Raw genomic sequence first — 115,343 nt, 5'->3', positions numbered from 1 at the left:
CGTGAGCAGGTCGGCATGATGGTCGGTCTGCATCATGAGATCTACGCCCGACATGAGCGGGCTGGCGCCAAGCTTAGGGTGACGCGGCTACTTCACCTCGCCGAACTGCTCAACTTCTCTCCGGTGGAAGCGGTGTATGCGGCGGCACCCCATATGTTCGGCGAGAGCGCTGAAGAGGCCGAGGTCAAGATGAAGCTGATCAGGCGAATGCTCGATCTCCCATCGTCGACCGCGCAACATCTCCTGATGATCATTGAGCAACTGTCGTCTGACAACCGGTCGGAAGACTCGAACCGACCGGCGGACGCAAAGCGTCCAGATTGATCGGACGCAGGAGCCTTGCCGGAGGAACCGACGTGAGGTGCGAGGCGAATCGTCACCTAAGTCTCCGTCGGAAATGAAGGATCAAGGCGGCTTGCATCGCCTCGATCATCCCCCTCATTTGCGGCTGGCTTCCCCCATAGCCACCTCGCGATCCATCAATCTGATGAATCGAAACACACCGTTCGATTCAAACCTGTCATTGGACACGGACTCGACGTCGGGCGATTCTTTCGTGGATGATCGCGCAGCCCTATCGTGTCTATGTAGAACGCCGAGAAGCGGGCCGGAATATGGCTCGCTTCTACGCGCTTTCGATCGAACAGACACTTTTCGGACAGCCCTGTCTTGTGCGCCGTTGGGGCCGCATTGGAACGTCCGGCCGCATGATCCAGCAAAGCTTCGAGCGTGAAGACGAGGCCGCCGTATCTGTTCCTTTCTCTCCTTCGCTCAAAAAGGTCGCGTGGCTATCGACCACCGTCCGCCTTACGGCACGCTGATGCGGCCTCGCCCGGGGGCGAGGCCGCTTTGGGTCGGATCAGTCCCGGTTGGGTCGGGACCAGATTAAGGAGGGTCCTTCAGCTCCCTCCACCTCAACCAGGGTCGCGTAGATCGGACCGGGGAAACTCGGGTCATCCAACTTCACCGAGAGGTAGTCACGACCACTTTGTTCTGAATGTTTCTGCCAAGCCGCCCCGAGCTCCACATTGCCCGAGAAGATTCGGAAGTGCGGGCCGTTCTCGGAAGGGTTCTCGATACGCTCAAAGCGCGCCTTGACGTTAAGAGCGAGGGTCTTGATCTGACCGGTGAAGCCGTTCTTGGTGGAAGTGAAAGTGCCGATATTGGCCATTGTCCTATTCCTTTCCGATGTTTCGGGCCGCGCCCATCGCGGCCTCGATGGTTGTCGAAGAGGCCGGGAACGAACGGCGCGCATCCCCCGGGGTCCACGTTGCGATTGCGCAACGGGGTGGGCTCGCAGGGACCGCAATGAAATGGAGGACGGCGGAACGGGGCTTTCTTGTTTCGCGAGGAGTGGCGGCGCAGCCGGCAGGGGGAAGAAAGGCCCGGTCCGCCGTTGCGGCAAGCCGAGCGAGGCGAAGCCGGTTGCCGGTCAGACATGCCAAATCGAGGACGCGTTGGGCGCGCACCGTGAGAGACGACAGAAAAAGGAATAGGCCAGAACGTGGCAAGCATGCCCACTGCCACCCGTGACCGGCAGACAATCGGTAGACCGTTCTCGGCAGCGTCCAAGGCAGCTTAACAGCTGGACCGGGAACTCCCAGACTCATGGGCGGCCATCTGACTATTTCCAGCCTGAAGACGCGAGACTGGAGCGAACTTGGCACGCATCGGCCGGAATGCGGCGTTTCACTGACAACGGAGCGGCTGTCGCGGCGGTTCTGCGTTGGCACCGCGTCAGGTGGGCAGGCAGGTGCCGCAGATGCCCTGTTGCTCCGGGCCCTCGTCTCGATCAATGGTGACGGGCATTCGCCAGATTCAGGGACGTGGATCAAGCGTCACACTGAACTACAGCGACAAGCGATAGCGCGTGGCAGAGGGCGATTCGCCCCCTGCTCTTGCATTCAGGAAAGGGAGCGTCATGCCCCCTTCCCCTCTTCGAGGGCTTGCACCGGCTGCAGGCTGTGAAGATATGCCACCGCTCGTTGGGCATGAGCGGCTGCCTGAAAGATCGCTCGCTTGTCATCCTTGAGCACCCGCAACCAAGAATGAAGGTAGCTCGCGTGATCCGGCCTCGGCTCGAGCTCCGGCACGATGCCGAGATCGGCGCACAGGAAGCAGCTCCCGAGCTCAGCAATGAGTTCTTCGCGGGCGCGTTCGGTGCGATCCTTATGGTAGCGCGAAAGATCGCGTCCTACGCGGTGTTCTGGCGCCGTCCAGTGGGTTGCCTCGTGGCAAAGGACAGCCACGTAGGATTCCGCGTCCCGGAAGCTCTCGAAAGGTGGCATCTGGATGTGGTCGCTTGCGGGAGCGAAGAAAGCCTTTGAGCCTCCATGACGGATCACCGCGCGGGTGTGTTTGAAGAAACGGTCGGCATGCTCGATCCGCGACACCGGGTCGATAATCTTGTCGGGACGATGGTAATATTGTTCGGGAAGACCGTCGATCTGATCGCAATTGAAAACGGTGTAGGTCTTGAAATACGGGATATCCCGCGCGACCTCGTCGCCGCGTGGGTCAGTCTCGGTCTTGGTGAATCGACTGGCATAGACTACGGTTGTGCCGGTTTCGCCCTCCCGGACCTGGGCGCCGATTTGACCGGCCTGCCGATAGGTCATCAAAGGGGCGCCTCGAAACCACGGCGCAGGCTTTCCGACCAGAGTAGCAGCACGTTGATGCCGGTATAGGCTTCCCCGGTATGCCGGAGCGGTCGCGTGATCCGGCCTTCGAGCCCACCTGCCCTCCAGGGTTTCATCCAGGGGCGGACGCCCTTTTCCAGATCCGCGACGATCGTCTCGGTGATCCGCTCGTAGATGTCGACGCGCGGGCTCTTCTCTTTCCGTTTCCTTTTCATTTTCAGGCCTCCTGATTTCAGGACCGCGCCGATCGCGGTCCGTCACGAGGTCCGACGATGGCGGGGCTGAGGGCAGCCGCTGCACCCGAGCCAGGGCCCCGCGCAACGCAGCGGGGTGGCGAAGGGCCGAAACGCCGAGGAGGACGGCGAAGCCGTTGCAGCGGCGGCCGGCTCCGCCCGGACCTTTCTCGGGACGGATCACGACCGGGGCAGACGCGCAGTGGAAGGCGGCGCAGGGCGCCGCCGCCAGGGGATGAGAGAAGTAGTCGGTCAGTGGACCGAGTGACCGCCGGTGTAGGGGTCGTATTCGAAGAGGACGACGATCTCAGCGTCGTGGACTTCGTCGGCGGGAAGGACGCCGTATTCGTCGTCGGACTTGAAGAGGACGATCGGGGTCATGAGGATGCGGGCGAGGTTCCAGGCGTGTTTCTGGGCCAGGGAAAGATCGTGGTGCATGAAAGTGCTCCATCGTTGGAGCGGGCCAATCCCGCTCTTGATGGCTCCGTCAGTGTGCGGCTTAGCGGACGCGATCACCGCGCAGGCCACAGCCAAGCGGCCGCCGCTTGCGAGCGGACCCTTTACGGGTTGATCGTGGAAGTCCGCGCCGCACCAGGAATGCCATATCTCCAAGAGCGGGAATGGGTTGCGTCCGAGATGAAGTACCGGCCATGTCCGTCTAAGCGGCTGGGTCGAGGCTGGACGTTCAGGGCGTCGCTCCGGACCGGTGCTCACAGGCAAATGACGGTGCGGGAGACGCTAGGCCAATGTGCCGGCACTTGATTTCAGGTGTATTCAGCGCGAGTTGGCCTTCAAGAGGCTTGAAGAGGTAAGTGCAAAAAACAATACGACATCGGGATTGCCGTGCGTCTTAATGACGATGCAGACCGGGCGGGGGGTTTCCGGCCGGATTCCTCACCCTTCTCCGCTCCGCGATGTCAGAGATTGTGGAATCCGGCGTCGTCGCCCTGTTCAAACATCGTTCTTGTCAGGACTGAGAATGGCATTGATGCCGGACATCAGCTCCATTCGGACATCGTTAGGGGCTTCATGCAGGGAATATGACTTCGTCGGGCTCGGCTCGCCGCGCATGCGGTGATAGTCGCGGGCGGAGACAATAACGAGCTTATCCTTGCCATGCTTGGTGAGCACGACCGGTTCGAGCAGCGCAGCCTCGAGGATTTCGCCTGAGGAGCGGTTCATGTCGGAGAACGTGTACTGTTTCATCGCAAGCCTTCATCATTTTACGTAGATTAGGTAATTTACGTTGTGTTCCCAATTCGGGGCTTTGCCGCGACGAACGGAGGCGGAGCCGAAGCTCCGCCGAGCGGCTCAGCCAAGCGCCGCCATCTGCAGTTCGGCCGCCTTACGGTCGACGGACTTGCCGGAGGTTTCGACCTGGCGTTCAAAAGGCTTCCAGGCCTCCCCGACGGTCTCTTCGTAAGCGGTTACCACACCCTCGGCTGCGCAGCGGAGCGCATGGGCCTGAATGCCCATATCGGCGGCGAACTCTCGCTTGCGTTGGGCATTGCTGTCGAACCCGGCAGGACCGTCGAGGTCCTCGTCGCGCCTATCGTTGGCCGATTTCGCGGTCGCGTCTCGAGCTTCAGTGACTGCCCGGGAATAGAATTGGCCGGCGCCGTGGGCGGAACCAACATAGGAGCCGACGATGCGCTGAAGATGGATTTGCATGGCCCGGTCGCCGAGGCCTTCGTTCAGAGATTCGGCCGTGTCGACGATGATCTTGTGGTGGAGATCGCGGATACCTTGGCTATCGATGACCGGCAGACCGAAACTTTCGGAGATGAGCGAGGCCTGGGCGCTGTCGGGGCAGGCGAGCCGGACCATCTCGAGGGAAGCGCCCTTCCGGAGCTGGACGATCTTGCCGGATAGACGGGAGGTACGAGCGTTACTGGTCATGTTAGGTCCTTTCCTCTCGATTTGACCGAAGGCTTAAGCCGGCCCCTGCCGGCCCTCCCTTCGGGCGCGGGCAAAAGAACCGACGGAAAGACGGGGGCTTCAGGGTCCGTACGGACCGGGACGAGCGAAGCTGTTCTGCGAGCCAGCAGGGCTTATCAAGCCCTCGCGCAGCCCCCGCGGGGCCGGTTTGGTGAGGATGGTGCGTGCGGCCGCGCGCGGCGCGTCAGCGGCCTTGAAGGCTCCGGCCGCCGGTTTACGACCGCGACCAAAACCGAAGGGAGGCCGTCAGGGGTGGCATTTCATCGGCGGCCAATGTGAAGGAAACGATCGGGGCCTCTCGCACACGCTCCTGCCGTCACACTGCGGCATGCACATCCGCTTTGGCGGTCGTCCCGTTGGAAATGGCCTTTGCCCTGACGACGAGAATTGACTGCTCCTGTCGTGAGAGCTTTCGGTTGAGGGCCTCGATTTCTCCCCGCCCGCTGGAATCTCAACTGGTCGACGCAGGCCCTGAACATGGCTTCATCCGACCGTGTCCATCGCTATCACCCGCGGGGATGTCTTCGGGCCATCGCCTTGTCTGTCGTTGTCATGCGTCCCGCCCTCGCCGATATTGGGCGTTCGATCCGATCAAGATGCGCGCTCGGCTGGCGGTGCGCTGCGTTCATCCAAGAGACCAGGTCTGTTTCCCTTGGGACCCTCACGCTCCCCTCACCGCATCGGTGCCCAGCGCCGTGACTTCCTGGAGCTCGGCTTCGGGATAGCCGTGCCGGGTGAGCCAGTCTTCGGCAGCGATGCGGTTTGCGGCGAGGTGGACCAGTTCCCCAAGGTCACCCGGCCGGCTCATGACGACGACCGACCCGGGTACCGGCTGCTCGCGCACGGTAAAGTCCCGGTGAGTTCACATCGAAAGTCTTGTGGACCCGCATGACGATTGTGCCGTTGGACCCCTAATCGCCCTCATGCAGGGTGAAGGATGCCGGAATCGTGTGGGCACCACGTTCGACGGCGGCACGCTTGCAAATCAGCCGGCCGGCCCCGTTGCGGTTTTTCCAGTCGGCGAGCTTTCTGCGATGGCGCTCCGGCGGCCGCGGCGTGCCGTCGGAATAGGCGATGATCGCGCCGATCGGCGCATGGTCGAAGATGAGCTTGGCGGACATGGTGTCCTCCTCCTTTATTGAGTGAAAACGAAAACGCCGCCGGACGATGCCGGCGGCGTGATGTGCATTCGGAAGGTAAAAGACCGCTATTCGGCGGCGTCACGGAAACCTTCGGAGACGGCATCGTGGTCGATGTCGCCCTCCTCCGGCTCCTCGACGGAGCCGGCGCAATCCCCGGCACATTCGTCCTCGGTGAACTCGTTGTGGGCCTTCCAGTCGGCCAGTTCGTTGGCGTCCGGCGCGAACAGCGCCGACCCGTGCACGAAGCGTTTCTCCTGGAAATGCTCGACAAGTGCTGCGCGGGTGTCGCGAACCTTGTTGCGCGGCAGAACCGAGGTTTCTGCGCATGCCGCCTCGAGCGCCTGCCGGGACAGGCACAGAAGGAAGTCCTCCGTTCCCATATTGGGCAGAAAGCTGTCGGCCCCGACGACGGCGCCGGCGATCCGTGAGACGATGCCGCTGTTCGACATGTTGCGGCGGCACGACAGCACCTCGATCAGGACCGAGCGCACGGCGGCCCTGAGTGTTTCCGTGTCGAATGCGAGATTGCCGGTCTCATCGACCAGGGTGGCGGCATGGGGTGCGATCTGGCTCCGAAACGAACCCGAATTGCCTGATCCGGTGTCGACGCGGACGTTCTGACCGGCGAAGGCGATGACGAGCAGCGCCATCAACGTGTCGTCCTCGATCGGCGCGTGGGAAAGCGCGTCATGCAGCGCGTCGGTGCGGAAATCGCCGATCATGTCCTGGCCCTTCTGGGTGACGTCTGGGCGCTGCGCCGGCGCGACGACACCACCCTCGCCACCCTTGCCTCTCGCCGGCTTCGGTTCGGGCATCCGGTAGACGACCGACTGCACCTTGCCCTCACGGTCGAGATACATCGCCGTATGGTCGGACTTCTTCGGCTTGCCGTAGACGCGCTCGGCCTTTTTCGGCAATTCCGGCTGCCCCCAGTTGTTGGACTCGGTGATCAGGCCGTTCTTCGGAAGATTGTTGGTCATCCACTCCTGCTGGGCGCCAAGGAAAGCCTCGACATCGGTCGTATAGCGGCTGTCCTCATCCGCTGGCGCAAAGAGATCTTCGACCCAGGCGATCCCGTAGGCTTGCGCCAGCTCGTCGTCGAAGCTGGCGTCGCGAGCATACATGCGGGTTTTTGAGAGGCCATTGGCGACCGACCACCACGAGGTGGTTTCGTTCTTCTTTGGCTTGTGGGCTTTCCAGACCTCCTTCTGTTCGGCGATCGAGGCGGCGGCGATGGTCCTGAGCTGTCGCTCGTCCGGCATGTCGCCCTTGGCCATCTGGTCCAGCATGGCGGCAAGCACATTGGCGAGAAGCCGGAGCTTTTTGATCTGGCGGACCGACAGGGACAGCGCTGCGGCGATACCTTCCTCGGTCCAGCCGAGCGCTACCAGCCGCTCGATGGCCCGCCACTGATCGACCGGGTTGAGTGGTTCGCGGGCGATGTTCTCGACCATGGAGCGCATCGCGCCGCCATCGTCGGCCGCGTCTGTCACGATGACCTCAATTTCCTCGAGCTCTGCAGCGATCGCACCCCTGGTCCGGCGATGACCGGCCTGGATGATGAAGCCGTTGCCGCCATCGCCTTCGGGGGACACGACGGGTGGCTGGATGATGCCGACGGCCTTGATTGTCGCGGCCAGCAGCGCATCGCTCTGCGGTGTGGATTTGGACTTGCGGGCATCGTCAGGGTTGTCCTTCAGCGCGCGCGGATCGATCTTGATGATATGCATGGGAAGCTCCTGTTCACGATTGTGGGCCCGGCATGCCCCCGGCTCCCTTTCTCGTCTTCTTCTCGAAGACATCCCTTGCACCGCGGAGAGGGCGAGCCGGTGCAACTGCGGCCGAGCATCCCTGCCCGGCCGGACAAGCGGGGCTGCAAAGCCCTGCGAAGAACGACGGGCCGTGATGGCGCAGGCGGCGGTTGAGCGAATGCGCCACCGGTTAGGCCGCTCTGCGAGCGGTCTTGCCTTCCATCACCTTCTCAAATTTTCCTCTGGAGTAGTCACGCCGCCTCGTGACGGTCACGCCCGGACGTCAGCCTTGTCTCGCTGGGTGCATCGGATGTCCCTTGAATGCCGCTAGTATTGACGCTATATTGCGTCATAATATCCGGCAATAAATGGAAGTAGCATCATGGGCCTCGCGGCATATTCGGATCAGGGCCTGTTCCAGCCGAGCAAGATCGCCAAGGCTTTTCGCACGACGAGCGACGAAATCGCCCGGACCGTGGGACTGGGCAAGGATGCCGTTCAGCGAAAGGACCGGGTGCGTTCCGACAAGACGCAGCGCCGCCTGCGCGAGATGGTGGAGATCATCAACAAAGTCGAGCCGCGCTTCGGTTCTGCGCTGATGGCCTATGCCTGGTATCGCTCAGAACCCTTGCCGGGATTTTCCGGGCAGACGGCCATGCAACTGGTGCGTGACGGGCGGGCCGGAGAGGTGATCGATTTCATCGACGCGGTCGATGCCGGCGTTTACGCCTGATCGTGGCCTCGACCTATTCGGGCAAACTCTACCGGGCGCTCAATCCGGTCTTTGCGCGCGAGCCGATGTCCGGACGCGGGGCGGAGCTTTATGGCGGCCGCTTCAATCCAAAGGGCGTGCCGGCGCTCTATCTGTCGACATCGGTGCTGACCGCCCTGAGGGAGGCCAATCAGGTCGGAGATTTGCAGCCCACCACCCTCGTTTGCTACCGTGCCAAAATCGAGACGGTCTTCGACGCATCCGACATCGCGGCCCTTGAGACTGCAGGTTTCGAAGAGACCGCTCTGGCCGATCCGGCCTGGCGCGACCAGATGCGAACAACGGGAGAGGCGCGCACGCAGCGCTTCGCTCGCGAGCTGATCGCAAAGGGCTTTAGCGGGCTTCGGGTGCGCAGCTTCGCTAAGGGAAGCGGGCCGGATGACATGAACCTGGTGCTCTGGCGCTGGGGCACGACGGCTCCGTCGCGGCTCGAACTGATCGACGACGAGGACCGGTTGTCGTAATGCGCGTAGCGCTTTATGCCGCCGCCAAGGCCTTCTTCCCCTCTTCCAGGACTTCGTTCGCCAGATCGGCTTCGATCGTTTCAAGCTGCCGGCGCTTCTCCGAGAGCTCCTCCTCGAAACCGAACTCGCCGCACCGCCGGGACTGATAGGAGGCAAGCCGGAACCGGTAGTGAGACCGCTCGTCCTCGAAGCCGGCCAGCACATGTTCGATGCGCGAGATCGCGCCGAGCGCCGTGACGGTCAGCGCCAGATCGATGTCAGTCTCCGCCCCGGTACGTGCGAGTGCGCCGCCATATTGGAATTCTTCGCTTCCGAAGCGCTTGCCCGAAAAGACGAGATCGAAGCCGCCGATCGCGGCAATGGGTTTCTCGTCCTCCTGCCGCAGATGCAAGAGCGTCATGACGTTCTCGCCGATGAGGTCGCGCGCCGTCACGCGCTCCTGCGCGGTGAGCCGGTGATCCTTCGGCAGAAGGCAGACAAGGATGCTGGTGGCCAGCGTCGTCGACGTCACGTCCCCGGCCTCAAGCGGCGAATGCACCAGTCCGAAATCGTAGAGGCTCTGGGCGACGAGCGTGTGGATCTCCTGTCCGTCGACGACGTCGACCTGCACCTAGAGGTCCGGCTGCGTCTTCCGGTAGACGTCCACCGCCAGCGGTACCAAGGCCGCCGTCGAAGGTCGCGAGCGTGGCGATGCGCAGCGATGGCCAACGCACCGGCGACGTTTTGAGGCCGAAGCTCTCGATCAGCACGAGCTGCTGGAAGAGGCGCTGCACGTGGTAGTAGAGCAGTTCCGCCTCGGGCGTCGGCCGCAGTTTGCCGCCGGACCTGCTGTACAGCGAGACGCCCAGCGTTTACTCCATCTGCGTCAGCGTCTTCGACGCGTTCGGCTGGGTCGTGTGAAGCTCCTGCGCAGCGCCCGTGACCGAGCCCGTTTTCATATAGACGAGGAAGCACTCGAACTGGCGTATCTTCAGTCGGTGCATGGCGCGCGCGTTCCGGGAAGGACGGGTGAATCTGCGAAGAGATCGTCTGACCCTGTCCGCCCCCCGCGTGCAATTCGGGGTCTTTCCTGGCCGCGTTTCGGCTATTCCGATGCCCGCCAGATCGGACCGCGATCGCGCACCGGATCGAGCAGCGACCAGTCGCCCTCGTCGACCCGAAAGCCTTTCGGGAACGGCGGCCGCGGCTCCATGCCGATCGCCATGAGCACCCGGTCGTCGCGATAGTAGGCGCGCGCGATCACTGCTTCGGCCACAGCGAAACCGGCAGGATCGGCCGCTCGCAGCCTGTCGAGCAGGGCCGACGCCGCGACCGCATCGAGATCGGCCAGCCGGCCGCCGGCCGCTTCGTCGATGCCGCGCAGCAGCCGGGCGAGCGCCGGCCGGTCGCGTTTCACCGACGATGCCATATCGGCCATGATCGCCGGATCGTCGGCGCCCGGCATGCCGAGCACGGCGCTCGCCGGGATCATCGCTCCCGCGACGCAGCGCAGGCAAAGCCGCTCGCCGTCGCTCAGCGCCGGGCCCCAGCCGTCGTTGATGGTCTCAGTCGAAGAGGTCATGGATCCGGGTCTTGATCTGGTCGGCGACATGCAGCGCGATCGCCTGGATGGTCGAGGTCGGGTTGACGCCGCCGGATGTGACGAAGACGCTGCCGTCGACGATGAAGAGGTTCTTCACGTCGTGGCTGCGGCCCCATGCGTTGACGACCGAGGTGCGCGGGTCGTTTCCCATGCGCGCCGTGCCCATCAGGTGCCAGCCGGCATAGGGCAGCGGCGAACGGGTGATGATGTCCTTCGCGCCGGCCCGGGTCAGGATGTCGACGCCGCGCGCCACCGAATGGTCGAGCATCTTCTGCGAGTTCTCGCTGAGCCGGTAGGTGATCTTCGGGGCCGGGATGCCGTTGGCGTCCTTCAGGGAAGGGTCGAGCGTAACGCGGTTGATCTCTTCCGGCAGGTCCTCGCAGATCGCGATCATGCCGGCCTGGTGGTCGAACAGCCGGCGGAAGGCAGCATGATGCCCCTCACCCCACGGCAGCAGCCCGTCGCCGAGACCGTTGAGGGCGGTGGTGGCCGGGGCATTGCCGCGCGTGAACTGGTAACAGTAGCCGCGCAGGAAATCGCGCGCCGGATCGGTCTCGTAGAACTCCATCGACCACATGAAGACGCGCGAGCCGCGATAGCCGTCGAGGGGCCGGTCGAAGCGGCCCCGCACCAGCGCGTAGGGATGGAACATCAGGTTCCTGCCCACCTGCCCGCTCGAGTTGCCGAGCCCGTTCGGGAAGCGCTCCGAAGCCGAGTTCAACAGGATGCGCGGCGTGCCGATGCCATTGCACGCCATGATGACGATCTCGGCAGGCTGGAACACCTCCCGCCCGTCGCCGTCGAAATACCAAGCGCCGGTTGCCATGCCGTCGTCGTTGGTCTCGATGCGGCTGACCCGGCATTTTGTGCGCACCTCTACGCGGGCACGCATAGCCTCTTGCCAGTAGGTGACGTCGGTCGAGGCCTTGGCGCCCTGCGCGCAGCCGTGGCCGCAATGGCCGAGGTTGATGCATGCCGCCCTGCCCTCGTAGTCGCGCGAGGTGATCGCCGAGTCGGAAGGCCACCAGTGCCAGCCGAGCTCGTTCATCGCCCGGCCGAGCATCTCTCCGGTGCTGCCGAGCGGCATCGGCGGCATCACCGCTTCTTTGGGTGGATAGGCGGGGTCGCCCTCAAGCGCGGCGATGCCCATCATGCGGTCGTTGAGCGCATAGTAGGGTTCGAGCGTGGCGTAGTCGATCGGCCAGTCGTCGGCGACGCCGTCGAGCGAGCGCACCCGGAAATCGGACGGGTGCATGCGCGGAAAGTGCCCGGCATAGAGGATGGTGCCGCCGCCGACGCCGTTGAAGTTGGCGATCTTGATCGGCGAGTCGTCGTCGTTGACCGGGTAGTCCGCGGGCATCGCGCGCCGGTTCGGGTGGATCGCGTAGTCCTCGGCCTGGCGAGCCTCCCAGTCGCGACCGGTCGAGGGGTAGCGGGAGGACTGCTGCCAGTCTCCCTGCTCCAGGCAGACGATGCGCATGCGCGTCTCGGCCAGGCTCCAGGCCACCGCCGCACCGGAGGCGCCGGCGCCGATGATCAGCACGTCGACGGGGTCGTTGGTCACGGGCACGGTCTCGATGCCTTTCCTTGCTTCCCTGGCGTCAGACGACGAGCCGGGGTATGGCTGTACGGTGGATCATGCCGGTCTTCTCCAGCGGCGGATACTTCGCCAGCGCGGCCTCGTTCGGCTCGGTTCCCCAGCCCGGGCGGTCCGGAATGATCAGGTAGCCGTCCTTGTACTCGGGCTCGTGGGTGAAGACCTCCTTGTCCCAGGCTATGCGGTCGATGTCGGTCTCCATGATCCGCATGTTGGGCACGACCGCGCTGAACTGGGCGTTCATCATCGTGCAGAGATGGCCGTAGAAGTTGTGCGGCGCGACGTTGACCTCGTAGGCGGCCGCTGCGGCCGCGATCTTCAGCGACTGCCAGACGCCGTTCCACGGCGTATCGACGATCGCCACGTCGATCGCCTGCGCCTCGAAATAGGGCAGGAACTGCTGGACGCCGATCAGCGTCTCGCAGGACGAGATCGGGTGCGGGCTGTTGGAGCGGATGTAGGCGAGCGCCTTCGGGTCGCGGGTGTCGATCTCGACCCAGAACAGGTCGAGGTCCGCCGTCTCGCGCAGCATCTTCACGTAGCCCTCGGTGCGGGCGTTGAAGTTGAGGTCGAGCAGGATGTCGACGTCGGGGCCGGCTTCCTCGCGCATCATCTCGATATGCCGGCGCAGGTTCTTGAGCACCTTGCGCTCGATGTTGAGACCCGGCTCGTGCGGCCGGCCGAAGCCCGGCGCCCAGGCATCGATCCGGTCCTGCTCGTCATAGATGAATATGTTGGTCTTAAGTGCCGAATAGCCCCAGTCGCGCACGTCGCGGGCGATTTGGCGCACGCCCTCGGCATCGACGATCGGCGGCGAAAAATGCTCAGTGCGCATGCGGTAGGCCACGCAGTGCGACCAGTAGATGCGCACCTTGTCGCGCACCTTGCCACCGAGCAGCACGTGGCAGGGCACGTCCAGCGTCTTCGCCTTAGCGTCGAGCAGCGCGTTCTCGATCGCGCCGAGCGCCTGGCCGACGACGCCGCCCAGCGCCGGCCGGGTCACGTTCTGCAGGTCCTCGCGGATGTGCTCGTGCAACATCGCGCTCTGTCCGATGATGCGGTGGCTCAGCTTCTCGATGATCGCGGTCACCCCCGGCGAGCCGAAATTCTCGTCGTACTCGCTCCAGCCGACGATGCCGTCCTCGGTGGTGATCTTCAGGAAGTGGTAGTTGCGGAACGAGTTGCTGCAGGACAGCGTCTTCACTTCGGCCACGATTGCTTTGTTCTTCACGGTCATTCCCCGGCTAGCTTGCAGGTCTGTTGTTCCGCTGCCCGGCAGGGCGCGGCTGTCATCGTTCGAGCTGGCTGCTGCGCGGTTGCGGTCAGCCCCAGCCCGAAATGGATTTGACGTCCATGAACTCCGCGATGCCCCAGCGGCCGCCCTCGCGGGCGCGTCCCGAAGCCTTGACGCCGCCGAACGGCGAGCCCGCGCCGCGCGGCTGGCCGTTCATCTCCACCATGCCTGAGCGAAGCAGCCGGGCGACCCGGTTGCGGCGTTCCCCGTCCTGGCTCTGAACGTAGTTGGTCAGCCCGTAGGGCGTGTCGTTGGCGATCGCAATCGCCTCCTCCTCGCCGTCGAATGGAATGATCGACAGCACCGGCCCGAAGATCTCCTCGCGCGCGATCGTCATGTCGTTGGCGACGTCGGCGAACACGGTCGGCTGGACGAAATAGCCCCGGTCGAACCCGGCCGGTCGCCCAGGCCCGCCGGCGACCAGGCTCGCACCTTCCTCGATGCCGGTGTCGATCAGACCCTGGATGCGCTCGAACTGGCGCCCGGAGACGACCGGGCCGATATGCGGTCCGGGCTGGCTTGAAGGGCCGACTACGATCGAAGACGCGACGCGTGCCGCCGTCTCCAGGGAGCGTTCGTAGATCGGGCGCTCGACCAGCATGCGCGCAGGCGCGTTGCAGTTCTGGCCGCTGTTGACGAAGCACTGGCGCACGCCGCGCTCCACGGCCATCTCGTCGGCGTCGGCGAAGACGAGGTTGGCGCCCTTACCGCCAAGCTCCAGCGCCACGCGCTTGAGGCTGTCGGCCGCCGCCCTGGTGATGGCGATGCCGGCCCGCGTCGAGCCGGTAAAGGATACCATGTCGACGTCCGGATGCGTCGCCAGCCGGTTGCCGGCGCCCGCCCCGTCGCCATTGACCAGATTGAACACGCCTGCCGGAAGCCCCGACGCCTCCACGATTTCAGCGAAAACGATCGCCGACAGCGGCGCGATCTCCGACGGCTTCAAAACCACCGTGCAGCCGGCGATAAGCGCGGCCGCCACCTTCAGAGTGATCTGGCTGATCGGCCAGTTCCACGGCGTGATGAGGGCGGCGACGCCGACCGGCTCCAGCGCAATCCGATCATTGGGGGCGTGGTCGCCCAGCGGACGGACGAAGTCGAAGCCCTTCATCGCATTGACGAAGTTCGCCATGTGGCGCGGCCCGGCGCCGGCCTGGGCGGCGCGCGCGAGATCGATCGGTGCGCCCATCTCCTGCGAGATCGCCTTCGCCATGTCCTCGGTGCGAATGAGGTGCACTTCGCGCATCTTCTCGACGAAGGTGAGCCTTGCCGCCGGGTCCGTTGCCGCCCATGCCGGGAACGCCTTCTTCGCCGCAGCCACCGCGGCGTCGACATCTGCGTCGCCAGCCAGCGCCACGACGCCGAACGACTCCTCGGTCGTCGCGTCGACTAGCACCTGTTCGGCGGTCGCCCGCGAGGCCACCCAGCGGCCATCGATGTAGAACCGGCGCATTTTCATCATGGCAAACTCTCCACTATGCCCATTCCCGTCACCGTCCAGCGCTATTCGCCGGGCCTGCGGCGGCGGCCGCTGCGGCTGTCGAAGAGATGGATATCCTCGGCCCGCGCGGTCAGATGGATCGCGTCGCCGGGCTGGGCGTCGGTCCTGCCCCTGACGAGCACGCGGACCACGTGCTCGCCCATGCGCGCGGTGATCTGGGTCTCCGAGCCGGTCGGCTCCACCACCGCGACGGTTGCCGGCCAGCCGGTCGCGGCCAGCGAAAGATGCTCCGGGCGGATGCCGACTGTGGTGCGGCCCTTGCCGGAAACGGACATCGGCAGCGCGATTGACTGCGCGTCGTCGAGGAGCAGCGTATCCGCTCCTTCGACCACGCCCTCGAGGAAATTCATCGGCGGGGAGCCGATGAAGGCGGCGACGAACAGGCTTTCCGGGCGGTCGTAGAGATCGAGCGGTGGGCCCATCTGCTCCACGATGCCGCCGTTCATGACGACCACGCGGTCGGCGAGCGTCATCGCCTCGATCTGGTCGTGGGTCACGTAGACCGTAGTCACGCCGAGGCGCTGGTGCAGTTCCTTCAGTTCCGAGCGCATCTGCACGCGCAGCTTGGCGTCGAGGTTCGACAGCGGCTCGTCGAACAGGAAGACGTTGGGCTGGCGCACGATCGCCCGCCCCATGGCGACGCGCTGGCGTTGGCCGCCGGAAAGTTGGCGCGGCTTTCGATCCAGCAACTGCTCGAGCCCGAGGATGCGGGCCGCCTCCATCACGCGGGCGTCGATCTCGGCACGCGGCAGGCGGCGCTGGCGCAGCGCGAAGCCCATGTTCTCGCGCACGTTCATGTGCGGATAGAGCGCGTAGTTCTGGAACACCATGGCGATGTGGCGATCCTTCGGCACCACATCGTTGACGACGCGGTCACCGATGGCGATTTGGCCGCCGCTGATCTCTTCGAGCCCGGCGATCATTCGCAGAAGCGTGGATTTCCCACAGCCGGACGGGCCGACCAGCGCGACGAACTCGCCATCGGCGATGTCTATCGATACGCCGTGGATGACCTCGATCTGGCCGTAGGCCTTGCGGACATCCCTGATCTCGACTGTGCCCATGCTGGCGCTTTCTCCCTGGTTTCCTAGCCGGCGTTCTTCGTCTGCGCCGGATTGTCGGATTGCAGCTCGCGGGTGATCGCCTCGTAGGCCGCATTCTCGTGCAACCTTACCAGCGCTGCGGCGGACTCGAATTCGCCGGCCTTGAGCGCGTCGCGGATCGACTTGTGCTCGGCGAGCGAGTCGGCCATACGGCCGGCAATCACCTTGAAGCCGCTGTGGGCTGAGGAGAGCGCGCTGAGATTCATGAGCATGCGCAGGCACCACTGCGAGTGTGCGGCGTATCGTTGAGCAACGTATGGAACTCGTGGTTGAGCTGGATGTAGCGCACCGCGTCCTGGGCCTCGACGGCCAGCGTCGCGGCGTCGATGTTCGCGTCGATTTGCGCCATCCTTCGGGCGTCGTAGCTCGAGGCGCCGAGCTCGATGGCGAGCGAGCCTATCATAGCGCGCAGTGCGTATATCTCGCGCAGCTGCTCGCGCCCGGCGCTCGCCACAACGGCACCGACATGCATCTGCACTTCCAGCCACCCTTCCGAAGCGAGGCTACGGATCGCCTCGCGGATCGGCGTTTCGCTGATGCCGAGCGCTTCGGAGATCTCCCGCGTGGTGATGCGGTCGCCCGGCTTGACGGCGCGGGAGATGATCAGGTCCTCGATGTGCCGCCGCGCGAGATCGGCCTTGGAGAGGTATATCGAGGCCTGCGTCATGCCACGCCCCTTCGTGTCTGTTCGTGCCTGTCGCCGCTCATCGTTCACCCCTTCGTCGCGCCGTCCGCTAGACCCTGTATCAGCCATTTCTGGACCAGCAGTGCGAAGATCACCACAGGAATGACCGTTATCGTGCCGACCGCCGTGAGCGCGCCCCAGTTGGCGCCGTTGACCGTGTCGCCGGCGATGCCTGCGATGGCAACGGGAATGGTGGAGGCGTAGCGGTTGGTCAGGACCAGCGCGAACAGTAGCTCCTCCCAGGCGAGGATCATGCTGAAGATCAGCGTCGACAGAAGGCCCGGCAGCGAGATCGGCACGATGATCTTGAAGAAGGCGCCGAAGCGGCTGCAGCCGTCGATCATCGCCGATTCCTCGAGCTCCTTCGGCAGCGCAAGGAAGAAGCCGCGCATCAGCCACATCACGTAGGGGATGAGGAAGGTGCAATAGGCGAGGATCAGCGTGATGTGCTGGTCGGTGACGCCGAGCGAGCGCGCGACTAGAAACATCGGCACGGCGAGTGCGATCGGCGGTACGCCGCGCGACAGCAGGATCAGCACGCCGATGGTGCCGGCGCCGCGCAGCTTGATGCGGGCAAGCGCGTATCCGGCCATCGCCCCGGCAACGATCGACAGGAGGCCGGAGCCGACCGCGACGATAATGGTGTTGATTAGCCGGCGGCTGATATCCGCCCGCTGCATGTAGCTGATGTAAGTCTCCAGCGTGGGCGTGAAGAACAGCGTCGGCGGCGTGGTGAAGATGTCGCGCTGCTCCTTGAAGGACGACAGCACCATCCAGAAGACCGGGAACAGGAAAACGATGCAGGCAAGGACACCGGCGGCGATGCGGATGCGCGGTCCGAGCCGCGACTTGCGCCGCAGCGGCGCGGGGAGAGCGGTCGCGGTCAATAGCGTTCCTCCAGCTTGCGGGCGCCGATGAGGAAGATGCCGGTCAGCACCATAGTGAGCGCCAGCACGATCACGGCCATCGCCGCGGACTCGGCGAAGCGTAGCGAGCGGAATGCCTCCTCGTAGATGAAGAGGTTGATGACGTTGGTCGCGCCTCCCGGGCCGCCATAGGTCGCGGCGAGGGCGATGTCGAACATCTTGACCGCGCCCAGCCATCGCACGACGAAGGTGGCGGCGATGATCGGCACTAGCAGCGGCAGCGTGATCGACCACAGCATCGACCACCAGTTGGCGCCGTCGATCTCGGCCGCCTCGAAGATGTCGCGCGGCAGCGACAGCAGGGCGGCAGTGGCGATCAGCACCACGAAGGGGGTCCAGCGCCAGGTGTCGATGATAACGATCGCGGCCATGGCGAGGTTGGGGTCGCCGAACCAGTCGAGCGGGGCGAAGCCGAACAGGCCGATGAACCAGTTCATGATGCCCCAGAGCGGATCGAGGATCATGCGCCAGATGCCGCCGGCCACGACGGGCGCAACGACCATCGGAATGATGAAAAGGGCGCGCACGGTGCCGCGCCCGCGCCAGTCGGCATTGATCAGGAAGGCGATGCCGAAGCCGAGCACGATCTGCAGTGGCAGGGCAAAGACGAGGTAGATGAGCGTCACCTTCATCGACGACCAGAAACGGTAGTCGTCGAGCACGTGGGCATAGTTGTCCCAGCCTACCCACTCAACGGCGCTGAACGTCATCAGGTCGAAGCGGGAGAAGCTGATCTCGATCGTGTAGAAGATCGGGTAGGCGAGCATCGCGCCGAGGATGACGGCCGCGGGCCCATGAACGCCCAGCGCGAGATCGCGTCGGCCAGTTTTGTCCATCCGCGGGGGCGCGCACGCGGAACGCCCCCTGCCGTCACTGTACTCATCTCAATGTCCTCCCTACCCGCCAAGGTCAGTCGAGAACCTTCTCGATCTTCTCGGCTGCGACCTGCAACGCCTCTGCCGCGGTCACCTGCCCGGCCATGAACCGCGAGTGCTCATCGGCGAGGATCTGTTGCGCCGCGTCGGAGCGCGGATGGCGGATACGCCACATCATGCCCTTCTCCGAAGCGTCGTATGCCTGCTGCAGGGCTTCGAAAACCGGGACGAGCCATGGCTCCGAAGGCGTCAGGCGAGTGTCGACTTGCGCGCCGGAAAGACGCCGAGATTGGCCGCGTGCCAGCTCTCGCCCTCCTTGGAGCTCAGCCACTGGATCACCGTCCAGGCGGCCTGCTGGTTCTGGCTCTTCGAAGAGACGGTTCCGCTCCAGATGCCGCGGTGCGCGCCGGCGCCGTTCGCGCCGACAGGCAGAACCTGGATGCCGACCTGGTCCGGCTTCAGCGTGGTCGTCTTCTCGTCGATCGCCGACCCCTTGAACACACTGCCCCAGTTGAACATCGTGGCGACGAGGCCCTGGCGGAACGCCTGCAGCGCTTCAGAGAAGCCGTGGCTGACGGCGCCCGTGGGTGCGAATTCGAGCAGCTTCTTGTGCGTCTCGAGGGCGGCGATGCCGATCTCGCTGTTGAAAGCCGGCTTGCCGTCCGCGTCGAGCAGTTGCCCCCGTTCGAGTTCATGATCGTCTGCCAGATGGTCGGCGTGAGCGGCTCGCGCACGAAATAGGTGTCGATCGCCCAGGCGTCGACCGTTCCGTCGCCATTGGTGTCCTGGACCAGCTTCGGCGCCTGCTCGATGAACTGTTCCCAGGTCAGGTCAGCGGTCGGCGCAGCAAGCCCGGCCTTCTCGTAGAGCGCCTTGTTGGTGAACATCATCAGCATGTTGGAGCGCAGCGGAACGCCGTACTGCACGCCTTTCCACTCGCCAGCTGCCAGCGGCGCGGCGTTGAAGTCATCCCAGTCGTAGCCTTCCAAGGTCCAGCCAGCCGCATCTGGTGACTTGAGGTCCATCAGCGCACCGACCTCGGCAAGCTGCGGCACCCACGGGTCGTCGGCGATGATGATGTCGTAGGTCGGGCTCGGCCCGGTCGCGTCGAGCATGCTCTTAGCCAGAAGCTCGACATAGGGCACGCCGTCGATCGTGACCTTGATGTTCGGATAGTGCTTGTTGAACTCGGGCACCATGAGCGTCTGCCACTGGTTGGCGAACGCCTCGTTGGCAATCATGCGCACCTCGACAGGGCTTTCCGCCGTGCCGAGACCATTATCCTGCGCAACCGCAGCCGTGCCACCTAGCGCCGCGAACGTCACGGCCGATGCAGCCGCGACCATCAGCGCGCGCCGCGAGACCGAACCTGATGCTTCATGGAATCGATTCATGCAATCCTCCCTGGTGTGAACGGTTTCCCAACGACGCACCGCGCCGCCATTTCCGCCACCTTATCTCCAACCCTACATTCTATAGAATCCAGAATGTGGGATTCTTGTAGGAGGCAGAAGGCCGCGAGTCAATCAACAACCGTTCGCGCACTGACGATTGCGGCATCGATGAATTCAACGCCGTCATCGCCCTGAAATGCCGGGGGTTGTCGTCCAACCAGTGGGTATCAACTTTTGGATGACAATCGGTCGAATGGACGACGAGTAGCTTCTGCCCCTCGGCAACCTTGCCGTTGGAGATGATGTAGACGCCCTCGTCGCCAACGAGCCAGAAGCCGGGCTTCTCGCCCTCTCCCGACCGGGTGCCATAATAGGGATTGCGGAAACCGCCATTGGTGGCGGCATCGTCTTCGCCGCGCGCGATAACCTTGCGCACCGCAAGAACCGGAAATGTGCACATGGCCCACCTCACGCGGCTTCAGGCAGCGGCAGGTGGCGCAGATGCACCGGCAGCTTCTCGGAGACCTGCTGATCCGTCAGGCTCTCCAGCAGCTCGAACCGTGTGCCCGGTTTGCCGTAGACGATGACAGTGCGCTTGCCCCGATGTTCGGGCCGGAAGTCCGCGCCGGCATAACCGCGATAATCGTCATGGGTGGCGCTCCAGATGTGCTCGATGCGTTCGTCGCGCGTAATGGCCTTGACCGGGCGGCGTTCGCGCTCGACGATCGCATCACGCATGGCATGGACGGAACGCGGATCGAACAAATTGCAATAGGCGTGGAAGTACCGTTTCACGCCGTTGATGCTGAGTGTGTAGAATACGCTGGTAATGCTGCCGGTCAGGAATTCGCGCATGGCGAACATTTCGCCGCGCATCCAGAGCGGCGGCAGGATTTCGAGCATGTAGTCATGTTGAGCCTGCGCGATTTCGAACCATTCGCCGGCGTAAAGCGCGCCGTCGTCATCCTGCCAGCGGTCGGGCCGCCCGGCATGGCGGTCGAAGAGCCTGAACGTCTGGTGGCGGTCAGCGATGCCGAAGTAGATTTTTCGGATTGGTGCAAGAAGGGTCATGGCGGGCTCCTGTGGGGCCTGTCTCGGGCTGGAGCGCGGTGCACCCTGTCGGTATCACCATTTTCTTCAGCCCTTCCGGACCCCTTCCCGCGGCCGCCTCTCCGTCCGGCCGGGTCAAGGGCCGGCGTCAGCCGGGCGGAGCTTCACCCTTGAGGCGGACGGCGGGCATGCGGCAGCCGCCCCTCTCCTCCTCCCTTCCATCCTTCTTTCTTCTTTTGGCCTTCAGATCCTCGTTCCAGTCCTCCAGCTCAGGTCGCAGCCGCACGAACTGACAACCGACATCGCGCGCGAGCGCCTCGAGCCTCGCGGCAAAGATCTCCCCTTGCGCATTGTTGTCGGTGGCGGCGACGAGGAGGGCGTCTGCTCGAATGGCGAGATCGAGCAAGGCCTCCGAACTCGCCGGCGACCAACCGCCCCCGGTGCTCAAATAGCGCGTGTCGGGACGCTGTTCCTCGAGTGCGGCAAGGCTCATGGCATCGATTGCCGCCTCGACGACGCACAGGCGCAGCGACGTTTCCGCACCGAATGCAAAGAGCAGTTTGGTGCCGCCGGAGGCAAAACCGCGCCAGTCGGGACCACGCTCTTCCCAACCGGTGACCATTCCTGATGGATCCCGGTGGGCAGCCCACATGCTGCCCTGTGGGCCTTCGCGAAGAAGGTCCTCGGCGACGGCCGCGCGCAGTACGGGATCAGGTAGCGCCCGCTCGTCCTGCAGGTAGCGCCATGTCGCGGAGCCGGGCCATGGCTTGCGCCGCGCCGACCAGCGCTCGGGAACCGAGAGGTCGGGCATGCGCTCACGCGATTGCCGTAGCCACTGCGGTTGCGAAGGGACGAAGTCGACGAGGTCGGCAACGACATAGAGCGCGGCCGCAAAGGGCAGGCCGTCAAGATGCTCGACGAGGCGGAACACGTCGCCCTTCGCATCCGACAGCGGATCGAACCAGCCCTTGCCGTCATGAATGACAATGATGATCTCTTCGCCGCGGCGGTATTTGACCGCGCGGCGGGTGCTTTCCTTTACGTCGACCGCAAAGCCGGCGGTTTCCAAGACGGCCTCGCAGGCGACCTTTTCTCTCAGCTCTTCCAGGTCTGCTTTTTCCATTCCCTCTCCGCGTTTCGCGCGGTCCTCTGTCCGGTTTTCGCTCCCTATTCCTTAGGGGCGGCAACCCGGGGGCCGCGAAGAGCAAGGCAGGACAAGGGCGCGTCTGGCAAGCCGGCATTTGTGCCGGATCGCATGTTTCGCGGCCAGAGGCGGCGAAGCCTCCTTGCCGGCCGCCGCGCGCAAGCGGCACTAAGGTGTTTTCGCAGTTCTTTCCAATCCCCTTTGTAGCGCCGCGCATCAAGGGTGGCAGCCCGGACGGGGAGGACCGCTCGCGGGCTTCAGCTTTGCCAACAGCCCGGCCCTTAGAGCGATGCCAAACATCAATTCAACGTGGCGGACAAGCACGGACACAAGCTTGGTTACGATAACTGAGAATTATCAAGGCCTCAAAAGCGCGTAGCAATCGCCAGCGCTCTGTCGCGTCAGGCCTGTTAATAGCCCGTGTGTTCTGGCTACTGACCAAAGATTGTATTTAATCTTTAGTCAGTGGCTGCCTATCGTGCCGTCAACAAACGGCGGGCCAGTTCCAGGTCGCCCCAACGCGTCGAAAAGGTATCGGAGACTTCGAACCAGCCTCCGTCGTTGCCGGCACCTTGGTTAGCGCCCATGCATGCACATTGGCACTCATGACCGAGCGCTTCCTGGCATGCTCTCGCGCAGATCTCCTGCTCGCGGTAGGGCTGAATGATATAGATCTTGCCATATCTGACCAGCGCTCGATCAACGAGGTCATTGAACCAGGATTTCGGCAACTCCCAGTAAGCTTCTGTGCCGCCGATCCATTCGGGCGCAGTTCGCCGCCCGTTCTGAAGCCAGTGCCGATTGTCGTCGGCGAATGGTAGTCGCACGCGAATGCGCTCGCCTCGCCCCGTACGGCGCAGCACAACAGGTATTTGCTTCTGCTTCCAGACATAGGAGAGGGTGAGCTGATCCATCATCCGCACCAGACAGCTGATGCCAGTTAGATCGGCAAGCCAAGCGCGATGCGCATCGCGCATCAAAAATCGATATCGAATAAAACATCATTATTCACTTTTGATGTGCCATAAAACATCACATTGAGAGGGCGCCGACTATTTGATATCGTAAAAGACATCAAACAAGATAAATGATGCAGAAATAAACATCGATGAAATATGAAACCCAAGAGATTGCCGACCGCCTACGCGAAGCCAGAGAAGCCAAACAGCTCAGCCAACGCGAATTGAGCCGGTTAGCTGGCGTCCCGCAAGCGCAGATTTCGCGGATTGAATCCAACAGCGTTGATCTACGCCTATCGAGCCTCGTCGCGATCGCCAGCGCATTGGATTTGGAGATCGCCCTGGTCCCACGCAAGGCAGTGCCTGCAATCAAATCGATCACGCGTCAGACGACGGATCGAACCGTGATCCAACCGCCCGCGATCGGCAAGGAAATGCAGCAACTGCAAAAGGCGGTTCGCGCCCTTCAGATTGAAGCGCCGAGCCTGCCGGAGCTGGATGAGCTGCGCAAAGCGACGGCATCACTCCAGCGCCTCCAGATTGATACCCGGTTTTTAGATAGCCTCCGCTCCCTGCGCCAAACGATTGACCACGCCAAACGGACGGAGCACTCGAAGAGCATATTGGATGCGATCAACAGCATGAGAACGCTCCGCAACCAGATCGCCCATTTCGAGCCAACGAGCGAACAAAGGAATGCGAACCGTCCAGCCTACTCATTAGATGAGGAGGACGACAATGCCTGATGTATCCGTTTTGAGTGTGCGCCTCTATGGCAAAGAAATCGGCACGATCACCCATGTCGGAAACGAAAAGACACTTTTTGCGTTCAACGATGCCTATATTGAGAACCGTGAGAGACCGTCCCTCGGCCTGCAGTTCAAGGATAGCCTCGGCGACCTGATCACTGATTTTCGGCCATACAAGATCAAGCTGATGCCCTACTTCTCGAACCTCCTGCCGGAGGGTCATCTGCGCCGATACCTGGCTGAGAAGGCAGACATCCATATCGACCGCGAGTTCTTCCTCTTATGGGTGCTCGGGCAGGACTTGCCCGGCGCGATCACCGTCGTCCCAGCGGACGGTGAAGAATGGCCCGACGAAGCACATAACATCCTTGAAGGGGAAGCCGCGAAAGAGGCTGCCGAAGATGCCATGCGATTTTCATTGGCGGGCGTGCAGCTCAAATTCTCGGCGGTTCGAAGTGCGAGCGGCGGCTTGACGATTCCGACAAGCGGCGTCGGCGGCAATCGGATCGTCAAACTCCCCTCACGCGAGTTTGCCAACGTCCCGGAAAACGAGTTCTCGATGATGAGCCTTGCCAGGATGGTTGGGATCAACGTGCCAGCGATCGGGCTGATCGATGTGCGATCGATCGGAAACCTGCCAGACGGGATTGAGAAGATCGGGCAACAGGCTTTCGTCATCGAGCGCTTCGATCGCAATGAAGATGGCAGCGTCACACATATCGAGGATTTTGCGCAGGTCTTTAACGTCTATCCTGAGGACAAGTACAAGAAGGCCAGTTACCGCAATCTGATATCGGTGATCGCCTCCGAATCCGATCAGGATGATGTGGCCGAATTTATTCGCCGCCTGACATTCAATGTCCTGATCGGCAATGGCGACATGCACCTGAAAAACTGGTCGCTAATCTATCCTGATCGCCGCAACGCACGCCTCTCTCCGGCGTATGACTTCGTGTCCACGATTCCGTATATCGCGAATGACAAGTCCGCGCTGACCTTCAGCCGGACGAAGGAGTTCACCGGATTCACAACGGACGAGTTGGCGCATCTATCCGCAAAAGCCAAGCTGCCCAAGAAGCTTGTCCTCGACACAGCCAAGGAAACCATATCGCTCTTCATGGAGCGATGGGAGACCGAAAAGGCCAACTTGCCCATGCATAAAGATGTTGTCGAGACCATCGACAAGCATCTTACGAATTTGGCGGTTGTCACCGGCAAAGAGTGAAAGGATGCGGCCTAAGCCGCATCCTCGATATCACGATGATTGGAAGCCAGAGACATCAGCCAATTGCTGGCCTCAGAGGCTTTGGACGCTGCAGTGAAGACCGCCTTCTTGTCGGATTTCAGCACGGTCAACCAGTTCTTGATGTACTGGGCGTGATCGAGACGCGGCTCGGGCGTCAGACCGAGATCGCTCCCCGTTCGACCCCAACATTGTTTCCGGGCTGACCAGAGTTTGCCTGTGTGGGCGTTGATAGACTACCTACCGAAAATCACGCGTTTTCACCTTGATCTCATCAATGTGGCCGTGTGGATCGAACATATCCCGCGGCTTCGGTATGCCTCGCGGATCTGGTGCTGGCGATCCGCGGTGAAATTCATCCCCGCGTCCATGAGGAAGCGGGAACGCGTTTTCTCCTGATCCGACGCTGGCGAGTTCCGTCGACAAATCGATCAGTTCGTGCGCTACGATGTGCACGACTTCCCCCTCACGCTGGATCCTGCCCTTCACACCTATCATCCCAGAGCCCAGCACGACGCGACGAAATTTCTCGAAGACCTTTGTCCAGACCACGAGGTTGGCAACGGCGGTCTCGTCTTCGAGTGTGATAAACATGACGCCCTTTGCCGATCCGGGACGCTGTCGCACCAAAACGAGACCGGCCACATGGACCCAGCAGCGGTCGGGACTGGCAACTGCCTTGGCACAGGTGATGACGCCGCGGCCGGCCAGTTCCGCGCGCAGAAATGAAACCGGATGTGCGCGCAACGTCAGTCCGAGATGGCCGTAGTCCTCAACCACCTCCCTTCCCGACGTCATTGGTCGCAGCGAGACAGCGGGCTCGGATTGTTCGGGAACGATACCGGCTTCGCGCATAGCTGCCGCGGCAAAGAGCGGCAACGGTTCATCTCGCAGAGCCTTGATAGCCCAGAGCGCCTCCCGCCGGGCGAGGCCGAGCCCTGCCCGGAAGGCATCGGCTTCGGCGAGCTCGACCAGAGCGGCAACAGGAATGCCGGCCCGGCGCCAGAGGTCGTCGACCGACCGATAGGGTTGATCTTCCCGGCAGGAGATCAGTCGCGCAGCTTCAGCATTGCCTAGGCCCTTGACCATGCGCAGGCCAAGTCGGACGGCAAAGCGGCCATCGTCGCCGGTCGCCTCGAGCGTGCAATCCCAGTGGGACGCATTGATGCAGACGGGCCGGACCTCGACGCCATGTTCCCGCGCGTCGCGCACGATCTGGGCCGGCGCGTAGAACCCCATGGGCTGTGCATTGAGCAATGCGCAGCAGAACGCGTCAGGATGCCAGCATTTCATCCAACTGCTGGCATAGGCAATGAGGGCGAAGCTCGCCGCGTGGCTTTCCGGAAAGCCATATGAGCCAAATCCTTCGAGCTGCTTGAAGGTGCGCTCGGCGAAATCGCGGTCGTAGCCGTTCGCAACCATGCCGGAGACGAGTTTCTCACCGAATTTCGAGACGCCGCCTGTGTGCTTGAAAGTCGCCATGGCGCGTCGAAGCTGGTCGGCTTCGCCGGCGGTAAAGCCGGCGCATTCGATCGCGACCCGCATCGCCTGCTCCTGGAAAAGTGGAACCCCCAATGTTTTTCCGAGCACGGCCTCGAGTTCCGGCTTGGGGTAGGTCACATCCTCCTTGCCTTCGCGCCGGCGAAGGTAGGGATGCACCATGTCGCCCTGGATCGGCCCGGGGCGGACGATCGCGACCTCAATGACGAGATCGTAGAATGTGCGCGGCTTGATGCGGGGCAGCATCGCCATCTGCGCACGGGATTCGATCTGGAATGTGCCGAGCGTGTCGGCCTTGCGGATCATCGCGTAGGTGCGGGGATCCTCGGCCGGAATGGTGGCGAGGTCGAGCCGGATATCCTTGTGCTGGGCGAGGAGATCGAAAGCGCGGCGCATGCACGACAGCATGCCCAGGGCCAGAACATCGACCTTCATGAACTTTAGAACATCGATGTCGTCCTTATCCCACTCGATCACCTGGCGGTCTTCCATGGCCGCCGGCTCGATCGGCACCAACTCGTCGAGCCTGTCGCGGGTGAGGACAAAACCGCCTGGATGCTGGGACAGATGACGGGGCGTGCCGACGAGCTGGTGCGAAAGCTCAAGCGCCAAGCGCAGGCGGCGGTCACCCATATTGAGGTTGAGACCTTCGGCGTGTTTCTGCTCCACGCCTTCCGACCAGCCCCAGACCTGCGATGAAAGCGTCTTGGTTAGGTCTTCAGGTAGACCGAGCGCCTTGCCGACATCGCGCAACGCACCCTTCGCCCGGTAGCGGATCACGGTGGAACAGAGCGCGGCGCGGTCGCGGCCATAGGTCTCGTAGACCCACTGGATGACCTCCTCTCTCCTTTCGTGCTCGAAATCGACATCGATGTCGGGTGGCTCACGGCGTTCTTCCGATACGAAGCGCTCGAAGAGAAGGTCGTTGCGGTCCGGGTCGACCGAGGTGACACCGAGCACGAAGCATACCGACGAATTGGCGGCCGACCCCCTGCCCTGGCACAGAATCCCTTTCGAGCGCGCAAAGCGGACAATGGCATTCACGGTCAGGAAATAGGGCGCATATTCCAGCTTTTCGATCAGCCGAAGCTCATGATGGAGATTGCCGCGCACCTTGTCGGGCAGGCCTTCAGGATAACGCTCTGCCGCACCCTCCCAGGTCAGTTTTTCGAGCGCCTGCTGTGGCGTCAGGTCGGGGAAGAGCTTTTCCTCGGGATACTGATAGGCAAGTTCGTCGAGCGCGAATGCGCATCGCTCCATGATCTCGACCGTTCGGGCAAGCGCCTCCGGATAGCGCGCGAACAGCCGGTGCATTTCTTCAGGGGTTTGAGGTATCGATCGGCAAAGCGCTCGCGGCGGTGCCCGAGTTCGTCGATCGTGACATTGTGCCGGATGGCGGTCACGACGTCCTGCATCATCTGACGATCCGGCTCGTGGAACAGAACGTCGTTGGTGACAACCGGAGGTACGCGGGCGGCGGCCGCCAGGTTCGACAGGTGCCAGAGACGGAGCTGATCGTTCGGCCGGCGACGCAAAGTGAGCGCCAGGTAGGCCCGGTCGCTGAACGCCTCGCGAAGGCGCCGAAGCTGTTGAGCGCATGTTTCGTCGGCCGCATCCGGCACCAGTACGGCGAGAAGACCGTCGCCATAGGCTACGAGGTCCTGCCATTCGAGATGGCACTGGCCCTTGCCGGCGCGCTTTTTGCCGAGCGAGAGAAGACGAGACAGTCGCGCATAAGCGGGGCGGTCGGTCGGATAGACCAGCACCGACATGCCGTCAGCGAGATCGAGACGGCAACCGACGACGAGACGAATGCCGGTGGTCCGGGCCGCTTCATAGGCCCGCACGATCCCGGCAAGCGAATTGCGGTCGACAATGCCGAGCGCCTCGATCCCCATCACGGCCGCTTGCGCGAACAGTTCGTCGCAACTGCTTGCTCCTCGCAGGAACGAGAAATGCGAGGTTACCTGCAATTCGGCATAGCGCGATCCGGTCATCCGAAGATTCCATGCAGGAACCAGCGCTGCGAACCGCTGTTTTCATGCTCGCCGTCGCCGGAACGGAATAGCCAGTAGCGCTCGCCGGTTTCATCCTCGACGCGGAAGTAATCGCGCACCGTGGTCATTTCAGCGTCGCGCTTCCACCATTCGCCGCGGATACGTTCGGGCCCGTCGGCCCGCTGCACGCGCCGGCGCACGCCGCGCCAGGTGAACCACACAGGCGGATGATCGGGAAGCAATGCCATAGTCTCGATAGGTTCGGGACGCGACAGAAGCCGCGGCGGCCGTGGCCAGTCTCCGTCCCAAGTCGCGCCGGTCTCTGGCGCGAGCGGCGGCACACGCGCCACCGAGCGCTCAGGGACGTCGCTTTGTACCGGCACGAAACGGCAGAGCCGGTTCTCGCCGATGCGGTTGGCGAGTACGTCGATAAGGTCAGAAACATCCGGCTCCGGCGCCTGCACGAGCGATGTGATCGTCTGTCTCTGTCCGAGCGGCTCGGCCTCGATGGCGACCAGCACCATGCCTTCAATGCCGAAGCCGGGGTCGACGGTCTCGATCTTGTCGCAGAGCAGCCGGGTGAGACGTTTCTGATCCCGTACCGGTTGGGCGGTGCCGACGCGGATGAACTGAAGCGCGTTGTCGACGCGATAAAACAGCAGATCGAGCCGCCGTGCGCCAAGGCCGCGCTTCTCGAGCTCAAGGCAAAGCGCCTCGACCAGCCGGCCAGTATAGCGGGCGATCGTCTCGGCAGCGCCGATCGGCTCGCCAAAGACGCGGCGCACCTCGACCAATTCGGGCGAGCGAACGGGGTCGACGGGCTCGGCCAGGACACCCAGCGCCTGATCGAGCCGCCGTCCAAGCTCGGGTCCGAAGCGCAAGGTTATCGGGGCGCGGGGCTGATCCAGAATGTCGCCGATCCGCTCGAAGCCGAGCGTTCTGAGACCGGCAATTGTCTCACCTTCCAAACGAAGGGCAGCTAGCGGCAGCGGCCGCAGCATCGCTTCACTTTGCCCTTGTGGAATGACCAGCACCTCTCCTTTCAGGAACCGCGCTGCGGCGTGGGCGGCGCCCCAGCTGTCGGCGATCGCCGCCCGCGCCTCGACCCCAGAGGACGCGAAGCGCCGAACGACGGAGGCGAGCATGGCCGCCTCGCCGCCATGCAGATGATCGGCGCCCGTGGTATCGATCACCAAACCGTCTGGCGGATCGACCATGACCACTGGCGATATACGTTGCAGAACCCAAAGCGCCAGCTTGTCGAGACCTTCGGCATCGGCGACCGGATCGGCGTCGATGACGATGAGGCCGGGCACAAGGGCCTGGGCCTTTGTGACGGCCATGCCGACACGGACGCCACGTGCCTGCGCATTGGCGTCGATGGCGGTGATCAGCCGTCGTCGGCCGGAGCGGCCGACAAGGACAAGCGGCGCGTCAGGCGGAGGCGACGCGTCGCCAGACTTCCTTCTGAGGCGGTCTGTCGGCCACCTTGGAAGGAAGAGCGATACGACCCTGTGCATCGCAGGCCTCCACTTCGAAATCTGCACTTTCCCCGGCCTTGGCCCGGATCAGCTCAACCAGCCAGCGGGCGCGACCGAGCCCCGGAACCGGCAATGGGGCGGAGGGTAGGACGGATACGCGCCAGCGCGTGGCGCTGGCCGTGGGCTGACCGAAATCGCCAGCCTCCGTCTGCCGGCGCCAGCGGCGCATGGCGAGGCCGATGGTCCGCGACGATTCGCGGCGAGTTGCAGGCGCCGCGATGCAGTCATCGACAGATGCGCGGTTTCGGCAATCACAGCGCCAAGACCGCCGTGTCGCAAGCCTTCCTCAAAACAGGCGAGAAGCGCCTTCTCGTCACCTGTCTCGACATGGATCACACGGTCCGGCGCCAGGCCCGCCTGCGCGATAGCGGGAGCGAAAAGGTCCGCGCGTGTGACGATCCACAACACCTTGCCGCGGGTTCGCGCAGCAATTCCGGTGACAAACAAAGCCGCCGCCGCGCCGTCGACGGCTCCATTGCCGCCGCCGGCGATTTCATGCAGTGCCCCCAATGCCAACCCTCCCCCTGGAAGCCTGCGATCGATGTCGGCGAGGCCGAATGGCAGGACTTCGCGCACGCGGCCTGCGCCCCCTTCCAGGTGCGCGATACGCTCCTGAAGCTGGGCGATGACAGGGTTTGCCGCGCGATCGGGCATCGTCAATCCAGGTCTCCTGAGGGCTTTCCAACGCACGGAGGCGCTGTTATGTTCATTATTTGTTCCGTTTCGCAAAACGAGTCAATCGGCTCTTGGTGGAGTTTTCGGGACGGGGTGGGGAAGCTACGGCAAGCATCAGCGCAGCACTCAGCGATTGTCGTTGTAACTGAGGGTGATAGGGGGCGAGACGGCATGAATGCAGCGCATCTGGAAAAACTGAACGACGGTCAACGTGCCGCGGTCGTCCACGGTATCGGTCTCCCTGACGGCCGGGTCGGAGGGCCGTTGCTGATCATTGCCGGTGCTGGATCGGGTAAGACCAACACGCTCGCACATCGCGTTGCCCAACTCATCATCGCCGGCGCCGATCCGCGGCGCATCCTGCTGATGACGTTCTCGCGTCGGGCCGCGAGCGAAATGGCTAAACGAGTGGCACGAATTTGTGCCAAGGTGCTCGGTGACAAGGCCGGCGTTCTGACCGACGCGCTCACCTGGTCCGGCACATTCCACGGCATCGGCGCTCGATCTTACGTGAATATGCGGTCGAGCTCGGCCTGGATCCGCAATTCACCATTCATGATCGGGAGGATTCGGCGGATCTGATGAACCTGGTTCGTCACGATCTCGGATTCTCCAAGACGCAGAACCGGTTTCCAACCAAGGGAACGTGCCTCTCAATCTATTCGCGCGCCGTCAATGCCGAGGCATCGCTCGAAGACGTACTGCGCGCCAGTTATCCATGGTGTGCGGCCTGGGGGAAGGAACTGCGCGAGCTCTTTGCGGGCTATGTCGAGGCAAAGCAGATCCAGAACGTGCTCGATTATGATGATTTGCTGCTCTACTGGGCCCAGACCATGGGCGATGCCACATTGGCTGGCGAGATCGGCGGCAGGTGGGATCATGTGCTGGTCGACGAATATCAGGACACCAACCGCCTTCAGGCGACGATCCTCACGGGATTGAAGCCAGCAGGACGCGGCCTTACCGTCGTCGGCGACGACGCACAGGCGATCTATTCCTTCCGCGCGGCCGCGGTCCGGAACATCCTCGATTTCCCAAAGGCGTTCTCGCCAGCGGCTGAGGTCATCACCCTCGACCGCAACTACCGCTCCACCCAGCCAATCCTTGCCGCCGCCAATGGCGTGATTGGTCTCGCAAAAGAGCGTTTCACCAAGAACCTGTGGACCGATCGGCCGTCAAACGAGCGGCCGAGGCTGATCACCGTGCGAGACGAAGCCGACCAGGCGAAGTTCGTGGCTGAAGAGATCCTGGCGAACCGGGAGAGCGGCATGCGGCTGAAGGACCAGGCGGTGCTATTCCGAGCCAGCCACCATAGCGGGCCGCTGGAGGTGGAACTCACGCGGCGCAACATCCCCTTCGTCAAGTTTGGCGGGCTCAAATTCCTCGACAGCGCCCACGTGAAGGACATGCTCGCGGCACTGCGCTTTGCGCAGAACATCCGCGATCGGGTGGCTGGCTTCCGGCTGTTGCAGCTTCTGCCCGGCGTCGGACCGGCGACGGCGCAGAACGCGCTGGATGCGATCGCGGAGAGCGCCGATCCGATAGAGACGCTCGCCCGCCTCCCCTGCCCTGCCCGCGCGCAAAGTGAGTGGCCGGGCTTCGTGGACCTCATCGCGGGTTTGCGTTCCGGCACCTCCGGTTGGCCCGCCGAGATCGCGCAAGTTCGGGCCTGGTACGAACCTCATCTTGAGCGGATCCATGAAGATTTCGAGATGCGCCGCGCCGACCTGCTCCAGCTCGAGGACATCGCTGCCGGCTATCCTGGCCGCGAACGGTTTCTCACCGAAATTACACTCGATCCTCCGGATGCCACTTCAGGGCAGGCCGGCGTGCCGCTTCTCGACGAGGATTATCTGATCCTGTCGACGATTCACTCCGCCAAGGGCCAGGAATGGGGTGCGGTTTTCGTTCTCAATACAGTTGATGGCTGCATCCCTTCCGATCTGGGTGTGGGAACGTCCGACGATATTGAGGAAGAGCGGCGGCTGCTCTACGTCGCAATGACAAGGGCAAAGGACAGCCTCAACCTGGTTGTTCCACAACGCTTTTTTACGCATGGCCAGTCCTCAGCAGGGGACCGCCATGTGTATGCCTCCCGTACAAGGTTCATACCCGCCCATCTCGTCGATCTATTCGAGCGACGCGCTTGGCCCACGGTCCCATCCGGCTCAAACTCCAGTATCGGGCCGAGGAAAGTACGTCTGGACGTTGGTGCTCGGATGCGCGGTATGTGGCGTTGATTGGAACGGTGGCCCGGTAGCCGTGTTTGCGGTGAGACGGTCTGCAGCCGGTGTCGGCAGCGCCTCCCAGCTGTCGATTGGCAAACCTGACGCTAAGATGATGTCACGGCCATCTCGAACGTAGATCCGCGCCCACCACGCTACCAGGTTTCAGTCGTTTCCTCCTCGGGCAGTCCGGCGTTGCAGTCGATCCATTTGAGCCGACCTTCAACTCCATAGTGTGATTGAGGAACGAAACTGTCCGGTTGATCGACGGTACCTACGAGCAATCGAATGCGACTGTCGCCGTCATATTGCAGATAGAGCGGTGTACCACAGGTGGGACAAAACCCACGCGTGGCAATTGGCGAAGACCTGTAGCTAGCCGGCACACGGCTCCATTCCACGATTTGGCCTTCGACTCTGACGAGTACGGCAAAAGGCCCGCCAGTGGCGCGGCGGCACATGCTGCAATGACAGTAGCCAACATGCGAAGGTTTGCCGCTCACCGTGTAGCGGCAAGAGCCGCACAGGCAGCCTCCGTTCCATGACTCTGGCTGCATTGGTTCAACTCCAGATTTGAGGCACAGGGCTTCTTCAAACGCGCCAGCCGTCGAGAATTTCCTCAACCGTCGCCAATTCGATTTGTTCGCTGAACCGGCTGCGATAGACCCGCATGAGCGCGTCATGGGTTTCATCGGCGGAGCTGCAGATAGCGTCGGCTACGAGCACAACGCGGTATCCGCGATCGACGGCCCCAAGCACGGTGGCGAGTACACACACATCGGTTTCGCCGCCCGTGATCACGATGGCGTCCGTTTCTGAACCGCCCAAGAGACGGTCAAGTGTACGTTCCGTCCAGGGGGAATATACATGTTTATCCAACACCCGCGCTGGTGGAATGAAACGGGCTAGCGTCGGCACGATTGCCACCAAAGCCGGGTCAATCTTCGCAAGCGTCACGTCAGCCCAACGGCGGTAGTAGCGCGACCAGCTGCCAGGCGCTTCCTCGGCTCGTTCGACCGGAATGAAACGCGTAAAGATTGTCGATGCAGCGTGTGCTTCTGTCAGCGCTTCGATGACAGGCACGACACGTTCCATCCATGGCACTGCCCATGGTGCCCCCGGCTCGAACAGGCCCTGCATATCCACGCAAAGATGGATGCAGTTCCTGCCGAGTGGTCCATGGATGAGGCCCTGCGCGCTCATCGCGTTCTCACGGCTTCAGAGCTTTACTGCCTCTTCCCGCGCCCAAACCCGAAGTTTTCGGCAGGCCGAGACGAATGCGGCGGCTTCTTTGGCAGCGGAAAGCGGAATCAGGCCTTCATCCCCACTGTCCACCGGGACGGCCGCCTTGATGAGAAGCGCAGCGGCGGCATCCGTATAGCCAATGTATTTCAGGTGGGCGAAGGCGTCGGCCACAAAGTCTCGAGCCGCGGCTTCCCCAGCCAACCGTTCGGCGCCGGCTTCCGACACGATGATCGCGACCGCATCGAACAACACGGAAGGACCGCCGTCGATCATGTGATCTGCCTCGATCATGCTCCCATCGGAAGTCTCCACGCCGCCGATATACGGCGCGACGATTTCCATTGTCGCGCCCTCTTTCTTGAGCGCTGTCGAAAGTCCCTTGATGAGTTTTGTATCGGCTCCATCGCTGACTAGAACGCCGACCTTGCGACCGGCAAAGCTTGCCGGACCGTTCTTGATGATGCTCAACGCGTCCGAGGCGGGCAGGTCATTGCGAGGCGAGACCGCAGCCTCTGCGGGCTCAGGTAGCTTGCGCATACCCAGTTTCTCGGCGACAGATTCAGCCAGTCCTTCATCGATGTTCAGGAGATGAGAGACCATCCGCTCGCGGATAACAGGGGTCTCTACCTTTGAGAGTTCAAAGGTGAGCGCCATGACGATGTGTTTTTGCTCGTGAACAGTCTGGCTGATGAAGAACTGACGTGCCTGACTGTAGTGATCGGCAAAGCTTTCGGCACGCAGTCGGACCTTGGGTCCATTGACGTCGTCGACGAATGATCGAAACCCGCGCTGCGGGCTTTCGCGCGGACCTTCCCCCACGAGTTCGGTTGGTAATTGGCGCGGCCGCTCGGATTGCGCATCGCCATGTGTCCGTCCTGCTGAAAGTGATGGAACGGGCATTTGGGTGCGTTAATCGGCAGATGGGTGAAGTTGGTCGAGCCCAAGCGCTTCAGTTGCGTGTCCAGATAGGAGAAATTCCGGCCCTGTAGCAGCGGGTCGTCCGAGAAGTCTATGCCGGGCGGAACATTCTGGGTCATGAAAGCGACCTGTTCCGTGTCAGCGAAGAAATTGTCGGGCATGCGATCGAGCACAAGACGACCCACAGGTACCGGCTCGATGAGCTCCTCGGGAATCAGCTTTGTAGGATCGAGAACGTCAAACTCGAAGCTGTCGGCAAAATCCTGATCGAAAAGTTGGACGCACAGTTCCCACTCCGGAAAGTCTCCGGCTTGAATCGCGTCCCACAAGTCACGCCGGTGAAAGTCCGGATCGGCGCCGTTTATCTTGACCGCCTCATTCCAGACGACGGATTGCAGGCCCTGTTTGGGTTTCCAGAGAAACTTGACGAAGGTGGATTCGTCCTTGTCATTGAGGAACCGGAAGGTGTGAACCCCGAACCCTTCCATAAACCGAAAAGAACGCGGGATCGCGCGGTCGGACATGACCCACATGATCATGTGCATCGATTCCGGTGTGAGCGAGATGAAGTCCCAGAAATTGTCATGCGCCGATTGCGCTTGGGGGAAAGCGCGGTCGGGTTCTGGCTTCACGGAATGGATCACATCGGGAAACTTGATCGCATCCTGAATGAAGAAGACCGGTATATTGTTGCCGACGATGTCCCAGTTGCCTTCCTGGGTGTAAAGCTTGACGGCGAAGCCTCGCACGTCTCGCGCCAGGTCGAATGAACCTTTAGACCCAGCCACCGTCGAGAAGCGCACGAAAGCCGGCGTTTTCTCTCCGGCGCGCTGGAAGATATCCGCGCGCGTGTATTTCTTGAGTGATTCATAGGTCTCGAAATAGCCGTGAGCGCCGTAACCACGGGCATGGACCACGCGCTCGGGGATACGCTCGTGATCAAAATGAAAGATTTTCTCGCGGAAGTGAAAATCTTCGATCAGACTTGGACCGCGCTCTCCATATTTGAGGGTGTTCTGGTCGTCCGCCACCGGCGCGCCCTGCGCGGTTGTCAGTACCGGTGTATCGCCTTCTGCGGTCTGATGAAGTTCGCCGCCATGTCCGCGCATGAGTGATTGGTCGTGGATCGTGGCCGCATGAGGCTTGCGGCTGGATCGGCCTGAGTTCTTAGCCATGGTGCTTGGCTCCTGCTAGCTGGCGAATACCGCGTTGACGTCCTGGTCAGAAAGCGACAAGGCCCGGGAGCGATCCCGGGCCTTTGGAACTTCTGATCAGGCAGCCTTTGCGCGCTGATTGGCGGAGGCATCCGCCAACTTGGTTAGGTCGGCGTCGGTTTTGGATTCTTCCTGCAATGTCTGATCAAGCAATTTTGCCGCATCAGCCATGCCCAGTTCGGTTGCCCAGCGCTTCAGCTTGCCGTACCGGGTGATCTCGTAGTGCTCGACGGCCTGAGCCGCAGAGATCAGGCCTGCATCAAGGGCATCGGTGTCCTTGAATTCTTCCATGATCTCTTCGCCCTCGGCGACGATGCCCTCGATGGCATCGCATGTCTTTCCGCGGGGCTGCTTTCCGAGAATCTCGAACACCTGCTGGAGGCGTTCAACGTGACCTTCCGTTTCCTCGCGATGCTTCTCGAAGGCGGCTTTCAGATCGTCAGACTTCGCGGCGCGCTTCATCTTCGGCAGCGCCTTCAGGATTTTGCGTTCGGCGTAGTAGATGTCCTTCAGGGTATCGTGGAACAGGTCTTCGAGCGTTTTTTCCTTGGCCATTTTCGCGTCCCTTTCACAGCATGTGTGGATAGGTGGAAGCCCACCCGAGCTTGATTGACCGGTGATAAACAACAGACATGGCGTAGTGTTCCCCGCGCTCAGAAAACTTTATTGCGATGGAGAGGCGAAGCGAGCAGGGCCGATGAGACCGCCTTGCCGAACGCTATTCGTTGACGACGTTCCTCCGCGCTAGAATGCGCCCGCTCCTGCTCGATGGACAGGGGCTCGCACACTCCGGCCATCATAGTCACCGCGTTCAAGCAGGCTGCAGTTCGAACTAGATGTTAGGCGGCGAAATCGCTGCTTGGGCCGAGAGACCCGTAGTCAGAAAAAACGACGGCTGAGATACGGTGAGCCGGCGAGGCCAAACCGCCAGGGGTTGGTGGTTGCGCGCGTGATGCCGACACGAGGACCACAAATGACATCCAGATGAGGACGGGCGGCGCTCAGGCTGAATGGGCTTTCGAACAGGGACGCCCCATCATGGGTGCGATCGATCGCCAAGGCCTGACAAAGCCGCCCGGGCCCCGATGCAAGCAATCGCATGGAATCGACGGAGCGCCTCGCCTTCATGACATCGACCCCGCAGATCGGCTCTATCGCCCTCAACAACACCGCGCTTCCGGGACGGCAAACGGCGTTCAAGCACCAGTGCAATCCATACGAGCGATACACGTACGCCCTACCTGGAGGACCGAACATCGTTGCATTTCGCGCCGTTCTGCCGCGATGACTGTGAGAGGCCGGATCGTCCGGCGTGTACGCCTCGGTCTCGATGATCCAGCCACCCACTCCTGCGACCAGTAACTCAAAGCCAATCAGCTCGCGGGCGACCTCTACTGCATCGCGCTCAAAAAACTCATGATTCAGTCCCGCTTGCGTCTTTATTTGATCGCTCATTTTTCTCGCGCTGTGCCTCGAACAGAAGGATCATCGACCTGCGCCTCAGGCTCTATGGAGGCATTGACCATCGGCGTTTCCGCTCGCCGGTCCTACTCCAGCATTCCCACCAGCACCTTCGCTGATAATTTCGGAAGCTTTGCGAGGAACGTCCAGGTCGATCTTCCGTTAGTCGGATAGACCGACACGGAGCCCAGTTATGTCTCGCGGAGACAAATCGAAAATTACCGACAAGCTGGAGCGCAAGACAGACCATGTTGGGGAAGGCTATCAGATGAAAAGCCTTCCGGACAACAAACGCGATAGACGCGTTTGGTCGACCGATAACAACGAGGGAGGCGGCCAAAAGCCCGGATCGGGTGCGGCTAGTTTGACAGGCGCTCCTGCCCCTCTCATGGGCGTCCCGCTCACACGCAACGCGCAAGCCGGGGAGCGACAATTATGATCAGCAAGCGGAAACTGACCGCCATCGCCTTCAACTGTTCGCTGAAACGTTCAGACGCGGAAGAAGAAAGTTCCACCGATAGGATTATCGCGCATCTGTTTTCCGCCTTCGAACGACATGGCATCGAAGGAAGCGTTGAGCGCGTGGCGGACTACAATATCCTTCCCGGCGTGACGTCCGATGAAGGCGACGGCGACGAATGGCCGATGCTGCGCGAGAAGATTATTGCGGCCGACATTGTCATCCTTGGCACACCGATTTGGCTCGGCCAGCCCTCCAGTATTGCCAAGCGGATACTGGAGCGGATGGATGCGTTCCTTTCCGAGACGGACGAGGACGGGCATATGCCAGCGTCTGGGAAGGTGGCGGTCGTCGCCGTCGTCGGTAATGAAGACGGCGCGCATCACTGTCATGCAGCGATATTTCAGGCGCTGAACGACGTCGGTTTCACCATCCCGGCCAACGCTGGCGTTTATTGGGTCGGCGAGGCCATGGGCGACGTTGATTATGTCGACCTGAAGCAGACACCGGACAATGTCGCCGCGGCGATCAACACCGCCGCCTCGAACGCCGCGCATTTGGCGTCTGCCTTGAAATCAGCGGCCTATCCTGCCGTGGAATAAGCAGAGCGGTCGTTCGATTATTGGGCACGGCACACGCGCGAACCATCCACCCTGGTGAAGTAATTCGGTTATGAGAACGCAACTTCGAATTAATGGCGAGAGCCATGAGGTGGAGACTGATACCCGCACAACACTGCTCGACGCGCTTCGTAATGACCTCGGTCTCACTGGCACGAAGAAGGGCTGCGACCATGGGCAATGCGGCGCGTGCACGGTGCTTGCCGATGGGCGCCGGATCAATTCGTGTCTTACACTCGCCTGCATGCACGACGGCGAGGAAATCGTTACGATTGAAGGTTTGGGCGCGCCAGGCAGGCTCTCGGCTCTCCAGCGCGCCTTCATACATCATGACGGATTTCAGTGCGGATATTGCACGCCCGGGCAGATCTGCTCCGCGTCAGCAATGCTTGGGGAGATTGAAGCGGGTTGGCCAAGCAGCGTGACCGCCGACGTTGCCGGGCGACCGGACCTGACGGCGCAGGAGGTCTCAGAACGGATGAGCGGTAACCTCTGCCGTTGCTCGGCCTATCCCAACATCATCGAGGCGATCCTGGATGTAGCGAAGGCAAAAGGCTCATGAACCCGTTTGTTTACGCACGAGCCTCATCGCTTGCGGAAGCCGCCAGGCTGGGTCTCGACAAAGGAACCTTTGTGGCTGGCGGTACCAATCTTCTCGATCTGATGAAACTGGAGGTCGTTGCGCCCGAGCGACTTATCGACATTAGCCGGCTGGATTTCGGTGGGATCGAGGAACGGCCTGACGGCGGACTTAGGATCGGGGCCATGGTGCGCAATAGCGACCTGGCTGCTGATGGGTTGGTCCGGGAACGGTACCCGGTTTTGGCAAAGGCCTTGCTGGCGGGTGCAAGCGGACAGATCCGCAACATGGCCTCCACGGGCGGCAATCTGCTCCAGCGCACGAGATGCTATTATTTCTACGACACCGCAATGCCCTGCAATAAGCGTGCGCCCGGAAGCGGCTGCCAAGCCATCGGAGGCATCAACCGATCCCACGCGATCTTTGGGGGTAGCGAGCACTGCATAGCCACGCACCCAAGCGACATGGCCGTTGCGCTCCGGGCGCTCGATGCCGCCGTCGAGATTGAGCGGGACGACGGCGCACGGCGTGTGGTCGAACTCGAAAGCTTCTATCGCCTTCCGAAGGACACCCCTCATATCGAGACGGTGCTGGAACCCGGCGAACTCATCACAGCTGTCTTGCTGCCGCCGCCTGCTGCGTTGCGGCAAGCCTACCGAAAGGTACGCGATCGAGCTTCTTATGCTTTCGCGCTCGTGTCTGTTGCAGGCATCGTGAGGTTGGAGGGTGGCCTTATAGAGAGCGCCGCGTTTGCCTTTGGCGGCGTCGCGCCGCAGCCCTGGAGAGACGAGACCTTCGAGCATATTCTCATGGGCAATAAACCGGGTCCTGATCTGTTCGCGCGCGCAACAGACACGCTCGTGATGCAGGCCGCTCCCACGAAGGACAATGCGTTCAAGGTATTGCTGCTCCAGCGCACCACCCAGGCAGTCCTTTCTGAACTCACAGGAGTTTGACGAATGGCGGCACATCACAAGATGGACGACCGTGTCGGCCGTGACCGATTGGAAGAGATGGCCCAGGGTGTTATCGGCGAGCCGCTCGACCGCCCCGAGGGAGAACTCAAGGTTTCGGGTCGAGCGACCTATGCAATGGACGGTCTGCCGGCTGGTTGTCGCCATGGCGTGCTCGTGCGTTCGACCGTAGCCAAAGGCAGGCTACGTGCCTTTGATGTCGATAGCGTCGAGAGGCTGCCGGGCGTCCGTGCCGTGATTGCCGACGACCGCTTTATCAAAAACCCTGCACAGGGCATGGCCGGAAAGGCACCCGCACAAGACACGCGCGAGATATTGTTCTTTGGGCAGCCGGTTGCGCTGGTCGTCGCCGATACATTCGAGCAGGCCCGCCATGGGGCACAGATCCTGAGGCAGGAGGTAGAAAGGGCCGAGGACGCGCCGGTCAGCCTTGACGATCCGACGGCCCAGCTCGATACGCCGAGCAATAAGCAGTCCTCGAGCGGTGACATTGACGCGGCGATGCGGGCATCACCGTTCACGATTGATGCCACCTATACGACGCCCGGACACGCAAGCGCGGCGATGGAGCCACATGCCTCGGTCGCTACGTGGGAGGACGAAAGGCTGACGTTACAGGCGAGCTACCAGATGCTGCGCTATAATCGCGCCGAACTCGCTGACGCTCTCGGGATCGAAGAGGACAACGTTCGCTTGCTCGCGCCCTATGTTGGAGGAGGGTTTGGCTCCAAGCTTGGGATTGCCCCTGAAGCTGTTGCCGCAGCAATTGCCTCCAAGGAACTCGGAACTCCGGTTGGTGTTGCGATGACGCGGCAGAATGAGTTTGAGATGGTCTTGCGGCGGTCAGATACCAGGCAACGCATTCGTCTGGCTGCCGACGAAACAGGCCGACTGATAGGGATAGGTCACGACGCGCTAGTGACCAATCTTCCCGGCGAAAAGTTCTCAGAGCCGGTAACGCAGGCGACGCCGTTTCTTTATTGCGGTGACAACCGCGCCATTGGCCATAAGATCGCACGGATACATCGTACGCCATCGGGGTCGGTTCGTGCGCCCGGTGAGGCAGTAGGCGTGACGGCCCTGGAGATTGCGATTGATGAGCTTGCCGCTGCCTGCGGCATCGATCCTGTCGAGTTGCGACGACGCAACATCCCCGACCAGGACCCGTCCAAAGAAATCCCGTTCTCCTCGCACATGCTGGCCAAGGCCCTTGAGACCGGCGCAGCACGGTTCGGTTGGTCGAAGCGCAACGCATCGCCAGGCGAAGTGCGTGAGGGTGAATGGCTGATCGGTCTCGGCATGGCTTCTGCTGCGCGCGTCAACATGTTGATAGAATCGAAAGCGAGCGTGACGCTGACCAAACAGGGCCGTGCGACCATTGAGACCGATATGACGGATATAGGGACTGGCACATACGCCATCCTGGGACAGGTTGCAGCGGAAATGCTGGGATTGCCGGTGACGGACGTTGAAACGAGGCTCGGTGACACCAACTTGCCCCCGGCCTCGGGCTCCGGTGGTTCATTTGGGGCTGCCTCCAACGGAACCGCTGTGTTCCTCGCATGCGAGGAAATCCGCCAACAACTTTGCACCAAGCTCGACTGCAACCCTGAAGATCTGACGCTAAAGGATCGTCACGCGGTCGTGGGCAATCGTCGAATTCCCGTTGTCGATATTCTGAACGGTGAAGACATCCGCGGTGAAGGCCATGTTGAGCCGGGCGAGGCTGAGGACAAGGTCAGGCAGGCTACTTATGGCAGCTATTTCGCGGAGGTGGCCGTGAACTCGGTCACCGGAGAGGTGCGGGTGCGCCGTATGCTCGGGGTATTCGCCGCCGGACGCATTTTGAACGCCAAGACCGCCCGTTCACAATGTCTGGGGGAATGACCTTTGGAATTGGGATGGCATTAACGGAGGAACTTCTGCACGATCCTCGAGATGGCCATATCGTCAATCGCGATTTTGCTGAATACCATTTGCCGGTGAATGCGGACGTTCCGCAGATTGAGGTTGAACTGCTTGAGGAGCGGGACGCATGGGCGAACCCCTTGCAAGCAAAAGGTATTGGCGAACTCGGCATCTGCGGCGCAGCCGCGGCTATCTTGAACGCGATATATAACGCTACAGGAGTTCGTATTCGCGACTTGCCGGCGACGGTAGATAAGGTTCTCCCCGGCCTTGCTTGACCCAAATACGGCGACCAAAAAAACCAGTCGTCGCCACTGCAAAAATTCGCAAGGGCCCTCTAGCTGTCAACTGTCGCCATGAGCACGGCCAAGTCCGATGGACTGAGCTGCAATTCATAGCGATAAAGAGCTCCAGATCCGTGTATTCCGTCAGCGCAGATCGTAATCACCGTAATTCCATCGCGCTTCGCAACGTCTTCTTCCCTCAGAGCACGATCATAGATCTTCTTCCGATTGCCCACGCGCTTGGCCGGGCCTACATCGACCAGCATCCCCCACCTCCGCCATCGTTCCCATGCATGCAATAGCACATTATTGCCGGGCCCTGAATATAGTCGCGCTGTACTGCTTGACAGGGCCGACAGCGTGTTTAGGTGTTGTCCTCGTTCTGGGAAATGGGCGCGCAAGCACGCACTTCACTGCTTGAACGGTGCCACCTGCATTCCTTAGCAAGGCGGAGATTAGGCGAATTTTAACTACAAGCGTTCACTGTTCAAGTGTCGACTTTGTCTTGCGTAACGGCGACAGCTGGCGCGTCAATTGTATCCCCCTGATCGACAATTGACGCGCCTCTAATCTCGACTTACGGCACAGCGGTGCTCAAAATGCTCCGGCGAGATGGTGGACCCGTTCGTCAGAGGGCTGTCATTGAGAGTTCTCTTCGAACGCTCAAGTCGCTATCCAAAAATTCCGGCTCCGCCTCAGCCCCCACAGCGTCGAAGTAGCGGCTCAAAAAGTTGCGAAACGAGGCGGCTAGAGCGATATCGGCTATATTCAGATCCGAAAGCCCTACGGCACGGAGCGCCTCAATGTCTGCTTGACCTATGCGAGAGGCGTCGACCGTGATCTGCTCGGCATAGGCCAGCATGGCGACCTGTTGGTCCGTCAGTCCGGCGTTTCTATAGTCTCGATGCACGGCGAGTGCTTGTTCCCTTCCGATCATGCCGGACAGCGTCTTGAAGTAGACTTGGGAACAGTAGCTGGAAGGCACATATTTGGCCGCCACCAGGGTGATGAGCCGGAAGTTGAGCAGTCCAAGAGAAAAACCGTCTCTCAACTGCTGCAACAAGTGCTCGATCGGTACCAGCATGTCAGGTCTAGCTGACCAGCATTGCGTTGCCTGCATCACCCTTCCCATTGACGCCAACTCATTGGCATAGATTGCCGCCACTGCGCCCTCAGCCTGTTCTGGTTCTATGGTTTGTATGAACATCGTTACCTCCCGGGGTACTGACACTGCCACATTCTCGAACGGAAGCGTTGACATGGGAAGAGCTTGCTAAAGGCCGCATTGTCAGCTCGAGGCTACTCCACTCCTTGGTCGCACGATCATGAGTTCCTGCCCGGAGGTGACCTAGCACGCGACTTGTCTTTCGACGGGGTGCGACGGAGGCCTGGTCAGGACTCTGACCAAAGGCTCGATATTGGAGCGGCGAAAAGGTTGTCACCAAAAGGGACGATCTGGTCCCCGTCGTAAAGGACTACGCCCTGCGTGAACCTGCTGTGCAAAGACTCTGAGAGCTTGCGCAATCCCTTGAAATCTCCGGACGACACCGATGCGGCGGCCTTGATCTCGATCCCGGAGATATTCCCGTCTGATGCCTCGAGAACGATGTCTACTTCAACCCCTTCCCGATCTCGGAAGTGAAAGACCGAGGGTTGCTGCTCGCTCCAGCCGATGATCTTGCGCACCTCGCTATGGACGAACGCTTCGAGCACGGTGCCGAAGGCGCTACGGTCGCGCCGGACGTTATCGGGTGAGATGCCCCGCATCGCCGCAAGCAACCCGGAATCCAGAAAGTGCAGCTTGGGCGATTTCGTCAGTCGTTTGAGCTTGTTGGTGAACCAAGGCTGGACCGTATCGATGATGAACAGGCTTTCAAAGATGCGAAGATATTTCTGCGTGGTAACATGGTTGAGGCCGGCCGCAGAGCCGATCGAAGAGTAGTTCACGAGCTGGCCGGAATGCTCGGCGATCATGCGAAGCAAGTGCGGCATTACAGCTATCTGTTCGACTTGGGCGATATCCTTTATGTCGCGCTGCACGATCGCATCGATGTAACTGGTATACCACCCCTGACGTCGTGACCATCGGTTCCGAGAAAAGGCCTCAGGATACCCGCCGCGGAGTACCACCTCAACGAGATCATCTCCGTGAATGCAGTTGCCCACCGTGGGCTTGCGTCCGGAAAACAGGTTGTCGACGAAAGCCGATCGTCGCCCGAGGATTTCGGATTGAGCCAGCGGCAGAAGGGAAATGGTCTCCATTCGGCCGGCGAGGGAGTCGGCCACCTTAGGGATTGTCATCAGGTTGGCGGAGCCGGTAAGCAAAAAGCGACCAGGCCGCGTGTCGCGATCCACCTCGACCTTGATTGGCAACAGTAGCTGCGGAGCGCGCTGTACCTCGTCGATAACGGCGCGGTCGATGCCACGAAGGAAGCCGACCGGATCGGCGCGGGCCGCATCGAGCGTAGTTGGGTCATCGAGGGTGAAGAACTGCATACCCTTCCCGGAAACCTCCTTGGCCAAGGTGGTCTTGCCTGACTGCCTGGGGCCGGAGATGAGGACCACGCGCGTATCCTCGAGTGCTTCCTCGATCCGTACCTTTACATAGCGGGGTAAACATGAGAGGCGACTCATCCGCATGCCGGGTTTCGTGACTGAATGAAAGCTATGAAGCCGCGAATTGAAAGTCAACGCTCCGCGAATTGAAAGATGAGTAGCCGCAAATGGAAGGATTTATGCCCGCGGATTGAAATGGCGATACCGCAATCCGATGATTGCCCCCGCCTCCACGTTTTTTGGTTGAGGCTGGGATATGGGCGGACGAACTCAAAAGTTGAACGGTGGAATGCAGGCCGCGTGCTTCTTTTGCCGTTTGCATCGCCTGCGTCTTTAACAATTGCCAGCCCGTCATCCCATCGGTTCCAGATCCACCGGGTTTTCGCTCAGGATCAGGCGGCGAAGCCCTCCCAGCATGTTGGTGCTATTGGTCTCGTCGATGCTTGCGGTTTCCACGATCGTGGCGTGTCCGGTACTCCCACGTCAAGTGGTTGGTTTGTTCTCTTCGTGCCTTGTGGCCAGGCGCCGGTATTCCGCCGGCGTCGGGCCAACTGCGGCGCGGAAAGCGCGTTGGAAGTGCGGCTGGTCGCTGTAGCCTGCAAGCAGCCCGACGAGCGCAAGAGGGGTGTCTGTTCCTGCAAGCAGCCGCGTCGCCAGATGGACACGCGCGGAGGCGACAATGTCGCTCAGGGTCCAGCCGGCTTCCGCCAGCCGCCGCTGAAGCGACCGAAGGCTGAGCCCTGCCGCGTGGGCAATATCGGCCGCCCTGCGGCGTCTCGTCGGTGCTCCGAGCTGTTCCGCAAACACTCGCCTCACATGGGGATCGCTTATACTTCGCCCCGCAACATCGACGGCGGGAACTGGCCCGTCGTCCGATGGCGAAGGAGCATTCGGCGGAGGCGTAAATCCTTGCCAGGAGACCCACCAGATATGGGTCCGGGCGGCTGGTGCGGCAGGTTCAGTGAGTGAGACCGACCCATCAAAACTCAACACAGCACCGTGCGCCCCGCGCCACCTGAGAATGCCCAGGATCAAGCCTGCTACTGCGATGTTCTCGCCTGCAGATATGGACAAACCGCACGTGTCGAAATGCTCCATGACAATCCTGTCATCAGCGCTGTCGACGACACGGGTGCGATGCCGGGAATGGAAATAGCGTTCTATGGCGATCCAGCTTGCGACCACATCGCTCGGCGTCCGGCATCCGGCGAACACGCCGGCGACCGGATGGTCTGCGAAATCCGGCACGATATCGGCAACGCGCAGGATCGTTGCCGGGCCATGAGCCCCAAGCACTCCGTCGAGTAGCGCCCGCTTCTCGGCCGGGTCCACGGTGCGATCACCTACGGCCGTCGAAGCAGGTACCGCTATCGACTGGCGGGCAAGGGAACGGCTCACCATCGCCACAACAAGCGCGCTGGCGAAATCGTCCAAGTTAGGCCGCCTTAACCGGGAGCGCCGTCACCGTCCGGCCCGTCATCGCCGCGATGGCGCTGGTGACGGCCGCCGTTCCGCAGACGATCGCGGTCTCGCCAGCACCCGTCGGCTCGTTGCTGCCTCGATCAGACGGATTTCGATGCTCGGCACATCGGACAGCACAGGCAGCGGGTAGTCGAAGAAGCTCTCGGGCAGTATGCGCCCGTCCCCCACCACCAGCTCCTCCCTCAACGCCATGCCGATCCCCCACACAAGGTTGCCTTCTACCTGCGCCCGAACCTGATCGGGGTTTATCACAAGGCCGCAGTCATGCGCGCACCACAGGCCGGATACTGTGTACCCGGCATCGCGTCTTGTCACGCGCGCCACTGCGGCGGCGTAGGACATATCCTTGTAGATGCCGCAGGCGAGCCCCCAGCTCTCATTCCGTGAGTCCTTCGGCCGTGACGCCCAGCCGGCCATTTCCGCCGCCTCGGTGAGCACCGTGCTCAAGCGCGCGTGTTCCGGCTTGATCGACTTCAGGCGCATGTCCAACGGGTCGATGCCCTTTGCCCGGGCAAGCGCGTCTATGGCGGTCTCGACCGCCCAGTGGTTGGCCGCGGCACCCAGCCCGCGCCAGGGACCGGTCTTGACCGGCAGGCGAACATCCTGAAACTCGACGCGGCTGGCATCCGCCGCGTAAGGTGGGATCGAGCCCCGCGCGACACCCGGGTCGGCGACGAAACTGGTGGCAAGTTGCAGGCCCGGTCCCATCGCCGCCGAGGTGAAGATGATGTGGCCCGAACGGAATGCGTGGTGCCAATTCGTGATCCGTCCTGCCGCATCTGCTGAAAGCCGGATGCGGTGGGACGATGGAGGGCGATGGAACCCTGCACGGAATTCGTCGCTCCGGCTCCATTGCACCTTGACCGGCCGCCCGCAGAGCTTCGCCAGCCGCGCCGCTTCCATCTCGGCGGCCACGATGGTTCGCGCTCCGAAACCGCCTCCCATGCGCATGCCGTGAACCACCACCTTGTCCCGGTCGAGGCCGAATTCATCGGCAAGGCTGTCTCGGACGAAGAACGGATCCTGAGTGCCAGTCCATACATCCAGGCCACCATTCTCACCGAACCGGGCGATAGACGTGCGGGGCTCGATCGAGGCGTGGGCGGCGTGTGGCACGGTGAGCGTCAGGTCGACGTCGACCGGTCCGCTGCTTGTGTCGCCTGCATCAAGGACACTATGCTCCAGCGCGCCGGATGCGTCACCGACGTCGACCATTGCCGCAATGGCGGCGGAATTGATGTTCGGCCCTTCCTCTTCTTCGACACCAAGCAAGCTTATCGCCTGTGCCAGCGCGCCACGGCGGGAGGCGATGAGGCCTGCGAAGTTGCCCTCCTGGTAGAGGCCAAGGAATCCTGGGATCGATCCACATTCCGACGCATCGATGCCAAGGATTCGCCCTCCGAGGGTCTGTGGGCGGACGACCGCACCGAACACCATTCCCGGCAGGCGGATGTCGTCGGCATAGAGCGGGCGGTTGCCGGTGACGATTGCATCAATGTCGTGGGTCGGATGGGCGCGGCCGACCTCGCGCCGACCGTCTGAAACCGCAAGCAGCCGAGGCGTTGCGGTCTCGCATCCTCGGCGGTCATGAGGAGGGGCGTGCCTGCGCCCAATTCTTCGAAGGTGAGGATCGTCTTGCCATCAGATGCGACGCCATCCGGTGCCAGTTGCAGGTCTGCAACTGGACGGCCAAGCCGTTGCGCGGCCTCGCGCAGAACGGCGCCGGCAAGGGCCGCCGCCGCGCGCGCCACCAGCAAACCCGTCTCGCGCATCGCGTCGGAGCCGACGGTCGAGCGGGCGACCGGAATCAGGCTCGTATCGGGCTGCACGAGACGGACGCGGTACGCGCCGACGCCCAGTTCGTCGGCTGCCACCTGCCGAAGCCCCATCGAGATGCCCTGGCCCATCTCGGCGCGAGTGGAATATAGCTCGACAAACCCGTCCGGCCTCAAGCTGAGCCACGCCGCGGCATCCGCAGACGTCGGCACATTGCGCGGTGGCAGAGTCGGCATCAAGGCCCAGGCCGCCCCCCGGCGACGACCGTGATACCGGCAGCGCCCCACCCGAGCGCGGTGAGGAAGCGGCGTCGCGACAGCTTCGGCATCATGCGTCTCCCGCCATTGCGGCTTGCGCTCGTGCAATCGCTTTGCGGATGCGTGCCTGTGTGCCGCAGCGGCAGAGAACACCGTCCATTACCGCCTCGATCCCGGACGCGTCGGCATCCGGCCGGGCAGCCAGCAGGGCAAACGCGGTCATGATCTGGCCGTTCTGGCAATAGCCGCACTGCGGCACGCTCTCCTCGATCCAGGCCTGCTGGACCGGATGCAGTTTGTCGCTATCTGCAAGCCCTTCCAGCGTGAGAACCTCGGAGCCTTGTGCTGCCGAGGCCGGATAGACGCACGAGCGATGCGCTTCCCCGTCGATGACGACGGTGCAGGCACCGCAGGACGCCACACCACAGCCGAAGCGCGGCCCATTCAGTCCGAAATGGTCCCGCAGGACGAAGAGCAGGGGTTCGTCGGAAAATTCATCGGGGATTTCCACCGACTGGCGATTGAGAATGATACGCATCTGGACCTCCGTTGATCGGCGGAGGTTCGCGCACCATAGGCAAGCCGTATTGAATGATCGCGCCACAATGGTGGAAGGCAGCACCGGGGCCGATACCGGATGGTCGGGTTTTGGGCGCCGCGGGCCAAATAGCTGCCGTTTAACTCGGACTGACCTAGTCGACGGCTCCCGACCCCCAAGTCGATCTTTCAGGCCGGGCTGTTGAGCGCCCTAGACCTGCCGTTGATACAGCACCTGCTTCCGGCTCAAGCGAACCCGGCTGCGGATAGTCCGGTTGATCGCGCGAAGTCTGATCATGCGGCTATTCGCAACAAACTGGGTTGGCATCGCTCCCAGCCCCTAAGTGATATGTGGAATACATTGGGCGTCTTGTGCACGTTCTGGGAGAGGAAGAACGCTCAGTTCTGGCAGAGCGCGTTTGTGCGGCATTAGAAACAACCCACTACCAACGTCCTAGTCAGCGGCAAATGACCAGAACGACGATAGTGGCAGGGCGAATAGCTTTGAGCCGAATGTCAAAGGTCTATCTCCCAGGTAGACGACGATGCCGATGACGTTCCAGGCGCTCCCGGGGCCGTCGGTTCGGAACCATTGCAGGTGGCGGAAATCATTCAAGTCGACGTTCGATGATGCCTTCATCTCGAAGCCGACTATGGTTCTGTTGGTTTCCGCTAGAATATCGATCTCTCGCCCACGTTGGTGGCGCCAATGATAAAGACGCCAGTGACTCTGCTGATGAGGCAAAGATTTCAACAATTCGTTGTGCACGAAGGTTTCAAGCACTCCACCGAGCGCTGCCGGATTGGCATCGGCAAGAAAGCTCTCAGAAGTCAGGTTCCGTAGTGCCGCGACGATTCCCGTGTCTACGAGGTGAACCTTCGGCTGTCGGATATCGCGCCCGGCCTCGCCAGAAGTCCAGGCTGGGAGCCTCGACATCAACGATAGCTTGGTAAGCACGTCCAGATAGGTCTCGATTGTAGGGCGCTGAACACCGATGATGCTCCCCATTTCCTGGACATTGAGTTCGTTCGCGGTTCGAGCGGCAATCTGATCAATCAGGCGGCGCATGGCATCGGACTTCCGTACCTTAATGAGATCGGCAACATCCCTTTCAACAATGGTGTCCACATAGTCGCGGTAGCGACGTTGTCGGCTACGGTCCGGCAGGTTGCGGATTTCAGGGTAGCCGCCCGCCAGAAGCTCCTGAATATAACCGTTCCTCGAGACGGGTTCTGGTTTCGGTAAGTCCCTAAGTAACGGTTCGGGAGTGCGGCTTGCCCAGTCAAGGATTCTCGCCGGACCCTTGCGTTGGACTTCGGCGCCGCTCAGCGGCAGCATCGTCAATGTCTGGACCCGTCCCGCGAGGGAATCAGCAACATGTGCGTTCGTGAACACATTGGATGATCCAGTTAGGATGAACTGCCCCATCCTTCGCCGTTCATCGACTATCCGCTTGATCGCGAGGGCGAGGCGCTTGGATCGCTGCGCCTCGATCGATGATAAGCGGAACGTCATTCGCTTCAGACACGAGCGCTTCGATTTGTCCGGACGGATCGGCCTCCATCGCTGCAAGCACGTTCTCGTCGTCCAACGTAATGAACCTCCCGACATCGAGGAGCTCCCGAACCAGAGTCGTCTTGCCGACCTGTCGAGGGCCGATGATGTTGACCACCCTCGTCGAACGGAGGGAATCCAGCAGTTCGGCTCGCAGGTGTCTTGGCAGCAGAGTGTCTTCCATCGAATGTGACCTCGACATGTTAGATCGCTGGGCGGATTGATAACAGGAAGTTGGGGAAATGTATAGTAAAGATGCGGGGAAATGCATAATTGACGCCCGGGGAAATGTCTAGTCGCTCTGGGCTGAACCCCACAGGACGTGCCCTGCTGGCGCAAGTTCCGCCCTCGGGTAGTCGATGCGTCCGCCATTCCGTAGGGTCAGCAAGGCCGGACTACGCTCAGGACTCATTGATCAGATCCAGAAGATGATGGCTGCTGCGATGCAGATGGCCGAGAAGAAGGTGTGGGCGCATCGGTCGTAGCGGGTTGCGACGCGCCGCCAGCAGCAGACGTACAACCTTTGATGAAGGCGCAATGCCAATAAAGTGCGGCGGACACCTTCACGACCGCAATTTCTACTGCGCCGCACAAAACGCTGGAGTGCGCTTCCACCCCGATCGGTTTGCAGGCTTCATCTAAGTTGCGCAGATTGGGAAATGTTTTACGAGCGACGCCTTTGGGGCCGAAAGCGGACTGGCAGCTTTGGAGAAGGCCGGTGCAAGAAGCGGACACGCCGCCGCTACCATGGGCGGGCGCGAACTCAATCGTGACGCTGCCGGGCGTGCACAAAGTCAGGCGCCCGTCCGCGACCTGGCTCGGCGTCCGCACACACCGCGCCACAATTCCGGACTGCTCAGAGACGCCCATGGCCGAAGACGGCCTGTTGTTGGATGAGGCCGCGCCCCTCGATGCTCTGATGGCTCGCCGCTCTGAGATCGCAAGGGACGTGAACGCGGCAGCGAGATGAGATTGTCGTCGTCGTGAAGGCGACCTGAACTTAGCTAAGGATCGATCCAGCCGTCGAGCGGCAGGTCTGGCTGGTTCATCGCTTGTTCGATAGCCTCTCGCTCGGCAAAGATCGCTTCGCGCCGCTCGCGCAGCAGGGTGACGAGCTCGGCCGTATCGACCGTCGCGCGCTCGAGCCACCTAAGCAGGCGATCGCAGGTGCCGAACAGCACCGGTGGGCGCTCACGGACCAAGAATGCCAGCACCTTGACGGCGTTGTCCTGCATCTCGCGGGCGTCAACATCGTCGGGCGGATCGAAGGCGATCTTTGCCATCTCCAAGGGTAAGAAGTCGTTCTGCAGCCGGTCGAGCATGCCGCGGAGATCGCCATCGTCGCTCAGCCAATTTCTCAGGTCGGAGATGTCGTCGAGGATCGCGGGCGACGCCTCGACCATCCGGTCGAGCCACTGGCCATGTTCATCCGAGTCGGCGGCCAGGCGGAGCAGCGTCGCCCAGGCCTCCGGCATGAAATTGCCGGTGCACCCGACCTTAATCCTCAGCAGAATGCTCAGTGCGCGTTCGGCGTTCTTGGCGCCCAGGTCGGCGACGATGCGCGCCACACGCTTGCCGTCGCCGTTGAAAGCAATGTGTTCCCACGCCAGCTCGAACAGCGGGTGGTCCGGCCGACGCGCGATGATCTCCATAACCGGTTCCCAGACGGCCTCGCCGCTGTGATGCGTGCCGAGCCACCACAAGGGCTGAGGCTGGCCGCTATAGACATGGATCGCAGCCTCAATCAGCGAGGGCGGCGCCATATCGATCAATCGCGTGGGCGGCTGTGAAAGGTCGATGCCTTCCGGGAGCAGCGTCACGACGACCGCGTCGGGAACCTCTGAGCGCGTCAGGGTAACAGCCTGGAGCCAGCGATCATCCGAGCGACCGCATTTCAGACGCTCAAAGACCGCGGCGCGTTCGTCGTCACGCAGCAGCGACCAGTGGTCTATGAGGTCGGCTATGAAGGTGATCTTCGCGCCGGTTCCCGTGAAGTCGAGCAAGCGCGTGACCCGGGATTCACGGCGTTCCGGCTCCGCCGCGGTCGCCTGCAGCAGGATCTCGGTGACACCGAGCGAGAACTCGCTCGGCAAGCGCCCGGCACGTTCGTTGCGCTCCAGCCAGTCGATCCAACCGTCGCAGAGAGCGACGAGCGATGACGGCGAGAGCGCGCCGAGTGCGTTGCGTGCGACGGCAAACAGTCTTGCTTCGATGAACGCGGCGTTGTGCGGCAGGGCCGCCATTACGACCGGCATGAGCCGCTCGAATATCGTCCAGGGCGGGTGCTCGCCCGTATGTTCTTCGCGATCGAAGACGACGAGAAAGTCGAGCATCGCGGCTGCGGCTGCGACGTTGTACGCGAGAGCCGCGAGACCGTCGAGGTGCCGCGCCCGCCGATCGGCTGAGCTGGCCTCCCAGCCCCGTACAGCGCCCTTAAGCTGTCGCTCGGCACTTAATGATGAGAATCATGCTTCAATGATTTCAGATGCTTACGCCAGCACTTAATTTGCGAATGGGCAGTTAATTCGATAATGCGCATTGGCTTTTGTCACTTAATGTGAGAATGAGACTCGTGATGTTTTCCTCGCGAGCCTGCCATGAGAGATCGGATCCCTGATGAGATCGACGAAGCGCTTTGGCATGAAGCTTGCCGAAGGGCAGATGCGCTCCGTGAATTCCTGAGGCGCAATCCTGACGGTGCGACCGCGGCAAACGTTTCGGGGCTCGCTGCCGGGATGAATGTGAGTCAGGCGACGGCCTACCGGCTGATCAAGCTGTTCCGCGTCGGCGGGACCGTTCTGTCTCTTGTCGATCGCAAGCGTGGACGGCCTGTGGGTCATCGTACGCTGGACGAGAAACGGGAGGAGATCGTTAGCAAGACTATCAAAAAGTTCTACTTGAAGCGGACCCGACCGACGATCTCGCAGTTGGTGCGGGACGTGCAGACGAACTGCATTTCGGTCGGGCTGAAGCCGCCACATCGCCGAACGATCGTCGCCCGCGTGAAGGACATCGACCTGCAGAAGCGCGCAAATCGGCGTGGCGAACAGAAAATCGTCAAGGCGACAACGGCCGTCCCCGGATCATTCGAAGTCTCCCGTCCCCTGGCAGTGGTCCAGATCGACCATACCAAGGCAGACATCTTTGTCGTTGACGAGGAGACGCGGCAGCCGATCGGACGGCCATGGCTGACGCTGGCGATGGATGTCTGCAGCCGGATGGTGACCGGCTTTTATCTCACGATGGAGGCGCCGTCCCGCCTGTCCACCAGCATGTGCCTGCTACACTCCGTCTTCGACAAATCGGCATGGCTGCGGGAGCGCGAGATAACGGAGTCCTGGCCCGTCGCCGGTCTGCCGGACATGGTGCATGTTGACAATGGTGCCGACTTCCGAAGCCGGGCCTTCAAGCGAGGGTGCCAGGACGCGGGCATCGCGATCGAGTGGCGGCCACCCGGTGAGCCGCGTTTCGGCGGTCATATCGAGCGCCTGATCGGCACTCAGATGGGCAGGCTGCATCTCCTGCCCGGAACAACGTTCAGCAACGAACAGGAGTTGGGCGCCTATGACTCGAAGCGACATGCGGCACTGACTCTGAGGGAGCTCGAGCGCTACATCGCTCTCGACATTGTCGGCGCTTATCATCAATCGATCCACAGCAGTCTGGGTCGACCGCCGATCGCGGTGTGGCGGGAGCACGAGGGCGAAATCCCGCTTCGGTTGCCGCAAGATCGAATGCGCTTCTGGCTGACGTTCCTGCCGGAGCAGGAGCGGACGTTGATGCCTGACGGGATTCATCTGTTCAAACTGCGCTACTGGTCGCCGGCATTGAGCGCCGACGTCGGACGTTCTGACCGGCGCCTACTCGTAAAATATGATCCGCGCGACATGGCGCGCATCTTCGTCCGGCGGCCATCGGGAAACTTCGTTGAGGCCCGTTATGCCGACGTGACCCTGCCCTCGATAACGCTACACGAGGCACTAACCGCCCGGCGTACCTTACGTGCGAAGGGCCGTCGCGAAGTCGACACCCGCGCCATCGTCCGCACCGCCGTCGCGCAGCGGGAATTGGTCGAGGCGGCAACCGATAAGACGGCGGCTGCGCGACGCGGGAAGGCTTCTTCGAAATCGAAGATGGATGATCGGGGATTGGGCTCGCTCCGCGGCGTCGACTCCAGCAAACCTGTACCCTTTGTTGAGGATACAGATTGAGCTGGAGTGAAACATGAGCGATCAAATCTCCCACCTGACCGCCGGCGCCGGCGCACTGCTTGCCGAAACGGACGAGCGGCGCATTCGCGCGATACGATCGCGCCGATGGGTGCTCTACCCACGCGCCAAGCAGGCGCTCGATCGGCTGAGCCGGCTTCTCGACCATCCACGCGGCACACGCATGCCTTCTGTCGCGATCTATGGCGACAGTGGCATGGGCAAGACCATGATCATGAAGCGGTTCCGGGACGAACACCCGCCGTGCTTCAACCCGGTGACGGGTACGCTGAAGACGCCCGTTCTGGCCATGGAGATGACGAGCCGGCCCGGCGAGCGGCGGTTCTACGCCGAACTGCTCACCCTTCTCGGCGCACCACAGAGGCCACGCGCCGATATCGCCCAGATGGAGCAAGCGGCGCTACGCATCATGGAGGCCATCGGTGTGCAGGTGCTGGTGATCGACGAGGTGCACAACATTCTCGCCGGATCTTATCGCGAGCAGCGCATTGTCCTGAACACGCTGCGTTTCCTCAGCAATCGTCTGCAGATCTCCCTGGTCTGCTTCGGCGTTAACGAGGCGCGCGAGGCGATCGGTGGCGACGTCCAGCTTGCACGCCGGTTTGAGCAGTTCACCTTGAGCAGGTGGGCGGCGAACGAGCAGTTCGAGACGCTGGTGGCATCGATCCTGCGCAATACGCCGCTGCGTCGACCCTCGGTGCTCACGCCGAAATCACTGCGACGGATTCTGCAGATAACCGAGGGCATCACCGCCAGCATCTTCCACATGATCAACGACCTCGCGGTTGACGCCATCGAACGCGGCCAAGAGCATATTGCAGACGAATCTGTCGAAAACTGGGAGCCGGAGTTCGAGGCCGAGGCGGCGTTCGCATGACGGAGACCGCGCCGCCACGGCAGTTGCCAGTGAGATTGCCGCCCTACCCTGACGAGCTTCTGTCGTCTTGGATCAGTCGCCATGCCGCCTTCTACGCGGTTCCGCCGCTCGTCATGCTCCAGCATTGCCTGCCGGAGGCCTCCTCATTGCGAGCAGTCGATCTCCATCTGAGCGGCGATCAGGAAGTCCGCCTCGCCAGTATTTTCGCCGCCAAACCGGCTGTTTTACGTCGAATGACCTTCATCAATGTGCCGAAGTCGTCGCATCGACTAATCGCCGCGAGGCCGGCACAGACCTGTGCACGTTGCAGCCCCGGTAGCGCGGAACCAGCGCCAATCCTGCGAAACCAGCTGCTGGGGTGGCGGATTACCTGCGTACATTGCGGAACACTACTACGAGGGTTCGGAAAAGGTGAACTTCGCTCCCCTTTCCGGCAAAATCACCGTGCGGCTCTGCGGGGTGAAAAGCTGCTCGACGACGAAGCCGAACGCGGCATTCGAACCTGGACATCGGCGACCGAAATCGCCCGGCTTCTGTTGATGCGGCGAGTGATCTGGCCCCTACCGCGCGAGCACGAGCTTTGGCGCTACCGGGTGCTCGGCGCCATCATTCCCGATCTCGACCATGTCGTTGCCGAGCAATTGCAGAATCTGCCCACACCTGCAAAGCCGATCCTGCCGCTCGATATGCGGCCGGCTCTGCTGGCCGGCGTTGCCATCGTCGAGCGCGCCGGCCCGGAAATGCTCCGGATGCTGCGTGGGCACATGATGGGCGACAACCGGGCCCGATTCTCTGACGCCGCAGAGAACATGATAGCTCAAGCCGGCACGCTGCGAGCTTCTAGGCAAATGCAGTTAATTTGAGAATCTGGCTGCAGGAATTCTCACGATTAAGTGCCTAACCCGGGCAAAACCACCGCATTCTTGCATTTAAATGCCAAGCGACAGCGATCACGAGAACCGCGATCACGAGCAACAGGAGTCCTGCCACGCCCATGCCACCATCATCCCGCCCGACATCATCTGGTCCATCATTGCAGGTCTTTCGTCCAGTGCACGGCGAACGTCATCGACGGGCGGCGCGCGATCTCATTCCGCCTTTTCCCTGAATTTCGCATGGCAGCTCGCGCAATCCTCGAGCATGAGGTGGAAAACGTGCTCTGCCGGCATTGTTGACGGATCTGCGTCGGCGTCCCTGCCCGGCCTGCGCCCGAGCAGGCTCCCGCCCAGTGGCACGTGGTCGCCCATCTTCATGTCGTCGGTCAGCCGATCCGGCGCCTCGTCCGCCGCCCGTGACAGCTCCGCGGCGAACGTTTCCAGATGGTTCGACAGCGCAACAAATTCTTCGCGGGACCTGTCGATTTCAGCGGTTGCGCCCGAGTGACCTCCGAAAGACCCGAGGGGAAACTGCGACACCAGGGCTTCGCCCGAATGCTGCCGGATCGTTTCCGCCGCACCCTTGAACGCGCGCGAGTCGTAATCGCGTCTGCGTGAGAACATCCAGTCGATCGTCCTCGCCGCCTCGGCAATGGCCTTCATCGACGCCTGTCGCTCGGCCACTAGCGGATCGTCCACCCCATGCGCCGCGATCGCCGCCGAGGATCCCGCCAGGAGCAGCCCTGCGGCCAGAGCAGCTCGCCATATCACTGGACCCTGGCCTCTCCGGCAAGACCCTCGATGATCGGGCAGTCCGGACGGCTGTCGCCGTGGCAGTTCTTGACGAGATGGCGAAGCATGTCCCTGAGGCCGATCAGCTCGGCGATCTTCCGGTCGATATCGGATAGCTTGGCGTTGGCGATCGCCTTCACGTCCGCGCTCTCGCGGTCGCTGTCGCCATACAGAGAGAGAAGCTGTCTGCACTCCTCGACCGAGAAGCCGAGGCTGCGCGAGCGCTGCAGGAACCGCAGGCGGTGTACGTCGACCATCGAATAGTCGCGGTAGCCGTTGCCCGCGCGGTCGGGTTTAAGAAGGCCGATGTCCTCATAGTGGCGGATGGTCTTGGCCGGGAGGCCTGATTTTTCCGAGACGGCGCCGATGTTCATTTCTGCCTCCGATGCAAAAGGTCGAGCCAACATAAACCTTCCAGTAAGGGGAATCTCAAGAGCTTATTTCTTCATGATGGCGAATGATGGCCGCGGTCGAAGGCACCTGACGGAAAGCGCACTGTGCGGCTTAGTGCTCTGCTAACTCTGGCTTGTCGCCAAGGGCGACTGTTGTGGCAGCATCGCCTGAACCACCCGGTCCTTGCGGTAGAGCAGGTGCCAGAAGGCGGCACCCACATGGGCGACCATGAGCGCGAGGAGCAGCCTCGTCAGCAGTTGGTGGACCGGCGCGAACCAGCCGCTGACATACATCGCCAGCGTGCCCGTGAGCGGAAGGGCGAGCAGCACGGCGTACAGCGCCGAATGACTGATCCCGCTGGCGATCACGCTCCAGCGCGGCAGACCGGATGGCAACGGTGGCGCCCCCTTGTAGAACCGGAGGAGCATGCGTCCGGCTACCAGCCCAAAGATCGTCCACCCGGTCCAGGCATGCACCTGATGCAGCAGCATGTCGATCGGATCAGGATGACCGCCCGCCGCATGAGCGACGTGAGTCCTGACGATGGCCCAGGAGGTCGAGACCTGTGCCGCACACAGGATCACCACGAGCCAATGGAGGGCCTTTTGCATCGGAGCGTATGCCCGCGCGTCCCTCGCCAGCCATCGGCGCGCGAGGAACCCGACCGACACTTGTCCTTGCCGAAGCATCGCAGGAGGATGCCAGCGGGGCGTTAACGTCCGGTTCACGCCCCGCTGGCAGATGACCGCCTGGCTGCGCTGCGGGCGAGCCTAGTTGCTTCCGGCGCCGCCGCTTCCGGACAGCAGTTCCTTGCCGTGCAGGACGATGACCGTGGCGCCGACCGTCACGCGCTCGTAGAGATCCTCCACGTGCTCGTTGATCAGCCGGATGCAACCGTTGGAAACCGCCTTGCCGATGGTCCAAGGCTCCGTGGTCCCGTGGATTCGGTAATAGGTGTCGCGCCCGTTGCGATAAAGGTAAAGGGCACGCGAGCCGAGCGGGTTTGAAGGTCCGCCCGGGACGCCATCGGCGTATTTCGCGTATTTCCCGGGTTCGCGGCGGATCATGTTCGGCGTCGGGGTCCAGCTCGGCCACCTGGCTTTCCGGCCGACCTCGGCAGTGCCGCTCCAGGCCAGCCCCGCACGGCCGACCCCTATCCCGTAGCGCCGTGCCCGGCCCTCCTCCTCGACGAAGTAGAGAAACCGCTCCGCGGTGTCGATTACGATCGTCCCGGCGGCATAGCCGGACGGGAACGCGACCTCTTGCGGCACGTATTCAGGATCAACCTCGAACGGCTCCGACGGGATGTGAGCGGCGGCCGGGCGTGGCACGACGGGAATTGCTGCTGCCATGCATGCCATGAACGAACGTCGGTTGATCATGCTTCCCCTTTCGTGACCTAGCCGGGCGGCGGGAGGCAAGCCTGCCGACGATTGCGCTTACCGCCAAGCTTGAGGCCGAAAGGTAATTAGAAGGTTAGCCGCGGCAGCGCCGTTGCATCGGTGATGGCTGCACTTCCAAGATAGCGCCTGGAGCGGTGTTTCCGTGCCGGCCTGTCGTGCGCTTTCGCTCCTTTCCCTCTGTCAGTTCCCGCAGGCGTAGAAGCCGCGATACCCAACCGTCAGACCCTGATCGAGTTCGAACACGAGCTCAGCATTCTGTCGCCAGTCGGCCTCGTCGCCGAGCATTCGCACTGCGATCGTGGTGCCGGGCGCAGAAAACTCCGCAATGCCACTCTGCGGATCGCCAGCTGTATCGAGAGTGATGAGGACCCCATTAAGCTTCAATGCCGCCCCGCCGCCCCCTGGGCGGACCAGAGGATCGGATCTGCCTCAGGACTGCGGTTGAACCTGCAGCGGGCGCCGGGTCCAAGTACACGATCGGCTTCGGCCTCATGCATCGGCGCAAGGTCGAGCTGGCTGATGAGAGTGTTCGAGAGAGCGTCCTCCACGGTTCCCAGCGCGACGGGCGGGTCCTTGTAGATGCTTTCCACCACGTTCCCGGACGAGACGTCGGCGATGAGATAGCGCATCTCGGCGATCTCGCGCCGTTGGGCCTCGATGATATCGTCGGCGAGCTTGCGCACACGAGGATCTCGGATCTGCGCGCGCTCGGAGGTCATGATCGCGATTGAGTAGTGCGGGATCATCGCGCGCATGTAACTCGGACCGGAGACCGTGACCTGGCTGCGGACCAGCCAGAGGGACAGCGCAAACAGGATGACCGATCCGATGAAGATGGCGATGTTGAGAGGCATGCTCTTGTACATGCCCATCATGTAGGCAAGCATGACGACCGCCATCGTCGCGCCCATCATGACCGCCATGTAGGTGCGCGTCTCCGAGAAGAAGACGTGCTCCCAGGCATAGGTGTTCAGGTACATCAGGATGAACATTACCACCGTGGAGGTGAGGATCATCAGGCCGAAGCGGATATAGGACATGCTTGTCACCCTGCTCGTGCGCGCTATTCGCTTTGGGACTCGGCAGCTCCGGGAGGCGGCCCGCCGGGCACGTCTCCTGCAGCGGGTGCTGGCGTCTCTTCCGCCTGCCCTTGAGCGGAACCAGTCAACCTCGAGTAATCGTCGGCCGATAGCCCCGGCAGGGCACTGATGAAGACGGCGATCGCAGTGATCTCCTCGGGTGAGTGGTGCTCGCCAAAGGCCGGCATGCCCGTCATCTTGATGCCGTTGGCCGCGATCCAGTAGATTTCCTCGCCCGTCCATTCGGTGGCGGCTTCCGTCAGGTGCGGCGGCTCTGGCCTCATCCCCGGGACCATCCTGCGGGCTCCTGCCCAGGGCCGCCGTGGCAATGGGCGCAGCTCTCTGCGTAATGCCCGGCTCCCTCGGCAAGTAGGTCTTCGGAGACGTTCTCTGGCAGGTCGACGCCGCCGGCCCGGTTCGCCACGGAACGGTGCATGGTGGTGTCGAGCGTCCACCGCACCGCATCGAAGTGCTGGTCCGAGGCAGCGACGTTGTAAACTCCTGTGTAGGCGATGGTCAGCCAGACGACGATGCCAAGCAGGATCGTGCCGACAACCCCGCCGACAACGCCAACAATGGTAGGATGCTTCTCCATGTCTGCTCTCCCGTTCGTCGACAGATCTTGCCTGGATTACGATGAGGCCTCGCCCATACCCTATGGGGGTACCTCTCCCTCTCAACCGAAAGCCGCCCCTGAAGTTCCTCGAAACCTTCGGGCCGCAAACTGGTTCATCCAGTGCAACGCGAGGTCCGCAACCGATGAGAGATCGAAAGCAAGCAGCTCTTCAGCGCCTCGCGCGCGTCGAGGGCCAGGTGCGCGGGATCGGAAGGATGATCGAGGAGGACCGCTACTGCATCGATATTATCAACCAGGTGATGGCGATCCGATCGGCCCTCTCGCAAGTGGAAATCCTCATCCTGCAGGACCACGCGGACAACTGCGTCGAAGACGCGATTTCATCGAGCGACCCCGAGGAGCAGCGGCGCAAGTTTCAGGAGCTCATCGAAGTGTTCGAGAAAATCTGCAGATAGCCGGCGCCAGGCATGCCGCGGCCGGGCAGCCAGTCTGGAAAAGGCCGAGCACGTCGCCGAGACCTGTGAGCTCGCCTGATCAAGGGAGGACGTGCACAGCCAGCCGACGCGGTTCGCACGTGATTTCCTCGTACGAGGCACTCGTTCTCAGACCTTTCGAGCATCAAACTGCGATCTGTCGCAAGAACTGCTGGGCGCGAGCAGATCTCGGGTTACCAAAGAAGGTTGTCGGTTCGTCCTCTTCGACGATGCTGCCGCGGTCCATAAAGACGTTGCGATCCGCCACCGGCAGGAGCGATCTCGCCCTCTAGTTCGGGATCGCGTCCAGATGTTGCGATTCGAATAGCGCAGGATCGCCGTCGCGGTTCCTGCCCCTTCACTACGGTGGGAGGGACCGCCCTTCTCGGCCGTCCCGGTCGCGCGGCGAGTTCCTTACGCTGAACGGCTGCAGTCTGCAAAAGGACGTCCGCCGTCGGCTAAGCTCCCTTGCCGTCGAGGCGGCGGCGAATCTGATCGATGCCGGTCCGGTCCGGGATTCCCACGCCGCAAATCAGCCGAACGTGCGGAGTTCCACGCTTCAGTGATCGGCGTGCCGCTTCCCAGCAGTCGAGCGTGATAGGAAGACTCGCTCATACGCGAAGACCGCGGTGATGGCCACGACAGCGGTGACCACGATGAGCGGGTCGGATTGCAGCTTCATGGCGCCGAAGACGCCGAGCACCAGCGTGTCGAGGGCGATGGCCGTGACCAGCACCCAGCCGCTCGCTCCGATCTCCTGGCGCAGCCGGCGGAACACGCCCCAGTGGATCAGGATGTCCATCACCAGATAGAAGAAAGCGCCGAGCGAGGCGATGCGGCTGAGGTCGAAGAACACAGTCAGCAGCCCCGCGATCACCACCGTGTAGACCAGCGTGTGCTCGCGGATCGGACCGGACATGCCGAAATGGCTGTGCGGGATCATCTCCATTTCGGTCAGCATCGCCAGCATGCGCGAGACGGCGAAGACGCTCGCGAGCAGGCCCGAGGCGGTGGCGACGACCGCGAGCGCGATCGTGAAGTAGAAGCCATAAGCGCCGAGCGCCGGCTCCGCCGCCTCTGCCAGCGAATAGTCCTTGGCGGCGACGATCTCGTCCAGAGAGAGACTGGAGCCGACCGCGAACGCGACGAGCAGGTAGACGACCACGCAGATCGCGATGGAGAAGACGATCGTGCGGCCGACATTGCGGTGCGGATCGACGATCTCGGCGCCGCTGTTGGTGATCGTGGTGAACCCTTTGAACGCGAGGATCGACAACGCGATCGACGCCGTAAAGCCGGCGATCGGGATGGCTTCTGGCGAACCGGATGCCGGCGCGAACGCAAACCCGCTGGCCGCGAGCGCCGCGATGCCGAAGACCGCGATGCCGCCGATCTTCAGGAACGCCATGACCACGGAGAACAGACCGACGGAGCGGTTGCCCGATATGTTGACCAGGTAGGCGAAGACGATCAGCCCGACGCCGAGCACTGGCACAAGGGTACTACCGGCATCCAGATTGAATGGCCGGAGGACATAGGTGCCGAAGGTGCGGGCGACGAGGCTCTCGTTGATCACCATGGAGAGCGCCATCAGCAGCGATGCCGCCGCCGCGATCGCGCCGGGTCCATAAGCCTTCTGCAGGATCATCGCGATCCCGCCGGCGGACGGGAAAGCGTTCGACATCTTGACATAGGTATAGGCGCTGAAGCCGGTCACGATCCCGCCCGCAACGAAGGAGAGCGGGAACCAGGGTCCCGCCAGTTCCGCGATCTGCCCGGTGAGCGCGAAGATGCCCGCGCCGATCATGACGCCGGTTCCCATCGAGACGGCGCTGGTGAGGCTGATGCTGTTCGCCTGGTAATCGGATTTCATCGTGTGCCCGTCTGTCTCGGTTCCAGTGTGGCCCGGAAAGGTGCCATGGACGTCATAGCCGCATTTCCGCCGGGCTTCCTATCCGCCGCGAGGCCGCCCGGCTCGGTGCAAGGCTGCCAGGGCCAGAGATGCCCATGACGATATAGATGAAAGAGCCCGACCAAGCGATCAATAGGAGACCGTTCAAGGCCTCGACACCGGTGATGAATCGAAGGTGGCCGCTGGGAAAGACGTCGCCGTGTCCCAGCGAGGTATAGCTCACGATCGAAAAATAGAAATAGTCGAGCGGATCGGCGATGGTCCGACCGAAGCGCCGTGGCCTCACCCGGATGAAGGAGATGTGGGAGAGCGGCATCAACGTCTGCTTCGGCCAGGATTCGATCAATGATCCGTGGTATCCGGTCGGCAATGGCAACATGATGAATATCCTCGATAATGGCAGGAGAAAAGAGCCGCCCCGACCAGGACGTGCGTCTGAGTGTACATTAGATACCCCTGCCCTGGTCACTGGCCCATTCGGACATCTGCCCCGGCCCGCCGAATACTGTCATTTGGTTGCGGATTTTCAGGCTCCACCTCTCTAAAATTTGCGAGATCGGCTCAGAACGATCGTACCACCTCCTCCGTGATAGCACCTTCCTCATCCGTCGGCACAACGAGGACGTCGACGGCCGAACCGCGCGATTTGATGCAGCGTTCATGACGAGCGTTGCGCGCGAGGCGGGGATTGCGAGAATCCTGGCCGGATCAAGGGGCGCTCGATAAATCTGAAAATACCCTGGTGACCTTCCCATTGCTGGAACCTTTAGACCTCGACTCAACCGCAATGCCGAACCGAGGAAATTCGTGATGAACGCCCACCACAAACCCGATCCCGCCAACGTCCGGCAGAGCTTCCGGATCGAAGGCACGACCTGCGCCTCCTGCGTGCGCCGCGTCGTCTAGCGCGGCAATGGTCGCCAGATCGTCGCGATAGCCGCTGCGCGTGGGGAGGGCTGCCCTCCGTCGAAGTCATTACCACCTTAAGGGAGAGGCTTGGGACGATGTAGAGTATCTGGCCGCCATAACCCCAGGCATAGCTTTACCTCGTACCCGCCCATTTCGGCCCGAAACCAGCCATAGCCGTGTAGCTCTCGCCCGAGTGCATCAAGCGCATTCGCGGCTGCCAGGATGCTTCGATCCAACGACATGGGCGTGCTCGAGCCGGAATAGGCGAGCCGGAAATGGTTAGAGCCGGTGGTCGAGAGCAACGCCTGCGGTCGTGATTCCGGCGCCGGCCTTGTCGGTGAAATCCGACAATCCCATGCGGCCGGGCACGTGAACCTGCTGGAAGATGACCTCCTGCTCCTCGCCGTGTATGGCGCGCCACGAGCGGATGCGCCGCTCCAGTGTCCGGCGAATGCCTGCCCCAGGTTCGGGTGCCGCCGGATCATCTCGTCGTAGTCCAATCTGTCGATCCTCAGGGGCGCACTCCAATCCAGGGTCCCCATTCCGTGCCGATTGACACCGTTATGGAGCTCCGTTGCGATCGTCGCGGTGGCCAAGACCGCCCGCTATCTGGCGGTCGCTGCCGCCACGCTCGGAGTTCTGGATAAGGTACAGGACAGCACCTGGATCGCGATGCACCTAGGGATTCGACCCGGGAAAAAGGAGTGCGCTAGCGAGATGCCCCGGTCCGAGGCAAGCTATCCCGTCGCCGCGAGACGCGCGACCTTCCCGATTCCGAGAGTGCCGTTCGTGCGGTCCATGGAAGCCTTCCCATCAGTCTCCGTTCCAGCCAGGGCACGGATCGCGTCGATGGTCTCGGGAATGACGATCGCCTGATTGTCGACCATATAGGCGTAGTAGAGCTCATTCCCGTCTACTTTCAGCATGTCCTCCCAGATCGCAACCTCGTACAGGTCGCCGTGCGGCCGGCCGATGTCGAGCATCCATTCCTTGACGGCATTCAAGGCCGCCAGGCCACGGTCGATGCGCACCAAGGCGATCCGGGAGGGCTCCCGGAACGCGTCCAGCACCTCCTCCTTGGCAGTCTCCCTGGTCAGTTCGACGTTCCAGTAGTGAAGGTGAGACAGCGTCTGAGGCACCTTCACAGCCATCGTCAGGACATCCAGTTCCGGGTCGACCGTCTGCGCATCAGGCCCCTGATGGCTCGGTATCTCAGGCTCCGGGACCAGCGTGTTCATGATCCCGCCAAGATGGCTCTCCCATGGGTCTGTTGCGCGCCTCAGCAACGTTCCCCGCGCCTTGCGCAGCAACCCCACCCTTTTCAAGGCGGAAAGCGTCCGGACGATGGATGTCGTGTTGCACGAGACGACACGTGTCGCATCCCGTCCAAGGGCGCTCTCATAGGTGCATTCGGCGACGAAGGAGTGTCCGGTTGCCTCGTGTTTCTCGCCTCCCTGGAGGATGAACTTCTTCGCCATCCTCCTGTAGGTTTCGATGTTCGCCGCAGCGACCTTCTTCGGAGTGCAATCCACCACGACGTCCGCAGCGGCCAGGAGCTCGTCCAGGCTCCCGGCGACCTCGATGCCGTTCGCTGTCATCGCCGCCGAAGCTTCGGGCCGCGCGGCATATATCCGCATGCCCTTCCCGTCCGCCACCTGCATGCGCCAGTCCGCGGATATGTCGGCTACCCCAGCCAGTTCCATGTCATCCTGGAGGATGACGGCTTCCGCCACCCGTTTGCCGATGACACCGTAGCCATTCACTGCCACTCTCGTCTTGCCTGTAGTCATTTTCCTTCTCCATATATTTGGTTGGCCGTGAGCGGGCTGCCGCGATGACCGCTTTCGTTGCCCTGGAGCAGCCGAAGCGCTTCCCGCGCGACTTCCACTTCCTCATCGGTGGGCATCACCAAGATGCGTACCTTCGAGGCCGGAGTGCTGATCGACGGTTCCCCCTTAAGGTTGAGATCGGGGTCGACCTGCACGCCCAGCCACTTGGCCGCCGCGCCGATCAACTCTCGGATGGCTGGTGAATTCTCTCCGATGCCTGCGGTGAAGACCAGCATGTCCAGTCCGCCCAAAGCTGCGGCGAGAGAGCCGATCTCGCGTCCGGCGCGGTAAACGAAGGCATCCACCGCTCCGCGCGCCTCGGGGCTGTCGGATTGGAGCAGCCGCTGCATGTCTCCCGTGATCCCGGAGATTCCCAGAAGGCCTGACTGATGGTAGAGTAGCCGGGCGACTTCCTCCGCCCGCATGCCTCGTTCCTGCAAGAGGTACAGGACCACGCCCGGATCGAGCGCACCGCATCGCGTGCTCATCACCAGGCCGTCGAGGGGCGAGAAGCCCATCGTCGTAGCCACGCTCTTTCCATCGAGCATCGCGCAGAGGCTGGCGCCGCTCCCGAGGTGGGCGACGATCACCTTGCCTCCTGCAGGAGGACCGTACGACTTCCGGAGTTCGGAAGAGATGTAGGCATAGGACAACCCGTGGAAGCCGTATGACTGGATGCCCGACTCAGACAGCTCGCGCGGAAGACCATAGGCTCTGGCGACAGCCGGCCGCCCGGCATGGAACGCGGTATCGAAGCACCCGACCTGCGCCGCGCCAGGAAAGAGGCTCTTTGCCCTGTCCACGATTTCCAGGTTTTGCGGCTGGTGGATCGGAGCCAGCGGAATCAGCCGGCGCAACTCCTCGACAACGTCATCGTCGAGGAATGCAGGAGACGTGAACGCCCACCCTCCGTGGACGATCCGATGGCCTACTGCTTGCAGCCGGGAGATGTCGACCACGGAGCGGATTTCGTCGGCGGCGATCTCGACCGCCGATCCGCTGTCCAGCGGCCCGGCGCCAAGGTCGCGTTGCCGTGCGGGCTCCCCGCCCCCGGAAAGCCGGAGGCGGGGGTTCGCATTGAGGGACGCAACGCTGCCCTTCACCAGAAGCGGCAGACTCTCGCTCAGCTCGTAGAGCGCGAACTTCAGGCTCGACGAGCCCGCGTTCAATGCCAGGATCACTGGAGGCATGGCTGACACCTCCGTCGATCTAGTCGCCCGACCATTGCCAGTCGCGGACCTCAGGCATGTCCTGGCCGTGCGCCCTGATGTAGTCGTGATGCTGAAGAAGTCTTTCCTGCATCATCTGCCTCAGGCTCTCTCCGCTCGCACGGGTGGCGGGCGTCCTCTCTACCGCGCTCTGCACCAGGTGATAGCGGTCCAGCCCGTTGAGCACCGTCATGTCGAAGGGCGTGGTCGTCGTCCCTTCCTCGTTGAAGCCCCGGACGTGGAAGTTGCTGTGGTTGGTCCTGCGATACGTCAGCCTGTGTATCGTCCAGGGATATCCATGGTAGGCGAAGATCACGGGCTTGTCCGTCGTGAACAGCGCATCGAACGCGCGGTCGGTGAGGCCGTGGGGGTGAACCTCGCGCGGCTGCAAGGTCATCAGGTCGACCACGTTGATGACCCGGACGTTCAGGTCCGGCATGTGCTCCCTCAGGATCTGGACGGCGGCGAGCGTCTCGACGGTGGGAACATCCCCGGCGCAGGCCATCACCACGTCGGGGTCGCCGGAGCCCTTGCCCGAAGCCCAGTCCCAGATGCCGATGCCTGCGTTGCAATGTGCCCTCGCCTGGTCCAGGGACAGCCACTGCCAGGAGGGCGCCTTCCCGGCCACGATGATGTTGATGCGGTCCCAGGTCCTCAGCACATGGTCGGTGACGCAGAGCAGCGTGTTCGCGTCCGGGGAAGGTAGACACGAACGACGTCCGCCTTCTTGTTCAGCGCGACGTCGACGAACCCCGGATCCTGGTGGCTGAAGCCGTTGTGGTCCTGCTGCCAGACATGGCTCGTCAGCAGGTAGTTGAGGGAGGAGATGGGGCGCCGCCAGGGGATGTCCCGGCTCGCGTCCAGCCATTTCGCATGCTGGTTGAACATGGAGTCCACGATGTGGATGAAGGCCTCGTAGCAGGAAAACAGCCCGTGGCGCCCGGTCAGCAGGTAGCCTTCCAGCCATCCCTGGCAGGTATGTTCCGAAAGGATCTCCAGAACCCGGCCTTCGGGGCCGAGATCGGTGTCTTCCGGCAGGACCTGCTCCATCCAGGCGCGTCCCGTCACCTCGAAAACGCCCTGGAGCCTGTTGGAGGCCGTCTCGTCGGGGCCGACTAGGCGAAAGTTGCGGCTGACTTCGTTCGTCCGCATGACTTCGCGCAGGAAGCCGCCCATCACCCTCGTGGCCTCCGCCTTTCCCTCGCCGGGACGGCTGACTTCGACGGCATGGGGAGCCAGTCCCGGCATCTCCAAGCTCTTGCGGAGCATCCCCCGTTCGCATGCGGATTGGCGCTCATGCGCCGGGTCCCCGCTGGCGCGGCGGAGAGAACCTTCGGGACGGGGCTGCCGTCCTCTCCGAACAGCTCCTCGGGGCGATAGCTCCGAAGCCAATCCTCGAGCATCTTGAGGTGCTCCGCGTTCCCGGCGAGGCCCGAAAGCGGCACTTGATGGGAACGCCAGAAACCCTCGGTCTTCAGGCCGTCGACCTCCTTTGGCCCGGTCCAGCCCTTGGGACTCCGCAGCACGATCATCGGCCAGCAGGGGCGTTTTCCGCTGCCAGAGCCTGCGCGGGCATCTTCCTGGATCTCGCGGATGTTCCTGAACGCCTCGTCCATCACCGAAGCCATCCGCTCATGCATCTCAAACGGATCATCCCCTTCCACAAAGAACGGTTCGTGGCCGTAGCCGACCAGGAGCGAGCGCAGTTCCTCCGGCGGGATACGGGCCAGCACGGTGGGATTGGCGATCTTGTACCCGTTGAGGTGAAGGATGGGGAGAACGGCGCCGTCATGCGCGGGGTTCAGGAACTTGTTCGAGTGCCAGGCGGCAGCGAGCGGCCCCGTCTCGGCTTCGCCGTCGCCGATCACGCAGGCAACAATTAGGTCCGGATTGTCGAAGGCGGCACCGTAGGCATGGGAGAGCGCATACCCAAGCTCTCCGCCTTCGTTGATGGAACCCGGCACTTCTGGCGCGGCGTGACTTGGAATCCCACCCGGGAACGAGAACTGGCGGAACAGCTTCCGCATGCCCGCCTCGTCCAGGGAGACATCAGGGTTGAGTTCGCTGTAGGTACCTTCGAGATATGTGTTGGCGACCATGGCCGGGCCGCCGTGGCCCGGCCCGCAAACGTAGATCACGTTCGCGTCCCGGAGCCTGATGACCCTATTGAGGTGGGCGTAAATGAAGTTAAGTCCCGGCGATGTCCCCCAGTGCCCGAGGAGCCGGGGCTTCACGTGCTCTAACTTGAGCGGCTCGCGCAGGAGCGGGTTGTCGAGCAGGTAGATCTGCCCGACGGTGAGATAGTTCGAGGCACGCCAGTAGGCGTCGATGCCATGGAGCTCTTCTTGGGAGAGCGCCGTTGCGGCGGGAACCTTTGGCTGGGGGGCATGCCAATACTCCTTGTCAATAATTGTCTCGGTGTCTGATCGTTCAGCTTGGTTTACGAACACGATAGGTCCCGCGTGGCCGAGGTCTTCAATTGCTACGGCGAACATTGCTGCAGCATTACAGCTAGCGAAGGTCCTGACACTATCATCGGGCGCAGCGCCCGAGATCGGCTTTCAAGGACAATCCCTCCCGTGGACGCAACCGGTGAGATCCGTCGCTGCGGTCGTGAACACGGGGGCGAAGCCGCCACCTGGCGTTCGTGCGTTCGTTGTCTGCCCTTGGTACAGACGCGCGGTGACGAACTGCACTTGGCCCGCGTAGACGTAGTTGCGGACATCGAACTTCAAGGCCCGCGGCGGACCAGGTTCGCCGACCAGCCGCTCGCCTGGAGACACAAGTTCCTGTGCGACGTAGTCCCCGGCAAGGATCTCGCTCCAGACGCGCCTCGTCAGCTTGTCGCCGCGGTAGGCTGCCCTGCTTCCAAATCCGGAGGCGGGCTTGAAGAACAATTTTCGGCGCCGCGCCCAGAGAGACTCTGCATTGTCCGCGTCGACGAGTTCGGTTTTCGGAACACCTGTCGCCAGCGTACCTGAAATCTCGTCGGGCACCCCGAGTGCGAGCAGCCCGGGGCGATCGCTGAGCACCGCCAGATTTCGTTTGTTGGCATACAAGGCATGCGCGAAGGGGTGCGGCGTCAGCACCACCGCACGTTCGAGATAGGCTTCGCGAAGAACTTGATGAGCTGGCTCTTGCAGCGTGAAATCGGTGAGCCGATTGTACACAAGATCTATAAGACCCTGATCATGCCAGAGGCTGCCGTCGCGCAACTGCAATGCCGAGGGATCCGCTATGACTGCATCGATCCCGTGATGCTCGAAGAGGCGCTTGAACAACAGAAACTCAGGGTAGAGATACTGCTCCTCCGGACGCTCGTCGACGATGGCAATGCGATGCAAAGGCTGTTGCCCACGTTCGAGACGCCATTCGGCGAGGAACATGTCGAAGAAGGCCTCTTCCAGGGCATCGAGCGTGTCCGCCCCCGGCACCATGGACTTGACTGCCTCACAGCATGCCCGTTGGGCGCGCGCCAGCGAAAGGTTGAGGAGGGCGCCGCCTGCATTGGTATTGATCTCGATGAGCTTGGGCTCGTCGGATGCCAGGTGGAAGTCGAAGCTCATGAACACGCCCCGCGCCCGGGGTTCGAACCGCGCTATGTCGGGCATCCCCTGGAGGACGAGATCACGATAGGCGGGCAACGCTATGACCGCCTCGGCAGCCCTGACGATTTCTGCCATTCTCTCGAGGCGCTGGCGCGACACGAAAACGGGAAGTGCGGCGAACATATGGGCATATCTGTCACCCATGGCCGGAAGGATAGCGGGTGATTCGGATTCGCCAGAAAGGCCCGGCTGAGTTCTGCACGGTCCAGGCTGATGCAGAAGCAGCTGGTGTTCAGCAACTCCACATCTAGCTCCGGGTCCGGCGAGCCTGAGCCGGGACTTGGCCGCCGAGTTTCACTTCGATAGACCATGGTTCTTTCCAGTCAAGTCAGGGGCGCGGTGGCATCGATCGTCTCCAGCCGCCTACTTCTGGGTGCCCGCCTTGTAGAATACCGACGGCGCCTCGGAGGCGTCGCGTGGAACGGCATAGACCTCGTAGCTGGCTACAGGATCCTCCCCCATGCCGAGCGACCCCTGCGGCATTCCGGGAACCGCCAGGCCCGCGACCTCGGGCCCCTCGGAGAGCAGCTTCCCGATCGCTTCTAGCGGAACGTGGCCTTCGAGGAAATAGCCGTCCACGGCAGCTATGTGGCAGCCTTCCATCTCTGCTGGCACCCCGGCCTGCTTCCTGATGGCCGAAAGGTCTTCGAGGTCGACCGTGGACACCTTGTATCCGGCCTTCTCAACCGCCTCCGCCCAGGCATGGCAGCAGCCGCACCAAGGTGTCTTGTAAACGGTCATCTCGGCCGCGGCCATAGAGACCGCAGTAGACGCAACGAGCGCCGCCAGCGCGGCGAAGAGGGATCTGCTGTAGGTGTTCATTCGAGGTTCGCTTCCTTGTTCGCGGTGATTGGAAAATCGTGCATGGTTTCGGCGACAGCTAGCGCGCGCCTTGCTGAGCGCCCGGTCTGACGGTCACATCATTCCCATCGGCATCAGCAGGTTGTCGGCCGCAGCCTTCTGGACTTCGTCGAGCGAAGCGTAGAACGGCTCCACCGCTGCCCTCAGTTGCCGTACGGCATCGAGACGGGCCGAAAGCAGCTTCTCCCGCCTCTCGAGCGAGTTGGGCAGTCCTTGGGCATCCTGCTCCTGCTGCATCATGCCCGTGGACCCGCGCGCGTTCTCCCGCAGAGCGGCGGCCACGGCCTCCCAAAGGGGCTGCTGGGCGTCCGTCACCTTGAGTTCCGTCCGCAGGAACGCGATCCGCCCCTCGACATGCTCGGGCGCCATCATCTTCCCCATCATGCCGTCCTGCATCCCCGCCCCGTCGGCCATCATGCCCCGCATCATCCCGGCGTGGCGGCCCATCATCTCCTGCATCATCTTCATCATGTCGCCGCCCATCATGCCGCCCGGCATCTCGGCTCCCCGGTGCGGGAGCGGACGGGTGGGGAGCCGGTTCACCCGGAGCCGGAGCCGTGGTTTCGGCCGGAGCCGGATGGTGGGCGTCCTCGGCGAGCGCCGGAGAGGCGGAAAGCAGCATGGCTGCGGCGAATGCGGTCTTGAGGATCTTTGTCATGGCTTTGTCCTTTGAAATGAGAGACCCGGGCGGCGGGATCGCCGCCCGGGTACGTGTTCATAGCGCCTGGAAGGTGATCCCGTTGGGACCCTCGCCCACCTCGTGGGTGCGAACCACGGACTGCGTAGCCACGGAGATCTCGGAGACGGTGCCGTCGACGATGTTGGTGACGAACACATGGGCGCCGTCGTCGCTGACGGTCACGCCGTGCGCTCCCTTGCCAGTGGTGATCGTCTTGACGACCGTTCCGCTCGCCACGTCGATCACTGACACCGTGTCGTCCGGCTCGGCCTCCGTTCCCTGGTTCGCCACGTAGACGAACCGTCCGTCAGGGGTCGCATGCATCTGGATGGGAGACCGCCCCACGTCGATGCGGGCGGTGACCTGCCGCGTCGCTGTGTCGATGACCGCCACCTTGTTCTCGTCCCTCAGCGAGACGTAGACCCGCTTCCCGTCTGGCGTGAAGCCAACCTGCACCGGGGCCTTGCCGACCTCGATCCTGTCCGTCTCCTCCAGCGAGGCCGTGTCGATGACGGATACCGTTCCATCCTCGACGTTGGCGACGTAGATGGCGCTGCCGGCGGGGCTCATCCGAAGTCCGTGCGGATAGTCCCCGGTGCCGATCTCCCGCACGGCCTCGCCTTTGGCGAGGTCGATGACCGACACCGTATCATCGCCCGCATTAGTGACGAAGGCGCGCTTGCCCGAAGGGTCTGCGATCACGTGGGCAGGATGGGTTCCCACCTCGATGGTGGATGCGGGACCCGATGCGAGGCCGGCCGGATCAAGGACGATCAGCGCTCCGCCCGCCTCGGAGCCCCCGTATCCGCCGCCCTGCGAGGTGCTGCCATGGCTGTCCTCGGCTTCGGCGTGCCCATGGCCGGCACCCACCTGCAAAGGGCTGCCGACCGCGAGAACGCGGCCCGTCCCTGGAACGAACTGGACGTTGTGCGGCGTGACCGTGACCGGAACGATCTCGACCCTGCCCGAGGCAAGGTCGATCCGGCTGACAGAGTTACCGTACTCGTCGGCGGTGTATACAAAGCCGGAGGAAGCTGCCTCGGCCCCCGCATGTCCCGCGAAGGGCATGAGGAGCGCGAGCGCGGACGCCATCGCAAGTGCGGCCAGCGCGGCTCGCCGCGAGATCGAGGCGTGTATTGCTGTAAACATGTTCATGGTGAAAAACTCTCATTGTTCGTGACTCCGTTCAGGGAGCGCACGGAACCCGCGGGCGCGTGCGCTCAGGCGGTCACGGAGAGCTTGGGAGGGCGCGACAGGGTCGACGCGTCACGCGGGAGCGACGTCGAAGGAGGCACAAGGGCCGCCGGCGCAGCTTGCGTGGCCAACGTCAGTCCTGCCGAGGGAACGGGAACGCAAACCGCGCACGAGGTAGCCGACATGCAGCAGTCGTCCGCATCGCCCTGATCCGCGCCGCTGTCGTCGCATGGGACAGCGTGCGCGTGCCCCTGATGCCCGTGCGGGCCTGCAGCGGCGACGTCCGGGTTGCCGATGGCGACGTGTGCCTCCCCGCCCGTTGCATGGGCGTGCCCGCCGCCGAAGGTGGAGAGCGAGAAGGCGACCAGAACGGCAAGCAGGAGAGCGACAAGGCGCGCGGCGGGGGCCGGCGCATTCGCTTTCCTTTTCGTACTGGTCAGGTTCAGTCGCAACCTGCTCGTCCTTCTAATGTCCTCGACTATCAAAGATAGACCGCGCCGCCGCAACGCTGTTTGTCCTGGATCAAAGACGAAGCGGTTTCCGGTTTCGTCGTTCGTGTCATGTCGTCTTCCGGTACAGCCTGAGCAACTGGGCATTGAGGGCGACGATGATGGTGCTTGCGGACATGAAGACCGCACCGACTGCCGGGGTCATCAGGAAGCCCGTCCCGAAAGTGATGCCGGCGGCCATCGGGATTGCGATTGCGTTGTACCCGGTCGCCCAGATCAGGTTCTGCACCATCTTCCTGTAGGTCGCGCGGGAAAGGCCAAGGATTGCTGCCACGTCCCGGGGGTCGCTTCTGACCAGGACCACGTCGGCGGATTCGACGGCCACGTCGGTTCCCGCGCCGATCGCGACACCCAGGTCGGCCTGCACCAACGCCGGGGCGTCATTCACGCCGTCTCCGACCATGGCCACCTGGAGGCCGCGGGACTGTAGCTCCTTGATCTTGGCCGACTTCTCGTCGGGAAGCACCTCGGCGAAGTACTCTTCGATACCCAGTTCGCGGGAGACGGACGCCGCCACGCCCTTGGCGTCTCCTGTAAGCATGATGGAACTGATGCCCAGCGCCTTCAGTTCTGCGATGGCTTCCCGGGACTCCGGCCTCACGATGTCAGCAAGCGCGAACAGGGCGCGGGGCACACCGTTCCGGACGAGGACGACGACGGTCTTGCCTTCTGCTTCGAGTTCGCCGAGTCGGCTACCCGGGACCGGGTTGCCCTGTCTGGCGAGATGGCCAGGACTGACGATCCGGATGTCCTGTCCCTCGACCTCTGCGACGATGCCCTCACCCGTGAGGTTTCGGACATTGCCGGGAGCGGGAAAGTCGATGCCCCTCTCCTTTGCGGCTGCCACGATTCCTTGGGCGATCGGATGTTCGGAATGGCTCTCGACGGAAGCGGCAAACCGCAGTTCCTCCTCTTCGCTCCCACCCGCGAGAAGAACGGTGTCGCTTACGCCGAACAGCCCCTCCGTCAGCGTCCCGGTCTTGTCGAAGACGACCGCATCCAGATTGCGCGCGCGCTCGAAGGCGGCGCGGTCGCGGATAAGCAGCCCGCTGCCAGCGCTCAGGGACGTGCTCACGGCCACGACCAGCGGCACTGCCAGGCCCAGCGCATGGGGACAGGCGATGACCATCACCGTGACCATGCGCTCGATGGCGAATTGCCAGCTCTCGCCTGCGAAGACCCAATAGGCGAGTGATCCGAAACCAACTGCAAGGGCGATGTAGGTGAGCCAGCCCGCTGCCCGGTTCGCCACGTCCTGGGTGCGGGACCGCGTCGCCTGCGCCTCCCTGACGAGGTTGATGACCTGTCCCAGGTACGTCTTGTCGCCCGTCGCCGTGACCTCGATCGTGACGACGTTCGCGCCGTTGATGGCGCCGCCGATCGCGCTGTCACCCGTTTCCTTCGACACCGGGCGCGATTCCCCTGTCAGCATCGCCTCGTTGAAAGAGGACCTGCCTTCCACGATAGCGCCGTCGACGGGGACCTTGGCGCCAGGGCGGATGAGGACCCGGTCCCCGGGAACGAGGTCGGAGATGGGGACCTCGGTGACAGCACCGGACGCGTCCAGCCGCGCCGCCGTGTCCGGCAGCAGGCGGACGAGCTCTTCGAGTGCGCGGGAAGCGCCCATAACCGAGCGCATCTCGAGCCAATGCCCGAGAAGCATGATGACGATCAGCGTCACCAGCTCCCAATAAAAGGACGTGCCCGGGAGACCGAAGGTGACGGCGGCGGAGTAGACGTATGCGACGGAGATCGCGAGCGCGATCAGCGTCATCATGCCGGGCTTGCCTGCGCGTAGCTCGGACGTGAAACCCGTCAGGAAAGGCCAGCCGCCATAGACGTACGCGACGGTCGAAAGGGCGAACAGCAGAAACTCGCTTCCGGGGAAATCCAGGCTGCCCTGGATGCCAAACCAGTGTTGGATCATCGGAGACAGCAGCAGGACCGGCGGGGTCAGGACGAGCGATATCCAGAACCTTCGCCGATAGTCGGCCACCATCTCGCCGTGATCGTGCCCTGAATGGCTGGAGTTTCCGGCGTCGCCGCGAGCGGACTTGCCGTGGCCTGCTGGATGCTGCTGCCCCGCTGATTCAGCGATGTGCTCTTTGTGATGAACGTGTGTCATGCAACGCCTCGGTGCCATCGGTGTCGCATCCAATGAATTCTTTGCGACAGCAGGCAGGGCCCGGCCAGATCTCGTCCGGCCCCGCTATTTCAATCCCTACCCCTTCCAGCGGGTGGAAGGTCAAGTCCTTTTTCTTCAAGAACGAACTCGGTCTCGACCACAACGAGAGCCGATCCTGGCACGGCTGGCATCGCCACGTTTCGCTCGTCATGCTCGCCTTCGCCATGATGGCCACCATCCGCCATGAGGCCAATGCCGCGCTCCCAAAACGACGCGCCGGACAGGATCGGGAACCCGCCGCTCATCCGCTGGTCGGTTCAGGAATCCGCCGCATCGCCACCCGCCTTGCACGACGGCATATCCACCCCGCCCATGTCATCGCATGGTCGCTGTGGCGACGCGCTCATCAGGCCGTAGCTCAGCGAGCTCATCTCAAATCAAAAATGCAAATGTAATGCTACGCTCCATACGCCTCCCCATACCGAATATGGCATGGCCAGTCCATGGATTTGATGTATGTCAAGGATAGTCGTCATGATCGGGAGCTAGCATGCCGGATTCCATCGTTCTTCTACGTCGCGCCGCCCGCGTGTCGAGCCAAAAACTAGAGTGGAAGAGGTTCAGGGGAGTTTGTCAGGTCGTATGGCGAATGTGATGCGGCCAGGGGCTGTCGACAGCGCGAGGGGGTTGCCGTTGACCCCCTGCGCGATCCAACTGAGGCTCTGCTGATGCGAGGCCCTTCCCTGAAGCACATTCGGTCTGGTTCGTCGTGAGTACGCCTGCCTCCGACGACGATCTCGCGACACTGCAGCGGGAGACTTTCGACTACTTCGTTCGGGAAGCCAACCCGGCCAACGGGCTAGTTCGCGATAAAACCGAAGAGAACTGGCCGGCAAGCATCGCGGCTACGGGACTTGCGCTTGCATGTTATCCGGTCGGCGTGAAGAACGGGTACATGAGCCGCGGGGCGGCTGCGGAGCGCACGCTGGCTACCCTTCGCCTCTTCTGGGAAAGCCCACATGGGCCGGAGCCCGACGCCACCGGGCACCGCGGCTTCTATTATCACTTCCTGGACATGGAAACCGGCCGGCGGGCCTGGCGTTGCGAGCTTTCGACGATCGACAGCACGTTCCTACTGGCCGGAGGGTTGACAGCAGCAGCGTTCTTCAACGCCGATACGCGAGCGGAAGCCGAGATACGCACCCTCGCAATCGAGCTTTACCGCCGAGCCGACTGGATCTGGGCACTAGACGGAGGAGAAACCGTCACCCACGGCTGGACTCCCGAGGGCGGCTTCCTGAAGCATCGATGGGAAGGATACGACGAGGCCCTCCTGCTATATGTCTTGGGCCTCGCCTCGCCTACTCATGCCCTACCCAGAAGCAGCTACGAAGCCTGGACCTCTACATTCCGATGGGAGCATTGCTACGGCTACGATTACCTCTATGCGGGCCCCCTGTTCATTCATCAGCTCTCCCATGTTTGGATTGACCTCCGCGGCCTCCAGGATTCCTTCATGCGCGGCAAGGGAATCGATTACTTCGAGAACAGCCGTCGGGCCACCTACGTGCAGCAGCGCTACGCGATCGAGAACCCGCGCGGTTTCGATGGCTACGGGGAACATTGCTGGGGCATCACGGCGAGCGAAGGTCCTGGCCCCTCCACCCTCGAACTAGATGGGATCGAGCGTCGGTTCGAAGACTATGTTGCGCGGGGAGTTCCCTACGGTCCGGACGATGGCACCCTAGCCCCTTGGGCCGTCGCCGCTTCCCTGCCGTTCGCTCCAGAAATCGTTCGGCCTACAATCGCGTTCTGTATCCATCAAGCCAAACTGAAGGCTGCCAACGCTTACGGGTTCAAGGCCGCTTTCAATCCTACCTACCCCGGATCTACCGACAATGCCTTGGGCTTTTGGGTTTCGCCATGGTACTTCGGGCTCAACGAAGGGCCTGTCATCCTGATGATCGAGAACGAAAGGAGCGGCCTGGTATGGGAGTTGATGCGGTCCTGCCCATACGTTCGACGAGGTCTCCAGCGTGCAGGATTCAAGGGAGGATGGCTGGGCTGACAGATGGGGCTGGCAGCGTGATTCAGGCCCGACCAGATCGCCTGAATGTTTAACCTGGCGCAAGGCGCGTACTCGCCGTTGGTGTTTGATACGAGCGACTAACGGGAAATGTCCCGTTTGAATTCTCGGCGCGGCGACGCGGTTTCGCTAACCGGTGCGCTGCATTTCTACCCATCGAAGTGGCGCACCGAATAGTTGAGCAAGCTCTGGCTCACTAGACAGGAGCATTCAATGACCCGCAATGAAGATCATGAAACATTAGGAAGGATTTGGGACGGCGACGGTGCCAAGCCGCACGATGCAGCCGTCCAGCGAGCGTTGGTCGAGGTACGGCAAGAAATAATGCGTTTTCTTGAAAATCGGCTCCGCGACCGGGACGAGGCGGAGGAAGTGCTTCAACGGTTCTCCTTACGCGCCCTGGAGCAGTCATTTCAGCTTCGCGACGTACGTACTGTGCGTGGCTGGTTGGGGAGGATTCTTGCGACGACTATCGTCGACCATCAGCGAGACCAGATAAGGCGTCGCAAGCGCGAAACAGAGGTCGATCCCGACAGTTTAGAGAACCACTCCGCCGAGTCCGACCTAGGGCTTGAGGCAACCATTTGCAATTGTTTGTACCGCTTATTGCCTACGATTAAGCCGGAATATGCGGACATCATTTGGCGCGCGGACATTCTCGGCGAGCCACGCGATCGGCTTGCCGCAAGCCTTGGAACCTCGCTGAACAACATCACCGTCCGGTTGCACCGAGGCCGTCGCGCGCTTCGCAAGCGCCTAGAGGAGATGTGCCGGACCTGTCCCATCCACGGTTTTCTCGATTGCTACTGCGAGAAGGCGGTGCAGATCGCCGCAGCACGTGCTGCCATTTTAAATTACGAGAAGTCACCAAGAGATGTATAGCGACCCGTTCTTTAGGATCGCCGAAAGCGTTGTCATACAGGAAAGAAACAGGTGATCTGTCGTCGCAGTGCATGGAGCAGTCTTTTACGGCTGGCTAGGTCGCTGGGTGGACGCATGATGGGTTCTCGCTTCACACTCATTCTCCTGCTGGTCGCTTTTCTCAACGCTCTCTGCTTTCCGCTCATCACGCTCGGCCTGACACACGTCTCGCATATGACTTTCGCGACACTCAGGGCTGTTTTGGCAGGCTTGGTTTTGGGCGTGGTCGCAATAATGCTTCGGCGGCCCATTCCAACTGATTTCCGATCGTGGATTGCTCTCGCGTTCATTGGCCTTGGAGCCACCACATCGGCCTATTTCGGGATGTTCCACGCTGCTGAATTTGTTTCGCCAGGGCTCGCGACTGTCATTGCCAACTGTCAGCCCCTGATCGCGGCCGCGCTAGCATTTGCATTCCTCTCGGAGCGGTTGCGACCCGCACAATACGTTGGATTGGCGATCGGGTTCCTCGGGATCGTCGTCGTTGCCTTGCCTCAGCTCGACATCAAGCAAGGCTTCGATGGCGTGATAGGACCGGCCTTCATCGTCTTGGCAGCCGCTGGCCTCGCCGTTAGCAATGTCCTGATGAAAGGTGTCAGAAACCGAATTGACCCTTTGGTCGCAATGTCGGCGCAGCTTCTCCTCGGAGCAATCCCTCTGGCAGTTATGGCGTTGGCGCTGGAACAGCCATTTAAGATACACCTTTCGTCCGACTTCGTGTTCTCATTGATCGTTCTGGCCCTTCCCGGAACAGCCTTGGCGTACTGGCTCTGGTTTTGGGTGCTCGATCGCGTTCCGCTCAGCCAGGCGAATGCATTCACCCTCCTGACGCCGGTCTTCGCCCTGCTGCTCGGTATCGGCTTTTTCGGCGAGCAGTTCGGGCCCTCGCTGGCATTCGGTCTGGTCTTGACGGCGATCGGCCTCGTGATCGTGGAGCGCTATGGCGGATCCTGATTGGTTCGAAGGGGGCGTTCAGGTGATCGTCACTCAAACCATGACATCGCGGTTTGCGCGTCAACCCCGGCTACCTCGATCAGTCGATCAGGATCGAGTATTCGGAGACGCCGATAGTGGAAATGCACGATTTTGTCTTTGCGCAACGTGCTTAGAACACGGTTCACGTGAACGAAGGTAAGGCCCGTGGCGTCCCCGATCTGTTCCTGTGTAAGAGGGATTGCCATCTCCTCAATATGGTTGCCGGGCCATTGGGCCCGATGCCGCGTGAACAGTTCAAGGAGAAGGTACGCGACGCGCGCTCGCGCAGTGCGACGCCCGATACTCGTCATATGGTCATAGGCTACACTAATGTCACGGGCCAGTCTGCTCGCGAGCCGCATGCTGACCTCGGGATCGTCCTTCAAAACGGTTGTTAGCATAGTGTTCGGGATGACAGAAACAACCACTTCCGTCAGGGCCTGCGCCCCGTAGCTGATTTTAGCCCCGTTTGAAGTCGGCACTGCCATGACCGCTCCTGGTAGCGCGAAATGGACAATCTGCCGCCTGCCATCTTCAAGCAGTGTGTAGATCGCTACCCAGCCGGACAGAAGGTTGAAGATCGACTTGCTTGTCTCGCCGAAGCGGAACAGGTCCCGCCCAACCGGCATCCTGCGATCTCCCGTTCGAAAACGCGGGAGAAGCCGGTAGGCATCCGTCGATGGCGGTAATCCTATCACCGGAGCCCAAGCCTCGCTGTCGGCTCCGTCTTTCGGGCACTTTGGACGCCTGCTCAAATCATCAAGCGGACCGCCCGAAGGGCGTGCAGCTTCCTGTGCCGTAAGTCCTTGAAACAATGGTCTACTCCGTCCACGTTGGAACTATCTCATCGGTCGCGGCAGAGCGACCCGGTTACCTCATTTTGTAAGGACGCTCGATGCCAGCTTTTATTACAGTCGCCGGGCGTAATCCCGCTCCGATGGCTGTTTCCGCAACCAGTTACTCGTGCTGATGAAATCCTCGCTCCGTCACAACGGCGCCGTGGTCGCGCTTAACCGCCGCAGCTTCTGCGGAACAGCATACAGAACAAGCACCCGCGCCTTCGTCAGAACACCGAGGAAAAACTAGATGCGATGGGATCGTGGGACCGGAGGATCTTGGCCAAGTATGATTGACCGGAGGCAATCGTCGCTAAGAGCGGGGATGGTCGAAGATTCACCTAGTCTCCAGGTGAACTCGGTTCGGTGCCCGGCTATGAGCACTTGGCATGGCGAACATACTACCATGCAGCATATCCGTTGGGATGCGCAGTCATTCGGGGGCAATGGCGCGGCGAATTCGGGACTTAGGGCCATGTGACGCTGGGAGATCGACTGAGCCGGCGCGAAACTTCCCTCACGCGCGAAGGCCAGCTTCCCCTGCATGAAGAAGGAAACCGTGCAAACAACCAGCAATGCCAGTAGCTTGAGCATGTTCACTTACCCGCCGCCTCCTGACTGAACCGCTCCGGGTTTGCCGGAGGCTCCAACTCCTGAGAAGGTGGAGCCATCATGAGCAAGACGACGAACAAGTTTTCCCCGGAAGTGCGCCAGCGAGCCGTGCGGCTGGTGCTGGATCACGAACATGAACATCCCTCCCGGTGGGCTGCGGTCATGTCGATCGCGTCCAAGATCGGCTGCACGGGCCAGACGCTGAACGAGTGGGTGAAGAAGTCCGAGGTAGACGCCGGCAAGCGCGCCGGTGTGCCGACGGACATGGCGGCAAAGCTGAAGGCGCTAGAGAGGGAGAACCGGGAGCTTCGGCAGGCCAACGAGATCCTGCGCAAGGCTTCCGCTTATTTTGCCCAGGCGGAGCTCGACCGCCCGTTCAAACGATGATCGGGTTCATAGACGATCACCGCGGGGTCCATGGGGTCGAGCCGATCTGCAAGGTTCTGCCGATCGCCCCGTCGACCTACCACGACCACGTCGCCAAGCGCGTCGATCCGGAGAAGCTGTCGGCGCGGGCGAAGCGGGACGGTGTCCTGAGGCCTGAGATCGAGCGCGTCTTCGCCGAGAACTTCGAGGTCTATGGCGCGCGCAAGGTCTGGCGGCAGATGCTGCGTGAAGGCTTCGCCGTCGCGCGCTGCACGGTCGAGCGGCTGATGGCCGACCTCGGCCTTCAGGGCGTCATCCGCGGCAAGCCGATCCGCACCACGGTGCAGGACAAGGCCGCCCCGTGCCCGCTCGACCATGTGAACCGGGTCTTCCATGCCCCCGCGCCGAACAGGCTGTGGCTGTCGGACTTCACCTACGTCAGCACCTGGTCCGGCTTCGTTTACGTGGCCTTCGTCATCGATGCCTATGCCCGCCGCATCGTCGGCTGGCGGGTGAGCAGGACCGCCCATGCGGGCTTTGTCCTCGATGCTCTCGAACAGGCCCTGCACGAACGGCGGCCCATCCACCGCGGCGGCCTGGTGCACCATTCCGACAGGGGGTCTCAATATGTCAGCATCCGCTACACCGAGCGACTGGCCGAAGCCGGCATCGAACCCTCCGTCGGCAGTGTGGGCGATTCCTACGACAATGCTCTCGCCGAGACGATCAACGGCCTCTACAAGGCCGAGGTCATTCATCGGCGCGGGCCATGGCGTAGCTTCGAGGCCGTAGAGTTCGCCACGCTGACCTGGGTCGACTGGTTCAACAATCGCCGGCTGCTGGAGCCCATCGGCAACATCCCGCCGGCGGAAGCCGAGGAACGCTACTACGCCATGCTGGAAGAACCAGCCATGGCCGCGTGACTCAAAAGAAACGGCCTCCGGCAAACCCGGGGCGGTTCAGACTGTTTCGCCCAACTCCCGTATTTGCACGGCAGTATTCCATCCCGTCGCATGTCATGCAACGTCGCACCATCGCACATATTAATTATGACACTTTGACGGGGATCAAAGAGATCGCGAGGCGGCTGGGGCTGAGCAACCAACATTGATCGCGAAGCAAATTGCCACCAATTGGCGGCAACGATGGTTGGGAGCGCACTTGATCGAGATTAAAGTGCGTCGCGTCCAGACTAATCATAATTATATGAAAAGTGGGAGAAATGAGCGGTGTTTCACGAGCCACGAATGGTATCGACAGCCTCGCCCGCGTTTGATCTAAAGCGTTCCGTAGCCCTGCTGGTCTCTCGCAGCCAAAGAAGGGCTGTGCTAAGTCCCTTCTTCGCCAAAAGCGATGGCTTGCTCGTCGTCGACCCAGCGTCACGTAAGCGGCGGTTCCGTTCAAACGCAGCCAGAACGAACGAGTCAACCTGCGACTTGATCCTTGCCAGCGGGTCAATTCGGTTGATCTGCGGATATGTCGGAGCATCCGAGCGCGACAAGCTCTGCGCGGCCGGGGTCGACGTCCGGATCGGTTCCTGTGCCCGAAAGGTTAGCGATCTTGTTACCTCTTTTGAGACTCTACCGCCAGCCTGACGGCGGTTAGAATGCGCGGCGGGGATTAGCTTCCACTTGAATGCATTCGGCTCTTTAAGCGAGATCAGGACCCCCGACAGTTACGGCGAGCGCCGGCTCGCGGTTGATGATGTGAAGGCTCGTTTCAATGTGTTGACAGGCTGATTGGCACTGTCATGTCGGCATCCTCTGTGGTCCCCGTCAACGCGGCAAGCTCCGCCTCGTCGAGGGTTTCCTTCTCCAGCAGTCTACGGGCCGTGCGCTCCAAAAGGTCTCGACGCTCCTTGAGCAAACGGATCGTTCGCTCGAACGCGCCATCGATGATCGCGCGCACCTCCCCGTCGATTGCGTCGGCTGTCGCCTCGCCATAGTCGCGAGGCTGAGGATAGGCTGCCATCTGGTTTGGTGTCAGGAAGGAGCGCTGATCCTTCTCCAGGGCGACATGACCCAGCTTTTCCGACATCCCGTAGCGCATGATCATGGCGCGTGCGATGTCCGTGACCTTGGCAAGGTCGTCGGCCGCTCCCGTGGAAAGATGATCGAAGACGATCTTCTCGGCCGCCCGGCCGCCGAGCAGAACCGCCATCTTGTTCTCGAGTTCCTCTCTGGTCATCAGAAAGCGATCCTCGGTCGGGCGCTGAATGGTGTAGCCGAGCGCCCCGATCCCGCGCGGGATGATCGACACCTTATGCACGGTGTCCGAGCCGGGTAGCGCCATGGCGACAAGCGCGTGGCCCATCTCGTGATAGGCCACAACCTCGCGTTCTCTCGGGTTGAGAAGGCGGTTTCGCTTCTCCAACCCGGCGACGATGCGCTCGACGGCGTTGTTGAAATCATCCATCGTAACAGCATCAGCCCTACGGCGGGTAGCCAGCAGCGTAGCCTCGTTGACGAGGTTGGCCAGATCAGCGCCGGTGAAGCCCGGGGTCAGCGCCGCGACCTTTTCGGCATCGACATCCTCAGCAAGCCTCGCCTTGCGCATGTGGACGTGCAGGATCTGGATGCGGCCCTGCTTGTCCGGCCGGTCGACCAGCACCTGCCGGTCGAAGCGGCCGGCGCGCAGGAGGGCCTGGTCGAGGATTTCCGGCCGGTTGGTGGCCGCCAGCAGCACCACACCGACGGTGGGATCGAAGCCGTCCAACTCTACCAGAAGTTGGTTGAGCGTCTGTTCCTTCTCGTCGTGGCCGCCCATCATCGGGCCGGCGCCGCGCGCGCGGCCGAGCGCGTCCAACTCGTCGATGAAGATGATGGCAGGAGCCTTGGCGCGGGCCTGCTCGAAGAGATCGCGGACACGCGCGGCCCCTACGCCCACGAACATTTCCACGAATTCCGAACCCGAGATCGAGAAGAACGGCACTTGTGCCTCGCCGGCAACGGCCCTTGCGATCAGGGTCTTGCCAGTGCCGGGGGGCCGACCAGCAGCACGCCCTTCGGCATGCGTCCGCCGAGCCGGCCGTATTCATCCGGGTTCTTCAGGAAGTTGACAATCTCCTGCTGTCCGGGATCAGCGCCTATGGCACAGAATTGAGGGTGTGATTTAAGGAGTGTTCGGTTCTCGTCTAAGACGAAGGAACGAACATGAATTCGAAGTTGACTGGCGGCAAACGCTCCGCCGAGCATGTGGTCAAAGACATCCGTCGGGCGACACGGCGGCACTTTTCCTCGGAAGACAAGATCAGGATCGTGCTGGATGGCCTTCGTGGCGAAGACAGCATTGCCGAGTTGTGCCGCAAGGAGGGGATTGCCCAGAGCCTCTACTACACCTGGTCGAAGGAATTTCTGGAAGCCGGCAAGCGGCGACTGGCAGGCGACACGGCCCGTGCTGCGACGACCGGTGAAGTGCAGGACCTTCGTCGCGAGACCCGCGCGCTGAAGGAGGCAGTCGCGGACCTGACGCTGGAGAACCGTCTGCTCAAAAAAGCATGATCGCGGATGGGGGCGACGACGAATGAGATACCCCGCATCCGAAAAGCTCGAGATCATCAAGATCGTCGAGCAGTCGCACCTTCCGGCGAAGAAGACGCTGGATCAGCTCGGCATTGCGCGGCGCACCTTCTACCGCTGGTATGACCGCTATGTCGAAGGCGGCCCGGAGGCGTTGGAGGACCGTCCTTCCCGGCCGAACCGGGTGTGGAACCGCATCAGCGCCGAGGTCCAGAGCCAGATCATCGACATGGCGCTGGAACAGTCCGAGCTGTCACCACGTGAGCTGGCGGTGCGCTTCACCGATGAGAAGCGCTACTTCGTGTCCGAGGCGACCGTCTATCGCCTACTCAAGGCCCATGACCTCATCACCAGCCCGGCCTTCGTGGTGATCAAGGCCGCCGACGAGTTCAGGGACAAGACCATGCGTCCCAATGAGATGTGGCAGACAGACTTCACCTACTTCAAGATCATCGGCTGGGGCTGGGTCTATCTGTCGACCGTGCTCGACGACTTCTCCCGTTACATCATCGCCTGGAAGCTGTGCACGACCATGCGGGCCCAGGACGTGACCGAAACGCTGGAACTGGGCCTTACGGCTTCAGGCTGTGACAGCGCCAGGGTGTTGCACAAGCCAAAACTGCTCAGCGACAACGGGCCGTCCTACATCGCCAGCGAACTCGCCGAATGGATCGACGCCAACGGCATGAGCCATGTCCGCGGCGCTCCGCTTCATCCGCAGACCCAGGGCAAGATCGAGCGCTGGCATCAGACGCTCAAGAACCGCATCCTGCTGGAGAACTACTTCCTGCCGGGCGATCTCGAACGCCAGATCGAAGCCTTCGTCGAGTATTACAATCACCGACGCCACCACGAGAGCCTTGGCAACGTGACCCCGGCCGACGCCTACTTCGGCAGGGCCTCTGCTATCATCGAACAACGAGAAAGGATCAAACGACAGACGATCGAGCTCCGGCGCTTGCAGCACCGCAAACTCGCCGCTTAACATCAACCAAAGATCGAGGCCGACACTCCGCTAAATCAAGCAGCCATCAGCGCCAAATGTTCTGACGACGGACATCTGGATCGATAGTGGCAATCTGCCGGGCCGGCTCGTTGCTGTAGATGGTCAGCCGATCGAGCCCATACCTGGCAATCGCTTCGGTCTTTCGATGGGGCAGCGTTTGGATCTGGAGCTCGAATTGCCTGATACCGGTGCCTGGCCCGTCCTAGCCCTTCGTGAAGGGGCTCGTGAACGGACGGGGCTGATTCTTGCGACGCCCGGCGCGCAGGTGCGCCGTATCGATTCCCTTGCTGAAGCCGACGCGCCCCCGTTCGACATCAGGATGGAACAGGAATCTCGCTTGCGTGCGGTGACCGGTCTCGCCGATCGCGGCGCCATCCGTCCAATAGACGTTATGCTAGGCGGACAAATGCAGCCCTATGTCTGGACGATCGACGGCAAGACCTGGGGTGAGCATTTGCCGATTTCGGCGCGCAGCGGGGACCGTGTCGAGATTCGCTTTCACAACATGTCGATGATGGGACATCCAATGCATCTGCATGGCCATCATTTTCAGGTGGTGGAGATCGGCGGACGCAGGATGGGCGGGGCTATGCGTGACACTCTCTATATTCCACCTATGACCATGGCTACGATTGCCGTGGACGCGGGTGAGGCGGCCCGCTGGATGCTGCATTGTCATCACATGCCACATCTTTCAACCGGGATGATGACTGAGTTCGTGGTCGCCTAATTTCGAAGGCCTCCCGCCTAGGCGGGAGGCCTTCAAGCCGCAGGATTGAATATGAACAAAACACTTGTTGCAGTGGTTGCGGTGGTGCTTGCCGGCGTTGCCATCTGGTGGGCGCAGAATCGGCAGGACGGCTCTGGCTCTGGTGAGCCCATCGTTCAGGTTATAGTGCCGTCATCGCTTTCGTCGATGGCCGAACAGGGCAAGACCGCGTTCGACGCCAACTGTGCCAGCTGTCATGGACCGAACGGTTCGGGTCGGGATGGGCTGGCACCGCCATTGATCCATAAAATCTACGAGCCGAGCCATCATAGTGATATGGCCTTCACGCTTGCTGTGCGCCAAGGCGTACGTGCTCATCACTGGCGATTTGGCAGTATGGCGCCGATAGAGGGTGTCAGCGACGCCTCGATCGAGGCGATCACCACCTATATTCGCGAATTGCAGCGCGCGAACGACATCCATTGAGAAAGCAGTTACGGCACCTCATGACGGGTCGGGCTGACACACTGACCCGTGGTCCCGGCTAAGTTGCAATCCTTCTTTCCTGCGGAGGTTCGCTAAAAGCTCCGGGTCCCTTTGTCAGGTACCCAAGCTGCGCCGAAGCCGGTTGCCGACCTTACTGGTCTTGAACCAATTCAGGCCTCGATCTCAATGATGTCCCCGGCACCAGCGGCATAGTCGAGTGCGTAGGCCAATTCACCCGGCGTTTCTGCGTGGATGTGGAGAAGCGGCTGCCCACGGTCGGTCTCATCACCCTGGCGAACTTCCATATGGATACCGGCCGCCTTGGCTTCCGGCGCGCCAGCCAGCTTGGCGAGGCGGGACAGCTTTCGGTTATTGATGTGAACGACCCGTCCAGCATGCGGAGCCGTGAGTGGATGGACATGGAGCGCTTTGGGCGGCGTTCTCATCCCACCTTGGGCATTGCAGATAGCCTCGAACTTTTTCCAGGCGCGCCCCTCAGCCAGCGTTTCGAGCGCGAGCGCCAGTCCTTTTCCATTCTCGGCCTTGCCGCCGATCTCCAACGCTACGCCCGCCAAAATCGCGGCGCGCCTGCGCAAATCGTCCGGCGCATCGGGCGCATTTTGCAGGACTGCTAGTACGTCGAGCGCCTCAAGCGCGGGACCGATGCCTCTACCGACCGGCTGCAACCCGTCGGTCTGAAGGCATTGGGCCGTAAGGCCGAAGCGAGACGCGACCGCTGTAATCCGCGTCGCGAGATGAGATGCGGCATCTTCGCTGCGCATCTTGGCGGTCGGGCCGACCGGGATGTCTATAACGACATGGGTGGATCCCGCAGCGATTTTCTTGGAGAGGACGGAAGCGATCAGCTGGCCTTCGGTGTCGACGTCGAGTTCGCGTTCGACGCGCACGAAGATGTCATCAGCCGGACTGAGGTGGACCGCTCCGCCCCACGCGATGCAAGCTCCTTCGGCCTCGACCACGCGTTTCAACGTTGCAATGTCGAGATTCACCGGCGCGAGAGTCTCCATCGTGTCGGCAGTACCGGCGGGGGAGGTAATGGCACGGGAGGACGTTTTCGGCATGACGAGCCCGTTGGCCGCAACGATCGCCACGACGATCGGGGTGGTGCGGTTACCAGGCAGGCCGCCGACACAGTGTTTGTCGACAACAACAGGGGCATGCCATTGTAACCGGTCGCCAACCGCGATCATCGCACCGGTAAGGTCGGCAGTCTCGTTCTCGTCGAGTGGTAAAGCCGCAGTTGCGGTCAGGAACGCCGCAAGCTGCACGTCGGTGTAACGGCCGGCGACCACGTCCTGCACAATCTCTGTGAGAGCATGCGAGTCAAGCCGGTTGCCGTGGATACGTCTGCGTACGCTTGCCAGCGACTCGACAGCGGGGGCATGGGTAACCTGCACCTTGGCGTCCTCGGCGAGATTCAGCATCTCCCAGGCGGTTTCGGAGAGCCCGACCTCGTCAACGGCCAAGTGACCGTCGTCCTCCACCTGGAAGAGCGTTGCCTGTAATTCCCGCCCACCACCCGAGACGAGAACCTGCGAGCGAGCGGAGAGCCCTTCCGAGCGACAAACATGACAATCAGTGCGCATGACGACGACCGGCTGGTGTTGCGTGTGCAATCGAAGGCGCCGAACACGAAGAGTTGGTTGTTCTGGACCGGCATGAGAGAGGAGCGTGGTCATAGGTCGAACACCTGATCCTGACGTGGCACAGTGGCATTCCAGCCAATTTCGCGATCGATCCGGGCGCGCAGGGCTTCCGATGCCTCGTCCTCACCGTGGACAATGAAGACGCGGGACGGTTCGCGCCGGAAGCCTGAGAGCCAGCGCATCAACTCATTGCCATCGGCATGCGCCGAGAGCACCGACAGATCGTCGACCTCTGCTCTGACGGGTATCCATTGCCCGTGGATCTTGATCTCTCTCGCGCCCTGAACCATGGCCCGCCCCCGCGTTCCCGCAGCCTGATAGCCGGAGAACAGGATCGTATGTTTCGGATCGGTGACGAAAGACTTGAGGTGATGAAGCACACGACCGCCGGTCGCCATGCCGCTGGCCGAGATCACGACTTTGGGAAAGACACTCGCAGTGATCGCCTTGGAGCTTTCCACATCGCGGGTATAGGTGGCGATTTTGCAGATCGACGTGCATTCGTCATGCGTCAAGCGATGATCGTCGCTATGTGCGTGAAGGAGGTCTGTAGCGTTGATTGCCATGGGGCTGTCGAGATAGATCGGTACACCTGATAGGCGGCCTGCCGTTCGAAGCTTCCAGAGATGATAAAGGAGAGATTGCGCGCGGCCGACTGCGAAGGCGGGGATAACGACCGTGCCGCCACGTTTTACGGTGCGCTCAACAACTTCTCCCAACACCTCGGTCGTGTTTGCGGGATTGTGAGTGCGGTTTCCATAGGTTGATTCGACGACGATATAGTCGGCGTCGGCCACGGGAGCTGGATCGGGCAGCACTGGATCGTCGTAGCGCCCAAGGTCGCCGGAAAACGCAATGCGGCGGCCAGCCCATTCGATGTCCGCGCTGGCCGCGCCGAGGATATGACCTGCGCGACGGAAGGTCATGGTCGCGCCGCCGGGAAGCTGAAAGGCGGTTTCGAACGGCACAGTGGTAAACATCTCTATCGCCCGTTCCGCATCGCGCACGCCGTAAAGCGGCAAAGCCGGCTTGTGCTTCGAGAAGCCCTTGCGATTGGCGTATTCTGCATCCTTTTCGTTGAGAAAGCCGCTATCCTTGAGGATCAACTCGGCCACGTCGCGCGTTGCCGATGAGGCGTAGATTCGACCCTTGAAGCCATCGCGCACGAGCCTGGGAAGATAGCCCGAATGATCGAGGTGGGCATGGGTGAGCACTACGGCATCAATCCTGGACGGGGGCACTGGCAGTGGCGTCCAATTGAGCTCGCGCAGGTTCTTGAGTCCCTGGAACAAGCCGCAATCGATCAGGATGCGCTTGCCGCCGTTCGTGAGGAGGTGCTTCGAGCCGGTGACGGTGCTCGCACCGCCGAGAGATGTTAGCGTCAGCATAATGGCCTCAGATGTTGAATGCAGCGATGTCGCCGGGATGCCCGCGGCCCTCTACGGCAGCCCGTTCAGCGGGAGCAAGGAGGTCGTCTCTGCTCCAGCCGGTGAGAGGAACAGCAGCGTCGACCAGATGAGCCCAGGAGCAGCGATTAGCAAACAACATACCAGACACATCGAGCGTCCCGCCCCGGCTGATGTAGCCGCGCGCAGCGGTCGTCCGTGGGCCGGAATCCAGTCGCCGAAGCAGGCCGAGCATAGGTTCGGGTCTCGTGTGGGAGACGATCAGGCGCGGCATGTTCGCCGGAAACAGGGCGGCGAGGGTTTCGTCACTCGCCGTGAATCCCGCCTCGATCGGATCGCGGGGTATGCGGAAGCGGCCGGGCTCCGACACCGCCGTCACGAGCACATGGCGACCGTGCGTCCTGAGCCGATAGGCCGCCTTGAGCGCTTCCTCGAGCTGATAGGCGCCGATAGCCACAATTTGAAGCTCGGCGCCTTCCGTCTCGCCCTGCACATGGGCCCCACCATCTGTTACGAAACGGTCTGCGTCCTCCGCATCGAAACGATGCGGCATGTCACGCTTGGAGACGATCAAACATCCTACTTGGCCGCGGCCATTGTAGACGGATCGCAGCGCTGCCACGGCACTGTTTGCATCGACGGGGAAAAGCACCCGCGAGGTGTCGGACATCTCGCCCAGCAGCGCCTCGCCGATGGTCGGGTCCTGATGCGATTGCTCGTTCTTCGCGTTCTCCCAGGTATGGGACGTGACAACCAGAGGCACCGAAATCCAGCGTGGTTCCTGGCCGGCCTCGCGCTGCCGTCGGGAAAACACGATCTCCTGCCGCACGCCACCAAGCATCTTCATGGCGAATGCTTCGTAGCTGACGATCAGATTGATCCCGCCCTTGTTGGCCAGCGCCGCGCCTGCGACGGCTTCCTCATTGAGCGCGGTGATGACCGCGCCGTCGATGGCGTCGGCGACGCCGGGCTCGGAAGTGTTCACGCGATGGCGCAGCCGATCGAGCGTTGCTCCCATGTGGTTGGAGCGTAGCTCGTCAGGATTGCCCACACGCGGGCGGAGCGTGGGGTTCGCGTCCACGACGCGGACGAACCAGCGGTCTAGCGCATGCATTGCGCAATCGGGCGGATCGCCGGCGATCGTCCAGTCCGGCTCGGGCAGGCTCGGTGCGGCTGGGTTACGCAGCGCGAGCGCATGCCGGCTTTCCGGCTCTCGGCCCTGCTCGCGATGGACAGCGATTTCGCCAACGGCGCTCTCGATCTGCGCGGCGGGAACGAACAGCGCTTGCGCGGCCTCGTTGAAGGCGTTGCGAGCCGGCTCGTCCTGTGCGGGATTGCCCCCGAGGGGTAGATTGTGCGCCGCGTTGGTATCGGCTCCTGGGAAGCCAAAGCCCTTGATTGTCTCGGCGATGACATAGGGGATAGGCGCCGGATAGACGCGGGCGGGATCCGCCGCGAAACGTTCAAGGCGCTTCTCAGCCTCGATGATGGCGCAGGCGAAGGCCGCAGGATCACGGCCATCGATGATAAAGGGATCAAAACCGTTGAGCTTCAGGTGGTCGGCGAGCCAGTCCGCGCCGCCCTGCTGCGCGATCTGGACACGTTCCTCTATGCGCCGGCCGTTGAGGATCATAACTGGAATCGCGATGCCGGAATCCTCGGCTCGCCACCAGCGCGGCGTCCAGTCCGAGCCGCGCTGTTCCTCGAACGCGCCGTCACTCAGGAAGGCGACGAGGCTTTCGCCGGGCAGCGGCGCATGAACGTACTGGACCTCGGCGAAGCCGAGATAGCCGCCTTCCGAGATGGCACCGGCGGTGTTCGGACCGGCGTGGCTGCCGAGCGGGACCGCTGCATTGCCGTCGGCGTCGATGGCATAGGAATAGAAATCGGCTGCAAGCTGCGAGAGACCTTTCTCGCTGCGATCATAGCGGCCCCTCTGCGCAGGAGAAACGTCCCCGGTGAGCGCGTTGACCGCCTCGATCGCGGCGACAGAATGGCCTTGTCCCATCAGCCATGAGCGGGTTTTCGCGGTGATCGCGTTGGCGGCGAGATAGCCAATGAAAGCGGGCACCATGTTGAGCGATCCGCCGGTATGACCTTCAGGCGTCGACTTGAACGCCTCGGCAGGCAGCGGCGTGCCGGAAAGGTCGACACGGTGGGCATAGGTCATATGGACGACAGTCCACATTGCGGCAGAAGTCAAACGGTCGGCTGCGGCAAGGATGCGATAGAGGGCCTCCGGTTCGATCAGGCCAGACGCCGCCAGGGCAGCTACGCGTTCGATGGTTTCATTGTTGTGGCTGATCGGGCCGTATCCCTGTTGCCACGTCTTTGATGTTGCTGTTGTCAGTTCGTTCATGCCGTCGCCGCCTTCCGTCAATCGTTTTTGTCGTCAGTTCACGCCGCTGGTCCAGGATGGCGGGTCGCTGGCAGGAAAGGAATCGAGCCCCGCCTGTTCCACTTCGTCCAGCGTCTCCGGTGGACGCCGGTGGCGTACAAGATCACCGTCAACTGAGGCCGCCGACGCGATGACGTTGCCAATCAAGGGGGCGAGCGCAACTGCATTGCTTTCGTGGGGTACGGAGTCGGTCGAGACGATGCGGTTGCAAAGCGGCACGAGACGTTGGAATGAATCGTCGGCAAATATCGCATGCACCACGGCGACCACAGGCCGGACGAAACCCTGAAGCGGAAGCTGGCGGGCAGCCTCAATCAAGGTATTCCCGGAGGACGCTATGTCATCTGCGAGCACCGGCTGCCGGCCGCGCCACTTGGAAAGGTCCGGTAGCTTGACTTCGACGTTGCGGTCGCCGTGGCGGACCTTTCGCAGCACGGCATGCGGAGCACCGATGCGTGCCGCGATGGCAGAGACCCATTGGTTGCTTTCCTCGTCAGGACCGATGATCAAGGGCTTGTCGACCTCCGCGGCGATCCAGTCCGCAAGCAGCGGTGCAGCATGCAAGGTGTCGGTCGGGACCGTATAGAGAGGCGACAAGGCCGGATAGCGATGCAGATGTGGATCTACCGTCAGCAGCCGGTCAAAGCTCGACGAGACGAGCCTGGCGAAGCTTCTGGAGGTCACCGCCTCTCCCGGCTGGAAGCGGCGATCCTGCCGCATGTAGGAGAGGTAGGGTGCGATCAGGTTGACCTGGCAGGCTCCCAGCTCTCTTGCAGCATCGGCCGCGAAGATCAGCCGCAGGAAGCCGTCGTCTGGCCGTGCCAGCGTGCATACCAGATCGACTGACTTGTCCTTCACCTCCGAGAGGAGGCGAACGTAAGTCTCTCCGTCAGGAAAACGCCGTGTTTCCATTGCGCCAAGTTCCCAGCCTCCTTCGTCGGCAAGACGCCGCGCGAATATCTCGTTACCTGGCAGCGGAAGGATCAGTCGCCTGGCGGGAGTTCCCGGTTGTTTGTCTACCGGTGTCATTTGTGCCTCCTGTAAGAGCGCAGAAGCTGGGCGTTGATGGCGACGATGATGGTGCTGGCCGACATGAAGACGGCCGCGACCGCGGGGTCATTATGAAGCCAGTTCCAAAAGTAATGCCCGCCGCCATCGGGATGGCGATGGTGTTGTAGCCGGTCGCCCAGACGAGGTTCTGGACCATCTTGCGGTAGGTGGCACGCGAGAGTCCAAGGATCGCGCCGACGTCGCGCGGGTCGCTGCGTACGAGAACCACGTCGGCAGATTCGACGGCCACATCGGTACCCGCGCCGATGGCGATCCCGAGATCGGCCACCACGAGCGCAGGCGCGTCATTCACCCCGTCGCCGACCATGGCGACGGAGAGCCCCCGCGCTTGCAGTTCCTCGATCTTTTGTGATTTCTGATCAGGCAGCACTTCGGCGAAGTATTCGGTGATACCGAGTTCCTCGGAGACCGCCTTTGCTACACCCTCGGCGTCGCCGGTGAGCATGATCGAGCTGATCCCGAGGGATTTGAGTTCGGCGATGGCCTCCTTCGATTCCGGGCGAACGATGTCAGCCAGCGCAAAGAGTGCCCGCGGCTCGCCGTCGCGGACGAGAACGACAACTGTCTTGCCCTGTCCTTCCAATCGCTTGAGACTGTTATGGGCGATGGTGTTGCCCTGCCGTGCGAGGTGCCCGGGGCTGACGATACGCACATCCTGTCCTTCCACTTTGGCCACGATGCCTTCGCCGGTGATGTTGCTGACGTCGGTTGCCTTGGGAATGATCAGGCTTCGTTCCTTCGCCTCGGCCACGATGCCGTGGGCGATGGGATGCTCGGACTGGCTCTCGGCCGCTGCCGCATAGGCCAGTTCCTCGTTCTCGTCGCCGTCGGCAAGCAATACGATATCGCTGACGCCGAAACGGCCCTCAGTTAACGTGCCGGTCTTATCGAACACGGCGGCGTTGAGATTGCGCGCCCGCTCGAAGGCGGCCCGGTCGCGGATCAGCAGTCCGTTGCCGGCCGACAGCGATGTGCTGACCGCGACGACCAGCGGCACAGCGAGACCAAGGGCGTGCGGACAGGCAACTACCATGACCGTCACCATGCGCTCGATGGCAAATTCCAAGGGGGCGTCAAGGAAAAGCCACCAGACGAACAGCGTACCGAAGCCGACGACGAGTGCGATGTAGGTCAGCCAAGCGGCGGCACGGTTGGCAACGTCCTGAGTGCGCGAGCGCGTTGCCTGCGCCTTCTTTACCAATTCGATGACCTGCGACAGATAGGTGGCGTCGCCTGTTGCCGTCACCTTGATGGTGACAGCGGCGGCCCCGTTGATCGCGCCGCCGATGGCGGCGGCGCCGACCCCCTTGGTTACGGGCCTCGATTCGCCAGTGAGCATGGCCTCGTTGAAACCGGACGAACCCTCAATGATCTCGCCATCCACCGGAACCTTTGCACCGGGTCGTACGATGACCTCATCACCGGGTTGAAGGGTTGAGATCGGCACCTCTTCGGACGATCCGTCGGCCCTGATCCGCGTGGCTGAATCCGGCAGGAGCCGGACCAGTTCCTCAAGCGCACGCGATGCTCCCATGACCGAACGCATCTCGATCCAGTGGCCGAGAAGCATGATGGCGATCAGCGTCACAAGTTCCCAGTAGAGTTCCTCGCCCGGAAACCCGAACGTGACGGCCGCCGAAAAGAAATAGGCCGCCGAGATCGCTAGAGCGATCAGGGTCATCATGCCGGGCTGCCCCTTCCGCAGCTCGGAGGTGAAGCCCGTCAGGAATGGCCAGCCGCCATAAACGTAGGCAATTGTCGAAAGCACGAAGAGAACGTAGCGGTCGCCTGGGAACGCCAAAGTTTCTGCGATGCCAAGCCAATGCTGGATCATCGGCGAGAGCAACAGCACCGGTGGCGTGAGCACGAGGACCAACCAGAATCGGCGCCGGTAGTCGGCGACCATCGCGCCGTGGCCATGCCCGCCGTGGCCAGAATGCTCGGAATGGCTGGAGCCGGCAGCAGCTACGACACCGCGATGAGCTTCATCGTTTCGATTCCCGGTCGCATGCGCTTGATGGTTCTGGTGGGAATGTGGTGAACTCATCAGGTTTTTTCCTTGTCGTGGCTACGCGGCATCGGGCCAGCAGAACTGCGACCCCTCGGGTGGTCGCAGTTCTCGGCAGGCGCATCATGCCGGGCTCAAAATCATCGGTTCGAGCCCTGGAATCCTTGATCCAGGTTAAAGTCCTCTACAGTAGATTTTGGTATTGGATCGGAAGTCACGCTCTTAACAGCATCCACCGTCGAAACTATCTCACGACGAGAACCGGAAGCGAAGAGCGGCTTACCCCTCCGTCTCCCAATTTGCGACCCATCTCATAACGGGCTGCAGGTTGTTGAAGCGGGGAACGGAGCCAAGCTCTTCATTTTGCCGTCTTCTGGCGAAAATCTTGATCCGATCGACCGGTCGTTGCTGCGGGCAGGAGGTGTCCATGCAAAGTGAAGTTCACGTCAATCGTCGGGATTTCCTTTATGTCGCGACGGGCACAACGGCGGCCGTCGGGGCCGGCTTTGCCTCTTGGCCTTTCATCGACCAGATGAAACCCGACGCTTCGACACTCGCGATCGCCACCATAGACATCGACCTTTCCGGAATCGAGGAAGGTATGTCGGTGACCGTCAAGTGGCGCGGGCGGCCGGTCTTTGTCAGGAACAGGACATCCCGGGAAATTGAAGCTGCTTCCGTGACGCCCCTGGAAGAGCTTAAAGACCCCATCGCGCGCAACGCTAATCTGCCGGCCGACTCGCCGGCGACCGATCTCGCGAGGTCCGCAGGACAACATCGAGAAAACTGGCTTATCATGGTCGGCGTGTGCACCCACCTCGGCTGCATCCCTCTTGGTCAAGCAGGGGACTACGGTGGATGGTTCTGCCCCTGTCATGGTTCGCATTACGATACAGCGGGCAGGATCCGCTCGGGGCCGGCTCCCGAAAACCTCGCCGTGCCCCTGTTCCAGTTCCTCAACGAAACGTCGGTCCGTATCGGATGAAGACCTGTGAGCGTCGCGCTTGTCAGCGCAGATGGCCTTCCGCCAATGCCACCCAATAGGCAGCCCCGATGGGCAGGATGTCCTGATTGAAGACAAACTCGGGGTGGTGGACCATCTTGGTGTCGCCATTGCCGAGGAAACAGTAAGTTCCCTTCTGCTTTTGCAGCATGAAGGCGAAATCCTCGGAGCCGAGATAGGTCGGACCGGGATGGATGACCTGATCCTCGCCGAAGGCGTGGCGGGCGATCTCGGCTGCTTTGTCGGTTTCAGCGGTATCGTTGACCAACACCGCCCCCGGCACCCCCTCGCGGATCTCCGAGGTGCACCCGAAAGCCTCGGCCTGCGTCGAAACCAGCCGGCGGACATTGTACAGCACCATCGCGCGGTCTTCCGGCGTAGTCGTGCGGATCGACAGCCGCAGGATCGCGCTGTAGGCGATCACATTGCCGGCATTGCCCGCCAGGAACGCGCCGACGGTGACGACGGCGCGATTTGCCGGGCTGACGTTGCGGGCGACGATGCTCTGCAAGGCCATGACCAGCGACGAGCCTGCGACGACCGGATCGATCGACAGTTCCGGCATGGCGCCGTGTCCGCCCTTGCCGGTGATCTCCACCTCCCAGTTGTCGACGGCGGCCATGGCCTCGCCCGGGGTGAAGTAAAGCTTGCCGAGCGCCAGCCCCGGCATGTTGTGCATGCCGAACACCGCGTCCACGGGAAAGCGCTCGAACAGCCCGTCCTCGATCATCGCCGGGCCGCCCTGCATCGTCTCCTCGCCCGGCTGGAAGATCAGGCGCACGGTGCCGTTGAAGTTCTTCTTCTCGGCAAGGTATTTCGCGGCCCTCAGCAGCATGGTGGTATGGCCGTCATGGCCGCAAAGATGGGCGACGCCCGCTACGCCCGACTTGTAGGGCAGCGCGTTGACCTCCTCGATCGGCAGGGCGTCGAAATCGGCGCGCAGCCCGATGGCGCTGTCGCCATCGCCCGCCTTCAGCGAAGCAACGATGCCATATTTGCCGACACCCTCCTCCACCTCGTAACCAAAACCCCTGACGATCCCAGCGATGTATTTGGCGGTCTTTTCCTCCTGCATCGACAGTTCGGGCGTACGGTGCATATGCTCGAACCATTCCTTCATGCTGGCCCGGTCGAGTTCATTGACGATAGCGTTCATGGCAGATGTCCTTCGTTCGTGTCGGGCTTTCGAAGCCCCGCAGGCTGCTTCACCGAGGCTTTTATTGCGGCTCATTGCTCGTCACTGGGCTTTCCCTGGGCACGGTGACCATGATCGAGACGATGGCTGCCACGACCATCAGCAGGTTGATGCCGAGTGCGAAAAAGGCGGCTTCGCGAACGGCCAGATTATCCTGCCGCCCAACATAGGAAATGACGCCCTCGATCCAAGCCACCGAACTATTGTCTCCCGAAAGCGCGGTGAACACGGCGGCCGAAATCGCGACCCCGAAAGACGCACCGAGCGATGAGGCCATCTTGTAGATGCCGGAGCCCGAGCCCGCCTGATCCGACGGCAGGTTCGACAGCGCGGCATCCGTCGATGGCGTGGCATAGAAGGCCAGGCCCAAGCCGAACAGCGTATAGGCCACGATGGCGAGGATATTGTAGGTGCCCAGCATCAGATTGGTCGGCATCAGCAGCAGGATCGAGGCTCCGACGATCAACGAACCCCAGATCATCGGCTTGCGCGGCCCGAAGCGTTGCAGCAGCTTTTCGCCGACGCGGATGAAGGCGACGATGGCGATGGCATAGCCCAGCGTCAGCAGTCCCGTCTGCTGGGCGTCCATGTCGCCGCCGATCTGCAACAATGTCATCGAAACGATCAGCATGCCGGCCACGCCATTCAGCAGGAAGTTCGAGATCGTGGCGCCGGTGTAAGTCATGTTGCGGAACAGGCCGAAATTGACGAATGCGTTCGCATTGCCGCTCTCGATACGAAAGAAGATCACGCCGAAGAGGACGGCGAGCGCCAGCAAAGTCAGTGAAGGCCAACTGACCCAGCCGAATGACGCGCCTTGTGTAGCGAATATCTGCAAGGCGACCATCGCGATCATGAAGGTGACGACGCCGCCCAGATCGAATTTGTAGCCGGCTCTGGCCTCCGCGCGGCTCTCGGGCGTTCCGCGCACCATCAGCAAGCCGATGACCGAAATGGCGGCGCCCGCGAAGAAGATCGAACGCCAACCCAGGTTCTGCGCCATCAGGCCGCCGAACAGAGCAGCGAAGCCCGACCCGCCCCACGAGCCCATCGACCACAGTGACACGGCGCGTTGCCGGCCTGCCCCGTCCCAGTATTCTTTCACCAGGGCCAGGGACGCAGGCATGATGAATGCGCCTGAAAAACCCTGGCAGATGCGACCGAGCATCAGGAAGGTCGACCCCATCGCGCCCGTCGGCGCAAGCGCGATCAGCAGCGAGCCCGCGATCGAGAAGACGAAGCCCCATTGGACGATCTTGACCCGTCCGATGCGGTCGGCCAGCCCGCCCATGACGACGATGAAGATGCCGGAAAACAGCGCCGTGATGGAGACCGCGATGTTCATCAGCGATTGCTGGACGCCCAGATCCTGGGCCATCAGCGGCGAAATATTCAGCGTCGTCTGGGCAAACAGCCAGAAGGCCAGAACACCCAGGATGATGCCGAAGAGGAGCCTGTCATTCCCCTGGTAAACAACTGCGGTTTTCGCGTCCATGAGTGTATCCAGAATGCAAAAGATTACTTCACAAGCAGTCGTCTTGATCTGGCGAAACGGTCGCCCCTCCAGAGCACGCGCGGACGATGCCGCGCGCCGCGACGTTGATTAGCTCAAAAACGTTCCAACTCCGAGAGACGCATTCGTCCGCGAAATTGAGCTTTGGGCATCGTTGGAAAGACCTGTAACCGCTCGGATGGCATCTATAGTGTCAGGGATGACGATCGCCTGGTTGTCGACCATATAGGCGTAGAACAGTTCCCCGTTTTTAACCTCCAGCATGTCTTCCCACAAAGCAACCTCGTACAGGTTGTCGTGCGGTCGACCAAGATCTGCCATAAGTTCCTTGACGGTGTTGAGAGCGGTGATCCCATCAGAAGTGCGGACAAAAGCGATGCGGGACGAGGCCCTGAAAGCATCAAGCACTTCCTCTTTGGTTGCGTTTCGGGTCAAATCCACCGTCCAGTAATGCAGATGTGCGAGCGTTTGGGGTACCTTTACTGCCATGGTCACAACATCAAGATCGGGATCAACGCTCTGCGCGTCAGGCCCCTGATGGCTGGGGATGTGACGTTCGGGGACCAGTGTGTTCATGATTCCCCCTTCATGGCTCTCCCAAGGGTCGGTCGCGCGTCTTAGCAGGGTTCCTCGGGCGCGCTTCAGGAGACCCGCGCGCTTGAGCGCCGTCGCCGAGCGGATCGAACCAGCCCTTGCCCTCATGAATGACGATAATGATCTCGCTGTCGCGGCGATATTTCATCGCCTTGCGCGTGCTCTCCTTGAGGTCGAGTGCAAACCCCGCCTCCTCCAGAACCATGCTGCAGGGCACCTCCCTCCTTAGAGTCGGTTTCGAAACTCATGACTGGCGCGCCAGTCGCCTCACGAGGAGCATGACGGAAGCGGCGTAGAGGAAGGTTGCTGCTGAATTGATGGTGGCCTCGAAATCCTTTGCCAGGCGCCGGTTGCGGCTGATCCATGCGAAGAAGCGCTCCACCACCCATCTACGTGGCAAGACTGCAAAGCCGACCTGATCCGGCGGCTTCCTGACGATTTCGACGATGATGTTGGTGGCGTTGGTCACGCGCTCATGATTGTAGCCGCCATCGGCCCATACATGTTTGATGAAGGGGAGCAGAGGGCGCGAGATCTGTAGCAGTGGTCCGCCGCTGTCCCTATCCTGGATGTCGGCCGGATGCGGCTCGACCAGTAGCGGCCGCCCATCGGTATCGACCAGTGCATGGCGCTTGCGCCCCTTGATCTTCTTTCCCGCATCATAGCCACGCGGGCCGCCGGCTTCGGTGGTCTTGACAGATTGGCTGTCGATGATGGCTGCGGACGGACTGGCCTCGCGGCCGGAACGCTCGCGATCCATCATGACCAGGGTGTGGTTGATCTTCTCGAAGACCGAGCCGTCGCGAAATGCGGCGAACCACCGATAGACGGTCGGCCATGGCGGAAAGTCCGAGGGCAGGAGACGCCAGGTGATGCCGCCGCGCAGCACGTAGAAAATGGCATTGATGATCTCGCGCATGGGCCAGGCGCGTGGCCGTCCCATTTTGCAGGCCGCAGGAAGGTGCGGCTGGATCAGGTACCATTCCGCATCCGTCAGATCGGTCTGGTAACGCGGGGCACGACGGTTATGCTGTTCTCGGGTGGTCGGGGTCCACATGACATTCTCCAGGCAGGTCAGCAAACCGCTTGGAATCATGCGAACCTCGACCGCTCAACCCTTTTCGAAACGGCCTCTAAGACTGAAACCGGACCACCCGATAGGGGCAGGCCATCGCTTCAGGCGGCTTACAGCGTTGTTACGCCAGAACCAGACAGTCCGCAGCCGGCCCCAAAGCTGCTATGTGGGGCTAGCTAACGCGATTGTGGTCCGGCGCAGGTCATCGGTATTGGCGTCATCGTCCTCACATGGTCGTCGATCCGCTGGAGCACCTTCTCCGAAATCACGGTCCGTCCGGCAGCGCCAACAGTGCTCGTTGAAGCGCTCGATGGTCTCCAACAATTTTCGATCGCGCGCCCCTCTCCATGGCGAAAGCTTCCAGGCTGCCAAGCAGAACGCAAATCCACAATGCATCGACTCCGAAATGCATTCATAATTTGCGTCATGCAAATGTGCGTGCTAGCCTCGGCTTCGCATTCACAAAAAGAACCAGAGGGACCACCAGCCATGAACCGACTTCTCAGCGCCCTTGCGGCGATGACCATGGGCTTCGCCGTCGTTCAAGTTTCAGCAGAGGAGCTTGTCGTCGCCACCGACACGGCCTTCGTGCCTTTCGAATTCAAGGAAGGCGACACCTATGTCGGCTTCGACATAGACCTCTGGGACGCAATCGCAGGCGATCTCGGCCTCGAGTACCGGCTTCAGCCGATGGACTTCAACGGCATCATCCCTGCGCTGCAGACCAGGCAGGTCGACGTGGCGCTGGCCGGCATCACCATCAAGGACGAACGCAAGCAGGTCATCGACTTCTCCGACGGCTACTACGATAGCGGCTTCCTGCTGATGGTGCCGGTCGACAGCGAGGTTACCGGCGCCGCCGACCTCGCAGGCAAGACACTCGCAGTGAAGACGGGCACATCGGCGACCGACTATGCCAAGGAGCACTTCACCGAGACCGAGCTGCGGCAGTTCCCCAACATCGACAATGCGTATCTGGAGCTCCAGACCGGCCGCGTGGATGCCGCCATGCACGACACGCCGAACGTTCTCTACTACATCGCCAAGGCGGGCCAGAGCCGCGTCAAGGCGGTGGGCGAGCAGATGATGGCGCATGAATACGGCATCGCATTCCCGAAGGGCAGCGAGCTGGTCGCGCGGGTCAACGAGGCGCTGGCCAAGATCAAGGCAGACGGCCGCTACGACGCGATCTACGAAAAGTGGTTCGGAACCAAGCCCCAGAGCTGAGTTCCGCCAAAGGGCCGCTGCCGGCTGCGTCTTCCCGCGCGGCGGCCCGCTCCTTTTCCAGACCGAAAGGACTGATCCGTCATGGACTTTCAATGGTCCGCCGTCGTCGACGCGCTTCCGGCGCTTTTTCGCGGCGCGCAGCTTACCGTCTTCATCACCGTGGCCGGCCTTGTCGGCGGAGTGATCATTGGCACCGTTGCAGGGCTGATGCGCGCCTATGGCAACGCGATCGTCAACGGCATCGCCTATTTCTACATCGAGCTGATCCGCGGCACGCCGATCGTCGTCCAGGTGATGTTCATCTATTTCGCCCTGCCGACGCTGGCCGACATCAGGATCGATCCGCTTTCGGCGGCCATCATCGCCATTACCGTGAACGCCGGCGCCTATATCGCCGAGATCGTGCGCGGCGCCTTCATCTCCGTGCACAAGGGCTTGAAGGAGGCCGGGCTCGCGCTGGGCCTGCCGATGTGGAAAGTGCTCGTCTACGTGATCGGCCCGGTGGCGTTCCGGCGGCTGATACCGCCGCTCGGCAACCAGTTCATCGTCAGCCTCAAGGACACATCGCTGTTCATCGTCATCGGCGTGGGTGAGCTCACACGCCAGGGCCAGGAGATCATGGCGGCGAATTTCCGCGCCGTCGAAGTCTGGTCCGCCGTCGCGATCTTCTACCTGATCCTGACCGGCACGCTCACGCTGATCCTGCGGATCATCGAAAAGAGGATGCGGATCCTATGAGCATCGTCGAATTCGCCAACGTCACCAAACGCTTCGGCTCCCTGGTCGTGCTGGATCAGATCGACCTCAACATCGAAAGCGGCGAGGTCGTCGTGGTGATCGGGCCTTCGGGCTCCGGCAAGTCCACCCTGCTCCGTTGCATCAACGTCCTCGAAGAGATCGACGGCGGCGATCTGGTCGTCGACGGCATCAGCGTGCGTTCGGGCAGCAAGAATGTGCGGCTGATCCGGCAGGAAGCCGGCATGGTGTTCCAGCAGTTCAACCTGTTCCCGCAGATGACCGCGCTCGACAATGTTGCCTTCGGCCCGCAGCACGTGCGCGGCCTGTCGCGCACCGAGGCTCGCGACGCCGCACGCGACCTGCTTGCCAAGGTCGGGCTTGCCGAGCGCACCCATCACTATCCGTCCGAACTTTCAGGCGGCCAGCAGCAGCGCGTCGCCATCGCCCGCGCGCTGGCCGTCAAACCCAAGCTCGTACTCTTCGATGAACCCACCTCAGCGCTTGACCCCGAGCTGCGCCACGAGGTGCTGCGGGTCATGCAGGTGCTTGCCGAAGAGGGCATGACGATGATCGTCGTCACCCACGAAATGAGTTTTGCGCGCCGTGTCGGCTCTCGCCTGATCTTCATGGAAGACGGCAAGATCGCCATGGACGGCACACCGGCCGAGCTTCTGGATCGCGCGGAAAACCCGCGTCTGCGGGAGTTCCTCCAGCATGTCCAGTAAGGAATGCGGCCTGGCCGCCATCAAGATCGCAGGCACGCCCTACGAGACCGGCTTCGCACTGGGCCAGTTTGGTGCGAGCGCGGTCCACGACAGGCTGGTGCCCTCGCCGCACTGGCGCGAGATCGTGGTTCCGGCCCGGGACGATCCACGCGTGCCGGCGATGATGGCGCTGACGGAGCGGCACTATCCCGCAGTCCTCGAAGAGTTGCGTGGACTGGCGGCCGGGCTGGACATGCCGTTTGCCGACATATTCGCGTGGAATTGTCGCGGCGACCTGCGCACGCATGCGCCCGACGGCTGCACGACCGTTCAATTACCAGGATCGACCAATCTGGTGGCCCACAACGAAGACGGCATGCCGGAATTCGACGGCTATTGCGCCCTCGCCACCGTCCACCCGGCGGTAGGTCCGTCCTTCATTGCCTTCATCTATCCCGGCTCGATCCCCGGCCATACTTTCTCGGTGAACGACCAGGGGCTCGTGCAGACGGTCAACAACATCCGTTGCACCGCGCATCGGCCGGGCCTGCCGCGCATGGTTCTGACGCGGGCGATGCTGGGCTGCGAAAGCATCGATGCGGCGGTGGCAGTGCTGCAGGATGTTCCGCGCGCCGGCGGTTTCCACATGACTCTCGCCATGATGGGCGATCCACGGATCGTCAGCGTTGAGTTCAACGCCGACGCCTTGTCTACGCTGGAGATCGAAGCACCGGCGACCCACGCCAATCATCTTATCCATCCGCGGATGGCAGGTCTCGCCCAGCGCATTACTGCCTCGTCGGGCAGCCGACAACAGCATGCGGATGCACTGCTGAGCGCGCGAGGCGCGCAGGGTAGCGCGCTCGTTCTCGGCATCCTTTCCGATCAGACCGGTGCGTTGCCGATCTATCGCCGGCAGGCGGACGATCCCGACCACGAGAACACGCTCGCGACCGCCGTTTTCGAACTCACTGCTGACAGTGTGGCGTGGACCGTCTATGACGGCCGGCATCGGGCGCCGGTCCATTCGGGCGTCATTACGGGTGCCGACTGATCACGCCATGCAGGCCAGAACGCCAACACCGCCAAAGACATTGGACGAACTGCGCGAACTGGCGCTGAAATTTGCGCGGGCCGAGCCGGCCGACGCGCTGGGCGGCAAGACACAGCAGGTTTTCGCGCGGCTGGTCGACATGCCCGAACAATCGGCGGTGCGCTCCATCTCGGAATTGGCCGCCCTGCTCGGCGTCAATCCTTCGACCCTGACCCGGCTTGCCAAGCGTCTCGGCTTCGAGGGTTTCGGCGAGTTCCAGTCGGTCTTTCGCAACGCCATCGCCGGCGAGCCCCGCTATTTCTACAGCCGGCAGGCCGACCAGTTGCTCCACAACGCCGATGCCGAAGCGAGCGAGATCGAGACGATGGCGCGCCTTGGCAGGGAATCGATCGCCAATATCGAGGGGTTCATCGGCCAACTCGAGGCCGACAAGCTCGCCGCGGTAGCCGGACTTCTCGCCAAGGCCAAGCGGGTCCGCGTCCATGGCGAGCGCCAGTTCCACGGCTTTGCAAGCTTTCTTGCCTACGGGCTGGGCATGCTGCGGTCCGATGCGGCGCTGCTGGATGCGCCGCGGCTCGGCCTGGCCGAGGCTATCTCGCAGCTCGAACCCGGCGACGTGGTGGTCGTTGCAAGCTGCGCGCCCTACACGCGCTCGGTCGCTGATGTCGCGAAGGCGGCCGCGCGGAACGGCCAGCGGGTGATCGCCATCACCGATTCGCGTAGCTCGCCGCTTGTCGCGCCGGCCGAGCATGCGTTCTTCATCCCGCACGCCAGCAGCTTCATCTCCAACAGCATGGGCGCCTATATCGTCTTCAGCGAGGGCTTGCTGAACCTTGTCGCCTGGCAACTGGGCGATGCGGCTTTGGAGGCGCTGCAGCGGCGCGAAGACCTGATTGAGGCGCTGGGTATCGAGACGCCCTGAGGGCGCTCGAACTGGATACCAACGCGGTGGAGAACCAGATCCGCTCGATAGCCTTCACGAGGGAAAACGCACTGTTCCCCGGAAACGAAATCGGTGCTGAAAACTGGGCCATGCTGGCCTCGCTCGTCGCCACCTTGCGTGCGATCCTCGACGGTCCCCCGCTAAGCGACATCGAAATCCTATGCCATGGCGCTTCAATCAGACGTCAAGCCTCGCCACATAGGGTGATGCCGTCGCGCTTACGTCGCACCTCGATTTCCAGGAAGTTATGACAGAAGTGGTTGCGGGGGCTCGCAGCTACTGATGCCAACAATCATTGGTAGCGCCAGTATGATATGTCTTTTGTTGCCTCAAGTGGCGCAGCCTTGGCGGACCAACAGCACTAGGCGGTCCGCACAAGGCGATGAATAAACCTGCACGGACACCGTCACAGGAGGTTGGGACATGGCGACTGAGCTTGAACCATCCATACCGAAGCGGATTACGACGCGGCGTTCGCCAGAGTCGAAAGACTGTGGGCTCTGCCAGCGGCACGCCCGATGGCGACAGGCTCGACGTTCTGGCGACAATGATCGAGGTCTATGAGGAAAAACACCATCCGATGGATCCGCCCGATCCGATCGAGGCGATCCGGCTCGATTGAGGGTCAATCAACTGTGCAACTGATCAGCATAGAACGCTTCGATCCTCACGATCTCATCTTCTGTCAGCGGCGCGAACTCCTTCTCCCGCGCCCGCCTCGAGAGCCTGCCGCCATTCTGATGCAGGAAGCGGAACAGAAGATCGAGCAGACGATCCGGCATATCGATCATAAGCGACACGTTGGCCTTGAACCCATCATAGGCCTTTAGGAACCTAGCCTCCTCCGGCAGATCGACATCGATCGTCCGCGTCACGCATTGGAACAAAAACTCCGCATGCGGCGTCGCATCGAAATAGCGGTAGAAATCTGCGGTGTCGCTCAACACCTCGACATTGCCACGGTCGGTCGGCCTCCAGCGGACATGGGGCAGCAGCCGCCGCGAATAGCTTTCGAGGACGCGGCGATATTCGTCGATACGATCAAGGATGACGGCCGAGACCGGAAAGACCAGTCCGGGCGGATTGAAACCACGCTCGGCAAGCACGTGATGGATGAGGTAGCGGTGCAGGCGGCCATTCCCGTCCTCGAAGGGATGAATGTAGACGAACCCGAAAGCGAGCGCGGCAGCGGCCAGAACCGGATCGAGATGCCGGGCCGCCCCCAGATCGAAAGCGGCCAACCCGTCGATCAGGTCCGGCAGGTCCTCATGCCGGGCGCTTATATGGTCCGGGATCGGAGCACCGCTTGCGCGATCATGCTCGCCGACGAACCCGCCTTCCTGACGCACGCCGAGGTGAACGAAGCGAGCGTCGCCGATGACGATGCGCTGCAATCGCTCCAGCTCCGCACGGGCCACCGGGCGGCGCCCCGCCTCGCCAATAACCTGCCCCCACCGCTGGATGCGATCCTGGGGTGGGTCTTCGCCCTCGATCTGGAAACTGGATCGCGAGTCCTTGAGCAGGAGGAAAGCAGCGGTGCGAGCCAGAAGGTCCGCCGGAACATCGGCGATCACGCGCCGAGCTTCCTCGGCGAGATTCCGGGCCACAAAGGCGTCCAATTCCGGCGTACGGAAAATCAACGGACACCAGGCACGTGTTCCGGGCAGATTGTTTTTCACCCGATGGCGTGAAGAGGTCTCGCCCTGAGATGCCCATTGCTGTTCAGGATCGACGACAAGGGCATAGGTGCCGCGGGTGGCGTCGGGCAGATCGAGCCGCTCGTCGAGCAGCCATTCGTAGAGAAACCAAAGCCGTCGCGCATAGGCCCCGGTCGGGGCCGCGCGAACGATCTCGACGATGGCTTCCGGACCCGTCGCGCGAAAGAGCATCTTCAGGGCAGCAAGATCCAGCCCCTCGTAGCGCAATGCAAAGGTCAGGTGGCCGACCAGACTGGCTTCAGGCTCGTGGCGAGGTGTATAGAGTTTCCATCCCGCCTCCTGATAGACCTTATGCCGGGGGCCAATCGCAGCGAGTGTGATGGGGATTGGGACAGCCAGATCAAAGGCGTCGATCAGAGCGGCATAGCCCACAGGGAGCGCGGTCTCAGGCAGCCAGCGGCCGTGAAGGACGCTGACTCTTTCTGAAAACGGCTTCCTCTGCCCCTGCTCCATGATTTGCGATGCTCATACCTGAAAATCTATGACAAGGAGGGTATCGCCTGAAAAACGTTCACAGGCAATGAATTTTGATTCTTTCAGCGTGGTACATGCGATTTTTGATGCGCCTCCATCTGATCGGTGATTTCATCTGAATCTTGAGCCCTGCCCTAGCGACCGGCAGGAGACGGGAGGGGACCGTCGGCTGTTGGCGACGTCAGCTGGTAACCTGCCATTCCGACTGCTTGGATTGCATTGGAGTATGTGGGTCCGAGAGGGACCAGCAGGTTTAGGTGGCCAACCGCCGACTTTCTCGTTTTTCGAACCGAAACCGGACGATCCGGAAACAGCCCATGTGCGGCATTGTCCTGCGACGTTTCTCTATCGGCCAATCAAGGCCGAGGAGAACTCACATGGGCCATTCCATATTCGATGATGCCAGCCGCGAGCACGCAGCTTGGAACGCCGGAAAGAAGGTCGGCACCAAGCAGCCGGCCTCACCTCGTCATGGAAGGCGACGTAGTTTTCGCTATCTGCCCCTGGTCGATGTGTACCAGTCGGCAATCTCGCCGCCCTTGGCCAGCCAGACGGCGTCATGCGCGGTGATGTGTTTGAGCGCGCGCTCGAAGTGCTTCGCCCGGTGCGGCTGCCCGATCAGGAACGGATGCAGGCAAAGCGACATGACCCGGCCGGTCGATGCGCCGTCAGCGTAAAGCTGATCGAACTGGTCGCAGATCGCGTCGCCGAAATCCCTGCCCGACAGACCTTGTTCGAGGAAGGCGGTGTAGTCGTTCATTTCCACTGAATACGGCAGGGACAGCATGGAGCCTGAGCGCACGCGCATTTCGTAGGGTTGATCGTCATTGGTCCAGTTCGCGACGTACCGGAGGCCGTTTTCCGCCAGGATATCCGGTGTCTGATGGGTTTCCGTCAGGGCGGGGCTTAGCCAGCCACGAGGCGCCGTACCCGTCGCCTGGGTGATGGTGGACACGACCTCCCTGACGATCCTGCGCTCTTCGTCTTCGGGAATCCCGGTGATCACCGACGAGTTGTTCGTGCCGTGTCCCATCCATTCCCAGTCGAGCGATTGCCCGGCCTGGATGACGGCAGGATAGTGGACGCAGGCATCCGAGTTGAGGGCGACCGTGCCCTTCACCCCGTATTTTTCCATGATCTCCATCATGCGCCAGATTCCGACGCGCACCCCGTAATCCCGCCACGCGTAGTTTAGGACATCGGGCACGAAGCTTGTCGTCGACTGGATGATGGAGCTCGACGGGCGATCGAACAGGAAATGCTCGATGTTCGGGATCACCCACAACGCCACTCGCGCCCCATCGGGCCATTCCAGCTTTGGGCGGCTTGTGATCGCCGAGAAATCAAAGCGACCGTGCTCCTGCGGGGCAGTACCGACGGTATCAGGCATAAAATTCACTCCTTACTGGGGAACAATCGACTGTGACCGCCAAGTTAGGTTTGACTTGAATTAGAGAACAACGAGAGATAGTTCCGGACACTCAAGACAGTTTGTCCGGAAAGATTGAAATGGATGGCCTTGGATCTCTCAGCGCCTTCGTGCACGCTGCGGAACTTCGCAGTTTCACCGCGGCGGCGAACCAACTCGGCATCTCGGCATCGGCGGTCGGCAAAGCAGTCGCCCGGCTCGAGGAGCGGCTACAGGTCCGGTTGCTGCACCGGTCGACCCGGAAGATCACGCTGACCGGTGAAGGAGCGCTGTTTCTCGAAAGGTGCCGGCGCATTCTGGCGGAAGTGGAAGCGGCTGAGCTGGAGCTGTCTCAGACGATCGAGCGTCCGCGCGGTAAACTCAAGGTCAGCATGCCGATCGTGTCGATGCTGATGATGCCCGCGATCCTGCGGTTCATGGATCTCTACCCCGAGATAGAGCTGGATCTCGATTTCTCGGACCGCCTTGTCGATGTCATCGATGAAGGTTTCGACGCTGTCGTTCGAGCCGGGAACCTGGCGGATTCCCGTCTCATGTCACGCATGCTGGGGCAATTCAGCCTCATTCTGGTCGCTGCCCCTCAATATCTCGAACGGGCCGGAACACCACGCGTGCCAGACGATCTGATGAGGCATGACTGTCTGCACCATCGCTATGCCACGAGCGGCAAATTGGAGCCATGGCCGCTCCAAGAGGGCGAAACAGAGCTGCGCCCCGACCTGCCGACGACCGCGGTCGTCAACACGATCGAGCCGCTGATCATGATGGCGGAACGCGGCATGGGGATCGCCTCCCTGCCCGATTTCGCAATCGCCGACCAACTCGCCACAGGCCGCCTCGTTGCCGTCCTGCCGGACTTTGTCCGGCACGAAGGTTCGTTTCGCCTGCTTTGGCCGACCAACCGTCACATTGCGCCCAAACTCCGAGTCTTCGTCGATTTCATGGCGGCGAACCTCTTCCCAGTCTCTCCTCAACGGGAGCCGACCGCTGCATAACCGGCGAATACCCGGGATGGCTCGTTAAGCTCAACCAGCGACGCTGTCTCGTACTCAAGTCGCGTTCTCAATGTCTGCCTCGGGCAGATAGACATCGGAGCAATTTGTCGCCATCGCCCAATGGGGCGGCAATGGAAACAGCCAAACGAGGGCCCGCTAAATGGCTAAGATGCGGTCGGTGGCCGAACGTTAGCCATCCTACGACCGCAGGGGGAAGGAGATCGTCTGTTCCAGTCCCGGACAAGACAACCGGCAGGGACGCCTAAGCTGCCAAGTTCCGGGAGAACAATCGGAGCCTGTAGCGTATTTCCGTTAGTGTGGGATGGGTGGCAGCGGTCCAGCGATAGCCCGGCCCCTAGGGACTTGCGACGACGAACCACTTGTAGTCGCTGAAACAGACGCTCGTGTCCTCGATGATCCCCAGATGGTCGCCTTCGCGAAGGCTCGGGAGGCGTCTATGCGATTCTAGACCGAATGGATCGTGATCCTGACCAATTCGTTAGGGAGCATGCTCGACTTCAGCAACTGGTCCATCGACCCCTATATCCTCGTCCTGACCGGGATGGGGTTCCTCATTGCGCTGGTCGCGTGGCTACCATTGGCGATCAAGAGCCTGCCACTATCACTCCCGATCGTTTGCATTGCGCTGGGAGCCGGGCTCTTCTCCATCCCGCAGGTGACGGACGAGCCGTTGCCAATGGATTTTCCTGAGATCACGGAGCGTTTCACCGAGCTGGTGGTGATCATCGCCCTGATGGGCGCCGGCCTGAAGCTCGATAGAGCGTTCAGCTACCGCAACTGGGCAGTTACCTGGAGATTGCTGGGCATCACCATGCCGCTTGGAATTGCAGCAATCACGGTCATAGGCGCGTGGTGGCTAGGCCTGCCCTGGATCATCGCACTGTTACTCGGGGCAAGCCTTGCACCCACCGATCCGGTCCTCGCATCCGACGTTCAGGTCGGGCCTCCCAGGACGGGCGAGGAAGACGAGGTTCGCTTCGGATTGACTTCCGAAGCGGGCTTCAACGACGGGCTGGCTTTTCCCTTCGTCAATCTGGCGATCGCCCTCGGGTTGGCGTCAGCGACCGGAGAGCCATGGCTGATCGGATGGATTGGCCACAGCGTCATATGGGAAATTGGGGCCGGGATCGCCGGCGGTTGGATAGTGGGCCAAGTCTTTGGCTGGCTGACATTCCATGTACCCGCGAATACGAAACTCGCCAAAACGGGAGACGGGTTGATCGCAATTGCGGCGACCTTCATTTCCTACGGGCTGACAGAGATGATCCAGTGCTATGGATTTCTGGCCGTGTTCGTGACGGCGTTGACGCTTCGGCATTCGCAACGCGAGCACGACTTCCATCGCGACATGCACAACATCACTGAGCAGATCGAGCGGCTGACAATGATGGTGCTGCTGCTGTTGTTCGGTGGCGCTCTGGTCAGCGGGCTGCTGACGCCACTCACCTGGGCAGACATCGTTGCTGTGGTTGTCATCCTCATAATTGTGCGGCCCGTAACCGGCCTCATAGGCCTGGTTGGGCTGAAGGCCCCTTGGACTGAAAAGCTCACGATTTCCTTCTTTGGAATTCGCGGCGTCGGATCCTTCTACTATCTTGCCTACGGTCTGAACCACATGGAAGTTGATGGCGGCGAACGACTTTGGGCTATCGTTGGTTTGGTCGTCCTGCTCTCGATTGTGATGCACGGGCTAACCGTGACGCCCATCATGCGAAGCCTCGACAGATTGCGTGGACGAGATCCGGACGCCGACGATGCGACGCCACCGCCTGGACTGCAGGGACCTGCCGATCGTGCATAGTTGCGCACCCGGCAACTGATTTTTGCCTGGTGCTGTCGGGTCGCGTGTTGCAATCGGCTTTGCTCATCTGCGTGCAACTAATGCTGACCACGCGCTAGGCCCGCCTGGGGCGTCTGAACGGCAAGCGCCAACATGTGATCCTGTCCGGCATCGATGTCGGCAAAGAGATCGTGGTCCAGGGTCAGGAGCGCGACCGAGGTAACGAAGATCCAGATGCTGCCGGCAAGCTAGATCAATTGTGTTTTCGGCTGTTACAGGCGTCAGGCGATTCGAGCGAGCAGCGGCCAAGAGTGCTACCGCCATGCCGAATGTTCCAGATGTCGTCTCGATGATCTTCCCCCTACCCTTAGGTCCTTCGCCTTTTTCAGCATGATCGAGGCTGCGTTAGCTCACCCACCAAAGGAAGCCTTCGCTTTCAACACCGGCTAACGAGAGCCAATCACCTGGGTGGCGACACCGGATCCTTACCCGGAGGGCAGCGAGGCGGTCGGATTCTTCCCACGTCGTTCTCAAGTGCACGCAAACGGCGCCGTTTCGAATGTCGGCTGCGCTACAGTGTCACCGAGGGTTCACGCAATCCCGAAACCCCTGCGTTGAAACTGAATGTAGCTCCGTCCATGGTCAGCAGCGCTTCTTCTTTGGGCTGAAGCCCGTCTCGAGCACTTGTTACGTAAAGGGTGGTAAAGTCGGCTCCTCCGAAGGCCGGGCATGACGGTTGCTCGACCGGCAAAGCGAGCTTTGTATGGCAATGGCCGTCGGGCGTGTATCTCGCAATGTGGGAATTTCCCCAGCACGCTAGCCACAAGAACCCTTCCGCATCGCATACCGCTCCGTCGGGGTTTGTCTTTTGCGCTCGCAGATCGAGATAAATCTCCGGCTCACCCGTCGGCCAGCCTCCTTTTCCGAGCCGTTGTCGCCAGACAAGTCTTTCGTGCGTGTCGCTGAAGTGAGCGAACCGACCATCGGGAGTGAACGAAATTGAGTTAGGTATCGTGATAGACCCGAAGAGCTCGCGCAGCTCGCCGCGATAGTAACGCCAGATCGCGCCGGCGCCGGGCTCCGCACTTCGGCCCATCGTGCCGATCCAAAAACCACCCCACGGGTCGGCACGGCCGTCATTGGAGCGGTTGCCCGGCCGGTCGCTTTCAAGTGGACAAATCTGCTCCCTGTGGCCGCTTGTGACGTCAAAGCGCATAAGGGTGCCAGCGCCCGCGATTAGCAGAGTGTCATGGTCGATCCAGGCTGCTGCGGAGACTGGCCTGTCGAAATTCCATTCCAGCGTCTCCTCGCCCCGTCTCGACAGCAGCTTCTGCGCGAGAATATCGAACCAGAACAATTGTTCGCGCTCAGGATGCCAAAGCGGCCCCTCGCCGAGCTTGCAAAGACGGGCATCGTGAAGTTGCGCTTCCATGCAGCGTTCCTTGGTCTCGGTTCAAGCGGGCGACGGATATGATGGTGGCCAGAAGGGAAGGCCCTCAGGCAAAATCAGTCGAAAAAGGGTTCGACGACGATCCTTTTGCCCAGCATGAAGGCGTCGGCCACGTGAACGAGCGGGGTCGGGTCCGCATCGATCTGACGGTCGGTGAGGAGCTCGGCAAAACGGTCATAGATGGCGTCATATTCGCGGTCGGGTGCCTTCGACGGCGGCTCATCCGCCACGGCAAGGGTCGCTCCGCCATCTGCCAGAACCAGCCGCCCTTCCTTCGTGTCCACCTCGATTGTCCATGTCTGCGCCCCGGTATGGCGCCAGTCGAACTCGGCCTCGACCGGCACATTGCCATTGCCCGTCATGGCAAGGGCCGCCGCGATCGGGGCTTCTCGATTCTGGGGGAACTTCAGTTCCGCGGTCGTCATGTGAACCGGAAACGGCAGGATGGCGGTCACAATGGAGAGCGCGTTGATGCCGGGATCGAAGACCCCAAGACCACCCGGCTGCCAGATCCACTCCTGCCCAGGATGCCATCGGCGCACATCCTCCTTCCATGTCACACGGACACGGCGGAGCGTCTTGTCGGCAAGCCATTGGCGTGCCGGCTCCACGCCTGCCGCAAAGCGGGAATGCCAGGTCGCGAAAAGAGTGATCCCCCGTCGCTCCGCGAGCACCTTCAGGGCGTGAACCTCCGCAACGGTCGCACCGGGTGGCTTTTCCAGGAGAACATGGCGCCCCGCCGAGAGCGCGGCCTTGGCCGCGGCGAAGCGGTTCTGCGGGGGCATGCAGAGCGCGACAGCCGGAATGTCCGGCCGCGCGTCGAGAAGGCCCTCCAGCGTCGCATGGTTCTCGACGCCCGTCACCCCGCCATGGCTGCTGACAGTCGCGGCGAGATTGAATGCCTCGCTCCGGCCGATCGAGGGAATATGCTGGTCCCGCGCGATCTTGCCGACCCCGACGATAGCGATGTCAGTGGCTGTCACGGGGAACCGCCTTTCCGCGCTGGCCCTTGAGGAAGTCGAAGTCC

Annotated in this window: 99 protein-coding genes, 14 pseudogenes and 1 other annotated feature (2 of these 114 cut by a window edge); of the genes and pseudogenes, 33 read left to right on the top strand and 80 right to left on the bottom strand. The window is 61.9% G+C overall.

Annotation, left to right across the window (positions count from 1 at the left end; translation table 11 throughout):
- On the top strand, positions 1–324 hold the 3' portion of the coding sequence (locus HK436_RS24330) for a helix-turn-helix transcriptional regulator (RefSeq protein ID WP_173194212.1). Its footprint begins 180 nt before the window's first position; the window shows 324 of its 504 coding nt (coding positions 181–504); its start codon lies off the left edge, out of view; the stop codon is at positions 322–324.
- 236 nt (positions 325–560) lie between these two features.
- Positions 561–810: pseudogene (locus HK436_RS24325) on the top strand (WGR domain-containing protein); the annotation flags it as partial.
- 49 nt (positions 811–859) lie between these two features.
- On the opposite strand, the gene HK436_RS24320 reads toward HK436_RS24325, so the two are convergent.
- From HK436_RS24320 to HK436_RS24290, 7 genes and pseudogenes are all read right to left on the bottom strand, one after another.
- Positions 860–1,171 (bottom strand): DUF736 domain-containing protein, encoded by a 312-nt coding sequence (locus tag HK436_RS24320; RefSeq protein ID WP_173194210.1) that lies wholly within the window; start codon positions 1,169–1,171, stop codon positions 860–862.
- A 748-nt stretch (positions 1,172–1,919) separates the two neighbouring features.
- Positions 1,920–2,854: pseudogene (locus tag HK436_RS24315) on the bottom strand (ArdC family protein).
- A gap of 270 nt (positions 2,855–3,124) precedes the next feature.
- A complete protein-coding gene (locus HK436_RS24310) occupies positions 3,125–3,310 on the bottom strand; it encodes a hypothetical protein (RefSeq protein ID WP_173194208.1) in 186 nt (61 codons plus the stop codon).
- A gap of 513 nt (positions 3,311–3,823) precedes the next feature.
- Positions 3,824–4,078 (bottom strand): type II toxin-antitoxin system prevent-host-death family antitoxin, encoded by a 255-nt coding sequence (locus HK436_RS24305; protein ID WP_173194206.1) that lies wholly within the window; start codon positions 4,076–4,078, stop codon positions 3,824–3,826.
- 105 nt (positions 4,079–4,183) lie between these two features.
- Positions 4,184–4,771, bottom strand: coding sequence for a hypothetical protein (locus HK436_RS24300; protein ID WP_173194204.1), 588 nt, complete (start codon positions 4,769–4,771; stop codon positions 4,184–4,186).
- Positions 4,772–5,471: 700 nt separating this feature from the next.
- Positions 5,472–5,931, bottom strand: a pseudogene (locus tag HK436_RS24295) (UCP036055 family protein).
- A gap of 86 nt (positions 5,932–6,017) precedes the next feature.
- Complete coding sequence (locus tag HK436_RS24290; protein WP_173194202.1) at positions 6,018–7,682, bottom strand: ParB/RepB/Spo0J family partition protein; 1,665 nt, start codon at positions 7,680–7,682, stop codon at positions 6,018–6,020.
- 403 nt (positions 7,683–8,085) lie between these two features.
- Between HK436_RS24290 and HK436_RS24285 the strand changes: the two genes are divergently transcribed.
- Together HK436_RS24285 and HK436_RS24280 are read left to right on the top strand one after the other, a co-directional pair.
- Positions 8,086–8,436, top strand: a complete 351-nt coding sequence (locus tag HK436_RS24285; protein ID WP_173194200.1) for an antitoxin Xre/MbcA/ParS toxin-binding domain-containing protein — start codon at positions 8,086–8,088, stop codon at positions 8,434–8,436.
- Positions 8,437–8,438: 2 nt separating this feature from the next.
- Positions 8,439–8,939 carry an RES family NAD+ phosphorylase gene (locus tag HK436_RS24280; RefSeq protein ID WP_312860720.1) on the top strand — a complete coding sequence of 167 codons (501 nt, stop codon included), beginning with the start codon at positions 8,439–8,441 and terminating at the stop codon, positions 8,937–8,939.
- A gap of 13 nt (positions 8,940–8,952) precedes the next feature.
- On the opposite strand, the gene HK436_RS24275 is transcribed toward HK436_RS24280, so the two are convergent.
- The 18 genes and pseudogenes from HK436_RS24275 to HK436_RS24200 all read right to left on the bottom strand — a co-directional run bounded on the left by HK436_RS24275 (position 8,953) and on the right by HK436_RS24200 (position 23,067).
- Positions 8,953–9,549, bottom strand: coding sequence for a LysR substrate-binding domain-containing protein (locus HK436_RS24275; RefSeq protein ID WP_173194198.1), 597 nt, complete (start codon positions 9,547–9,549; stop codon positions 8,953–8,955).
- A 241-nt stretch (positions 9,550–9,790) separates the two neighbouring features.
- Positions 9,791–9,922 carry a helix-turn-helix domain-containing protein gene (locus HK436_RS24270; RefSeq protein ID WP_173194196.1) on the bottom strand — a complete coding sequence of 44 codons (132 nt, stop codon included), beginning with the start codon at positions 9,920–9,922 and terminating at the stop codon, positions 9,791–9,793.
- A 101-nt stretch (positions 9,923–10,023) separates the two neighbouring features.
- Complete coding sequence (locus HK436_RS24265; protein WP_173194194.1) at positions 10,024–10,500, bottom strand: hypothetical protein; 477 nt, start codon at positions 10,498–10,500, stop codon at positions 10,024–10,026.
- Positions 10,484–12,085: a GMC family oxidoreductase gene (locus tag HK436_RS24260; RefSeq protein ID WP_312860719.1), complete on the bottom strand. Its 1,602-nt coding sequence runs from the start codon at positions 12,083–12,085 to the stop codon at positions 10,484–10,486. Before HK436_RS24260 ends, HK436_RS24265 begins: the two co-directional genes overlap by 17 nt.
- A 37-nt stretch (positions 12,086–12,122) precedes the next feature.
- On the bottom strand, positions 12,123–13,355 hold the full coding sequence (locus HK436_RS24255) for a mandelate racemase/muconate lactonizing enzyme family protein (RefSeq protein WP_173194192.1): 1,233 nt from the start codon (positions 13,353–13,355) through the stop codon (positions 12,123–12,125).
- 85 nt (positions 13,356–13,440) lie between these two features.
- Positions 13,441–14,874: an aldehyde dehydrogenase family protein gene (locus tag HK436_RS24250; RefSeq protein ID WP_173194190.1), complete on the bottom strand. Its 1,434-nt coding sequence runs from the start codon at positions 14,872–14,874 to the stop codon at positions 13,441–13,443.
- Positions 14,875–14,915: 41 nt separating this feature from the next.
- The gene (locus HK436_RS24245) at positions 14,916–15,977 is read right to left on the bottom strand and encodes an ABC transporter ATP-binding protein (protein ID WP_173194188.1); all 1,062 of its coding nucleotides are present in this window, start codon (positions 15,975–15,977) and stop codon (positions 14,916–14,918) included.
- A gap of 23 nt (positions 15,978–16,000) precedes the next feature.
- The gene (locus HK436_RS24240; RefSeq protein ID WP_173194186.1) at positions 16,001–16,228 is read right to left on the bottom strand and encodes a GntR family transcriptional regulator; all 228 of its coding nucleotides are present in this window, start codon (positions 16,226–16,228) and stop codon (positions 16,001–16,003) included.
- A complete protein-coding gene (locus HK436_RS24235) occupies positions 16,219–16,683 on the bottom strand; it encodes a GntR family transcriptional regulator (protein ID WP_173194184.1) in 465 nt (154 codons plus the stop codon). Before HK436_RS24235 ends, HK436_RS24240 begins: the two co-directional genes overlap by 10 nt.
- Positions 16,684–16,727: 44 nt before the next feature.
- The gene (locus tag HK436_RS24230) at positions 16,728–17,588 is read right to left on the bottom strand and encodes a carbohydrate ABC transporter permease (protein WP_173194182.1); all 861 of its coding nucleotides are present in this window, start codon (positions 17,586–17,588) and stop codon (positions 16,728–16,730) included.
- The gene (locus tag HK436_RS24225; protein ID WP_173194180.1) at positions 17,585–18,463 is read right to left on the bottom strand and encodes a carbohydrate ABC transporter permease; all 879 of its coding nucleotides are present in this window, start codon (positions 18,461–18,463) and stop codon (positions 17,585–17,587) included. The genes HK436_RS24230 and HK436_RS24225 overlap by 4 nt, the downstream gene beginning before the upstream one ends.
- 73 nt (positions 18,464–18,536) lie before the next feature.
- A complete protein-coding gene (locus HK436_RS31760) occupies positions 18,537–18,680 on the bottom strand; it encodes a hypothetical protein (protein WP_244649383.1) in 144 nt (47 codons plus the stop codon).
- 71 nt (positions 18,681–18,751) lie between these two features.
- Positions 18,752–19,177, bottom strand: a complete 426-nt coding sequence (locus HK436_RS32530) for an extracellular solute-binding protein (protein WP_280515840.1) — start codon at positions 19,175–19,177, stop codon at positions 18,752–18,754.
- Between the two features lie 122 nt (positions 19,178–19,299).
- Positions 19,300–19,701 (bottom strand): annotated as a pseudogene (locus tag HK436_RS32525) (ABC transporter substrate-binding protein); the annotation flags it as partial.
- 274 nt (positions 19,702–19,975) lie between these two features.
- Positions 19,976–20,356 carry a DUF3085 domain-containing protein gene (locus HK436_RS24215; protein ID WP_244649382.1) on the bottom strand — a complete coding sequence of 127 codons (381 nt, stop codon included), beginning with the start codon at positions 20,354–20,356 and terminating at the stop codon, positions 19,976–19,978.
- A gap of 8 nt (positions 20,357–20,364) precedes the next feature.
- On the bottom strand, positions 20,365–20,967 hold the full coding sequence (locus tag HK436_RS24210; RefSeq protein ID WP_173194178.1) for a DUF1419 domain-containing protein: 603 nt from the start codon (positions 20,965–20,967) through the stop codon (positions 20,365–20,367).
- Positions 20,968–21,094: 127 nt separating this feature from the next.
- Positions 21,095–22,069 (bottom strand): DUF3991 and toprim domain-containing protein, encoded by a 975-nt coding sequence (locus HK436_RS24205; protein ID WP_173194176.1) that lies wholly within the window; start codon positions 22,067–22,069, stop codon positions 21,095–21,097.
- Positions 22,070–22,563: 494 nt separating this feature from the next.
- Entirely contained in the window at positions 22,564–23,067 is a 504-nt protein-coding gene (locus tag HK436_RS24200) for a hypothetical protein (protein WP_244649381.1), read from the bottom strand.
- 131 nt (positions 23,068–23,198) lie between these two features.
- Between HK436_RS24200 and relB the strand changes: the two genes are divergently transcribed.
- Together relB and HK436_RS24190 are read left to right on the top strand one after the other, a co-directional pair.
- The gene (gene relB / locus HK436_RS24195; RefSeq protein WP_173194174.1) at positions 23,199–23,795 is read left to right on the top strand and encodes a type II toxin-antitoxin system RelB family anti-toxin; all 597 of its coding nucleotides are present in this window, start codon (positions 23,199–23,201) and stop codon (positions 23,793–23,795) included.
- A complete protein-coding gene (locus HK436_RS24190; protein ID WP_173194172.1) occupies positions 23,788–25,023 on the top strand; it encodes a type II toxin-antitoxin system HipA family toxin in 1,236 nt (411 codons plus the stop codon). Before relB ends, HK436_RS24190 begins: the two co-directional genes overlap by 8 nt.
- An 11-nt stretch (positions 25,024–25,034) precedes the next feature.
- Here the strand turns inward: HK436_RS24190 and HK436_RS34045 are convergent, their stop codons facing one another.
- The 4 genes and pseudogenes from HK436_RS34045 to HK436_RS24170 all read right to left on the bottom strand — a co-directional run bounded on the left by HK436_RS34045 (position 25,035) and on the right by HK436_RS24170 (position 30,733).
- Positions 25,035–25,274 (bottom strand): zincin-like metallopeptidase domain-containing protein, encoded by a 240-nt coding sequence (locus HK436_RS34045; protein ID WP_173194542.1) that lies wholly within the window; start codon positions 25,272–25,274, stop codon positions 25,035–25,037.
- Between the two features lie 7 nt (positions 25,275–25,281).
- Positions 25,282–28,538: pseudogene (locus HK436_RS24180) on the bottom strand (error-prone DNA polymerase).
- On the bottom strand, positions 28,535–30,058 hold the full coding sequence (locus HK436_RS24175; protein ID WP_173194170.1) for a Y-family DNA polymerase: 1,524 nt from the start codon (positions 30,056–30,058) through the stop codon (positions 28,535–28,537). Before HK436_RS24175 ends, HK436_RS24180 begins: the two are co-directional and overlap by 4 nt.
- A pseudogene (locus tag HK436_RS24170) lies at positions 29,973–30,733 on the bottom strand (ImuA family protein). Before HK436_RS24170 ends, HK436_RS24175 begins: the two are co-directional and overlap by 86 nt.
- A 192-nt stretch (positions 30,734–30,925) precedes the next feature.
- Here HK436_RS24170 and HK436_RS24165 point away from each other — a divergent pair.
- A pseudogene (locus HK436_RS24165) lies at positions 30,926–32,994 on the top strand (ATP-dependent helicase).
- 140 nt (positions 32,995–33,134) lie between these two features.
- Here the strand turns inward: HK436_RS24165 and HK436_RS24160 are convergent.
- The 5 genes and pseudogenes from HK436_RS24160 to HK436_RS24140 all read right to left on the bottom strand — a co-directional run bounded on the left by HK436_RS24160 (position 33,135) and on the right by HK436_RS24140 (position 37,811).
- Entirely contained in the window at positions 33,135–33,536 is a 402-nt protein-coding gene (locus HK436_RS24160; RefSeq protein WP_173194168.1) for a GFA family protein, read from the bottom strand.
- A gap of 34 nt (positions 33,537–33,570) precedes the next feature.
- Positions 33,571–34,182 carry a cysteine hydrolase family protein gene (locus tag HK436_RS24155; protein ID WP_173194166.1) on the bottom strand — a complete coding sequence of 204 codons (612 nt, stop codon included), beginning with the start codon at positions 34,180–34,182 and terminating at the stop codon, positions 33,571–33,573.
- 15 nt (positions 34,183–34,197) lie between these two features.
- Positions 34,198–36,317 (bottom strand): annotated as a pseudogene (gene katE / locus HK436_RS24150) (catalase).
- Between the two features lie 96 nt (positions 36,318–36,413).
- The gene (locus tag HK436_RS24145) at positions 36,414–36,911 is read right to left on the bottom strand and encodes a YciE/YciF ferroxidase family protein (protein ID WP_173194164.1); all 498 of its coding nucleotides are present in this window, start codon (positions 36,909–36,911) and stop codon (positions 36,414–36,416) included.
- A 324-nt stretch (positions 36,912–37,235) separates the two neighbouring features.
- Complete coding sequence (locus HK436_RS24140) at positions 37,236–37,811, bottom strand: DNA-3-methyladenine glycosylase (protein ID WP_173194162.1); 576 nt, start codon at positions 37,809–37,811, stop codon at positions 37,236–37,238.
- A 441-nt stretch (positions 37,812–38,252) separates the two neighbouring features.
- On the opposite strand from HK436_RS24140, the gene HK436_RS24135 reads away from it, so the two are divergent.
- The 4 genes and pseudogenes from HK436_RS24135 (at position 38,253) to HK436_RS24120 (ending at position 42,637) form a co-directional block, all read left to right on the top strand.
- Positions 38,253–38,879, top strand: coding sequence for a flavodoxin family protein (locus tag HK436_RS24135; protein ID WP_173194160.1), 627 nt, complete (start codon positions 38,253–38,255; stop codon positions 38,877–38,879).
- Positions 38,880–38,949: 70 nt separating this feature from the next.
- Positions 38,950–39,459 (top strand): 2Fe-2S iron-sulfur cluster-binding protein, encoded by a 510-nt coding sequence (locus HK436_RS24130; RefSeq protein ID WP_173194158.1) that lies wholly within the window; start codon positions 38,950–38,952, stop codon positions 39,457–39,459.
- Positions 39,456–40,433 (top strand): FAD binding domain-containing protein, encoded by a 978-nt coding sequence (locus HK436_RS24125; protein WP_173194156.1) that lies wholly within the window; start codon positions 39,456–39,458, stop codon positions 40,431–40,433. The genes HK436_RS24130 and HK436_RS24125 overlap by 4 nt, the downstream gene beginning before the upstream one ends.
- A 3-nt stretch (positions 40,434–40,436) precedes the next feature.
- Positions 40,437–42,637 (top strand): annotated as a pseudogene (locus tag HK436_RS24120) (xanthine dehydrogenase family protein molybdopterin-binding subunit).
- 59 nt (positions 42,638–42,696) lie between these two features.
- Here HK436_RS24120 and HK436_RS24115 read toward each other — a convergent pair.
- The 11 genes and pseudogenes from HK436_RS24115 to HK436_RS24070 all read right to left on the bottom strand — a co-directional run bounded on the left by HK436_RS24115 (position 42,697) and on the right by HK436_RS24070 (position 53,049).
- Positions 42,697–42,909, bottom strand: coding sequence for a hypothetical protein (locus tag HK436_RS24115; RefSeq protein WP_173194154.1), 213 nt, complete (start codon positions 42,907–42,909; stop codon positions 42,697–42,699).
- Between the two features lie 362 nt (positions 42,910–43,271).
- The gene (locus tag HK436_RS24110; RefSeq protein ID WP_173194152.1) at positions 43,272–43,850 is read right to left on the bottom strand and encodes a carboxymuconolactone decarboxylase family protein; all 579 of its coding nucleotides are present in this window, start codon (positions 43,848–43,850) and stop codon (positions 43,272–43,274) included.
- Between the two features lie 185 nt (positions 43,851–44,035).
- The gene (locus tag HK436_RS24105; protein WP_173194541.1) at positions 44,036–45,277 is read right to left on the bottom strand and encodes an ATP-binding protein; all 1,242 of its coding nucleotides are present in this window, start codon (positions 45,275–45,277) and stop codon (positions 44,036–44,038) included.
- A gap of 405 nt (positions 45,278–45,682) precedes the next feature.
- Positions 45,683–46,633 (bottom strand): helix-turn-helix transcriptional regulator, encoded by a 951-nt coding sequence (locus HK436_RS24100; RefSeq protein WP_173194150.1) that lies wholly within the window; start codon positions 46,631–46,633, stop codon positions 45,683–45,685.
- 42 nt (positions 46,634–46,675) lie between these two features.
- Positions 46,676–47,953 carry a xanthine dehydrogenase family protein molybdopterin-binding subunit gene (locus HK436_RS24095; protein WP_173194148.1) on the bottom strand — a complete coding sequence of 426 codons (1,278 nt, stop codon included), beginning with the start codon at positions 47,951–47,953 and terminating at the stop codon, positions 46,676–46,678.
- Between the two features lie 2 nt (positions 47,954–47,955).
- Positions 47,956–48,744: a molybdopterin cofactor-binding domain-containing protein gene (locus tag HK436_RS24090; protein ID WP_312860752.1), complete on the bottom strand. Its 789-nt coding sequence runs from the start codon at positions 48,742–48,744 to the stop codon at positions 47,956–47,958.
- Positions 48,745–48,784: 40 nt separating this feature from the next.
- Positions 48,785–49,252, bottom strand: a complete 468-nt coding sequence (locus tag HK436_RS24085; protein WP_173194144.1) for a (2Fe-2S)-binding protein — start codon at positions 49,250–49,252, stop codon at positions 48,785–48,787.
- Between the two features lie 453 nt (positions 49,253–49,705).
- On the bottom strand, positions 49,706–50,767 hold the full coding sequence (locus tag HK436_RS24080) for an ATP-binding protein (RefSeq protein WP_244649378.1): 1,062 nt from the start codon (positions 50,765–50,767) through the stop codon (positions 49,706–49,708).
- Complete coding sequence (locus tag HK436_RS33750; protein ID WP_376769204.1) at positions 50,691–50,990, bottom strand: AAA family ATPase; 300 nt, start codon at positions 50,988–50,990, stop codon at positions 50,691–50,693. The genes HK436_RS24080 and HK436_RS33750 overlap by 77 nt, the downstream gene beginning before the upstream one ends.
- Before the next feature lie 231 nt (positions 50,991–51,221).
- Positions 51,222–51,311, bottom strand: a pseudogene (locus HK436_RS24075) (IS5/IS1182 family transposase); the annotation flags it as partial.
- Between the two features lie 499 nt (positions 51,312–51,810).
- The gene (locus HK436_RS24070; RefSeq protein ID WP_173194142.1) at positions 51,811–53,049 is read right to left on the bottom strand and encodes a hypothetical protein; all 1,239 of its coding nucleotides are present in this window, start codon (positions 53,047–53,049) and stop codon (positions 51,811–51,813) included.
- A 354-nt stretch (positions 53,050–53,403) separates the two neighbouring features.
- Here HK436_RS24070 and HK436_RS24065 point away from each other — a divergent pair, with 354 nt between their 5' ends.
- From HK436_RS24065 to HK436_RS24055, 3 genes are read left to right on the top strand one after another with little or no spacing between them, the layout of a single operon-like run.
- On the top strand, positions 53,404–55,017 hold the full coding sequence (locus tag HK436_RS24065) for a TnsB C-terminal domain-containing protein (protein ID WP_173194140.1): 1,614 nt from the start codon (positions 53,404–53,406) through the stop codon (positions 55,015–55,017).
- Between the two features lie 13 nt (positions 55,018–55,030).
- A complete protein-coding gene (locus HK436_RS24060) occupies positions 55,031–55,912 on the top strand; it encodes a TniB family NTP-binding protein (protein ID WP_080919224.1) in 882 nt (293 codons plus the stop codon).
- Positions 55,909–56,775 carry a TniQ family protein gene (locus HK436_RS24055; RefSeq protein WP_080919223.1) on the top strand — a complete coding sequence of 289 codons (867 nt, stop codon included), beginning with the start codon at positions 55,909–55,911 and terminating at the stop codon, positions 56,773–56,775. Before HK436_RS24060 ends, HK436_RS24055 begins: the two co-directional genes overlap by 4 nt.
- Before the next feature lie 225 nt (positions 56,776–57,000).
- On the opposite strand, the gene HK436_RS24050 is transcribed toward HK436_RS24055, so the two are convergent.
- The 8 genes from HK436_RS24050 to HK436_RS24020 all read right to left on the bottom strand — a co-directional run bounded on the left by HK436_RS24050 (position 57,001) and on the right by HK436_RS24020 (position 61,049).
- Positions 57,001–57,558, bottom strand: a complete 558-nt coding sequence (locus HK436_RS24050; RefSeq protein WP_312860718.1) for a cytochrome c — start codon at positions 57,556–57,558, stop codon at positions 57,001–57,003.
- Positions 57,555–57,953 carry a Cu(I)-responsive transcriptional regulator gene (cueR, locus tag HK436_RS24045; protein WP_173194138.1) on the bottom strand — a complete coding sequence of 133 codons (399 nt, stop codon included), beginning with the start codon at positions 57,951–57,953 and terminating at the stop codon, positions 57,555–57,557. The genes HK436_RS24050 and cueR overlap by 4 nt, the downstream gene beginning before the upstream one ends.
- A 141-nt stretch (positions 57,954–58,094) precedes the next feature.
- Positions 58,095–58,583, bottom strand: coding sequence for a cytochrome b (locus HK436_RS24040; protein WP_173194136.1), 489 nt, complete (start codon positions 58,581–58,583; stop codon positions 58,095–58,097).
- A gap of 159 nt (positions 58,584–58,742) precedes the next feature.
- Positions 58,743–59,354: a L,D-transpeptidase gene (locus tag HK436_RS24035; protein ID WP_173194134.1), complete on the bottom strand. Its 612-nt coding sequence runs from the start codon at positions 59,352–59,354 to the stop codon at positions 58,743–58,745.
- A gap of 201 nt (positions 59,355–59,555) precedes the next feature.
- Positions 59,556–59,759 (bottom strand): DUF6692 family protein, encoded by a 204-nt coding sequence (locus HK436_RS31750; RefSeq protein WP_244649377.1) that lies wholly within the window; start codon positions 59,757–59,759, stop codon positions 59,556–59,558.
- Positions 59,756–60,415, bottom strand: coding sequence for a DUF305 domain-containing protein (locus HK436_RS24030; RefSeq protein WP_244649376.1), 660 nt, complete (start codon positions 60,413–60,415; stop codon positions 59,756–59,758). Before HK436_RS24030 ends, HK436_RS31750 begins: the two co-directional genes overlap by 4 nt.
- Positions 60,416–60,438: 23 nt before the next feature.
- On the bottom strand, positions 60,439–60,738 hold the full coding sequence (locus HK436_RS24025) for a c-type cytochrome (protein WP_173194132.1): 300 nt from the start codon (positions 60,736–60,738) through the stop codon (positions 60,439–60,441).
- Positions 60,735–61,049 (bottom strand): c-type cytochrome, encoded by a 315-nt coding sequence (locus HK436_RS24020; protein WP_173194130.1) that lies wholly within the window; start codon positions 61,047–61,049, stop codon positions 60,735–60,737. Before HK436_RS24020 ends, HK436_RS24025 begins: the two co-directional genes overlap by 4 nt.
- Positions 61,050–61,090: 41 nt before the next feature.
- Here HK436_RS24020 and HK436_RS24015 point away from each other — a divergent pair, with 41 nt between their 5' ends.
- Complete coding sequence (locus tag HK436_RS24015; protein ID WP_312860717.1) at positions 61,091–61,486, top strand: metal-sensitive transcriptional regulator; 396 nt, start codon at positions 61,091–61,093, stop codon at positions 61,484–61,486.
- 577 nt (positions 61,487–62,063) lie between these two features.
- On the opposite strand, the gene HK436_RS24010 is transcribed toward HK436_RS24015, so the two are convergent.
- The 11 genes and pseudogenes from HK436_RS24010 to HK436_RS23955 all read right to left on the bottom strand — a co-directional run bounded on the left by HK436_RS24010 (position 62,064) and on the right by HK436_RS23955 (position 76,338).
- On the bottom strand, positions 62,064–63,377 hold the full coding sequence (locus tag HK436_RS24010) for an APC family permease (protein ID WP_173194125.1): 1,314 nt from the start codon (positions 63,375–63,377) through the stop codon (positions 62,064–62,066).
- Between the two features lie 52 nt (positions 63,378–63,429).
- The gene (locus HK436_RS24005) at positions 63,430–63,795 is read right to left on the bottom strand and encodes a potassium channel family protein (RefSeq protein ID WP_173194123.1); all 366 of its coding nucleotides are present in this window, start codon (positions 63,793–63,795) and stop codon (positions 63,430–63,432) included.
- 764 nt (positions 63,796–64,559) lie between these two features.
- Positions 64,560–64,859, bottom strand: a pseudogene (locus HK436_RS24000) (IS21 family transposase); the annotation flags it as partial.
- 203 nt (positions 64,860–65,062) lie between these two features.
- Positions 65,063–66,115, bottom strand: coding sequence for a type II glyceraldehyde-3-phosphate dehydrogenase (locus HK436_RS23995; protein WP_173194122.1), 1,053 nt, complete (start codon positions 66,113–66,115; stop codon positions 65,063–65,065).
- Positions 66,112–67,344, bottom strand: a complete 1,233-nt coding sequence (locus tag HK436_RS23990; protein ID WP_173194120.1) for an acetate/propionate family kinase — start codon at positions 67,342–67,344, stop codon at positions 66,112–66,114. The genes HK436_RS23995 and HK436_RS23990 overlap by 4 nt, the downstream gene beginning before the upstream one ends.
- A 19-nt stretch (positions 67,345–67,363) precedes the next feature.
- Positions 67,364–69,770, bottom strand: a pseudogene (locus HK436_RS23985) (phosphoketolase family protein).
- A 153-nt stretch (positions 69,771–69,923) separates the two neighbouring features.
- A complete protein-coding gene (locus HK436_RS23980) occupies positions 69,924–71,093 on the bottom strand; it encodes a hypothetical protein (protein WP_244649374.1) in 1,170 nt (389 codons plus the stop codon).
- A 240-nt stretch (positions 71,094–71,333) separates the two neighbouring features.
- Positions 71,334–71,792, bottom strand: coding sequence for a DUF411 domain-containing protein (locus HK436_RS23975; RefSeq protein WP_173194118.1), 459 nt, complete (start codon positions 71,790–71,792; stop codon positions 71,334–71,336).
- A gap of 93 nt (positions 71,793–71,885) precedes the next feature.
- Complete coding sequence (locus HK436_RS23970) at positions 71,886–72,329, bottom strand: Spy/CpxP family protein refolding chaperone (RefSeq protein ID WP_312860716.1); 444 nt, start codon at positions 72,327–72,329, stop codon at positions 71,886–71,888.
- 217 nt (positions 72,330–72,546) lie between these two features.
- Positions 72,547–73,665 carry a YncE family protein gene (locus HK436_RS23965; RefSeq protein WP_154722912.1) on the bottom strand — a complete coding sequence of 373 codons (1,119 nt, stop codon included), beginning with the start codon at positions 73,663–73,665 and terminating at the stop codon, positions 72,547–72,549.
- 597 nt (positions 73,666–74,262) lie between these two features.
- A complete protein-coding gene (locus HK436_RS23955) occupies positions 74,263–76,338 on the bottom strand; it encodes a copper-translocating P-type ATPase (RefSeq protein ID WP_173194114.1) in 2,076 nt (691 codons plus the stop codon).
- A 113-nt stretch (positions 76,339–76,451) separates the two neighbouring features.
- Here HK436_RS23955 and HK436_RS34040 point away from each other — a divergent pair.
- The 4 genes and pseudogenes from HK436_RS34040 to HK436_RS23935 form a co-directional block, all read left to right on the top strand.
- A pseudogene (locus HK436_RS34040) lies at positions 76,452–76,613 on the top strand (IS701 family transposase); the annotation flags it as partial.
- Positions 76,614–77,107: 494 nt separating this feature from the next.
- On the top strand, positions 77,108–78,406 hold the full coding sequence (locus HK436_RS23945) for a glucoamylase family protein (RefSeq protein WP_173194112.1): 1,299 nt from the start codon (positions 77,108–77,110) through the stop codon (positions 78,404–78,406).
- Positions 78,407–78,637: 231 nt separating this feature from the next.
- Positions 78,638–79,306: an RNA polymerase sigma factor gene (locus tag HK436_RS23940; RefSeq protein ID WP_173194110.1), complete on the top strand. Its 669-nt coding sequence runs from the start codon at positions 78,638–78,640 to the stop codon at positions 79,304–79,306.
- A gap of 114 nt (positions 79,307–79,420) precedes the next feature.
- Positions 79,421–80,299 (top strand): DMT family transporter, encoded by an 879-nt coding sequence (locus HK436_RS23935; protein ID WP_232365649.1) that lies wholly within the window; start codon positions 79,421–79,423, stop codon positions 80,297–80,299.
- A gap of 29 nt (positions 80,300–80,328) precedes the next feature.
- Here HK436_RS23935 and HK436_RS23930 read toward each other — a convergent pair whose 3' ends face one another.
- Positions 80,329–80,949, bottom strand: coding sequence for a Crp/Fnr family transcriptional regulator (locus HK436_RS23930; protein WP_244649373.1), 621 nt, complete (start codon positions 80,947–80,949; stop codon positions 80,329–80,331).
- Between the two features lie 879 nt (positions 80,950–81,828).
- On the opposite strand from HK436_RS23930, the gene HK436_RS23925 reads away from it, so the two are divergent.
- Positions 81,829–83,057 (top strand): IS3 family transposase gene (locus HK436_RS23925; RefSeq protein WP_173187516.1). Its coding sequence is split into 2 segments (ribosomal slippage): positions 81,829–82,117 and positions 82,117–83,057, totalling 1,230 coding nucleotides; the frame shifts between segments, so codons are not numbered across the junction.
- Positions 82,110–82,226, top strand: a sequence feature (AL1L pseudoknot). (Overlaps the previous gene by 117 nt.)
- Before the next feature lie 796 nt (positions 83,058–83,853).
- Here the strand turns inward: HK436_RS23925 and ftsH are convergent.
- A pseudogene (gene ftsH / locus HK436_RS23920) lies at positions 83,854–85,202 on the bottom strand (ATP-dependent zinc metalloprotease FtsH); the annotation flags it as partial.
- A gap of 84 nt (positions 85,203–85,286) precedes the next feature.
- On the opposite strand from ftsH, the gene HK436_RS23915 reads away from it, so the two are divergent.
- From HK436_RS23915 to HK436_RS23905, 3 genes are all read left to right on the top strand, one after another.
- Positions 85,287–86,637, top strand: a protein-coding gene (locus HK436_RS23915; RefSeq protein WP_173194108.1) for an IS3 family transposase whose coding sequence is annotated in 2 segments (ribosomal slippage) — positions 85,287–85,624 and positions 85,623–86,637 — 1,353 coding nt in all. Because the reading frame shifts where the segments join, the coding sequence is not laid out codon by codon here.
- 178 nt (positions 86,638–86,815) lie between these two features.
- Complete coding sequence (locus HK436_RS23910) at positions 86,816–87,388, top strand: multicopper oxidase domain-containing protein (RefSeq protein ID WP_312860715.1); 573 nt, start codon at positions 86,816–86,818, stop codon at positions 87,386–87,388.
- A gap of 51 nt (positions 87,389–87,439) precedes the next feature.
- Entirely contained in the window at positions 87,440–87,853 is a 414-nt protein-coding gene (locus HK436_RS23905) for a c-type cytochrome (protein WP_173194538.1), read from the top strand.
- 170 nt (positions 87,854–88,023) lie between these two features.
- Here the strand turns inward: HK436_RS23905 and HK436_RS23900 are convergent, their stop codons facing one another.
- From HK436_RS23900 to HK436_RS23880, 5 genes are read right to left on the bottom strand one after another with little or no spacing between them, the layout of a single operon-like run.
- On the bottom strand, positions 88,024–89,553 hold the full coding sequence (locus HK436_RS23900; protein WP_173194104.1) for a thymidine phosphorylase family protein: 1,530 nt from the start codon (positions 89,551–89,553) through the stop codon (positions 88,024–88,026).
- A complete protein-coding gene (locus tag HK436_RS23895; RefSeq protein ID WP_173194102.1) occupies positions 89,550–90,908 on the bottom strand; it encodes an MBL fold metallo-hydrolase RNA specificity domain-containing protein in 1,359 nt (452 codons plus the stop codon). Before HK436_RS23895 ends, HK436_RS23900 begins: the two co-directional genes overlap by 4 nt.
- 7 nt (positions 90,909–90,915) lie before the next feature.
- Positions 90,916–93,285, bottom strand: coding sequence for a phosphoketolase family protein (locus HK436_RS23890; protein ID WP_173194101.1), 2,370 nt, complete (start codon positions 93,283–93,285; stop codon positions 90,916–90,918).
- 33 nt (positions 93,286–93,318) lie between these two features.
- The gene (locus HK436_RS23885; RefSeq protein ID WP_173194099.1) at positions 93,319–94,353 is read right to left on the bottom strand and encodes a ribose-phosphate pyrophosphokinase; all 1,035 of its coding nucleotides are present in this window, start codon (positions 94,351–94,353) and stop codon (positions 93,319–93,321) included.
- The gene (locus HK436_RS23880) at positions 94,289–96,442 is read right to left on the bottom strand and encodes a heavy metal translocating P-type ATPase (protein WP_244649372.1); all 2,154 of its coding nucleotides are present in this window, start codon (positions 96,440–96,442) and stop codon (positions 94,289–94,291) included. The genes HK436_RS23885 and HK436_RS23880 overlap by 65 nt, the downstream gene beginning before the upstream one ends.
- A gap of 388 nt (positions 96,443–96,830) precedes the next feature.
- Between HK436_RS23880 and petA the strand changes: the two genes are divergently transcribed.
- Complete coding sequence (gene petA / locus HK436_RS23875; RefSeq protein WP_173194537.1) at positions 96,831–97,388, top strand: ubiquinol-cytochrome c reductase iron-sulfur subunit; 558 nt, start codon at positions 96,831–96,833, stop codon at positions 97,386–97,388.
- 22 nt (positions 97,389–97,410) lie between these two features.
- Here the strand turns inward: petA and HK436_RS23870 are convergent, their stop codons facing one another.
- The 4 genes from HK436_RS23870 to HK436_RS23850 all read right to left on the bottom strand — a co-directional run bounded on the left by HK436_RS23870 (position 97,411) and on the right by HK436_RS23850 (position 101,765).
- Positions 97,411–98,562: a M20 aminoacylase family protein gene (locus HK436_RS23870; RefSeq protein WP_173194097.1), complete on the bottom strand. Its 1,152-nt coding sequence runs from the start codon at positions 98,560–98,562 to the stop codon at positions 97,411–97,413.
- 61 nt (positions 98,563–98,623) lie between these two features.
- A complete protein-coding gene (locus tag HK436_RS23865) occupies positions 98,624–100,096 on the bottom strand; it encodes an MFS transporter (protein WP_173194095.1) in 1,473 nt (490 codons plus the stop codon).
- 108 nt (positions 100,097–100,204) lie between these two features.
- Positions 100,205–100,816: a type II glyceraldehyde-3-phosphate dehydrogenase gene (locus HK436_RS23860; protein ID WP_244649371.1), complete on the bottom strand. Its 612-nt coding sequence runs from the start codon at positions 100,814–100,816 to the stop codon at positions 100,205–100,207.
- A gap of 136 nt (positions 100,817–100,952) precedes the next feature.
- The gene (locus HK436_RS23850; RefSeq protein WP_173194093.1) at positions 100,953–101,765 is read right to left on the bottom strand and encodes an IS5 family transposase; all 813 of its coding nucleotides are present in this window, start codon (positions 101,763–101,765) and stop codon (positions 100,953–100,955) included.
- Positions 101,766–102,272: 507 nt separating this feature from the next.
- Here HK436_RS23850 and glnH point away from each other — a divergent pair.
- The 7 genes from glnH to HK436_RS32520 all read left to right on the top strand — a co-directional run bounded on the left by glnH (position 102,273) and on the right by HK436_RS32520 (position 107,071).
- Complete coding sequence (gene glnH / locus HK436_RS23845) at positions 102,273–103,010, top strand: glutamine ABC transporter substrate-binding protein GlnH (protein WP_173194091.1); 738 nt, start codon at positions 102,273–102,275, stop codon at positions 103,008–103,010.
- Positions 103,011–103,091: 81 nt separating this feature from the next.
- Positions 103,092–103,748: a glutamine ABC transporter permease GlnP gene (gene glnP / locus HK436_RS23840; protein ID WP_173194089.1), complete on the top strand. Its 657-nt coding sequence runs from the start codon at positions 103,092–103,094 to the stop codon at positions 103,746–103,748.
- Positions 103,745–104,473 (top strand): glutamine ABC transporter ATP-binding protein GlnQ, encoded by a 729-nt coding sequence (gene glnQ, locus HK436_RS23835; protein ID WP_173194087.1) that lies wholly within the window; start codon positions 103,745–103,747, stop codon positions 104,471–104,473. Before glnP ends, glnQ begins: the two co-directional genes overlap by 4 nt.
- Entirely contained in the window at positions 104,463–105,506 is a 1,044-nt protein-coding gene (locus HK436_RS23830) for a C45 family autoproteolytic acyltransferase/hydrolase (protein WP_173194085.1), read from the top strand. Before glnQ ends, HK436_RS23830 begins: the two co-directional genes overlap by 11 nt.
- Entirely contained in the window at positions 105,496–106,428 is a 933-nt protein-coding gene (locus HK436_RS23825) for a MurR/RpiR family transcriptional regulator (protein ID WP_312860714.1), read from the top strand. Before HK436_RS23830 ends, HK436_RS23825 begins: the two co-directional genes overlap by 11 nt.
- Positions 106,429–106,454: 26 nt before the next feature.
- A complete protein-coding gene (locus tag HK436_RS33745) occupies positions 106,455–106,700 on the top strand; it encodes a hypothetical protein (RefSeq protein ID WP_194248639.1) in 246 nt (81 codons plus the stop codon).
- A 242-nt stretch (positions 106,701–106,942) separates the two neighbouring features.
- The gene (locus tag HK436_RS32520; protein ID WP_280515810.1) at positions 106,943–107,071 is read left to right on the top strand and encodes a hypothetical protein; all 129 of its coding nucleotides are present in this window, start codon (positions 106,943–106,945) and stop codon (positions 107,069–107,071) included.
- 7 nt (positions 107,072–107,078) lie between these two features.
- Here HK436_RS32520 and HK436_RS23810 read toward each other — a convergent pair whose 3' ends face one another.
- Both HK436_RS23810 and HK436_RS23805 read right to left on the bottom strand, forming a co-directional pair.
- Complete coding sequence (locus tag HK436_RS23810) at positions 107,079–108,620, bottom strand: Fic family protein (RefSeq protein WP_173194083.1); 1,542 nt, start codon at positions 108,618–108,620, stop codon at positions 107,079–107,081.
- Between the two features lie 514 nt (positions 108,621–109,134).
- On the bottom strand, positions 109,135–110,031 hold the full coding sequence (locus HK436_RS23805) for a polysaccharide deacetylase family protein (RefSeq protein WP_173194081.1): 897 nt from the start codon (positions 110,029–110,031) through the stop codon (positions 109,135–109,137).
- A 119-nt stretch (positions 110,032–110,150) separates the two neighbouring features.
- Between HK436_RS23805 and HK436_RS23800 the strand changes: the two genes are divergently transcribed.
- The gene (locus HK436_RS23800; protein ID WP_173194079.1) at positions 110,151–111,065 is read left to right on the top strand and encodes a LysR family transcriptional regulator; all 915 of its coding nucleotides are present in this window, start codon (positions 110,151–110,153) and stop codon (positions 111,063–111,065) included.
- 481 nt (positions 111,066–111,546) lie between these two features.
- The gene (locus tag HK436_RS23795) at positions 111,547–112,887 is read left to right on the top strand and encodes a cation:proton antiporter (RefSeq protein ID WP_312860713.1); all 1,341 of its coding nucleotides are present in this window, start codon (positions 111,547–111,549) and stop codon (positions 112,885–112,887) included.
- Between the two features lie 550 nt (positions 112,888–113,437).
- On the opposite strand, the gene HK436_RS23790 is transcribed toward HK436_RS23795, so the two are convergent.
- From HK436_RS23790 to araD, 3 genes are all read right to left on the bottom strand, one after another.
- The gene (locus tag HK436_RS23790) at positions 113,438–114,298 is read right to left on the bottom strand and encodes an SMP-30/gluconolactonase/LRE family protein (RefSeq protein WP_173194077.1); all 861 of its coding nucleotides are present in this window, start codon (positions 114,296–114,298) and stop codon (positions 113,438–113,440) included.
- 74 nt (positions 114,299–114,372) lie between these two features.
- Positions 114,373–115,299, bottom strand: a complete 927-nt coding sequence (locus tag HK436_RS23785) for a Gfo/Idh/MocA family protein (RefSeq protein ID WP_173194075.1) — start codon at positions 115,297–115,299, stop codon at positions 114,373–114,375.
- Positions 115,286–115,343: the end of an L-arabinonate dehydratase gene (gene araD / locus HK436_RS23780; RefSeq protein ID WP_173194073.1), read on the bottom strand. Its footprint extends 1,685 nt past the window's final position; 58 of the gene's 1,743 nt are visible here — the last part of the coding sequence; the start codon falls outside the window, past its right edge; the stop codon is at positions 115,286–115,288. Before araD ends, HK436_RS23785 begins: the two co-directional genes overlap by 14 nt.

Origin of the sequence: Neoaquamicrobium sediminum (assembly GCF_013240295.1) — a bacterium.
Taxonomy (GTDB): Bacteria; Pseudomonadota; Alphaproteobacteria; order Rhizobiales; family Rhizobiaceae; genus Aerobium; species Aerobium sediminum.
Note: the sequence above shows the minus strand (reverse complement) of the source record. Positions and strands in the feature narration are given on the sequence as shown.

Excerpts from the sequence above, each read along its gene's own strand:
- HK436_RS24250 (WP_173194190.1), bottom strand. The coding sequence starts at position 14,874 with ATGATGAAAATGCGCCGGTTCTACATCGATGGCCGCTGGGTGGCCTCG.
- HK436_RS24065 (WP_173194140.1), top strand. The coding sequence starts at position 53,404 with ATGAGAGATCGGATCCCTGATGAGATCGACGAAGCGCTTTGGCATGAA.
- HK436_RS24035 (WP_173194134.1), bottom strand. The coding sequence starts at position 59,354 with ATGATCAACCGACGTTCGTTCATGGCATGCATGGCAGCAGCAATTCCC.
- cueR (WP_173194138.1), bottom strand. The coding sequence starts at position 57,953 with ATGAACATCGGCGCCGTCTCGGAAAAATCAGGCCTCCCGGCCAAGACC.
- HK436_RS24240 (WP_173194186.1), bottom strand. The coding sequence starts at position 16,228 with ATGCTCATGAATCTCAGCGCGCTCTCCTCAGCCCACAGCGGCTTCAAG.
- HK436_RS24130 (WP_173194158.1), top strand. The coding sequence starts at position 38,950 with ATGAGAACGCAACTTCGAATTAATGGCGAGAGCCATGAGGTGGAGACT.
- HK436_RS24110 (WP_173194152.1), bottom strand. The coding sequence starts at position 43,850 with ATGTTCATACAAACCATAGAACCAGAACAGGCTGAGGGCGCAGTGGCG.
- HK436_RS33750 (WP_376769204.1), bottom strand. The coding sequence starts at position 50,990 with ATGGAAGACACTCTGCTGCCAAGACACCTGCGAGCCGAACTGCTGGAT.
- HK436_RS24020 (WP_173194130.1), bottom strand. The coding sequence starts at position 61,049 with ATGGAGAAGCATCCTACCATTGTTGGCGTTGTCGGCGGGGTTGTCGGC.
- HK436_RS24200 (WP_244649381.1), bottom strand. The coding sequence starts at position 23,067 with ATGCGCGATGCGCATCGCGCTTGGCTTGCCGATCTAACTGGCATCAGC.
- HK436_RS23955 (WP_173194114.1), bottom strand. The coding sequence starts at position 76,338 with ATGACACACGTTCATCACAAAGAGCACATCGCTGAATCAGCGGGGCAG.
- HK436_RS24055 (WP_080919223.1), top strand. The coding sequence starts at position 55,909 with ATGACGGAGACCGCGCCGCCACGGCAGTTGCCAGTGAGATTGCCGCCC.
- HK436_RS24140 (WP_173194162.1), bottom strand. The coding sequence starts at position 37,811 with ATGAGCGATCAAATAAAGACGCAAGCGGGACTGAATCATGAGTTTTTT.
- relB (WP_173194174.1), top strand. The coding sequence starts at position 23,199 with ATGAAATATGAAACCCAAGAGATTGCCGACCGCCTACGCGAAGCCAGA.
- HK436_RS24115 (WP_173194154.1), bottom strand. The coding sequence starts at position 42,909 with ATGCTGGTCGATGTAGGCCCGGCCAAGCGCGTGGGCAATCGGAAGAAG.
- HK436_RS24005 (WP_173194123.1), bottom strand. The coding sequence starts at position 63,795 with ATGTTGCCATTGCCGACCGGATACCACGGATCATTGATCGAATCCTGG.
- HK436_RS23810 (WP_173194083.1), bottom strand. The coding sequence starts at position 108,620 with ATGGAGCAGGGGCAGAGGAAGCCGTTTTCAGAAAGAGTCAGCGTCCTT.
- HK436_RS23900 (WP_173194104.1), bottom strand. The coding sequence starts at position 89,553 with ATGACCACGCTCCTCTCTCATGCCGGTCCAGAACAACCAACTCTTCGT.
- HK436_RS23940 (WP_173194110.1), top strand. The coding sequence starts at position 78,638 with ATGACCCGCAATGAAGATCATGAAACATTAGGAAGGATTTGGGACGGC.
- HK436_RS24305 (WP_173194206.1), bottom strand. The coding sequence starts at position 4,078 with ATGAAACAGTACACGTTCTCCGACATGAACCGCTCCTCAGGCGAAATC.
- HK436_RS24015 (WP_312860717.1), top strand. The coding sequence starts at position 61,091 with ATGAGGCCTCGCCCATACCCTATGGGGGTACCTCTCCCTCTCAACCGA.
- HK436_RS24010 (WP_173194125.1), bottom strand. The coding sequence starts at position 63,377 with ATGAAATCCGATTACCAGGCGAACAGCATCAGCCTCACCAGCGCCGTC.
- HK436_RS24300 (WP_173194204.1), bottom strand. The coding sequence starts at position 4,771 with ATGACCAGTAACGCTCGTACCTCCCGTCTATCCGGCAAGATCGTCCAG.
- HK436_RS24025 (WP_173194132.1), bottom strand. The coding sequence starts at position 60,738 with ATGAGGCCAGAGCCGCCGCACCTGACGGAAGCCGCCACCGAATGGACG.
- HK436_RS23895 (WP_173194102.1), bottom strand. The coding sequence starts at position 90,908 with ATGCTGACGCTAACATCTCTCGGCGGTGCGAGCACCGTCACCGGCTCG.
- HK436_RS24290 (WP_173194202.1), bottom strand. The coding sequence starts at position 7,682 with ATGCATATCATCAAGATCGATCCGCGCGCGCTGAAGGACAACCCTGAC.
- HK436_RS24255 (WP_173194192.1), bottom strand. The coding sequence starts at position 13,355 with ATGACCGTGAAGAACAAAGCAATCGTGGCCGAAGTGAAGACGCTGTCC.
- HK436_RS23850 (WP_173194093.1), bottom strand. The coding sequence starts at position 101,765 with ATGTGGACCCCGACCACCCGAGAACAGCATAACCGTCGTGCCCCGCGT.
- HK436_RS24080 (WP_244649378.1), bottom strand. The coding sequence starts at position 50,767 with ATGACGTTCCGCTTATCATCGATCGAGGCGCAGCGATCCAAGCGCCTC.
- HK436_RS23805 (WP_173194081.1), bottom strand. The coding sequence starts at position 110,031 with ATGCCTGATACCGTCGGTACTGCCCCGCAGGAGCACGGTCGCTTTGAT.
- HK436_RS24270 (WP_173194196.1), bottom strand. The coding sequence starts at position 9,922 with ATGCACCGACTGAAGATACGCCAGTTCGAGTGCTTCCTCGTCTATATG.
- HK436_RS24135 (WP_173194160.1), top strand. The coding sequence starts at position 38,253 with ATGATCAGCAAGCGGAAACTGACCGCCATCGCCTTCAACTGTTCGCTG.
- HK436_RS23890 (WP_173194101.1), bottom strand. The coding sequence starts at position 93,285 with ATGAACGAACTGACAACAGCAACATCAAAGACGTGGCAACAGGGATAC.
- HK436_RS23880 (WP_244649372.1), bottom strand. The coding sequence starts at position 96,442 with ATGAGTTCACCACATTCCCACCAGAACCATCAAGCGCATGCGACCGGG.
- HK436_RS24085 (WP_173194144.1), bottom strand. The coding sequence starts at position 49,252 with ATGCGTATCATTCTCAATCGCCAGTCGGTGGAAATCCCCGATGAATTT.
- HK436_RS24235 (WP_173194184.1), bottom strand. The coding sequence starts at position 16,683 with ATGACGCAGGCCTCGATATACCTCTCCAAGGCCGATCTCGCGCGGCGG.
- HK436_RS24225 (WP_173194180.1), bottom strand. The coding sequence starts at position 18,463 with ATGGACAAAACTGGCCGACGCGATCTCGCGCTGGGCGTTCATGGGCCC.
- HK436_RS24070 (WP_173194142.1), bottom strand. The coding sequence starts at position 53,049 with ATGGCGGCCCTGCCGCACAACGCCGCGTTCATCGAAGCAAGACTGTTT.
- HK436_RS24105 (WP_173194541.1), bottom strand. The coding sequence starts at position 45,277 with ATGAGTCGCCTCTCATGTTTACCCCGCTATGTAAAGGTACGGATCGAG.
- HK436_RS23975 (WP_173194118.1), bottom strand. The coding sequence starts at position 71,792 with ATGAACACCTACAGCAGATCCCTCTTCGCCGCGCTGGCGGCGCTCGTT.
- HK436_RS24215 (WP_244649382.1), bottom strand. The coding sequence starts at position 20,356 with ATGTGCACATTTCCGGTTCTTGCGGTGCGCAAGGTTATCGCGCGCGGC.
- glnH (WP_173194091.1), top strand. The coding sequence starts at position 102,273 with ATGAACCGACTTCTCAGCGCCCTTGCGGCGATGACCATGGGCTTCGCC.
- glnQ (WP_173194087.1), top strand. The coding sequence starts at position 103,745 with ATGAGCATCGTCGAATTCGCCAACGTCACCAAACGCTTCGGCTCCCTG.
- HK436_RS24155 (WP_173194166.1), bottom strand. The coding sequence starts at position 34,182 with ATGAGCGCGCAGGGCCTCATCCATGGACCACTCGGCAGGAACTGCATC.
- HK436_RS23830 (WP_173194085.1), top strand. The coding sequence starts at position 104,463 with ATGTCCAGTAAGGAATGCGGCCTGGCCGCCATCAAGATCGCAGGCACG.
- HK436_RS24160 (WP_173194168.1), bottom strand. The coding sequence starts at position 33,536 with ATGCAGCCAGAGTCATGGAACGGAGGCTGCCTGTGCGGCTCTTGCCGC.
- petA (WP_173194537.1), top strand. The coding sequence starts at position 96,831 with ATGCAAAGTGAAGTTCACGTCAATCGTCGGGATTTCCTTTATGTCGCG.
- HK436_RS23990 (WP_173194120.1), bottom strand. The coding sequence starts at position 67,344 with ATGCCTCCAGTGATCCTGGCATTGAACGCGGGCTCGTCGAGCCTGAAG.
- HK436_RS23905 (WP_173194538.1), top strand. The coding sequence starts at position 87,440 with ATGAACAAAACACTTGTTGCAGTGGTTGCGGTGGTGCTTGCCGGCGTT.
- glnP (WP_173194089.1), top strand. The coding sequence starts at position 103,092 with ATGGACTTTCAATGGTCCGCCGTCGTCGACGCGCTTCCGGCGCTTTTT.
- HK436_RS23930 (WP_244649373.1), bottom strand. The coding sequence starts at position 80,949 with ATGCCGGTTGGGCGGGACCTGTTCCGCTTCGGCGAGACAAGCAAGTCG.
- HK436_RS24190 (WP_173194172.1), top strand. The coding sequence starts at position 23,788 with ATGCCTGATGTATCCGTTTTGAGTGTGCGCCTCTATGGCAAAGAAATC.
- HK436_RS24310 (WP_173194208.1), bottom strand. The coding sequence starts at position 3,310 with ATGCACCACGATCTTTCCCTGGCCCAGAAACACGCCTGGAACCTCGCC.
- HK436_RS23980 (WP_244649374.1), bottom strand. The coding sequence starts at position 71,093 with ATGTTCGCCGCACTTCCCGTTTTCGTGTCGCGCCAGCGCCTCGAGAGA.
- HK436_RS23860 (WP_244649371.1), bottom strand. The coding sequence starts at position 100,816 with ATGAGGGCAAGGGCTGGTTCGATCCGCTCGGCGACGGCGCTCAAGCGC.
- HK436_RS24210 (WP_173194178.1), bottom strand. The coding sequence starts at position 20,967 with ATGACCCTTCTTGCACCAATCCGAAAAATCTACTTCGGCATCGCTGAC.
- HK436_RS23935 (WP_232365649.1), top strand. The coding sequence starts at position 79,421 with ATGATGGGTTCTCGCTTCACACTCATTCTCCTGCTGGTCGCTTTTCTC.
- HK436_RS23790 (WP_173194077.1), bottom strand. The coding sequence starts at position 114,298 with ATGGAAGCGCAACTTCACGATGCCCGTCTTTGCAAGCTCGGCGAGGGG.
- HK436_RS24175 (WP_173194170.1), bottom strand. The coding sequence starts at position 30,058 with ATGCACAGGGTCGTATCGCTCTTCCTTCCAAGGTGGCCGACAGACCGC.
- HK436_RS24060 (WP_080919224.1), top strand. The coding sequence starts at position 55,031 with ATGAGCGATCAAATCTCCCACCTGACCGCCGGCGCCGGCGCACTGCTT.
- HK436_RS31760 (WP_244649383.1), bottom strand. The coding sequence starts at position 18,680 with ATGATGTGGCGTATCCGCCATCCGCGCTCCGACGCGGCGCAACAGATC.
- HK436_RS24245 (WP_173194188.1), bottom strand. The coding sequence starts at position 15,977 with ATGGGCACAGTCGAGATCAGGGATGTCCGCAAGGCCTACGGCCAGATC.
- HK436_RS24265 (WP_173194194.1), bottom strand. The coding sequence starts at position 10,500 with ATGACCTCTTCGACTGAGACCATCAACGACGGCTGGGGCCCGGCGCTG.
- HK436_RS23885 (WP_173194099.1), bottom strand. The coding sequence starts at position 94,353 with ATGACACCGGTAGACAAACAACCGGGAACTCCCGCCAGGCGACTGATC.
- HK436_RS23970 (WP_312860716.1), bottom strand. The coding sequence starts at position 72,329 with ATGCCGGGCGGCATGATGGGCGGCGACATGATGAAGATGATGCAGGAG.
- HK436_RS24145 (WP_173194164.1), bottom strand. The coding sequence starts at position 36,911 with ATGGCCAAGGAAAAAACGCTCGAAGACCTGTTCCACGATACCCTGAAG.
- HK436_RS23870 (WP_173194097.1), bottom strand. The coding sequence starts at position 98,562 with ATGAACGCTATCGTCAATGAACTCGACCGGGCCAGCATGAAGGAATGG.
- HK436_RS24030 (WP_244649376.1), bottom strand. The coding sequence starts at position 60,415 with ATGTCCTATATCCGCTTCGGCCTGATGATCCTCACCTCCACGGTGGTA.
- HK436_RS24320 (WP_173194210.1), bottom strand. The coding sequence starts at position 1,171 with ATGGCCAATATCGGCACTTTCACTTCCACCAAGAACGGCTTCACCGGT.
- HK436_RS23995 (WP_173194122.1), bottom strand. The coding sequence starts at position 66,115 with ATGACTACAGGCAAGACGAGAGTGGCAGTGAATGGCTACGGTGTCATC.
- HK436_RS23965 (WP_154722912.1), bottom strand. The coding sequence starts at position 73,665 with ATGAACATGTTTACAGCAATACACGCCTCGATCTCGCGGCGAGCCGCG.
- HK436_RS24125 (WP_173194156.1), top strand. The coding sequence starts at position 39,456 with ATGAACCCGTTTGTTTACGCACGAGCCTCATCGCTTGCGGAAGCCGCC.
- HK436_RS24285 (WP_173194200.1), top strand. The coding sequence starts at position 8,086 with ATGGGCCTCGCGGCATATTCGGATCAGGGCCTGTTCCAGCCGAGCAAG.
- HK436_RS23800 (WP_173194079.1), top strand. The coding sequence starts at position 110,151 with ATGGATGGCCTTGGATCTCTCAGCGCCTTCGTGCACGCTGCGGAACTT.
- HK436_RS24205 (WP_173194176.1), bottom strand. The coding sequence starts at position 22,069 with ATGGAAAAAGCAGACCTGGAAGAGCTGAGAGAAAAGGTCGCCTGCGAG.
- HK436_RS23865 (WP_173194095.1), bottom strand. The coding sequence starts at position 100,096 with ATGGACGCGAAAACCGCAGTTGTTTACCAGGGGAATGACAGGCTCCTC.
- HK436_RS24040 (WP_173194136.1), bottom strand. The coding sequence starts at position 58,583 with ATGCAAAAGGCCCTCCATTGGCTCGTGGTGATCCTGTGTGCGGCACAG.